99 protein-coding genes, 1 other RNA gene and 4 pseudogenes (1 of these 104 only partly in view) are annotated in these 113,354 nt (G+C 74.2%); 51 read left to right on the forward strand and 53 right to left on the reverse strand.

Translation table 11 applies throughout. The features are described from left to right. Positions 1–2,495 carry the final stretch of a WG repeat-containing protein gene (locus GA0070614_RS31050; protein ID WP_231933579.1) on the forward strand. The gene continues 3,025 nt to the left of window position 1, outside the view, so only the last 2,495 of its 5,520 coding nucleotides appear in the window; the start codon falls outside the window, past its left edge; its stop codon occupies positions 2,493–2,495. A gap of 58 nt (positions 2,496–2,553) precedes the next feature. Beyond that, complete coding sequence (locus GA0070614_RS08015) at positions 2,554–3,552, forward strand: aldo/keto reductase family protein (RefSeq protein ID WP_088975354.1); 999 nt, start codon at positions 2,554–2,556, stop codon at positions 3,550–3,552. Positions 3,553–3,679: 127 nt separating this feature from the next. Here the strand turns inward: GA0070614_RS08015 and GA0070614_RS08020 are convergent, their stop codons facing one another. After that, positions 3,680–4,477: a site-2 protease family protein gene (locus GA0070614_RS08020; protein ID WP_088979313.1), complete on the reverse strand. Its 798-nt coding sequence runs from the start codon at positions 4,475–4,477 to the stop codon at positions 3,680–3,682. Beyond that, complete coding sequence (locus GA0070614_RS08025; RefSeq protein WP_088975355.1) at positions 4,477–4,677, reverse strand: hypothetical protein; 201 nt, start codon at positions 4,675–4,677, stop codon at positions 4,477–4,479. Before GA0070614_RS08025 ends, GA0070614_RS08020 begins: the two co-directional genes overlap by 1 nt. A gap of 144 nt (positions 4,678–4,821) precedes the next feature. Between GA0070614_RS08025 and GA0070614_RS31055 the strand changes: the two genes are divergently transcribed. The 4 genes from GA0070614_RS31055 (at position 4,822) to GA0070614_RS08045 (ending at position 11,396) form a co-directional block, all read left to right on the forward strand. Beyond that, positions 4,822–7,254 carry a serine/threonine-protein kinase gene (locus GA0070614_RS31055; RefSeq protein ID WP_231933580.1) on the forward strand — a complete coding sequence of 811 codons (2,433 nt, stop codon included), beginning with the start codon at positions 4,822–4,824 and terminating at the stop codon, positions 7,252–7,254. A gap of 48 nt (positions 7,255–7,302) precedes the next feature. After that, a complete protein-coding gene (locus GA0070614_RS08035; protein WP_088975356.1) occupies positions 7,303–9,273 on the forward strand; it encodes a bifunctional adenosylcobinamide kinase/adenosylcobinamide-phosphate guanylyltransferase in 1,971 nt (656 codons plus the stop codon). After that, positions 9,263–10,036, forward strand: a complete 774-nt coding sequence (cobS, locus tag GA0070614_RS08040; RefSeq protein WP_088975357.1) for an adenosylcobinamide-GDP ribazoletransferase — start codon at positions 9,263–9,265, stop codon at positions 10,034–10,036. The genes GA0070614_RS08035 and cobS overlap by 11 nt, the downstream gene beginning before the upstream one ends. A gap of 64 nt (positions 10,037–10,100) precedes the next feature. Next, positions 10,101–11,396 carry a DUF2314 domain-containing protein gene (locus GA0070614_RS08045; protein ID WP_088975358.1) on the forward strand — a complete coding sequence of 432 codons (1,296 nt, stop codon included), beginning with the start codon at positions 10,101–10,103 and terminating at the stop codon, positions 11,394–11,396. A gap of 154 nt (positions 11,397–11,550) precedes the next feature. Here the strand turns inward: GA0070614_RS08045 and gcvT are convergent, their stop codons facing one another. Further along, positions 11,551–12,675, reverse strand: coding sequence for a glycine cleavage system aminomethyltransferase GcvT (gene gcvT / locus GA0070614_RS08050; protein ID WP_088975359.1), 1,125 nt, complete (start codon positions 12,673–12,675; stop codon positions 11,551–11,553). 163 nt (positions 12,676–12,838) lie between these two features. On the opposite strand from gcvT, the gene GA0070614_RS08055 reads away from it, so the two are divergent. Beyond that, the gene (locus GA0070614_RS08055) at positions 12,839–14,410 is read left to right on the forward strand and encodes a leucyl aminopeptidase (RefSeq protein WP_088975360.1); all 1,572 of its coding nucleotides are present in this window, start codon (positions 12,839–12,841) and stop codon (positions 14,408–14,410) included. A 302-nt stretch (positions 14,411–14,712) separates the two neighbouring features. Here the strand turns inward: GA0070614_RS08055 and GA0070614_RS08060 are convergent, their stop codons facing one another. Further along, positions 14,713–15,045 carry a hypothetical protein gene (locus GA0070614_RS08060; RefSeq protein WP_088975361.1) on the reverse strand — a complete coding sequence of 111 codons (333 nt, stop codon included), beginning with the start codon at positions 15,043–15,045 and terminating at the stop codon, positions 14,713–14,715. A 178-nt stretch (positions 15,046–15,223) separates the two neighbouring features. Here GA0070614_RS08060 and lpdA point away from each other — a divergent pair, with 178 nt between their 5' ends. The 3 genes from lpdA to GA0070614_RS08075 all read left to right on the forward strand — a co-directional run bounded on the left by lpdA (position 15,224) and on the right by GA0070614_RS08075 (position 20,039). Beyond that, positions 15,224–16,615 (forward strand): dihydrolipoyl dehydrogenase, encoded by a 1,392-nt coding sequence (lpdA, locus tag GA0070614_RS08065; protein WP_088975362.1) that lies wholly within the window; start codon positions 15,224–15,226, stop codon positions 16,613–16,615. 73 nt (positions 16,616–16,688) lie between these two features. Beyond that, positions 16,689–18,533, forward strand: coding sequence for a 2-oxoglutarate dehydrogenase, E2 component, dihydrolipoamide succinyltransferase (gene sucB, locus GA0070614_RS08070; protein WP_088975363.1), 1,845 nt, complete (start codon positions 16,689–16,691; stop codon positions 18,531–18,533). A gap of 174 nt (positions 18,534–18,707) precedes the next feature. Further along, a complete protein-coding gene (locus GA0070614_RS08075) occupies positions 18,708–20,039 on the forward strand; it encodes a low temperature requirement protein A (protein WP_088975364.1) in 1,332 nt (443 codons plus the stop codon). Positions 20,040–20,090: 51 nt separating this feature from the next. Here GA0070614_RS08075 and GA0070614_RS08080 read toward each other — a convergent pair whose 3' ends face one another. Next, positions 20,091–21,485 (reverse strand): tetratricopeptide repeat protein, encoded by a 1,395-nt coding sequence (locus tag GA0070614_RS08080; RefSeq protein ID WP_088975365.1) that lies wholly within the window; start codon positions 21,483–21,485, stop codon positions 20,091–20,093. Between GA0070614_RS08080 and GA0070614_RS30515 the strand changes: the two genes are divergently transcribed. Further along, positions 21,486–21,779: a hypothetical protein gene (locus tag GA0070614_RS30515; RefSeq protein ID WP_088975366.1), complete on the forward strand. Its 294-nt coding sequence runs from the start codon at positions 21,486–21,488 to the stop codon at positions 21,777–21,779. A 221-nt stretch (positions 21,780–22,000) separates the two neighbouring features. Here the strand turns inward: GA0070614_RS30515 and GA0070614_RS08090 are convergent, their stop codons facing one another. Further along, positions 22,001–22,825, reverse strand: coding sequence for an SDR family NAD(P)-dependent oxidoreductase (locus tag GA0070614_RS08090; protein ID WP_088975367.1), 825 nt, complete (start codon positions 22,823–22,825; stop codon positions 22,001–22,003). Positions 22,826–22,906: 81 nt separating this feature from the next. Between GA0070614_RS08090 and GA0070614_RS08095 the strand changes: the two genes are divergently transcribed. Beyond that, the gene (locus GA0070614_RS08095; protein ID WP_088979314.1) at positions 22,907–23,335 is read left to right on the forward strand and encodes a MarR family winged helix-turn-helix transcriptional regulator; all 429 of its coding nucleotides are present in this window, start codon (positions 22,907–22,909) and stop codon (positions 23,333–23,335) included. Between the two features lie 201 nt (positions 23,336–23,536). Then, on the forward strand, positions 23,537–24,451 hold the full coding sequence (locus GA0070614_RS08100; protein WP_088975368.1) for a TIGR03621 family F420-dependent LLM class oxidoreductase: 915 nt from the start codon (positions 23,537–23,539) through the stop codon (positions 24,449–24,451). Positions 24,452–24,467: 16 nt separating this feature from the next. On the opposite strand, the gene GA0070614_RS08105 is transcribed toward GA0070614_RS08100, so the two are convergent. Beyond that, positions 24,468–24,845: a MerR family transcriptional regulator gene (locus GA0070614_RS08105; protein ID WP_088975369.1), complete on the reverse strand. Its 378-nt coding sequence runs from the start codon at positions 24,843–24,845 to the stop codon at positions 24,468–24,470. Positions 24,846–24,899: 54 nt separating this feature from the next. On the opposite strand from GA0070614_RS08105, the gene GA0070614_RS08110 reads away from it, so the two are divergent. Next, complete coding sequence (locus tag GA0070614_RS08110; RefSeq protein WP_088975370.1) at positions 24,900–25,907, forward strand: aldo/keto reductase; 1,008 nt, start codon at positions 24,900–24,902, stop codon at positions 25,905–25,907. A gap of 53 nt (positions 25,908–25,960) precedes the next feature. Continuing rightward, entirely contained in the window at positions 25,961–26,860 is a 900-nt protein-coding gene (locus GA0070614_RS08115; RefSeq protein WP_088979315.1) for a TIGR01777 family oxidoreductase, read from the forward strand. Between the two features lie 100 nt (positions 26,861–26,960). Here the strand turns inward: GA0070614_RS08115 and GA0070614_RS08120 are convergent, their stop codons facing one another. Then, positions 26,961–28,187 (reverse strand): extracellular catalytic domain type 1 short-chain-length polyhydroxyalkanoate depolymerase, encoded by a 1,227-nt coding sequence (locus tag GA0070614_RS08120; RefSeq protein ID WP_088975371.1) that lies wholly within the window; start codon positions 28,185–28,187, stop codon positions 26,961–26,963. A gap of 190 nt (positions 28,188–28,377) precedes the next feature. On the opposite strand from GA0070614_RS08120, the gene GA0070614_RS08125 reads away from it, so the two are divergent. From GA0070614_RS08125 to GA0070614_RS08150, 6 genes are all read left to right on the forward strand, one after another. Beyond that, on the forward strand, positions 28,378–30,201 hold the full coding sequence (locus GA0070614_RS08125) for a glycosyltransferase family protein (protein WP_172892391.1): 1,824 nt from the start codon (positions 28,378–28,380) through the stop codon (positions 30,199–30,201). A gap of 52 nt (positions 30,202–30,253) precedes the next feature. Beyond that, entirely contained in the window at positions 30,254–30,895 is a 642-nt protein-coding gene (gene lipB / locus GA0070614_RS08130) for a lipoyl(octanoyl) transferase LipB (protein ID WP_088975372.1), read from the forward strand. 12 nt (positions 30,896–30,907) lie between these two features. Next, positions 30,908–31,300, forward strand: coding sequence for a VOC family protein (locus GA0070614_RS08135; protein ID WP_088975373.1), 393 nt, complete (start codon positions 30,908–30,910; stop codon positions 31,298–31,300). Positions 31,301–31,459: 159 nt separating this feature from the next. Next, on the forward strand, positions 31,460–32,164 hold the full coding sequence (locus GA0070614_RS08140; RefSeq protein WP_088975374.1) for an SRPBCC family protein: 705 nt from the start codon (positions 31,460–31,462) through the stop codon (positions 32,162–32,164). Next, positions 32,161–32,835, forward strand: a complete 675-nt coding sequence (locus GA0070614_RS08145; protein WP_088975375.1) for a DUF4166 domain-containing protein — start codon at positions 32,161–32,163, stop codon at positions 32,833–32,835. Before GA0070614_RS08140 ends, GA0070614_RS08145 begins: the two co-directional genes overlap by 4 nt. 14 nt (positions 32,836–32,849) lie before the next feature. Further along, entirely contained in the window at positions 32,850–33,473 is a 624-nt protein-coding gene (locus tag GA0070614_RS08150) for a TetR/AcrR family transcriptional regulator (RefSeq protein WP_088975376.1), read from the forward strand. A 114-nt stretch (positions 33,474–33,587) separates the two neighbouring features. Here GA0070614_RS08150 and aspS read toward each other — a convergent pair whose 3' ends face one another. After that, positions 33,588–34,874, reverse strand: a complete 1,287-nt coding sequence (gene aspS / locus GA0070614_RS08155; RefSeq protein WP_088975377.1) for an aspartate--tRNA(Asn) ligase — start codon at positions 34,872–34,874, stop codon at positions 33,588–33,590. A 360-nt stretch (positions 34,875–35,234) separates the two neighbouring features. On the opposite strand from aspS, the gene lipA reads away from it, so the two are divergent. Beyond that, positions 35,235–36,281 carry a lipoyl synthase gene (gene lipA / locus GA0070614_RS08160; protein ID WP_172892392.1) on the forward strand — a complete coding sequence of 349 codons (1,047 nt, stop codon included), beginning with the start codon at positions 35,235–35,237 and terminating at the stop codon, positions 36,279–36,281. 62 nt (positions 36,282–36,343) lie between these two features. Then, entirely contained in the window at positions 36,344–37,987 is a 1,644-nt protein-coding gene (locus GA0070614_RS08165) for a hypothetical protein (protein ID WP_088975379.1), read from the forward strand. A gap of 102 nt (positions 37,988–38,089) precedes the next feature. On the opposite strand, the gene GA0070614_RS08170 is transcribed toward GA0070614_RS08165, so the two are convergent. After that, positions 38,090–40,984 carry a helix-turn-helix transcriptional regulator gene (locus GA0070614_RS08170; RefSeq protein ID WP_088979317.1) on the reverse strand — a complete coding sequence of 965 codons (2,895 nt, stop codon included), beginning with the start codon at positions 40,982–40,984 and terminating at the stop codon, positions 38,090–38,092. Between the two features lie 206 nt (positions 40,985–41,190). Continuing rightward, positions 41,191–41,361, reverse strand: coding sequence for a hypothetical protein (locus GA0070614_RS30520; RefSeq protein WP_172892394.1), 171 nt, complete (start codon positions 41,359–41,361; stop codon positions 41,191–41,193). 196 nt (positions 41,362–41,557) lie between these two features. Here GA0070614_RS30520 and GA0070614_RS08175 point away from each other — a divergent pair, with 196 nt between their 5' ends. Beyond that, positions 41,558–42,247 (forward strand): DUF4191 domain-containing protein, encoded by a 690-nt coding sequence (locus tag GA0070614_RS08175; RefSeq protein WP_088975380.1) that lies wholly within the window; start codon positions 41,558–41,560, stop codon positions 42,245–42,247. Positions 42,248–42,306: 59 nt separating this feature from the next. Here GA0070614_RS08175 and GA0070614_RS08180 read toward each other — a convergent pair whose 3' ends face one another. Next, a complete protein-coding gene (locus tag GA0070614_RS08180; protein ID WP_408630741.1) occupies positions 42,307–42,708 on the reverse strand; it encodes an RDD family protein in 402 nt (133 codons plus the stop codon). A gap of 297 nt (positions 42,709–43,005) precedes the next feature. Between GA0070614_RS08180 and glnA (GA0070614_RS08185) the strand changes: the two genes are divergently transcribed. Further along, the gene (gene glnA, locus GA0070614_RS08185; RefSeq protein WP_088975382.1) at positions 43,006–44,430 is read left to right on the forward strand and encodes a type I glutamate--ammonia ligase; all 1,425 of its coding nucleotides are present in this window, start codon (positions 43,006–43,008) and stop codon (positions 44,428–44,430) included. 241 nt (positions 44,431–44,671) lie between these two features. Here the strand turns inward: glnA (GA0070614_RS08185) and mptB (GA0070614_RS08190) are convergent, their stop codons facing one another. After that, on the reverse strand, positions 44,672–46,318 hold the full coding sequence (gene mptB / locus GA0070614_RS08190; RefSeq protein WP_088975383.1) for a polyprenol phosphomannose-dependent alpha 1,6 mannosyltransferase MptB: 1,647 nt from the start codon (positions 46,316–46,318) through the stop codon (positions 44,672–44,674). 14 nt (positions 46,319–46,332) lie between these two features. After that, positions 46,333–47,733 carry a polyprenol phosphomannose-dependent alpha 1,6 mannosyltransferase MptB gene (gene mptB / locus GA0070614_RS08195; RefSeq protein ID WP_172892573.1) on the reverse strand — a complete coding sequence of 467 codons (1,401 nt, stop codon included), beginning with the start codon at positions 47,731–47,733 and terminating at the stop codon, positions 46,333–46,335. Between the two features lie 44 nt (positions 47,734–47,777). On the opposite strand from mptB (GA0070614_RS08195), the pseudogene GA0070614_RS31640 reads away from it, so the two are divergent. Continuing rightward, positions 47,778–48,200: pseudogene (locus tag GA0070614_RS31640) on the forward strand (hypothetical protein); the annotation flags it as partial. Between the two features lie 183 nt (positions 48,201–48,383). After that, positions 48,384–49,607, forward strand: a pseudogene (locus tag GA0070614_RS08200) (hypothetical protein); the annotation flags it as partial. 85 nt (positions 49,608–49,692) lie between these two features. On the opposite strand, the gene GA0070614_RS08205 reads toward GA0070614_RS08200, so the two are convergent. After that, complete coding sequence (locus tag GA0070614_RS08205) at positions 49,693–50,304, reverse strand: helix-turn-helix domain-containing protein (protein WP_088975385.1); 612 nt, start codon at positions 50,302–50,304, stop codon at positions 49,693–49,695. 89 nt (positions 50,305–50,393) lie between these two features. Between GA0070614_RS08205 and GA0070614_RS31060 the strand changes: the two are divergent. Continuing rightward, positions 50,394–51,362, forward strand: a pseudogene (locus tag GA0070614_RS31060) (NAD(P)/FAD-dependent oxidoreductase); the annotation flags it as partial. A 75-nt stretch (positions 51,363–51,437) separates the two neighbouring features. Then, positions 51,438–52,079, forward strand: coding sequence for a class I SAM-dependent methyltransferase (locus tag GA0070614_RS31065; RefSeq protein ID WP_231933669.1), 642 nt, complete (start codon positions 51,438–51,440; stop codon positions 52,077–52,079). A 12-nt stretch (positions 52,080–52,091) separates the two neighbouring features. Here GA0070614_RS31065 and GA0070614_RS08215 read toward each other — a convergent pair whose 3' ends face one another. The 3 genes from GA0070614_RS08215 to GA0070614_RS08225 are packed head-to-tail and all read right to left on the reverse strand — an operon-like array spanning position 52,092 to position 56,553. Beyond that, positions 52,092–55,139 carry a bifunctional [glutamine synthetase] adenylyltransferase/[glutamine synthetase]-adenylyl-L-tyrosine phosphorylase gene (locus GA0070614_RS08215; RefSeq protein WP_088975387.1) on the reverse strand — a complete coding sequence of 1,016 codons (3,048 nt, stop codon included), beginning with the start codon at positions 55,137–55,139 and terminating at the stop codon, positions 52,092–52,094. A gap of 1 nt (position 55,140) precedes the next feature. After that, entirely contained in the window at positions 55,141–55,908 is a 768-nt protein-coding gene (locus GA0070614_RS08220) for a type 1 glutamine amidotransferase (protein ID WP_088975388.1), read from the reverse strand. Positions 55,909–55,917: 9 nt separating this feature from the next. Continuing rightward, positions 55,918–56,553 (reverse strand): TetR/AcrR family transcriptional regulator, encoded by a 636-nt coding sequence (locus tag GA0070614_RS08225; RefSeq protein ID WP_088975389.1) that lies wholly within the window; start codon positions 56,551–56,553, stop codon positions 55,918–55,920. Positions 56,554–56,631: 78 nt separating this feature from the next. Here GA0070614_RS08225 and GA0070614_RS08230 point away from each other — a divergent pair, with 78 nt between their 5' ends. The 3 genes from GA0070614_RS08230 (at position 56,632) to GA0070614_RS08240 (ending at position 58,553) form a co-directional block, all read left to right on the forward strand. Next, positions 56,632–57,048, forward strand: a complete 417-nt coding sequence (locus GA0070614_RS08230) for a VOC family protein (RefSeq protein WP_088975390.1) — start codon at positions 56,632–56,634, stop codon at positions 57,046–57,048. 28 nt (positions 57,049–57,076) lie between these two features. Continuing rightward, positions 57,077–58,030: a S66 peptidase family protein gene (locus tag GA0070614_RS08235; protein WP_088975391.1), complete on the forward strand. Its 954-nt coding sequence runs from the start codon at positions 57,077–57,079 to the stop codon at positions 58,028–58,030. A 76-nt stretch (positions 58,031–58,106) separates the two neighbouring features. Beyond that, positions 58,107–58,553 carry a hypothetical protein gene (locus GA0070614_RS08240; protein ID WP_088975392.1) on the forward strand — a complete coding sequence of 149 codons (447 nt, stop codon included), beginning with the start codon at positions 58,107–58,109 and terminating at the stop codon, positions 58,551–58,553. 122 nt (positions 58,554–58,675) lie between these two features. Here GA0070614_RS08240 and GA0070614_RS08245 read toward each other — a convergent pair whose 3' ends face one another. Continuing rightward, positions 58,676–61,696, reverse strand: coding sequence for a carbohydrate binding domain-containing protein (locus GA0070614_RS08245; RefSeq protein WP_088975393.1), 3,021 nt, complete (start codon positions 61,694–61,696; stop codon positions 58,676–58,678). Positions 61,697–61,969: 273 nt separating this feature from the next. Here GA0070614_RS08245 and GA0070614_RS08250 point away from each other — a divergent pair, with 273 nt between their 5' ends. Further along, positions 61,970–62,290: an antibiotic biosynthesis monooxygenase gene (locus tag GA0070614_RS08250; RefSeq protein WP_088975394.1), complete on the forward strand. Its 321-nt coding sequence runs from the start codon at positions 61,970–61,972 to the stop codon at positions 62,288–62,290. A 76-nt stretch (positions 62,291–62,366) separates the two neighbouring features. On the opposite strand, the gene GA0070614_RS08255 is transcribed toward GA0070614_RS08250, so the two are convergent. Next, complete coding sequence (locus GA0070614_RS08255; protein WP_088975395.1) at positions 62,367–62,738, reverse strand: VOC family protein; 372 nt, start codon at positions 62,736–62,738, stop codon at positions 62,367–62,369. 211 nt (positions 62,739–62,949) lie between these two features. Beyond that, complete coding sequence (locus tag GA0070614_RS08260; RefSeq protein WP_231933581.1) at positions 62,950–63,987, reverse strand: NADP-dependent oxidoreductase; 1,038 nt, start codon at positions 63,985–63,987, stop codon at positions 62,950–62,952. A 58-nt stretch (positions 63,988–64,045) separates the two neighbouring features. Here GA0070614_RS08260 and GA0070614_RS08265 point away from each other — a divergent pair, with 58 nt between their 5' ends. Next, a complete protein-coding gene (locus GA0070614_RS08265) occupies positions 64,046–64,468 on the forward strand; it encodes a MarR family winged helix-turn-helix transcriptional regulator (protein ID WP_088975397.1) in 423 nt (140 codons plus the stop codon). Positions 64,469–64,503: 35 nt separating this feature from the next. Here GA0070614_RS08265 and GA0070614_RS08270 read toward each other — a convergent pair whose 3' ends face one another. The 3 genes from GA0070614_RS08270 to glnA (GA0070614_RS08280) form a co-directional block, all read right to left on the reverse strand. Next, positions 64,504–65,199, reverse strand: a complete 696-nt coding sequence (locus tag GA0070614_RS08270; protein WP_088975398.1) for a helix-turn-helix transcriptional regulator — start codon at positions 65,197–65,199, stop codon at positions 64,504–64,506. Between the two features lie 35 nt (positions 65,200–65,234). Next, entirely contained in the window at positions 65,235–65,660 is a 426-nt protein-coding gene (locus GA0070614_RS08275) for a DUF350 domain-containing protein (protein ID WP_088975399.1), read from the reverse strand. Positions 65,661–65,768: 108 nt separating this feature from the next. Beyond that, complete coding sequence (gene glnA / locus GA0070614_RS08280) at positions 65,769–67,118, reverse strand: type I glutamate--ammonia ligase (protein ID WP_088975400.1); 1,350 nt, start codon at positions 67,116–67,118, stop codon at positions 65,769–65,771. A gap of 214 nt (positions 67,119–67,332) precedes the next feature. Between glnA (GA0070614_RS08280) and GA0070614_RS08285 the strand changes: the two genes are divergently transcribed. The 3 genes from GA0070614_RS08285 (at position 67,333) to GA0070614_RS08295 (ending at position 70,704) form a co-directional block, all read left to right on the forward strand. Continuing rightward, positions 67,333–69,093 (forward strand): NAD+ synthase, encoded by a 1,761-nt coding sequence (locus GA0070614_RS08285; RefSeq protein WP_088975401.1) that lies wholly within the window; start codon positions 67,333–67,335, stop codon positions 69,091–69,093. Between the two features lie 179 nt (positions 69,094–69,272). Beyond that, positions 69,273–70,118: a 3-methyl-2-oxobutanoate hydroxymethyltransferase gene (gene panB, locus GA0070614_RS08290; RefSeq protein WP_088975402.1), complete on the forward strand. Its 846-nt coding sequence runs from the start codon at positions 69,273–69,275 to the stop codon at positions 70,116–70,118. An 88-nt stretch (positions 70,119–70,206) separates the two neighbouring features. Continuing rightward, entirely contained in the window at positions 70,207–70,704 is a 498-nt protein-coding gene (locus GA0070614_RS08295; protein WP_157744957.1) for a hypothetical protein, read from the forward strand. Between the two features lie 56 nt (positions 70,705–70,760). On the opposite strand, the gene npdG is transcribed toward GA0070614_RS08295, so the two are convergent. The 4 genes from npdG to GA0070614_RS08315 all read right to left on the reverse strand — a co-directional run bounded on the left by npdG (position 70,761) and on the right by GA0070614_RS08315 (position 74,351). Further along, positions 70,761–71,459, reverse strand: a complete 699-nt coding sequence (gene npdG / locus GA0070614_RS08300) for an NADPH-dependent F420 reductase (protein WP_088975404.1) — start codon at positions 71,457–71,459, stop codon at positions 70,761–70,763. A 208-nt stretch (positions 71,460–71,667) separates the two neighbouring features. Continuing rightward, positions 71,668–73,101 (reverse strand): RNB domain-containing ribonuclease, encoded by a 1,434-nt coding sequence (locus tag GA0070614_RS08305; protein ID WP_088975405.1) that lies wholly within the window; start codon positions 73,099–73,101, stop codon positions 71,668–71,670. Between the two features lie 66 nt (positions 73,102–73,167). Further along, on the reverse strand, positions 73,168–74,064 hold the full coding sequence (locus GA0070614_RS08310; RefSeq protein WP_088975406.1) for a histone: 897 nt from the start codon (positions 74,062–74,064) through the stop codon (positions 73,168–73,170). An 83-nt stretch (positions 74,065–74,147) separates the two neighbouring features. Then, on the reverse strand, positions 74,148–74,351 hold the full coding sequence (locus GA0070614_RS08315; RefSeq protein WP_088979319.1) for a hypothetical protein: 204 nt from the start codon (positions 74,349–74,351) through the stop codon (positions 74,148–74,150). 166 nt (positions 74,352–74,517) lie between these two features. On the opposite strand from GA0070614_RS08315, the gene GA0070614_RS08320 reads away from it, so the two are divergent. From GA0070614_RS08320 to GA0070614_RS08330, 3 genes are all read left to right on the forward strand, one after another. After that, positions 74,518–74,949 (forward strand): hypothetical protein, encoded by a 432-nt coding sequence (locus tag GA0070614_RS08320; RefSeq protein WP_157744958.1) that lies wholly within the window; start codon positions 74,518–74,520, stop codon positions 74,947–74,949. Positions 74,950–75,018: 69 nt separating this feature from the next. After that, the gene (locus tag GA0070614_RS08325; RefSeq protein WP_088975408.1) at positions 75,019–75,534 is read left to right on the forward strand and encodes an NUDIX hydrolase; all 516 of its coding nucleotides are present in this window, start codon (positions 75,019–75,021) and stop codon (positions 75,532–75,534) included. A 135-nt stretch (positions 75,535–75,669) separates the two neighbouring features. Continuing rightward, positions 75,670–76,596 carry an SMP-30/gluconolactonase/LRE family protein gene (locus GA0070614_RS08330; RefSeq protein WP_157744959.1) on the forward strand — a complete coding sequence of 309 codons (927 nt, stop codon included), beginning with the start codon at positions 75,670–75,672 and terminating at the stop codon, positions 76,594–76,596. Between the two features lie 182 nt (positions 76,597–76,778). Here the strand turns inward: GA0070614_RS08330 and GA0070614_RS08335 are convergent, their stop codons facing one another. After that, on the reverse strand, positions 76,779–77,531 hold the full coding sequence (locus tag GA0070614_RS08335; protein ID WP_157744960.1) for a PH domain-containing protein: 753 nt from the start codon (positions 77,529–77,531) through the stop codon (positions 76,779–76,781). A 204-nt stretch (positions 77,532–77,735) separates the two neighbouring features. On the opposite strand from GA0070614_RS08335, the gene GA0070614_RS08340 reads away from it, so the two are divergent. Continuing rightward, positions 77,736–78,068 (forward strand): hypothetical protein, encoded by a 333-nt coding sequence (locus GA0070614_RS08340; RefSeq protein ID WP_157744961.1) that lies wholly within the window; start codon positions 77,736–77,738, stop codon positions 78,066–78,068. A 145-nt stretch (positions 78,069–78,213) separates the two neighbouring features. Here GA0070614_RS08340 and GA0070614_RS08345 read toward each other — a convergent pair whose 3' ends face one another. Further along, positions 78,214–79,092, reverse strand: coding sequence for an alpha/beta fold hydrolase (locus GA0070614_RS08345; RefSeq protein ID WP_088975412.1), 879 nt, complete (start codon positions 79,090–79,092; stop codon positions 78,214–78,216). Between the two features lie 105 nt (positions 79,093–79,197). Here GA0070614_RS08345 and GA0070614_RS08350 point away from each other — a divergent pair, with 105 nt between their 5' ends. Both GA0070614_RS08350 and GA0070614_RS08355 read left to right on the forward strand, forming a co-directional pair. Next, positions 79,198–81,168 carry an AfsR/SARP family transcriptional regulator gene (locus GA0070614_RS08350; protein WP_088975413.1) on the forward strand — a complete coding sequence of 657 codons (1,971 nt, stop codon included), beginning with the start codon at positions 79,198–79,200 and terminating at the stop codon, positions 81,166–81,168. Positions 81,169–81,300: 132 nt separating this feature from the next. Then, a complete protein-coding gene (locus GA0070614_RS08355) occupies positions 81,301–81,864 on the forward strand; it encodes a dihydrofolate reductase family protein (RefSeq protein WP_088975414.1) in 564 nt (187 codons plus the stop codon). Positions 81,865–82,128: 264 nt separating this feature from the next. Here the strand turns inward: GA0070614_RS08355 and GA0070614_RS08360 are convergent, their stop codons facing one another. Continuing rightward, positions 82,129–82,914, reverse strand: a complete 786-nt coding sequence (locus tag GA0070614_RS08360) for a maleylpyruvate isomerase family mycothiol-dependent enzyme (protein WP_088975415.1) — start codon at positions 82,912–82,914, stop codon at positions 82,129–82,131. 88 nt (positions 82,915–83,002) lie between these two features. Between GA0070614_RS08360 and GA0070614_RS31070 the strand changes: the two genes are divergently transcribed. After that, entirely contained in the window at positions 83,003–83,341 is a 339-nt protein-coding gene (locus tag GA0070614_RS31070; RefSeq protein ID WP_231933582.1) for a hypothetical protein, read from the forward strand. 20 nt (positions 83,342–83,361) lie between these two features. Next, complete coding sequence (locus tag GA0070614_RS31075; RefSeq protein WP_231933670.1) at positions 83,362–83,625, forward strand: HAD-IA family hydrolase; 264 nt, start codon at positions 83,362–83,364, stop codon at positions 83,623–83,625. Between the two features lie 112 nt (positions 83,626–83,737). On the opposite strand, the gene GA0070614_RS08370 is transcribed toward GA0070614_RS31075, so the two are convergent. The 6 genes from GA0070614_RS08370 to GA0070614_RS08395 form a co-directional block, all read right to left on the reverse strand. Beyond that, entirely contained in the window at positions 83,738–83,932 is a 195-nt protein-coding gene (locus tag GA0070614_RS08370; protein WP_408630742.1) for a helix-turn-helix transcriptional regulator, read from the reverse strand. Positions 83,933–84,654: 722 nt separating this feature from the next. Next, positions 84,655–86,085, reverse strand: a complete 1,431-nt coding sequence (locus GA0070614_RS30155; RefSeq protein WP_157744962.1) for a hypothetical protein — start codon at positions 86,083–86,085, stop codon at positions 84,655–84,657. 219 nt (positions 86,086–86,304) lie between these two features. Further along, positions 86,305–86,679 (reverse strand): hypothetical protein, encoded by a 375-nt coding sequence (locus GA0070614_RS31080; RefSeq protein WP_231933583.1) that lies wholly within the window; start codon positions 86,677–86,679, stop codon positions 86,305–86,307. A gap of 386 nt (positions 86,680–87,065) precedes the next feature. After that, positions 87,066–87,483, reverse strand: an RNA gene (gene rnpB / locus GA0070614_RS08385) — RNase P RNA component class A. A gap of 86 nt (positions 87,484–87,569) precedes the next feature. Next, positions 87,570–88,982 (reverse strand): hypothetical protein, encoded by a 1,413-nt coding sequence (locus GA0070614_RS08390; protein WP_157744963.1) that lies wholly within the window; start codon positions 88,980–88,982, stop codon positions 87,570–87,572. Further along, a complete protein-coding gene (locus GA0070614_RS08395) occupies positions 88,979–89,497 on the reverse strand; it encodes a SigE family RNA polymerase sigma factor (RefSeq protein WP_088975419.1) in 519 nt (172 codons plus the stop codon). The genes GA0070614_RS08390 and GA0070614_RS08395 overlap by 4 nt, the downstream gene beginning before the upstream one ends. A 142-nt stretch (positions 89,498–89,639) precedes the next feature. Between GA0070614_RS08395 and GA0070614_RS08400 the strand changes: the two genes are divergently transcribed. Beyond that, entirely contained in the window at positions 89,640–90,401 is a 762-nt protein-coding gene (locus tag GA0070614_RS08400) for a sulfite exporter TauE/SafE family protein (protein ID WP_088975420.1), read from the forward strand. A 102-nt stretch (positions 90,402–90,503) separates the two neighbouring features. On the opposite strand, the gene mctP is transcribed toward GA0070614_RS08400, so the two are convergent. The 7 genes and pseudogenes from mctP to GA0070614_RS08435 all read right to left on the reverse strand — a co-directional run bounded on the left by mctP (position 90,504) and on the right by GA0070614_RS08435 (position 97,441). Continuing rightward, a complete protein-coding gene (gene mctP, locus GA0070614_RS08405; protein WP_088975421.1) occupies positions 90,504–92,159 on the reverse strand; it encodes a monocarboxylate uptake permease MctP in 1,656 nt (551 codons plus the stop codon). A 65-nt stretch (positions 92,160–92,224) separates the two neighbouring features. Then, positions 92,225–92,458 (reverse strand): annotated as a pseudogene (locus GA0070614_RS08410) (DUF3311 domain-containing protein); the annotation flags it as partial. A 150-nt stretch (positions 92,459–92,608) separates the two neighbouring features. After that, entirely contained in the window at positions 92,609–93,808 is a 1,200-nt protein-coding gene (locus GA0070614_RS08415) for a bifunctional RNase H/acid phosphatase (protein WP_088975422.1), read from the reverse strand. Positions 93,809–93,811: 3 nt separating this feature from the next. Then, the gene (locus tag GA0070614_RS08420; protein WP_088975423.1) at positions 93,812–94,549 is read right to left on the reverse strand and encodes a zinc ribbon domain-containing protein; all 738 of its coding nucleotides are present in this window, start codon (positions 94,547–94,549) and stop codon (positions 93,812–93,814) included. Further along, positions 94,539–95,411 carry a Nif3-like dinuclear metal center hexameric protein gene (locus tag GA0070614_RS08425; protein WP_088975424.1) on the reverse strand — a complete coding sequence of 291 codons (873 nt, stop codon included), beginning with the start codon at positions 95,409–95,411 and terminating at the stop codon, positions 94,539–94,541. The genes GA0070614_RS08420 and GA0070614_RS08425 overlap by 11 nt, the downstream gene beginning before the upstream one ends. Positions 95,412–95,619: 208 nt before the next feature. After that, complete coding sequence (locus GA0070614_RS08430; RefSeq protein ID WP_088975425.1) at positions 95,620–96,198, reverse strand: flavoprotein; 579 nt, start codon at positions 96,196–96,198, stop codon at positions 95,620–95,622. Positions 96,199–96,214: 16 nt separating this feature from the next. Continuing rightward, complete coding sequence (locus GA0070614_RS08435) at positions 96,215–97,441, reverse strand: helix-turn-helix domain-containing protein (protein ID WP_088975426.1); 1,227 nt, start codon at positions 97,439–97,441, stop codon at positions 96,215–96,217. A 249-nt stretch (positions 97,442–97,690) separates the two neighbouring features. On the opposite strand from GA0070614_RS08435, the gene GA0070614_RS08440 reads away from it, so the two are divergent. Together GA0070614_RS08440 and GA0070614_RS30525 are read left to right on the forward strand one after the other, a co-directional pair. Continuing rightward, the gene (locus tag GA0070614_RS08440; RefSeq protein WP_088975427.1) at positions 97,691–98,362 is read left to right on the forward strand and encodes a bifunctional DNA primase/polymerase; all 672 of its coding nucleotides are present in this window, start codon (positions 97,691–97,693) and stop codon (positions 98,360–98,362) included. A 90-nt stretch (positions 98,363–98,452) separates the two neighbouring features. Next, positions 98,453–98,614, forward strand: a complete 162-nt coding sequence (locus tag GA0070614_RS30525; RefSeq protein ID WP_172892395.1) for a hypothetical protein — start codon at positions 98,453–98,455, stop codon at positions 98,612–98,614. A gap of 141 nt (positions 98,615–98,755) precedes the next feature. Here GA0070614_RS30525 and GA0070614_RS08450 read toward each other — a convergent pair whose 3' ends face one another. From GA0070614_RS08450 to GA0070614_RS08470, 5 genes are read right to left on the reverse strand one after another with little or no spacing between them, the layout of a single operon-like run. Then, positions 98,756–99,478: an FAD:protein FMN transferase gene (locus tag GA0070614_RS08450; RefSeq protein ID WP_088979321.1), complete on the reverse strand. Its 723-nt coding sequence runs from the start codon at positions 99,476–99,478 to the stop codon at positions 98,756–98,758. Between the two features lie 49 nt (positions 99,479–99,527). Continuing rightward, positions 99,528–100,100 carry an FMN-binding protein gene (locus GA0070614_RS08455; protein WP_088975429.1) on the reverse strand — a complete coding sequence of 191 codons (573 nt, stop codon included), beginning with the start codon at positions 100,098–100,100 and terminating at the stop codon, positions 99,528–99,530. Positions 100,101–100,113: 13 nt separating this feature from the next. Beyond that, entirely contained in the window at positions 100,114–101,535 is a 1,422-nt protein-coding gene (locus GA0070614_RS08460; RefSeq protein WP_088975430.1) for a ferredoxin reductase family protein, read from the reverse strand. Further along, positions 101,532–102,911, reverse strand: coding sequence for a DUF1501 domain-containing protein (locus GA0070614_RS08465; RefSeq protein ID WP_088975431.1), 1,380 nt, complete (start codon positions 102,909–102,911; stop codon positions 101,532–101,534). The genes GA0070614_RS08460 and GA0070614_RS08465 overlap by 4 nt, the downstream gene beginning before the upstream one ends. 8 nt (positions 102,912–102,919) lie before the next feature. Next, on the reverse strand, positions 102,920–104,920 hold the full coding sequence (locus tag GA0070614_RS08470) for a DUF1800 domain-containing protein (RefSeq protein ID WP_088975432.1): 2,001 nt from the start codon (positions 104,918–104,920) through the stop codon (positions 102,920–102,922). Positions 104,921–105,365: 445 nt separating this feature from the next. On the opposite strand from GA0070614_RS08470, the gene GA0070614_RS08475 reads away from it, so the two are divergent. Further along, positions 105,366–105,623, forward strand: coding sequence for a DUF3040 domain-containing protein (locus GA0070614_RS08475; protein ID WP_088975433.1), 258 nt, complete (start codon positions 105,366–105,368; stop codon positions 105,621–105,623). A gap of 236 nt (positions 105,624–105,859) precedes the next feature. Here the strand turns inward: GA0070614_RS08475 and GA0070614_RS08480 are convergent, their stop codons facing one another. Then, positions 105,860–106,930: an SWIM zinc finger family protein gene (locus GA0070614_RS08480; protein WP_088975434.1), complete on the reverse strand. Its 1,071-nt coding sequence runs from the start codon at positions 106,928–106,930 to the stop codon at positions 105,860–105,862. Beyond that, the gene (locus GA0070614_RS08485; protein ID WP_088975435.1) at positions 106,927–110,253 is read right to left on the reverse strand and encodes a DEAD/DEAH box helicase; all 3,327 of its coding nucleotides are present in this window, start codon (positions 110,251–110,253) and stop codon (positions 106,927–106,929) included. Before GA0070614_RS08485 ends, GA0070614_RS08480 begins: the two co-directional genes overlap by 4 nt. A 62-nt stretch (positions 110,254–110,315) precedes the next feature. On the opposite strand from GA0070614_RS08485, the gene GA0070614_RS08490 reads away from it, so the two are divergent. Next, entirely contained in the window at positions 110,316–111,191 is an 876-nt protein-coding gene (locus tag GA0070614_RS08490) for a carbohydrate kinase family protein (protein ID WP_088975436.1), read from the forward strand. A 41-nt stretch (positions 111,192–111,232) separates the two neighbouring features. Here GA0070614_RS08490 and GA0070614_RS08495 read toward each other — a convergent pair whose 3' ends face one another. After that, the gene (locus tag GA0070614_RS08495) at positions 111,233–111,754 is read right to left on the reverse strand and encodes a DinB family protein (protein WP_088975437.1); all 522 of its coding nucleotides are present in this window, start codon (positions 111,752–111,754) and stop codon (positions 111,233–111,235) included. Between the two features lie 83 nt (positions 111,755–111,837). Here GA0070614_RS08495 and GA0070614_RS08500 point away from each other — a divergent pair, with 83 nt between their 5' ends. Further along, on the forward strand, positions 111,838–112,035 hold the full coding sequence (locus GA0070614_RS08500) for a hypothetical protein (protein ID WP_088975438.1): 198 nt from the start codon (positions 111,838–111,840) through the stop codon (positions 112,033–112,035). Between the two features lie 132 nt (positions 112,036–112,167). Here the strand turns inward: GA0070614_RS08500 and GA0070614_RS08505 are convergent, their stop codons facing one another. Beyond that, on the reverse strand, positions 112,168–113,316 hold the full coding sequence (locus tag GA0070614_RS08505) for a polysaccharide pyruvyl transferase family protein (protein WP_088975439.1): 1,149 nt from the start codon (positions 113,314–113,316) through the stop codon (positions 112,168–112,170). Positions 113,317–113,354 lie beyond the last annotated feature (38 nt).

Genomic DNA, 113,354 nt, shown 5'->3' on the forward strand with positions numbered 1-113,354 from the left:
CACCGCCGGGCGCCGACCTGCCGGTCCGGCCGGTCGCCACGCCACCGGTGTCCGCACCGCCCGTGCAGGTGTCGGCGCCTCCCGCTCAGGTGTCCACGCCTCCCCTCCCGGTGTCCGGACCGCCGGCTCCGGTGTCCGCACCGCCCGCGCAGGTACCCGCGCCCCCCGCGCAGGTGTCCGCGCCGCCGGCCGCGCCCCCCGCGCAGGTGTCCGCGCCGCCGGCCTCGCCGTCCGCGCTCCCGGGGCAGGGAAGCGGGCCGGTGCCGACGCCACCTCTGCCGGCAGACGCGGCGTCCACACCGCCGGCGCCGGTGTCCGGACCGCCCGCCCCGGTGTCCACGCCGGCCACCCCGGTGTCCGCGCCTCCCCTTCCGGTGTCCGGACCGCCGGCTCCGGTGTCCGCACCTCCTGCCCAGGAATTCGCGTGGCCGGTCCCGGTGTCCGCGCCACCCGTCCCGGTCTCCGGACCAGCAGCGCAGGTGTCCGCGCCCCCGGCCCAGGCGGCCCCGGTGTCCGGGCCGCCGGCAGCGGCGTCGCCTCCGTCCGCGCAGGTGTCCGCGCCACCGGCCCAGGTCTCCGCGCCACCGGCCGTCGGCACGCCGTCGGATCCGGCGGTTCGGGTGCCCGGGGCAGCCGTCGACGAGGTCGCCCCGACGGCGGACGAGGCGTCCCACCCCGGCTCCGCGCCGGCCTCTCCTGAGTGGTCGGAGGCGTCGGCCGCGACCCTCGACGTCACCGAGCCGGCCGACCGGCACCACCCGGGGCGGACCACGACCGCCGCCCCGGCCACCGACGCCCCGACCGACCGGCACGACCCGGAGCCCACCGCCACCACTGCGTCGACCCCCGCCGACGCGGAGCCGACCGGCCAGCACCAGGGGTCGATGACCGCCGGAGATCCTCGCCCGGAGCCGGCCGAGGACACCACCGCACAGCCGATCCCGTCGGGGCCCGACGACAGGACGCACCCGGCGGACTCGCCGGCCGCCCCGGCGTCCGTCCCGCCCGGACAGCCGGCGGGCGAGCCGACGGTGCGCGACACCCGGCCGGCGGACGAGCCCGCCCCGGCCAACGAGCCGACGGACCAGCCCCCGGCCGCCACGGCACCGGCAGCGAGCGCGCCGGACCGCGCGCCGTCGACACCGGAGCCCGTCCCGCCGGCCGGCACCACGGGCGCCGCCGCCGTCGCGCAGGGCGACCCGGAGCAGGTGCTGGCCGCGTACCGGTGGCGGCTCGACCAGGACACCCTGTGCGAGGTCGTCGACGACCCGGACGAACTGCGGGCGCTCCGGCGGCGGCTGACCGAGAAGCTCGGGGTGTCCCTGGACAACCGGGCCCGCGCCCGGCTGCTGAGCCTGCGTGCCGTGGTCTCCCGCGTCGTGGACGACCTGGACGACGCCCTCGCCGACGGTCGGCTCGCCCTCACGTACGCCGAGGCGACCGGGGAGCTGCGGCGCACCGCGCTGGCCCGGGCCCGGCTGGCGGAGGTGCTGCGCCGCAAGGGCGAGCACGCCGAGGCCGACCGGCTCTTCGCGGAGGCCAACTCGGCGGAGCTGCCGGACCGGCTGCGGGCTGCCCTGCACGAGCACGCGGGCCGGTCCTGCTACGACCAGGGCCGGCTGATGGAGGCGTGCGAGCACTTCGAGCGGGCGCTGGACCTGCGCCGCGCCGACGACCCGGAGCTGACCGAGCGGATCAGGATCTCGCTGGACGCCGTGCACGCGCGGGCGGCGGCCAGGGGCGGCTTCGGGCCGTACCCCCGGACCCGGGAGGAGGTGCTGCGCGGACGCCGCTCCCCGGCGCCGACGTTCGACGGCGGCCTGGGTCTGTGGGGGTACGCGGACGCCGACGGCGAGCTGGTGATCGGCTACACCTTCGCCGAGGCGCAGCCCTTCGCCGAGGGCATGGCCTGGGTGCGCCGCCCGGACGCCCCGGGCTGGGAGCTGCTCGACGAGACCGGCGCGACCCTGCTCGCCCCGGCGTACCCGATCGTTCGCGCCTTCTCCGACGGCCTGGCCTGGGTGTCGCGTGGCGGTGACGCGGACTGGACGGCGATCGAGCCGGACGGCACCGAGGTGACGCACGGCGGCTTCGAGGAGGTGCGGCCGTTCCGGGGCGGCGTGGCCGCGGTCCGCCGGGGCGGCTGGGGCGCGGTGAACCGCGACGGCCGGATGGTCGTCCCGCCCCGCTACCACGGTTTCCGCACCATGCTGGCCGACGGCCGGCAGGTGGACGGGTTCACCGACGAGGGGCTGGCGGTGGTGGAGGTGGGCGGCCTGCGCGGGGTGGTGGACCGCGCCGGGAAGGTGCTGGTGGCGCCGGCGCATCCGGCGCTGGTGATCCACCCGGTGGCGTTCCTGGCCACCGACGGCACCGGCCGGTGGGGCGCGCTGGACCGGCAGGGCAGGTCGCTGATCGACCCGGTGCACCCGGGCCGGGACGCCGTGCTGGCCGAGATCGACCTGCTGCTGGCCGACGCCCACCCGGTGCTCTGAGCCACCTCGCCCCCGCGCCGACGGGTGGTCATGATCCGACCGGACTAGGGTCGTGAGCATGGAATTCCGTCATCTGGGCCGTTCCGGCCTGCTGGTCAGCGAGATCTCGTACGGCAACTGGATCACCCACGGCTCCCAGGTCGAGGAGGACGCGGCGCTGGCCTGTGTCCGGGCCGCGCTGGACACCGGCATCACCACGTTCGACACCGCCGACGTGTACGCCGGCACCCGGGCCGAGGAGGTGCTCGGCAAGGCGCTGGCGGGCGAGCGTCGCGAAGGGCTGGAGATCTTCACGAAGGTCTACTGGCCGACCGGCCCGGGGCGCAACGACCGGGGCCTGTCCCGCAAGCACATCATGGAGTCGATCAACGGCTCGCTGCGCCGGCTGCGCACCGACTACGTGGACCTCTACCAGGCCCACCGGTACGACTACAGCACGCCGCTGGAGGAGACGATGGAGGCGTTCGCCGACATCGTGCACTCCGGCAAGGCGCACTACATCGGCGTCTCGGAGTGGAAGGCGTCGCAGATCCGCGAGGCCCACGCCCTGGCCCGGGAGCTGCGCATCCCGCTGGTCTCCAACCAGCCGCAGTACTCGATGCTGTGGCGGGTCATCGAGACCGAGGTCGTGCCCACCAGCGAGGAGCTGGGCGTGTCGCAGATCGTCTGGTCGCCGATGGCGCAGGGCGTGCTCTCCGGCAAGTACCTGCCCGGCCAGCCGCCGCCGGCCGGCTCCCGGGCCACCGACGAGAAGTCGGGCGCCGGGTTCATCGCCCAGTGGCTGAGCGACGAGGTGCTGACCCGGGTGCAGCGGCTCAAGCCCCTCGCCGAGCAGGCCGGGCTGACCATGCCGCAGCTCGCCGTCGCGTGGGTGCTGCAGAACCCGAACGTCGCCTCGGCGATCATCGGGGCGTCCCGGCCGGAGCAGGTGCACGACAACGTCAAGGCGTCCGGTGTGAAGCTCGACGCCGACCTGCTCAAGGCGATCGACGAGATCGTCGAACCGGTCACCGAGCGGGACGCGGCGAAGACCGAGAGCCCGGCCGAGCGGCCGTGACACCCGGCCGGGCCGGCGCGGCCTCCGCGCCGGTCCGGCTCCCTCCCGGGTACGCCCGGCCCGGTGTCCCCCGCCGCTGCGCGGCGGCTCCCGGCGGCGTCGGCGGCCGGCACCCGGCTGCCGGGGGTCAGCCCTGCCAGAAGCGGATCAGCTCCAGCCCGAGCGCGTACAGCCAGGGCGGCAGGCCGAGCAGGTCGCCGATGGCGAAGACCGCGTCGAAGAACCAGCCGCCGATGCGCGGGTTCCACAGCAACGCGAAGAGCAGGATGAAGCCGTACGGGGCGAACAGGTCGTACATCCGGCGGTACTGCGGGCTCAGCCACGGCTGGATCATGTTGCCGCCGTCCAGGCCGGGCACCGGCAGCAGGTTCAGCAGGCTCGCGGTGAGCTGGAGGAACGCCAGCAGCGCCAGCCCGGCCCAGAACTCGACCGGCCCGCCGAACAGCTCGCTACCGACGCGCAGCGCGGCCACCAGCACCAGGGTGAACAGCACGTTGGTGGCCGGGCCGGCCAGGCTGACCAGGGTGTGCCGCAGCCGACCCGGGATGGCGTGCCGGTCCACCCAGACCGCGCCGCCGGGCAGGCCGATGCCGCCGAGCAGCACCACCACCACGGGCAGCACGATCGACAGCAGCGGGTGGGTGTACTTGAGCGGGTTCAACGTCAGGTAGCCCCGGTGGGCGATGTCCCGGTCGCCGGCCCGGTACGCGACCACCGCGTGGGCGTACTCGTGCAGGCAGAGCGAGACCAGCCAGCCCGACACCACGAAGAGGAACACGTCGAACCGGACGTTGCCGAACCCGTTCCAGGCCATCACGCCGCTGACCATGAAGAGCGCGACCAGGGCGAGGAAGATCGGGCTGGGACGGAACGCCGCCCGGGGCACGCCGAGCACCAGCGGCTCCCCCGGGCGGTCGTACGCCATCACTCCGCCGTCGGCAGCAGGCTCATCCGGTACTCGACGCGGTCGTCCTCGACGAGCGCGACCGAGGTGACGCCGGACGCCGCGAGCTCCCGCCAGGTCTGGCCGATCCACGATTCGGCGTCCGCCTGACTGCCGAACGACTCCGTCGGCCCCTCGACCGTCGCGCCGTCCGCGCCCTCGTACCGCCAGCTCCACGCCATGCCGCGTCTCCCCTCGCCGCTCCACCGTCCCCGGGACGGACCCCGCAAGCGTAGTCGGCTCGCTGCCCGGCGGCGCGACGCTCACCCCAGGGGCGGGCCCGCCGGGTGATCACCGGCCGCGCCGTCTGCCGGTACGGTGGCGCGGTGCTGACTCAAGGAGTGGTGCTCAGCAACCGGTACCGGCTGAGCGAACGTGTGGCGACCGGTGGCATGGGGGCGGTCTGGCGGTGCGTCGACACCCTGCTCGACCGGGAGGTGGCGGTGAAGGTGCTGCTGCCGTCGCTGGTCGAGGATCCCGAGTTCACCACCCGATTCCACGCCGAGGCCCGGATGATGGCCGCGCTGCGGCACCCGGGCATCGTCGCGGTGCACGACTTCGGCTCGGCGACGCTCGCCGACGGCAGCCGGGTCAGCTACCTGGTGATGGAGTACGTCGACGGGGAGCCGCTGGTCACCTGGGTGCGGCGGGCCGGCCGGCTCGACCCGGCGTCCACCATGTCCGTGGTGGCGCAGGCCGCCGCCGCGCTGCACGCCGCGCACACCGCCGGCATCGTGCACCGCGACGTCAAGCCGGGCAACCTGCTGGTGAAGCGGGACGGGACGGTGGTGCTCGTCGACTTCGGCATCGCCCGGTCCAGCACCATGGCCTCGCTCACCGCGGCGCACATGGTGCTGGGCACCGCGTCGTACATGTCGCCGGAGCAGGCGACCGGTCAGCCGGTCTCGGCGGCCACGGACGTGTACGCGCTCGGCGCGGTGGCGTACTACTGCCTGGCCGGGCAGCCCCCGTTCGCCGGGGAGAACCCGCTTCAGGTGGCCCTGCGGCACGCCCAGGACGAGCCGGCGCCCCTGCCGGCGGGCACCCCGCCGGCGGTGGCGGCGGTGATCGCACGGGCGCTGGCCAAGAGCCCGGGCGACCGGTGGCCCAGCGCCGCGGCCCTGGCCGACGGGGCCCTGGACGCCCGGGACGCCACGCTCGCCGTGCTGGCGGCGCCGCCGCGCCCGCCGTGGGCGCTGGAGGGCCCCGCACTGCCGGTGCCGTCGGTCCCGGCCGGGCCACCGGTCCCGTCGGGCGCGAGCCCGTCCGGCACGCCGGCCGAGGGCGACCGGTCGGGCGGATCCGTCGCCGCCGGCCCGCTCGCCACAGGACCCGCCGGCGCCCTGCCCGGCCCGGGGGCCGCCGGCGCCCTGCCCGGGGCGGAAGCCGCAGGCGCACTGCCCGGCCCGGGAGCCGCCGGCGCCCTGCCCGGGGCGGGGGTCGGCGCGGGAGCCGCGTCCGGTCCGTCCGGGGCGGGAGCGCCCGCCCTGCCCGGTGCGGGGGCCGCGTCCGGGACGGCATCGACGGGGACGGGGAGCGGGCCGGTGGCCGTCCCGGGCGGCTCCGTCCCGTCCGCAGGCCACCCCGCGCCCGCGCCGCACTCCGGCGTCGGGCACCCCGGCCCTGCCGTGCCCCTCTCGCCCGCCGGTCCGCTCGGCGACCGGGCCGGGGCAGGTGGGGCGGTACCGGCTGCGGGTGCCGCAGCACCGTGGGGCGGCCCGTCCCTGGCCTCCGGTGGGCCGGACCGGACCGGCCAGCCCGGCGGACCGGGACACCCGGGCACCGGCGCGCAGGCCGGCACCACGCCCGCACAGGCCGGCGTCACGCCCGGTGTCGTGGCACCCCCGTGGCAGCAGAGCGGCGCGCTCGCCGCGCCCCCGCCGGGCGCGTCCGCTCCGGCCGGGCACCCGTCCGCCCCGCCGTTCACGGCCGGCGGACAGCCGTACCCCGGTGGGCCGTACCCGGCCGTGACGGGTGGACAGCAGGCGACGCCCCCGGCGGGCTACCCGAGCCGGTACGTGCCACCGGAGAGCAACCCGACCCGGGAGGACCCGGCCGCCGGTGCGGCCCGCCGGCGTCGCCTGGCGCTGGCCGGGGCGGCCGGTGCGGTGGTGGCCGTGCTGGCCGGGATCGGCGCGGTCGTGGCGCTGCAACCGGACGAGCCGGCCCGGGGCGGCGGCACCGCGCTGCCGGAAGGGTCGGCGACCGTGCAGGCCCCGCAGCCGGCGCCGGAGGCGAGCGGCACCCGCAGCGCGCGGCCCGCTCCCACGGCCAGTGTCACCGGCACCCGCTCGGCCTCGGCGGGCCCCACCGCCGGCACGACCGGGACGGCCGGTCCGCGCCCGGGCGGCGAGCCCTCGGCCGGCGCGTCCACCGGCACCGCCCCGCAGCCGGGCCCGACCACCACCGGGCCGCAGCGGAAGAACCCGTACACCCCGGCGCAGGTCTGCGGCAGCGGCTACCAGGTCGTCGACTCGGCGACGCTGACCTCCGGCGGCGTCCGCAAGGGGCGGGTGTACCTGCTCTGGAACGGCTCCACCAAGGCGAACTGCGTGGTCACCATGAAGGAGACGGCGGTCGGCGAGCGGACCACGGTGTCGGCGTACCTGGAGGTGCAGGGCAAGCCCCGCAGCACCGACAGCGGCGCGTTCGAGTACTACGCCGGACCGGTCCGGGCCGCAGCCGCCGGCATCTGCGTGAAGTGGGGCGGCGCGACCGGCGGCGCCAGTTACGGCAGCGGTTTCGAGCACTGCGGCTGAGTCCGGGCCGCCCGGCGGCGACGCGCCGGGCGGCTTTAAGGTACGGGCATGTCCGTTGACGGGTGGAACACGGTCCTGGTGCTCGGCGGCATCCGCTCGGGCAAGTCGGAGTTCGCCGAGTCCCTGGTGGCCGACGCGCCCACGGTGCGGTACGTGGCGACCTCGGCCACCGGCGACCCGGAGGACACCGAGTGGGCCGCCCGGCTGGCGGCGCACCGGGAACGCCGTCCGGGCAGCTGGACGACCGAGGAGACCGCGGCGGATCCGCGGCGGCTGGCCGACGTGATCGCCGCCGCCGGGCCGAACGAGACGCTGCTCGTGGACGACCTGGGCGGCTGGGTGACGGTGCTGCTCGACCCGGCGCACCAGCCCGCCGACGACGTGGCGACGGTGGCCGAACTGGCGGCGGCGGTGCGCGACACCGAGGCGCGGGTGGTGCTGGTCAGCCCCGAGGTGGGGCTGTCGCTGGTGCCGACCACCCCGCTGGGCCGGGCGTTCACCGACGCCCTCGGCGCGGCGAACCGGGCCGTCGCCGACGCCTGTGACGCGGTGGCGCTGGTGGTCGCCGGCCAGCCGGTCTGGCTCAAGCCGGCCGCCGCACGGGCGGTCGACGTGCCCGCGCAGGCCCGGCCCACCGCGCCGGACGCGACCGGGGGGGCGCCGACCACCGTCCCCGAGGCGCACCCGCCGCTGCCCGACGTGCTGACCCCCACCGCGCCGGCCGCCGCCGCGCAGCCCGACGGCACCGCCTGGGCCGCGCCCACCATGGCGCTGCCGATGGTCGCCACCGGCCTGGTCATCCAGCCCGGCATGGAACTGCCCATGCCCGACGAGTACGCCGGGCCGCAGGCGGTCGACCGGCTCGGCACGCTGGACGTCCCGGGCGCCGGGTTCGGGACGCTGGAGCGGGTGGTCGGCTTCGCCGCCGCCACCCAGGGCACCGCCACCCCCGTCCCGTGGTCGAGGGTGCGGGTGCTGCTGCTGCACGGCGACCACGCCGGTGGGGCCGCCGCCGGGGCGCCACCCGGTGAGTCGTCGCGGCTGGCCCGGCAGGCCCGCGAGGGCCGGGGCACGCTGGCCCGGCTGGCCGCCGAGATCGGCGCCGGCCTCCAGGTGGTGGACACCCCGTCGTCCGCGCCGATGGAGCAGGAGCCCGCGCTGGGCGCCGCCGCCGTCGAGTCGTCCCTGCGGCACGGCTGGCGGCTGGCCGAGGAGGCCGCGGACGCGGGCGTCCAGTTGCTGGTGCTGGGGGCGTGCGGCGCCGGCACCGAGGCGGCGGCCGCCGCGGTGCTCGCCGCGACCGCCGGCGCGGAGGCCCCGGCGGTGCTCGGCCGGGTGGTCACCGCCGACGGCGAGATCGACGACGCCGCCTGGATGGTGCGCTGCGCCGCGGTGCGCGACGCGCTGCACCGCACCCGCCGCTCCCCCCGGGACGCGAAGGACGTGCTGGCCGAGCTGGGCGGCGGGGACGTGGCGGTGGCCACCGGCGTGCTGCTCGGCGCGACCGCCCGCCGGTTGCCGGTGATGCTGGACGGCCCGGTCGGCCTCGCCGCCGGCATGATCAGCCGCGACCTGGCCGGGCAGGCCCGGCACTGGTGCCTGCTGGCCGACCACGGCGGTCACCCGGCGGTGCGGCTCGCCGCCGACGTGCTCGGCCTGACCCCCCTGCTCGACCTGCGGCTGGACCTCGGCGAGGGGGCGAACGCGCTGGCGGCGCTGCCGCTGCTGCGCTCGGTGCTGTCGCTGGCCGCCGGGCTGCCCACCCACCCCCGGCTGGGCGGGCCGGACGCCGACGAGCCGGACTTCACCGAGCCGGAGCCGGCCGGGCCGGGGCCGACGACCACGGCGGAGCCCGACTTCGCCGAGCCGGAGCCCGCCGGGCCGGGCCCGACCACCACCGCACCGGACTTCGGCGACACGGAGCCCGGCCGGACCACCACCGAGCCGGACTTCGGCGCGCCCGAGCCGGCCGGCCCCGGCGCCCCGGAGCGGGACCCGTCCGGCCGGCGTGCCGGCTGAGCCGGGCCGCGCCGACGCCCTGCGGCTGGCGCTGACCACCTTCACCACGCTGCCGGTGCGCGCCGGCCGGATCGACCGGGCGGTGGCCGGCCGGGCGATGGCGCTCGCCCCGCTGGTCGGGGCGGTGCTCGGCGCGGCGCTGGGCGGGGTGCTGCTGCTGTCGGCCGGGTTCGCCCCGCCGCTGGTGGCCGCCGGGGTGACGGTGGGCTGCGCCGCCCTGGTCACCCGGGGCCTGCACCTGGACGGGCTCGCCGACGTCGTGGACGCGCTGGGGTCGTACCGGCGGGGAGCGGCCGCGCTGGAGATCATGAAGAAGCCGGACGTGGGGCCGTTCGGGGTGGTCGCGCTGGTGGTCGTCCTGCTGCTGCAGGCGGCGGCGCTCGCGGAGCTGGCCGGGCGGTCGTGGCTCGCGGCGCTCGCGGGCGTGGTCGCCGCGACGGCGGCGGGCCGGCTCGCGGTGGCCTTCGCCTGCCGGCGCGGGGTGCCGGCGGCCCGGCCGGAAGGGCTGGGCGCGCTGGTCGCCGGCACGGTGGGCCCGGTGGCGCTGGTGGCCGGCACGGTCGCCGTCGCGCTCGCGGCGGTCCCGGCGGTGCCGGGCCGCCCGTGGCAGGGGCCACTCGCCGTGCTGGCCGCGCTCGCCGTCGCGGTCGGGCTGCTGCGCCACGTGGTACGCCGGCTCGGCGGCGTCACCGGCGACGTGCTCGGGGCCGGTGTGGAGCTGGTCACCACGCTGGTCTACCTCGGGGTCGTGCTGTCCGGCTGAACGCGGCGGGCGGCGACGGGTAGCGTTTGCCCCGACGGCACCGGCGCGGCGCACTGGGGGACGCATGCTCATCACGGACGACTTCCTGCCGGTCCCGGTGCCGGAGTCGCTGAGCGCGACCTACCTGGTGCCGATGGCGGGGTTGCCCCGGGTGAGCCCGAAGACGGCGGTGCGGGCCCTGGAGGGGCGGCTGGCCCCGCCGGTGCACGGGCTGGCCACGCAGATGCTGGACAGCCCGCTGATGAGCGTGGACACCCGCTCGATCGACGAGTTCCCGCAGCTGCCGCCGGACCTGCTCACCGCGTTCGGGGCCACCGAGGCGCAGCTGGGCCGGCTGGCCGCGGCGAGCCACCTGGTGGTGGTGCAGGCCGAGTACCGGCCGGGCTGGCCGCCGGCGCACGAGTGGGCGGCCCGGGCGGTCGCCGCCGCGGTCGCCGAGTCCGTCGACGGCGACGTGGTGGACGTCTTCGGCCTGCAGTTCCTCGACCCGGCGACGGCGCTGCGCTCGCTGCCGGACGAGCACGGCCGGGTACGCCTCGTCGACTGGGTGCTGGTGCCGTACTCGTCCGACGCGGAGGGGCTCTGGTTCACCACCAAGGGGCTGCGCCGCTTCGGGCTGCTGGAGCTGCAGACCCAGGGCGTGCCGGACCATCTCACCCGGGCCTGGGGCGCGGTGATGACCGGGGCGGCCCGCCGGCTGCTGCGGGACTGGACCGACGGGCTGGCCGGCGAGGAGGTGCCGGCGTTCGTGCAGCTGCCGGTGCTGGCCACGGTGACCGGGCACGACATCGCGGTGGCGTACGGCAACCCGGAGCAGCACGGCGCGACGGCCCCGGTGCTGCTGCGGCTGGAGCTGGACCCGGCGACCGACCCGGAGGCCGACTCGTTCCTCAGCCTGCGCCCGCCGCCCGGGCACCCGGGGCCGGACGGGAAGTACTTCGCGGCGGCCTGCGCCACGCTCTTCTCCGGCATCCAGCCCGACGTCCGCTACGCCCGCTCGGGTGACGCGATGAGCCGGGCGGTCGCCACCGCGCGGGCCGGCCTGGACGGCATCCGGGCCCGGTTCCTGGCCGGTCAGCTCCCCGCGGAGTCCCAGCTCGTGGTGAAGTACGGCCTCCCCGGCGACGAGGGCCCCGAGTACGTCTGGGCGGGGGTGACCTCGTGGGAGACGCCGGAGCGGATCGTCGGGGCGAGCGCCAGCGACGCCAACACCGACCCGTCGGTGCGGATCGGCTCCCCGGTCGTGGTGGAGTCCACGGACATCGTCGACTGGGCCCTGCTCGACGGCACCGGCGTCATCGAGGGCGGCTGGACCCAGGCCGTCCTGGACGCCGGCGAACGCCCCCACCCCTCCCACTGACCCACCCGCACCCGGGCGCGGGCCCGCGCCCCGCCCGACGGCGTTGATCAAGAAGTTCTGGTCCGGATCCGGGCGGCAGGAGGCCCGAACCTCTTGATCAACCCACCGAGCGGGGGCACCGTCGCCGGGCGTCCTCAGGGGCGGCGGGGTCGGCTCACTTGACCGAGGGCTGGACGAACGGGGGCCGGGTGACGCGCATCTGGGCGCGACGGCCCCGGATGTCGACCTCCACCACGTCGCCGTCGGCGAGCTTCGGATCGGTGTCGAGCAGGGCCAGGGCGATGCCCTGCTTCTTCGTCGGGCTGAACGTGCCGCTGGTGATCGTGCCGACCTGCGCGTCGCCCGCGTACACGGCCATGCCGGCGCGTGGGATGGCCCGGTCGACCGCCTCCAGGCCGCGCAGCGTACGCCGAAGGCCGGCGGCCTTCTCCGCGAGCAGCACGTCGCGGCCCCAGAAGGCCGGCTTCTCCCAGCCGACCGCCCAGCCGGAGCGCGCCTGCACCGGGGTGATCTCCAGCGACAGGTCCTGCCCGTGCAGCGGGTAGCCCATCTCGGTCCGCAGGGTGTCCCGGGCGCCCAGCCCGCACGCCCGCAGCTCGACACCGGCGGCGAAGAGCGCGTCCCAGACCGCGACGGCGTGCTCGGCCGGCACCACCAGCTCGTAGCCCAGCTCACCGGTGTAGCCGGTGCGGCAGACGGTCAGGTCGGCGCCGGCCAGGGTGGCCGGGGAGAAGCTCATGTAGCCGTGCTCCGTCGGCAGGCCCAGCGCGCCGAGCAGCTCCGCCGAGCGGGGGCCCTGCACGGCCAGCACCGCGTACGCCTCGTGCTCGTCGGTGACGGTGATCCCGGCCGGCGCGGCGGCGCGCAGCCGGCGCACCACCTCGGCGGTGTTCGCCGCGTTCGGGATGAGGAAGACGTGGTCGTCGGCGTGCAGGTAGGCGATGATGTCGTCCACCACACCGCCGGTCGCGTCGTCGCAGCAGAGCGTGTACTGCGCCCGGCCCGGCCCGATCCGGCCCAGGTCGTTGCTGAGGCAGGAGTTGACGAAGTCGGCCGCGCCCGGCCCGGTGATCCGCGCCTTGCCCAGGTGCGACACGTCGAAGACGCCCACGGCGGTACGCACCGCCGTGTGCTCCTTGAGCACGCCGCCGCCGGCGTACTCCAGCGGCATCTCCCAGCCTCCGAAGGGGGCGAACTTGGCGCCGAGAGCGGTGTGCCGCTCGTGCAGCGGGGAACGGCGCAGCCGGGTCGCGGCGGCGTCGGGGGTCACGTCCGTCATGGGTGGGAACTTACCGGGAACAGCAGCGCTGGTTAGCATCGGCGGGACCCGTCGGGACAGCGTTCGGCGGGACAGCCATGCTTCCGGCGGGTAGGTTCCGCCGGAGACCTTCATCGCCGGTACGCGACGACGCGACCGGCCCGGCCCGCCCGGAGTAGCTTCAGTGACATCGCCCAGCACCACCCTGAGCCTGGTCGACACCGACCCCGCCGAGCTTGCCGTCGACGCGATCGTGATCGGCGTGCACAGCCAGACCGGAGAGCAGGCCGCCACGAGTGGCCTCGCCGGCACCCTGCTGCTGGCCAGCGGCGCGGAGAGCATCGCCGCCGCCTTCGACGGAAAGCTGACCGAGACGCTGGCGCTGCTCGGCGCGACCGGCGCTCCCGGCGAGGTGATCAAGCTGGCCACGCTGGGCACCGTCACCGCCCCGGTGGTCGCCGCCGTCGGCCTCGGCCCCGAGCCGACCGGCGCCGCCCCGGCCCCGGAGACGCTGCGTCGGGCCGCCGGCGCGGTCGTCCGGGCGCTCGCCGGCGCCGCCCGGGTGGCGCTGACCCTGCCGCTGCCCGACGACGCCGACGCCCCGGCCGCGCTGCGCGCCGTCGCCGAGGGCGCGCTGCTGGGCGGGTACCGGTTCGCCGGGTACAAGACCAAGCCGCAGCCGACCCGCCGCGAGCCGGTCGCCGAGGTGCTGATCGCCGTGCCGGACGCCGCCGACGCCACCGCCCGCGGCGAGGTCGAGCGGGCGACCGCGGTCGCCGCCGCGGTGCGGACCAGCCGCGACTGGGTGAACACCGCCCCGAACGAGCTGCGCCCGCCGGCCTTCGCCGACGCGGTCGCCGAGGCCGCCCGCGCGGCCGGGCTCGGCGTCGAGGTGCTCGACGAGGCGGCGCTGCGGGCCGGCGGCTACGGCGGCATCATCGCCGTCGGCCAGGGCTCGGAGGCTCCGCCGCGCCTGGTCAAGCTCACCTACACGCCGTCCGGCGGCGGCAACGGCAAGCGGGTGGCGCTGGTCGGCAAGGGCATCACCTTCGACACCGGTGGCATCTCGATCAAGCCGGCGCAGGGCATGTGGGAGATGAAGTCCGACATGGCCGGCGCGGCGGCGGTGGGCGCCGCGATGCTGGCGATCGCCGCCGTGCGGCCGTCGGTGGCGGTGACCGCGTACCTGCCGATGGCGGAGAACATGCCGTCGGGCACCAGCTACCGGCCGGGCGACGTGATCACCATGTACAACGGCAAGAAGGTCGAGGTGCTCAACACCGACGCCGAGGGCCGGATGATCCTCGGCGACGCGATGGCCCGGGCCTGCGAGGACGGCACCGACTACCTCTTCGAGACCTCCACCCTGACCGGTGGACAGGTCGTCGCGCTCGGCAAGCGGATCGCCGGCGTGATGGGCACCCCGGAGCTGTGCGAGCGGGTCCGGGTCGTCGGCGACTCGGTCGGCGAGCCGGCCTGGCCGATGCCGCTGCCGGACGACGTCCGCAAGGGCATGGACTCCGACGTCGCGGACATCTCCCAGGTCAACGCGGGCATGGACCGGGCCGGGCACATGCTGCAGGGCGGCGTGTTCCTGCGCGAGTTCGTCACCGAGGAGGTGGCGTGGGCGCACATCGACATCGCCGGCCCGGGCTACCACTCCGGTGAGGCGACCGGCTACTGGACCAAGGGCGGCACCGGCGTCCCGGTCCGCACCCTGGTGCAGCTCGTCGAGGACGTCGCCGCCAACGGCTGACGCCTCCCGACACCACGGCGGGGCGCCTCCCTCCCGGGAGGCGCCCCGCCCCCGTTCCCCCCACGCGCCCAGCCCGCACCCCACCCCCGCCCCGCCGCTTCCCGCCGCCCCCACGCCACCCCATGCCACACCCGCCGCCGCCTGACCCGACGCGGCGCCGCCCAAGATCCGCGCACTTTCACGGAAAGAGTGCTTGTTCGACGCGGAATAGCCACTCTTTCCGTGAAAGTGCAGCCGCCCATCGGCGGGCGCGAGTCGACGGCAGATGCGGCGCGACGGTGGCGGGTGGCGGGCGGCAGGGGTCAGAAGAGTTCGGGGCGGCGCTTGCGGCGTTCGTTGTAGTCGCGCATCCGCTGCGGGTAGCCCATCAGCCGGACGTCATAGATCGGGATGGCGAGCCGGTGGGCGAAGCGCCGGGCGCCCTCGGGCCCCTCGACGCGTCGGCGGGTCCACTCCCCGTCGTCGGCGATCAGGATGACGGTGGTCTCGGTGACCGTGGTCCGCGGCTCGATGTACGCCTCGACCCCGCGCCGGGTGCGGACGAAATTCTCGAGGTGATCGAGGTCGGCGCGGTCGGCGGGACGGTCGCGGCTGACCGCGCCGACCGCCTTCTTACGTCGTCGGAAGAGCCCCACCCGACTTTTCTCCTCCCCCGTGCGTCATCGAAGTCGGTGCCAAGCGTACGTGTCGGCGACGTGTCGTTGGGCACCTCACTACGCGCGGGCTGTGCGGTGGTGACAAGATGACCGAGGTGGGGTGTGCCTGTTACTCCGCCGTAACCCCCGATGCAGCGACGCGACCTGGGAGTTGGACGTGAGCGAGCCGAACGACGCAACCTTCGACATCGTCATTCTCGGAGGTGGCAGCGGCGGCTACGCGGCGGCGCTGCGTGCCGCCCAGCTGAACCTCTCCGTCGCGCTGATCGAGAAGGGCAAGCTCGGGGGCACCTGCCTGCACAACGGCTGCATCCCGACCAAGGCCCTGCTGCACGCCGCCGAGATCGCCGACCAGACCCGCGAGTCGGAGCAGTTCGGCGTCAAGGCCGAGCTGGTCGGCATCGACATGGCCGCCGTCAACTCGTACAAGGACGGCGTGGTCTCCCGGCTGTACAAGGGCCTGCAGGGCCTGGTGGGCAGCGCCAAGAACATCACCTTCGTGGCGGGCGCCGGCAAGCTGGTCGGCAAGAACGTCGTCGAGGTGGACGGCAAGCGCTACACCGGCCGTAACGTCGTCCTGGCCTCCGGCTCGTACGCCAAGACCCTGCCCGGCCTGGAGGTCGACGGCGAGCGGATCATCACCAGCGACCACGCCCTGACCCTGGACCGCGTCCCCTCGTCGGTGATCGTGCTCGGCGGCGGCGTGATCGGCGTCGAGTTCGCCAGCGTGTGGAAGTCCTTCGGCGTGGACGTCACCATCGTCGAGGCGCTGCCCCGGCTGGTCGCCGCCGAGGACGAGGAGTCGTCGAAGGCGCTGGAGCGGGCCTTCCGCAAGCGGAAGATCAACTTCAAGGTCGGCAAGCCGTTCGAGAAGGTCGAGAAGACCGAGAACGGCGTCAAGCTGACCATTCAGGGCGGTGAGACCGTCGAGGCCGAGCTGCTGCTGGTCGCCGTGGGTCGCGGCCCGAACACGGCCAACCTCGGGTACGAGGAGCAGGGCGTCAAGATGGACCGCGGCTACGTGCTGACCGACGAGCGGCTGCGCACCAGCGTGCCGAACGTCTACGCGGTCGGCGACATCGTGCCCGGCCTCCAGCTCGCCCACCGTGGCTTCCAGCAGGGCATCTTCGTCGCCGAGGAGATCGCCGGCCAGAACCCGGCCGTGATCGACGAGGCCGGCATCCCGCGGGTCACCTACTCCGACCCGGAGCTGGCGTCGGTGGGCCTGACCGAGGCGAAGGCCAAGGAGCAGTACGGGGCCGACAAGGTCAAGAGCTACAACTACAACCTGGGCGGCAACGGCAAGAGCCAGATCCTCAAGACCACCGGCTTCGTGAAGCTGGTGCGGGTCGAGGACGGTCCGGTGGTCGGCGTGCACATGGTCGGCGCCCGGGTCGGCGAGCTGATCGGCGAGGCCCAGCTCATCTACAACTGGGAGGCCTACCCGGCCGAGGTGGCGCAGCTCGTGCACGCCCACCCGACGCAGAACGAGGCCCTGGGCGAGGCGCACCTGGCCCTGGCCGGCAAGCCGCTGCACGCGCACGCCTGATCGAGAAGTGATTCCGCGGCGTCCGGCGGCAGACGGGCGTGATCGCACCAGGGGAATGAAGGAGTCTTAGAAGATGCCGGTATCGGTCACCATGCCTCGGCTCGGCGAGAGCGTCACCGAGGGCACCGTCACCCGCTGGCTCAAGCAGGAGGGCGACACCGTCGAGGTCGACGAGCCGCTGCTCGAGGTGTCGACCGACAAGGTCGACACCGAGATCCCGTCCCCGGCGGCGGGCGTGCTGAGCCGGATCGTGGTCGGCGAGGACGAGACCGCCGAGGTGGGCAGCGAGCTGGCCGTCATCGCCGGCGAGGGCGAGTCCGCCGGTGGCGGCGAGGCCGCCCCGGCCCAGGAGGCCGCGCCGGCCGCCGAGCCGACGGCCGCCGCCGAGGGCACCGGCCCGGAGCCGGAGCAGGAGCAGCCGGCCCCGGCCGAGCCGCAGGCGCAGGCCGCCCCGGCGCCGTCGGGCGAGGGCACCCCGGTGAAGATGCCGGCCCTGGGTGAGAGCGTCACCGAGGGTACGGTCACCCGCTGGCTCAAGCAGGTCGGCGAGACCGTCGAGGTCGACGAGGCGCTGCTGGAGGTCTCCACCGACAAGGTCGACACCGAGATCCCGTCCCCGGTCGCCGGCACCGTGCTGGAGATCAAGGTGGCCGAGGACGAGACCGCCGAGGTCGGCGCCGACCTGGCGATCATCGGTGCGGCCGGCGCCGCCCCGGCCGAGGCGAAGCCCGAGCCCAAGCCGGAGCCGAAGGCCGAACCCAAGCCCGAGCCGAAGCCGAAGCCGGAGCCGAAGGCCGAGGCGAAGCCCGAGCCGAAGGTCGAGGAGCCGACCCCGGGCATGTCGTACAACGAGCCCGCCGCGGAGGCCGAGGTCGCGCAGCAGCCGGCCAAGGCCGAGCAGGCGGCGCAGCCGGCCGCCCCGACGACGGCGCCGCAGCGTCCGACCGCCCCCGCCCAGGGTGGTGGCGAGGAGGCCGCCGGCTACGTGACCCCGCTGGTGCGCAAGCTCGCCGCCGAGCACGGCGTCGACCTGTCCTCGGTCAACGGCACCGGCGTCGGTGGCCGGATCCGCAAGCAGGACGTGCTGGAGGCGGCCGAGAAGGCCAAGGCCGCCAAGGCCGCCCCCGCCCCGGCGCAGCAGCCGGCCGCCGCCGCGGCCCCCGCCAAGCCGGCCGCCAAGCCGCAGCCGAGCGCGAAGCGTGGCACCACCGAGAAGCTGCCGCGCATCCGGGCGGCCATCGCCAAGCGGATGCAGCAGTCGCTGCACGAGATGGCGCAGCTGACCACGGTGGTCGAGGTGGACGTCACCCGGATCGCCAAGCTGCGGGCCCGGGCGAAGGACTCCTTCCAGCAGCGGCACGGCGTCAAGCTGTCGTTCCTGCCGTTCTTCGCCCTCGCGGCGATCGAGGCCCTGCAGGCGCACCCGATCGTCAACGCCAGCATGGACCTCGACGCCGGGACGATCACCTACCCGGACGCGGAGCACCTCGGCATCGCCGTGGACACCGAGCGCGGTCTGCTGGTGCCGGTCATCCACAACGCGGGTGACCTCAACCTCGGCGGCATCGCCAAGCGGGTGGCCGACCTGGCCGAGCGGACCCGGACCAACAAGATCAGCCCGGACGAGATCGCCGGGGCGACCTTCACGCTGACCAACACCGGCAGCCGGGGCGCCCTCTTCGACACCCCGATCGTGCCGTCGCCGCAGTCGGCGATGCTCGGCACGGGTGCCGTGGTCAAGCGTCCGGTCGTGGTCAACGACCCGGAGCTGGGCGAGGTCGTCGCGATCCGGTCGATGGTCTACCTGGCCATGTCCTACGACCACCGGCTCATCGACGGCGCCGACGCGGCCCGCTTCCTGGTCACGGTCAAGGAGCGGCTGGAGGCCGGCAACTTCGAGGCCGAGCTGGGTCTCTGACCCGGTAGGCAACTCCCCGGAAGGGGCGCGCGGCACCCGCCGCGCGCCCCTTCCGCGTTTCCCGCCTCTCCCCCGGGCACAGCGCGGCGCGGGACGACGAGTGCGGCCCGGCGCGGGGCGGGCGAAGACCTCGATTCCGGCCCAGCGCCGGGTGGGCGCTGACAGACTCGATCGGTGGGCGGCGGTCGGGGGCGGGGACGGCTGGGACCGGCCGTGGCCGTCGCGCCCGGGGCCCGGGTGGACCGGTTCGAGATCTTCTTCGACCTGGTCTTCGTCTTCTCGTTCTTCATCATCACCCGGGCCACCGCCATGGAGGTCACCGGTCAGGCGCTGCTGCACGGCGTGCTGGTGCTGGCGGTGCTCTGGTGGACCTGGGTGGTGCACAGCGTGGTGGCCACCCGGATCCGGCTCGGCGAGGGTTTCGTGCCGGTGCTGATGGTGGTGGGCATGGCCGCGCTGTTCTGCTTCGCGCTGGCCCTGCCGCAGGCGTTCGGCGACCCGCGCCGGAACAGCGCGGGGCCGGTGGTGGTGGCGGTCAGTTACCTGGTCATCCGCGCCGTGCACATGATCCTGTACATCCACGTCGTCCGGGACACCCCGCACCAGCGTCGCCAGGTGTTCCGGTTCCTGCCGGAGATCGTGTTCAGCACGCTGCTGCTGCTCGGCGCGGCGCTGATCCCGGCCCAGATCGACGACCTGGGTCGGGCGGGGCTGGTCCGGGACGGGCTGTGGATCACCGTGGTGGTGCTCCAGTACGGCACCGGGATCATCGGCGGCACCTGGGGTTGGGGCGTCGCCTCGGCCGAACACTGGACGGAGCGCTACGACCTGATCCTGATCATCGCGCTGGGCGAGTCGGTGATCTCGGTCGGGGTGGGCAGCAACCTGCTCGGCCAGCCACCGAGCTGGCCGGCGGTCGTCGCCGCCGTGCTGGGCATCTTCTTCACGGCCGCCCTGTGGTGGGCCCACTACGACGTGATCGGGCCGGCCGCCCGGATCGCCCTGCACGCCACCCTGGGCCGGGCCCGGGTGGCGATGGCCCGGGACGCGTACGCGTACTGCTATCTGCCGATGATCGCCGGAATCATCCTGTTCGCGCTCGGGGCCGAGGGGATCGTGCACGCCGTCGCCGACCCCTCCGTGCCGATCACCGAGCCGGCGCACGGCCTACAGGTGCCGCTGCTGTTCATCGGGACGATCTGCTACCTCGTCGGCAACATGCTCTTCCAGCTGCGGACCCTGCACACCGTGTCGTGGAGCCGGGTCGGGGCCGTGCTCCTGCTGGCCGCCGCCATCCCGGTCGGTGAGAACCTGCCGGGGCTGGCGACCCTGTCCCTGCTCACCGCGATCTGCGTGGGCCTGGTGGCGGTCGAGGTGATCACCATGGGCGACGCCCGGCAGGCGCTGCGCGACGCGGTCTTCCAGGAACGCGCCACCCACGAGGCGCACGAGGCGGAGTTCCGCGCCCGCTGGCACGAGGACGGCCCGGAGGAGCAGCGGGGGTGACCGTACCCTGCCCACGCGCACCCTGCCCCGCGCCGAGCGGGGGCGGCCGGCTCAGGCGGGGGTGGCCGGCTCGCGCAGCAGCGCGCGGATCTCGTCGGCCTCGGGGTCGCCGAGTTCGTCGAAGACCGCCAGCGCCTCCCGCCAGCAGGACCGGGCCGCGTCGGTGTCGCCCCGCCCGGTCAGGGACCGGCCCAGCGCCAGCAGGGTCCGCGCCCGGCCGTGCGCGTTGCCGGTCGACACGTGCAGCTGCGCCGCCTCCCGGAAGCGCCGGATCGCCCGCTCGTGGTCCCCGAGTTCGGCGTGGGCCTCGCCCAGGTTGGCGATGCAGATGGCCTCCGCGTACCGGTCGCCGCAGTCGCGCACGGCGGTGAGTGCCTCCTCGTGGCGGGCGACGGCCTTCTCCGGCTCGCCCAGCAGCGCGTGGCACTGCGCCATGTTCTGCAACGCCACCCCCTCGCCCCACCGGTTGCCCTGGAGCCGGTGCTCGTCGCGGGCCAGGGCGAACGTGGCGAGCGCGTGGTCGGGCCGGCCCGCCTCGGCGTGCGCGACGGCGAGGCTGTTGAGGGTCGTCGGCCGCCAGTCGCGGTACCCGCTCGCCTCCTGCACCCGCAGCGAATCCTGGTACAACTCGATGGCCTCCGGGTAGCGCCGGCTCTCACAGAGCGCGGTGGCCGTCCTCATCAGCAGCGCCCCCTCGGCGCGCCGGTCGCCGAGGGACCGGGTGGCGGCCAGCCCGATCTCGCCGGCCGCCAGCCAGTCCTCGCGCCGCTTGGCGATGTACCAGTACGCCGACGCGGCGAGCGCGACCTGCCACGCGTGCCCGGGCAGCCCGTTGGCCGCCGCGGCCCGCACCACCGGCACGAGGCTGGACCGCTCGGCCTCGCACCAGCTCAGGGCGTCGGCGTAGCTGTCGAAGCGCAGCGGCTCGACCAGGGGCGGCGGCGTCGGGTCGAAGCGGGGCCGGTGCGGCTGGAGCAGCCGCTCGGCAGCGTCGACCGTGTGCAGGTACCAGTCGAGGACCCGGCGCAGCGCGAGCCGGCGCTCCTCGACGTGCTCCGGCGCGCCGGCCAGCTCCGTGGCGTACGCGCCGACCAGGTCGTGGAACTGGTAGCGGTCCGGCCCGGTGCGGTGCAGGAGGCTGGCCCGGGTCAGCTCGCCGGCCAGCTCCCGGGCACGCGACAGGTCGACGCCGGCGAGCGCCGCCACGGCGGGAGTCCCGACGCTCTGGCCGGGATGCAGCGCCAGCCGCCAGAACAGCCCGGCCGCCGGCGCCGACAGGGACCGGTACGACCAGGAGAAGACGGTGCGCAGGTTGGTGTCGGGGCCGTCGGACCCGGCGAAGGCGTCGAGGCGGCGGCCCTGGCTCAGCTCGTCCACCAGCTCGCCGAGGGAGCGGTCGGGCAGTTCGAGGGCCCGGGCGGCGACGATGCGGATGGCCAGCGGCACGTGGCCGCAGACGCCGCCGGCAAGGCCTTCTTCGACGCCGACGTGGCCGGCTGGGAAGGCGCGGAGGAGATCAAGGCCTGCGACATCAAGACCGACAGCGCTGCGGTGTTCGCCTACCTGACCGACCAGAACGACCGGATGGTGGCCTCGGTCCGGGACACCAAGAACGACGGGAGCTGCACGAGCACGGCGACCAACATGATCACCGACGAGAAGCCGGTGAAGCTGGTCGTCTGCATCGACGACGGCACCTCCGTCCTCAAGAGCTGCAGCTCCGCCTGGGGACGCTCCTGACCCGGTCGCCCGACACGGGGCTGGCGGCCGGACACGGGCCTGGCTAGCCGGGCGCCGTTCGGCCCTGGGCCGGTCGCGCCGGCAGGCCGGGGGCGACCGGGCCGCGCCGGGTGCGGGTTCATCGGCCATCGCGCCGATGGACGCGATCCGCACCCGGCGCGACACCGGCCGGCCCCGGGGCGACGGCCTCCTTCCGACGGCCGGGACGCCTACGCCTGCCGCTACCTGCTGGTGGCGGGGCGATCTGCGACCAGGCCGCGGGTGGCGGCCATCAGTCGGGCGACGGCCTCGGCGTCGTACGCCTGCGCGTGCGCCCGGGCATCGTCGAACCGGTCGAAGTAGCGGCCGGTCACGCCGTCGAGGGCCGAGTCGACGACCAACCGCAGGGTGGGCAGCGCGCCCTGGTCCACGTCGAGGGCCGGGGTGAGCCCACTGCTCCGCACCATCGGGGTGTCCATCAGGTGGGCCGGGTGCACGGCGTTGACCGTGACGCCACGGTCGCGCAACTCCGGGGCCAGCGCGAAGGTCGACATGATCAGCGCCAGCTTGCTGCGGCAGTAGGCCAACTCCCAGTCGTAGTCCCGTTCGAACATGAGGTCGTCGAAGTCCAGCGGAACCTGGCCCATGGAGGCCACGTTCACCACCCGGGCCGGTGCGGAGGCGGCCAGCAGCGGGGCCAACTCGCGGACGAGCAGGTACGGCGCGAGGTGGTTGACGGCGAGGGAGAGTTCGTGTCCCTGCCGGCTGACCTGGCGGGGCAGCTCGGGTGCGGCGGCGACGGCGGCGTTGTTGACCAGCACGTCCAATCGCGGCTCGGCGCGCCGCACGTCGGCGGCCAGGGCGCGTACCTGATCGAGGTCGGCCAGGTCGGCGCGGTAGGCACGGACGGCGGGCGCCCAGCGGGACAGCTCGTCGACGACGACCGCGAGCCGGCCCTCGTCCCGCCCGTGCAGGAGCAGCCGGGCGCCCCGGACGGCGAGGTCGCGGGCCAGCTGCCGGCCCAGGCCGGTGGTCGCACCGGTGATCAGAACGGTCCTGCCACGCATCAGCGCCTCCCCTTCATCAAAGCCTTGATGGTAGGACGGCCCTTGATGGATGGTCCAGCCGATATGCTCGGCGGCGTGGAGATGCCGCCCGAGGAGCGCCTCGGTCTGGACATCAAGCGCGCGGAGCAGACGCTGATGTCGGCCAAGAGCGCGGCGCTGCGGGACTCCGGCCTGACCGTCGCGCAGTACGCCGCGCTCTCCGTGCTCGCCGGCAACCCCGGCATCTCCGGGGCGGCGCTGGCCCGCGCCTGCCTGGTCACTCCGCAGGCCATGGCCGCGGTGCTGAAGACGCTGGAGGAGCGGGCGCTGGTGGCCCGTTCCCGCCACCCGTGGCACCAGCACGTCCTCGAGACGCGCCTGACCGACGCCGGCCGCGACCTGCTCGCGCACGCGGACCGGGCCGCGGTCCGGATCGAACGGCGGCTCGCCGACGAGTTCACCGCCGAGGAGCGGCAGGCGTTGCGGGACCTGCTCGCCCGCTGCGTGACGGCGATCCGCCGAGCCGACTGACCGGCCGACGCCCCCACACGGGCACCGCCCCGCCCCCGGGTCGACCCGGCGCGGACGGCCGGTGACGGTACGTCATCGACGATCCGTTCGGGGTCGCCCCGCCACCGCGCCGGGCCGGGCGTCCGGTCGCGGATTCGCCCTTCGGCAGAATCGGCGGGTCCGGGGTCGCCGCGACCGGCCCGCCGGCGCGAGGCTGGGCCGGTGACGACCTTCTCGCTCCAGGCCACCCCCACCGACGCCGCGAGCTGGCTCGACCTGGCCCGCCGGGCCGAGTCCGCCGGCTTCGACGCGCTGCTCGCCGCCGACCACCCCGGCGACGTCACCTCGCCCTTCGTCGCGCTGGCCGCCGCCGCGGCGGTCACCTCGACGATCGGCCTCGGGTCGTACGTGTCGAACGCCGGTGTGCGGGAGCCGATCCTGCTCGCCGCCGACGTGGCCACCCTGGACCTCGTCTCGGGCGGGCGGGCCCGGCTCGGCATCGGCGCCGGTCACACCCCCGCCGAGTGGCGGGCCGTCGGACGCGAGCGGCCCGACGTCGCCGGCCGGGTACGCCGCTGCGTGGCCGTCGCCGAGGCCGTGCGCGCCCTGCTCGACGGAGACGAGGTGAGCGTGGACTCCGCCGAGCTGGCGATGCGCGAGGCGCGGCTGCGCTCACCCCGGCCGGTGCAGCGGCGCGTCCCGCTGACCATGGGCACCGCCAACTCTGCGCTGCTGCGCTGGGCCGGCGCGTACGCCGACGTGGTCGGGCTGACCGGCTTCGGGCGTACCCTCGCCGACGGCCACGCCCACGACGTGCGGTGGCGGACCGACCAGATCGAGGCGCAGCTCGCCTGTGTGGCCACCGGCGCGGCGGGTCGGGACGACCCGCCGGCGCTGGAGGCGCTGGTGCAGAAGGTGGTGGTCACCGACGACGCGGAGGCCGCCGCCACGGAGACGGCGGACCGGCTCGGCCTGACCGTGCCGGAGCTGCTGGCCACCCCGTTCGTGCTGATCGGCACCGTCGACGAGATCGTCGCGGCGCTCGCCGCGCACGAGCGCCGCTGGGGCGTCACCCGCTTCGTGGTACGTGCCGACGCGCGGGAACCGCTCGCCCCGGTGCTCGCCCGACTGGCCTGAGCCGGGCCGTCGCAGGTCAGCCGGTCGGGAGCGCCCCGGTCACGCCCTCGTAGTAGCGGATCTTGGCGCGCAGGTGGTCGTACTGGCGGCGGAGCAGGGCCATCTGGTCCTCGACCCGCTCGGCGTGCCGTTCCAGCAGCTCCTGCCGCTGCCCGGCGGTGTGCTCCCCCTCGCGGGCCAGCTCGGCGTAGCGGCACATCTGGGCGATCGGCATGCCCGTGTCGCGCAGGCAGCGGAACAACTCCAGCCAGCCCAGGTCGTCGTCGGTGAAGACCCGCCGCCCGCCGGACGTCCGGCCGACCCCGCTGAGCAGGCCGATCTTCTCGTAGTACCGCAGGGTGTCGAGGCTGAAGCCGCTGCGCCGGGCGGCCTCCGAGGGTGGGTATCCGCTCATGCCCGCAGGGTAGCGCTTGACCTGGAGCGCGCTCCAGGTTGAAAGGTGGGACCCATGACGACGACACGACGAGTGGGTCGCAGCGGCATCGAGGTCAGCGCCATCGGCATGGGCTGCTGGGCGATCGGTGGACCGTTCTGGGCCGGGGACCAACCGCTCGGCTGGGGTGAGGTCGACGACGACGAGTCGGTGCGCACCGTCCACCGGGCGCTGGACCTCGGGGCGACCCTCTTCGACACCTCCAGCAACTACGGCGCGGGGCACAGCGAGCGGGTGCTCGGCCGGGCCCTGGCCGGCCGCCGCGACCGGGCGGTGATCGCCACCAAGTTCGGCTACCCCACCGACGAGGCCACCCGGCAGGCCACCGGCGAGGACGCCAGCCCGGCGTACGCGCGGCGCAGCCTGGAGGGCTCGCTGCGCCGGCTCGGCACCGACCACGTCGACCTGTACCAGCTGCACCTCAACGCGCTGCCGGCGCCGCAGGCGCTCGACCTGGTCGAGACGCTGGAGGACCTGGTGGCCGAGGGCAAGATCCGGGCGTACGGCTGGAGCACCGACGACCCGGCGTCGGCGCGGGCCTTCGCGGCGGCCGGGCCGCACTGCGCGGCGATCCAGCACGACCAGTCGGTGCTGCGGGACAACGCCGAGATGTTCGCGGTCTGCGACGAGTTCGACCTGGCCAGCCTGAACCGGGGCCCGCTGGCGATGGGCCTGCTCACCGCGAAGTACCAGGGCACGCCGGCCGCCCGGGGCGGCGACGACGTGCGCGGGGTGGCCCCCGAGTGGCTGCCCTGGTTCACCGACGGGGTGCCCACCACCGAGTGGGCCGACCGGGTGGCGCGGGTCCGGGAGGCGCTGACCGCCGACGGCCGTACCCTCGCCCAGGGCGCGCTGGGCTGGCTGCTGGCGCGCAGCCCGCGCACCCTGCCCATCCCCGGCTGCCGGACGGTGGCCCAGGCGGAGGAGAACCTCGGCACGCTGGCCCGTGGCCCGCTGCCCGCCGACGCCTTCGCCGAGGTGGAGCGGCTCCTCGCCGAGCTGCGCGCGGTGCCGGCCCGCTGAGGTCGGTTCGACTGAACGCATCCGGATCGGGCCGCGTACCCGAAGATATGAGCATGCGGATCCTCATGGCCGGCGCGTCCGGCTTCCTCGGCACCCGGCTGGTCGACCGCCTCACCGCCGACGGGCACCAGGTCGTCCGGCTGGTGCGGCGGGCCCCGCGCACCCCCGACGAACGACGGTGGGACCCGTCCGGCGCGCAGCTCGACCCGGCCGTGGTGGCCGAGGCGGACGCGGTGGTCAACCTGGCCGGCGCCGGGGTCGGCGACAAGCGCTGGAACGACGAGTACCGGGCGCTGATCCGGTCGAGCCGGGTGGACAGCACCACCACCCTGTCCATCACCATCGCCGGGCTGCCCGCCGCCGACCGGCCGACCGTGCTGCTCAACTCCAGCGCGGTCGGCTGGTACGGCAACACCGGCGACCGGGCGGTCGAGGAGGACTCCCCGGCCGGCGAGGGCTTCCTGGCCGACGTCTGCCGGGTCTGGGAGGCGGCGACCCGCCCGGCCGAGGACGCCGGGGTACGGGTGGTGCGGCTACGCACCGGGCTGCCGCTGCACCGCGACGGTGGGCTGCTCAAGCCGCAGCTGCTGCCGTTCAAGCTCGGCATCGCCGGGAAGCTGGGCAGCGGCCGGCAGTGGCTGCCGTGGATCTCGATGCGCGACTGGCTGGACTCGGTGGTGTTCCTGCTGGAGCGTGGGGACATCGCCGGCCCGGTCAACGTGGTCGGCCCGAACCCGGTCACCAACGCCGAGTTCACCCGGGAGCTGGCCCGCCAGCTCCGCCGCCCGGCGATCATGCCGATCCCGGCGCTCGCCCTCAAGGTCGCCCTCGGCGGGTTCGCCCACGAGGCCCTCACCAGCACCCGGGTCCTCCCCGGCGTCCTGACCAAGGCCCACTTCCCCTGGACCCACCCCCACCTCCCCGCCGCCCTCCACGCCGCCCTGAACGACTGACCCCGGAGGGGGCCCAGCGCGTCGATCATGAAGTTGTCGCCACGACACGCCGAGGTGGCGGACAACAACCTCATGATCGACGCGGGAAGCCTCCGGGGGGTCAGCAGCCGATGACCCAGTGGGCGGGGGCGGTCTGCTTGAGGGTGGTCGTGTAGAAGGTGTTGTAGAGGCCCATGCGCTGGTTGCTGCCGAGGGCGTAGGCGTAGCCGGCGGAGTGGTAGGCGCGGCCGGCGCTCACGTGGGCGTAGTTGCTGGCGGTGACGCAGACCGGGGACGCGGTGGGGCTCGGCGTCGGGGTCGGGGACGCGGTGGGGGTCGGGGTGGCGGTCGCGGTCGGGGTCGGGGTCGCGCCGCCGTCGAGGCCGAAGAAGAGCGCGTCCCGGTACGTCGAGCAGATGGTGTCCAGGAAGTACGAGGTGGCGGTGCCGCACTGGTCGGTGGCCGACCCGGGGTCGACGGGGGTGCCGTGCCCCATGCCGGAGACCCGGTAGAGGCGGACCGCGTCGTCGCCGTACACCTCCAGGCTGGTGCCGGCGGGCAACGAGGCGGTACGGGTCGGGGTCTGCGACACCCCGAGCACGTTGGTCCACTGGTCGCGCGACTCGGTGGCGTTGGCGACCGCGACCGTGTAGTCGGCCGTCCCGTGCCAGATCGCCACCCGGGGCCGCTTGCCCGCGTAGCCGGAGTAGGCGTTGCGGACCAGGTCGCCCCAGGCCGCCGGGGTCTTGTCCACGCCGGGGCTCATGCAGGAGAACGCGCTGGTGGTGCTGGTGGCGCAGCGGTACGGCACCCCGGCGATCACCGAGCCGGCGGCGAAGACGTCGGGGTAGGTGGCGAGCATGACCGCGCTCATCGCCCCGCCCGCGGAGAGGCCGCTGACGTAGACCCGGGCCGGGTCCACCCCGTAGTTGGTCTTCGCGTGGTCGACCATCTGCTTGATCGACAGCGCCTCGCCCTGGCCCCGGGCGGTGTCACCGGTCTCGAACCAGTTGAAGCAGGAGTTGGCGTTGTTCGCCGACGGCTGCTGGGGCACGATCAGGGCGAACCGCCACAGGTCGGCGTACTTGCGCCAGCCGGAGTTGGTGAAGTAGCCGGCGGCGTTCTGGGTGCAGCCGTGCAGCAGCACCACGGCCGGCGCGCCGGCGGGCAGCCCGTCCGGGCGGTACGCGTACATGGCGAGGTTGCCGGGGTTGGAGCCGAAACCGGTGACCTGGGTGAGGGTGGCGGCCTGGGCGGGAGCGGCGACGGCGACCACGGCGGTCGCCGCGAGGACGGCCCCGGCGACCGCCCCGGCGAGTCGGGTGAGGATGGATGGGCTGCGGCGCACGGCGACCTCCTGACGTCGGATGTGAACTGGGTCACCCCCGAATTGCCGCGACGTTACGTCGCTGCGACAGGGTGATGACATGGCCGGCGACCCCACATTCATCGACGGCCGGATATGGGTCGCGGGGACCTGGCCGTCCGGCTTCCGTGTCTGCCCGGTGCGTGCCGGTCCGATTGGTAACGTCCGCTCCGTGCCGACCTCCCCGACCCTGGCCGCCGACCAGCCCCCCGCCGCCACACCCGTCGCCCGCCGGGGTCGCCGCGCCGACCTGACCGTCGCGCTGGTCGCGGTCGTCCTGGCCGGCTGGGTGACCAGCGGCCTGTGGCGTGACCCGAACAGCCGGGTGATCCTGGTCAACGCCAGCGACCAGGCCCTGTTCGAGTGGCTGCTCGCCTTCGGCGGGCACGCGCTCACCCACGGGCAGAACCCGCTCTTCACCCAACTGGTCAACGTCCCCGACGGGGTGAACCTCGCGGTCAACACCTCGATCACGGTGTACGCGGCGGTGTTCGCGCCGCTGACGTACCTGATCGGGCCGCCGGCCACCTTCCTGGTGATCCTCACCCTCAACCTGGCCGCCACCGCGCTGGCCTGGTACTGGCTGCTCTCCCGGCACCTGGTGCGCAGCCGGCTCGCCGCCGGGGTCGGCGCGCTCTTCGTCGCCTACTCCCCCGGCATGGTGTCGCACGCCAACGCCCACCTGAACTGGACCGCCGGCTGGCTGGTGCCGCTGCTGGTGTGGGCGGTGTTCGCGCTGCGCCGGCCCGGCCGGTGGCTGCGCGGCGGGATCGTGCTCGGGGTGCTGGTCGCGGTCGCCTTCTCCATCGCCGCCGAGGGGCTCTTCTTCACCGCGCTGGCGCTCGGCGTCTTCCTCACCGCCTGGGCGCTGCACCCGGCCCGCCGGGCCGAGGCCCGCGCCGCCCTGCCGGACCTGCTGCGCGGGCTGGGCGTGACCGCGCTGGTGGCCGGGGTGCTGCTGGCGTACCCGCTCTGGCTGCACTTCGCCGGTCCGCAGCGCTTCCACGGCACCGGCTTCGACCCGGTGATCCACTCCGAGGACGTCGCCGCGTTCGGGGCGTACCCGGACCGGTCGCTGGCCGGGGCGGTGGGGCTGGACACCACGCTGGCGCCCAACCCGACCGAGGAGAACTCGTTCTTCGGGCTGCCGCTGCTGCTGCTCGCCGTCGTCTGCTTCGGGGCGCTGTGGCGGGCCGCCGCGCCGCGCCGCCGGGCCACCCTCGTCGCGCTGGGCGTCACCGCCGCCGTCTTCGCGGTGCTCTCCTGGGGGCCGCAGGCCACCTGGGCCGGGCGGCGTACCGGGCAGACGCTCCCCTTCGCCCTGCTCGACGGGCTGCCGGTGGTCAACGCCGCGCTGCCGGCCCGGCTGGCGCTGGTGGTCACCCCGGTGGTCGGCGTGCTGCTGGCGTACACGATCGACCGGCTCCGGGCCGCGCCGCCGGGCCGCCGGGCCCGCGCTGCGTGGGCGGCCGGGTTCGCGGCGGCGCTGCTGCCGCTGCTGCCGACACCGCTGCTGACCAGCGCCCGTCCGCCGGTCCCGGAGTTCATCGCGGCGGGCACCTGGCGGCAGTACGTCTCCCCGGGCGGGGTGCTCACCCCGGTCCCGCTGACCCTGGACGTCACCCCGGACGGGCAGCGCTGGCAGGCGCACGCGCTGGCCCACCGGCAGGGCGAGTTCCGCATCCCGGCCGGGTTCTTCCTCGGCCCCGGCGGGCCGGACGGCCGGGGCCGGATCGGCCCGCCGCCGCGCACCTTCGACACCCTGCTGGACCAGGCCGGCCGGACCGGCCTGGTGCCGATCGTCACCGAGGGCAGCGTCCGCCTCGTCCGCGACGACCTGCGGTACTGGGGTGTCGAGGTGGTCGTGCTGCCCGACGAGGTGCACGGCGCCAAGTACGACCTGGACGAGGAGGCCCTGCGCCGCACGGTGACCGCCCTGCTCGGCGAGCCGCAGCGGGTCGACGACGTCTGGCTGTGGAAGGTCCCCGCCACCTGACGCGACGAGTGTCACCTCCGACGGCGCAGGGTGACGGGTCTAGGCTGGTGGGGTGACTGCGACGACTTCCGGGTTGACGGCCGTCAAGGCCGGGGTGCTCGACTACCAGGCCGCCTGGGACGAGCAGCGGCGGCTGCACGAGTCGGTGGTGGCCGGCGAGCAGGGCGACACGGTGCTGCTGCTGGAGCACCCGAGCGTCTACACCGCCGGCAAGCGCACCGAGCCGTGGGACCGGCCGATGGACGGCACCCCGGTGATCGACGTCGACCGCGGCGGCAAGATCACCTGGCACGGCCCGGGGCAGCTCGTCGGCTACCCGATCGTCAAGCTCCCCGACCCGGTGGACGTGGTCGCGTACGTGCGCCGCACCGAGCAGGTGCTGATCGACGTCTGCGCCGAGTTCGGGCTGACCGCCGGCCGGGTCGAGGGGCGCAGCGGCGTCTGGGTGCCCGAGGACGACCGGGGCCCGGCCCGCAAGGTGGCCGCCATCGGCATCCGGGTCGCCCGTGGGGTCACCCTGCACGGCTTCTCGATCAACTGCGACTGCGACCTGACGTACTTCGACCGGATCGTGCCCTGCGGCATCCGGGACGCCGGGGTCACCTCGCTCACCGCCGAACTGGGCCGCCCGGTCACCGTCGCCGACGTGCTGCCGGTGGTCGAGCGCCGCCTGCCCACCATCGTCGCCGCCTGAGCCCGTCGTCGGATGCGGCTGGATCTCGTCACCCTGGTCGTCGCCGAGTACGACCCGGCGATCGCCTTCTTCACCGACGTGCTCGGCTTCGAACTGGTCGAGGACTCGCCGTCGCTGACCGACGACGGCCGCCCCAAGCGCTGGGTGGTGGTGCGCCCGCCGGGCGGCGGGACCGGGCTGCTGCTGGCCCGCGCCGACGGCGAGCGGCAGCAGGCCGCCGTCGGTGACCAGGTCGCCGGCCGGGTCGGCTTCTTCCTCCAGGTCGACGACGTCGACGCCACGCACCGGCGGATGGTCGAGGCGGGCGTGGAGTTCGTGAAGCCGCCGCGCACCGAGCCGTACGGCCGGGTGGCGGTCTTCGTCGACGTCGCCGGCAACCGCTGGGACCTGCTCGGCCCGGCCTGACCGACGCCGGCCCGTTCCGCGGGTGCGCCCCTCGACGCCCCGACCGGGGCGACAGTCGGCTCGACCTTCGCGCGCGACTCCCCCACGAGAGGGATTGAGCGAGTGCTCAAACACCGATACCCTTCGTTTTGAGCGACCGCTCAAGAACGGGGGCCGGCGATGTCGGGCATCTACGTGGAGACACTGATCGACGCGCCGGTGGAGCGGATCTGGCGGGCGACCCAGGACCCTGGGGCACATCGCCGGTGGGACGTGCGGTTCGGTCGTATCGACCCGGTCCCGGGCAGCTCACCGGCCCGGTTCCGGTACGCCACGACGGTGCTGCCCGGTGTCGAGATCGGCGGGTACGGCGTGCACGCCGGCGAGCGCAGCCGCCCGGACGGCAGCCGCACGTCGGCGCTGCGGTTCGGCTCCGACGACCCTCGCTCGCTGATCGCCGCCGGCTCGGGCTACTGGCGCTACGTGCCGGGCCCGGCCGGCGTGCGGTTCCTCACCGGCTACGCGTACACGCCACGCTGGGGACGGCCCGGCCGCCTGGTGGACCTGGCGTTCCGTCCGCTCTTCGGCTGGGCCACCGCATGGTCGTTCGACCGGCTGCGGCTCTGGCTGGAACGGGGCGTACCCCCGGAGCGGGCCCGGGCCAACGCGGTACGGGAGGTGACGCTGCGCGCCCTCGCGGTGGTCGGCGTCGCCGCGCTCGGCGCCGTCGCCGGCCCGGTCACCGCCGTCGTCGCGTCGCTCGCCGCGACGACGGGCGCGCTGGCGCTGCCACCCCGCCCCGACACCCCGGCCGCCCGCCGTTGCCGCCGCCACCCCCCGGACCGGCTCGCCGCCCGTCCGCCGTCTGTTCTGGAGCGACTGTGACCTCCGTCTTCCAGCGCGCCCTCGGCGCGGACTTCGACCGGCTCCACCCGGAGCTGCGACGCCGCTTCGGCGTCGACGGCGCCGCCGACGCCGGCTGCGTGGGCACCGGGGTGATGGACCGGATCTGGCGGGGCGCCGCCTTCACCGTGCCGTTCCTGCGGCTGGGCACCCTGCGGCACGTGCTGTTCCCCGAGACCGGCGTCGACGTGCCCTTCACCATCGAGAACTGGGCCTACACCGACTCGTACGGCCGCCCCACCCTGACGTTCGTGCGCACCTTCCGGACGGCGGCGCACCGACGGCGGCGCTTCGACGCGACCATGGTGTTCAGCGAACGCCGGGGCGTGCTGGTCGACTACCTCGGTACCCACCAGCACCTCGCGGTCGACCTGCACCTCGCCGTCGACGCGGCCGGCGCGCTGACCGTCCGCAGCGGCGCGCAGCGGATCCGGGGCGGCGTGCCCTGCCCGCCGGCGCTGACCGGCGAGGCGCGGCTGCGCGAGTGGTACGACGAGCGCGCCGACCGGTTCCGGATCGAGGTGTCGGTGACCAACCACCGCTTCGGACCGCTCTTCGGCTACTCGGGCAGCTTCACCGTGCAGTACGTCCCGTCCGGCGGGGCACCGGTGCCGGCCGCCGTACGACCGCTGCGGGAGAATCCCCGGGAATGACCGAGAGGACCCCGATGGCCGGCACCCGCCAGAAACTGATCGACGGCGCGCTCGCGGCGATCCGCGCCCACGGCATCGCGGGTGTCTCCGCCCGTACCGTGGCGGCAGCCGCCGGGGTCAACCAGGCCCTGGTCTTCTACCACTTCGGCACCGTCGACGACCTGCTCGCCGAGGCCTGCCGCAGCGCCACCGAGGCCCGGGTGGCCGCCTACCGGGAACGCTTCGCCGAGGTGCGGTCGCTGCGCGAACTGCTCGACGTGGGGCGGGTGCTGCACGAGCAGGAACGCACCCAGGGCAACGTGGCGGTGCTGGCCCAACTGCTCGCCGGGGCGCAGACCGACCCGAGGCTCACCGGACCGACCGCCACCGCCCTCGGGCTCTGGACGGCGGAGATCGAGTCGGTGCTGCGCCGCCTGCTGCGCGACTCCCCGGCCGCACCGGTCGCCGACCCGGCCGGCCTGGCCCGGGCCGTCTCCGCCGCCTTCGTCGGCCTGGAACTCTTCGAGGGCGTCGACCCGGCCGGCGCCCACGACGCGCTCGCCGCCCTGGAGCGGCTGGCGGTGCTGGTCGAGGTCCTCGACGACCTCGGCCCGCTGGCCCGCCGCGCCCTGCGCGCCAAGCTCCGCCCGCACACCTGACCCGCCCCGAGCACGCCGGTCGATCAAGAAGTCCGCATCGTTCCCGGTCTCCGATCCGGACGCACCCTTCTTGATCGACAGCGCGAGGGGCGGGTCGGCGCGAGGGTCAGCGGGTCACGGGGTGAGGCGGTGCAGGTCACGCGGGAAGGCCGTCACCTCCCGCACGTTCGCCGCGCCGACCACCCGGGCGACGAAGCGTTCCAGGCCGATCGCGAAGCCGCCGTGCGGGGGCATGCCGTGCCGGAACGCGTCGACGTAGCCGGCGTACGGCTCGACCGGCTCGCCGCGCGCCGCGAGGGCCGCGAGGTAGTCGTCGTACCGGTGCAGTCGTTGCCCGCCGGTGACCAGCTCCACGCCCCGGAAGAGCAGGTCGAAGCCGTTGGAGTACGCCGGCCGGGCCGGGTCCGGGTGGGTGTAGAAGGGCCGCTTCGCCATCGGGTACCCGGTGACGAAGAGGAACTCCGAGCCGTGCTCGGCCCGGGCCCACTCCCCCAGCGCCCGCTCGTGCGCGGGGGCGAGGTCCGGTTCGTCGGCCGGGGCGCCGGCGATCGTCAGCGCCTCGGTGAAGTGCACGGCGGGGATCTCCGCCGGCACCTCCGGCAGGTCGAGGCCGAGCGCCGAGACGGCGCCCCCGGCCCGGTCGGCGACCGTCCCCAGCATCACGGCCAGCGTGTCGCGCAGCACGGCCATCACGTCCCGGTGGTCGGCGACGAAGCCCAGCTCGGCGTCGAGGGAGGTGTACTGGGCCAGGTGCCGGACGGTGTCGTGCGGCTCGGCCCGGAACACCGGACCCACCTCGTACACCCGCTCGAAGACACCCACCATGAGCTGCTTGTAGAACTGCGGCGACTGCGCCAGGTACGCGGGCCGGCCGAACCAGTCCAGCGCGAAGACGTTCGCCCCGCTCTCGGTGGACGACGCGACCACCTTCGGGGTGTGGATCTCGGTGAAGTCGCGGGCGTCGAGCGCGGCGCGGAACCCGGCCACCGCCGCCGCCGAGACGCGCAGCGCCGCCGAACGGGTCGGGTGGCGCAGAGCCACGGGCGCGTGGTCGAGCTGGGTGGGCAGGGTCGCGGCGAGCGCCGGCCGGTACAGGTCGAACGGCGGCGGCACGGCGGGCGGGCCGAGCGGCCGTACCGTCGGGCCGGTCAGCTCGACCCCGGCGGGCGCCGTGGCGTTCGCGACGACCGTGCCGACGACCTCGACGACGGTCTCCTCGGTGAGCGCCTCGACCTGCCCGCGCACGGCGGCGTCGGTGACCACCACCTGGGTCAGGCCGGCGGCGTCCCGCACGATCAGGAAGGCCACCGACTTGAGCAGCCGGCGGCGGTGGATCCAGCCGGCGATCGTCACGGTCTCGCCGACGTGGGCGGGGAGCTGGGAGGACAGGATGCGTTGCACGGCGGTTACCTCCTCGATCAATCGCAACGCGATCCCCGGGAGGTGTGGGCGAGCGGGAACCTCGCGGTGCCACCACACCTTCGCCCCCGCCTGGGCGGGGGCCTCGTTCGTCGCCTGGTCACCGGGGCCAGCCGGGCGGGCTCTACTGGGCGCGCGGGGCGCGCCGTTCTTCCCGCGGCTCGGGAGGGTCTTCACGCTCCGGCGCCAGACCGCCTTCCAGCAACCGGCGGCTCTCTGCGCTGGCGGATCGGCGCGCTACTCGGCTCCGTCACAGCTTTGCGGGGGAGGTTAGCACCGGATCCCGCGCACTGTGACGACAATTTTCCCGGCCTCGGTGTCCGGTGTCACAGAATCTGCGGCGTGACGCCGGTCGCCCGCCGTTCATCGACCGCCACCGACCGGCGTAGGCTCGTTTTCGTGACGATCGAGCACTCCGCGCCGACGACTCAGCAGCCAGCGCCCTCCGCGACGGTCGCCCCCGAGGGGCGGCGGATGCTGCGGATCGAGGCCCGCAACGCCGAGACGCCGATCGAGCGCAAGCCGCCGTGGATCAAGGTCAAGGCCAAGATGGGCCCGGAGTACACCCAGTTGCGCGGGCTCGTCTCGCGCGAAGGGCTGCACACGGTCTGTCAGGAGGCCGGCTGCCCCAACATCTACGAGTGCTGGGAGGACCGCGAGGCGACCTTCCTCATCGGCGGTGACCAGTGCACCCGGCGCTGCGACTTCTGCCAGATCGACACCGGCAAGCCGGCCGAGTTCGACGCCGACGAGCCGCGCCGGGTCGCCGAGTCCGTCGCCGCGATGGGGCTGCGCTACGCCACCATCACCGGTGTCGCCCGTGACGACCTGCCCGACGGCGGCGCGTGGCTGTACGCCGAGACCGTCCGGCAGATCCACGCCCTGCGCTCCGGCTGCGGCGTCGAGCTGCTGATCCCCGACTTCAACGCGGTCCCCGAGCAGCTCGCCGAGGTCTTCGGGTCGCGTCCCGAGGTGCTGGCGCACAACGTCGAGACGGTGCCGCGCATCTTCAAGCGGATCCGGCCAGCCTTCCGCTACGACCGCTCGCTGGACGTGATCCGCCAGGCCCGCGCCGACGGCCTGGTCACCAAGAGCAACCTGATCCTCGGCATGGGCGAGGAGCGCGCCGAGGTCTCCCAGGCGCTGCGCGACCTGCACGACGCCGGCTGCGAGCTGATCACCATCACCCAGTACCTGCGCCCCTCCCCCCGGCACCACCCGGTCACCCGCTGGGTCAAGCCGGAGGAGTTCGTCGAGCTGCGCGAGGAGGCCGAGGAGATCGGCTTCGCCGGCGTGATGAGCGGGCCGCTGGTGCGCTCGTCGTACCGCGCCGGGCGGCTCTACCAGCAGGCCCTGGCGGCCCGCGAGGGCGTTCCCGCCGCCGGCTGAGACCGCGCCGGCGTCCGCGTCACCGGCCCTGCGCCGGGGCCGCGGATGCCATGATCACAGGCATGACCACCGGGGTACGCCCGCAGCCGCGCGACGCGGCCCGTCGGCGTACGCCCCGGTGGCCGGCGCCGAGCCTGCTCGCCCTCGTGGTGGGGCTGGCCGCGGTGGCGTACCGGTGCGCGCTGCTGCTGGCCGACACGCCGCGCACCAACAGCGACGAGGCGACCATGGGGCTCGCCGCGCTGCATATCGCCCGGGGCGAGGACTTCCCCGTCTTCTTCTACGGCCAGGCGTACATGGGGACGCTGGAGGCGTACCTGGCCGCGCCGCTGGTCGCCGTGGCCGGCCCGTCCTGGCTCGCGCTGCGGCTGCCGCTGCTCGCCCTGTACGCCCTCTTCCTGTACCTGAGCTGGCGGTTGACCCGTCGCCTCGGCGGGGACCGCTGGTTCGCCCTGCTGGTGGTCGCGGTGCTGGCGCTCGGCTCGGACCGGATCGTCAAGAACCAGCTCATCGCCGGCGGCGGGTACCCCGAACTGCACCCCGTCGGGGTCGGGCTGGCCCTGCTCACGCTCGACCTCGCCGCCGGGCGGCCGGACGGCCGGCGGTGGCGCTTCGCCGCGTTCGGGTTCCTCGCCGGGCTCACCGTCTGGGTCGACCCGCTGCTGCTGCCGTACCTGCTCCCGCTCGCGGCGGTGCTGGTCGGCGCCGCCCGGCGGGAGCTGCGCGGACGCTGCGGCGCGCTGCTGGCCGGCGCGGCGGTGCTCGGCGCCGCGCCGCTGCTCGGGCACAGCCTCGCCCACGGCCGGAACCCCGTCGCGGCGGTGCTCGCCGCCAGCGGCGGGGACGCCACGGCGGGCTGGGTCGACCGGCTGCACGGCGGGCTGGTGCTCGGTCCGGCCCTGGGCATGGGATTCTGCGCGCCGAGCCACTGCGCGGGCTGGCAGTTGTGGTGGTCGGTGGCCCTGCCGGTGCTCCTGGCACTGGCCGGGCTGGCGGCCTGGCGCGGGCTGCGCGCGGCCTCGCGTGATCCACTCCGTTTGCGGCGTGTGGCGGTGTCGGAGCCCCTCGGACACCGCGACACCCCGCAGACGGTGTCGATCGAGGCGCAGGCCGGGGCGGCGGTGCGGCTGGCGCTGGTGGCGGGCGCGGTCGGGACGCTTGCCGCGTACACGGTCAGCAGCGCCGCCGGCCGGACGCCGGTGGAGAGTTCCCGGTACCTGTCCTGCCTGCTGATCTCGACCCCGGCCCTGCTCTGGCCGCTCTGGCAGGCCGCCCGCCGGCCCACCGGCGCGCCGGTGCGGGTCGCGGCGGTCGGTGTCCTCGCCGCCCTGCTCGGCACCGCCGCCGTGGCCACCGCCGGCACGCTGGGCACGGTGCCGGAGAACCGGGCGGAGGCGCGGCGGCACCGGGCCATGCTCGACACGCTGCGCGAGCAGGGCGTCCGGCACGTCTACGGCGAGTACTGGACCTGCAACCGGCTCACCTTCGCCGCCGGGGAGGAGATCGTCTGCGCGGTCGTCGACGAGCGGCTGCGCCCCGGCTTCGACCGGCTGCCCGGCTACCGGCGGGCGGTCACCACGGCGGACGCCGCCGCGTACGTGGCCCCGGTCGGCTCGCCGCTGGCGGCCACCCTGCACCGGCGGCCCCCGGCCGGCGCGCGGGTACTGACGGTCGACGGCTGGCAGATCTGGCTGCCCCCGCGCTGACCGCACCGACTCGGGCGGGCCGGCACCGGGCACGCGGGTCAGTCGCGGTCGGAGTCGTCACCGCCGGTGGTCAATCACGGTCGGAGTCGTCACCGCCGGTGGTCAGTCGCGGTCGGGGTCGAGCAGGCCGAGGCGGTGAGCCAGGGCGGCCGCCTCGATCCGGTTGCCGACGTCGAGCTTGGCGATGATCCGGCTGACGTGCACGCTCGCCGTCTTCGGCGAGATGAACAGCCGCTCGGCGATCCGGCTGTTGCTGTGCCCCTCGGCGACCAGCCGCAGCACCTCCCGCTCCCGGGCGGTGAGCAGGTCCGTGCCGGCCCGGGCCCCGCGCAGGCCGACCCGGCGGGCCAGCGCGGCGGCCTGCTCGGCGAGCGGGGTCGCGCCGAGGCGCCGGGCGATCGCGGTGGCCTCCTCGACCGCCGCCCCGGCCCGCTCCCGCTCCCCCGCCGCCGCGGCGGCCTCGGCGAGCGCCAGCAGCGCCCGGCCCAGGGCGTACGGCTGGCCGTCGGCCCGCCACGCCTCGACCGCGGCCTGCCAGGCGGGCAGCGCCCGGCCGGCGGGGGCCAGCAGCGCGGTCACCTGGGCGGCGTGCGCCCGCTCCGCCGGGTGGCGGGCCGGCAGGTCGGCGGCGAGCGCGGCGACCGACGCGGCGAGGTCCCGGTCGTCGGTGCGGGCGGCGGTACGGGCGGCGGCGGCGAGCACCGGCCACCCCTCCCGGGGCAGGTGCGGCAGCCGGTCGTCGGCGAGCGCGGCGCGGGCCGCCCGGCCCGCCTCGACCTTGTCGTCGGCGGCGAGGGCCGCCTCGATGCGCAGCTCGTGCAGGGGCAGCCGGTGGTTCGGCCACAGGTACGGGCGGGCCAGGAAGCCGAGCGCCCGGCCGACCAGCTCGTCGGCGCGCGGGTGGGCGCGGGCCAGCCGCAGCCCGGCGCGCAGTTGGAGCCAGTGCAGCCCGGACACCCCGGGCGGGTCGATCCGGGACGCCTCGACGCAGGCCGCGTCGGCCTCGTCCCACCGGCCCAGGGCGATCAGCGCCTCGGCCCGGTTCGACAGCAGGTACGCCCCGGTCGAGCGGCTGATGCCGACCCGGCGCGCCTCGGCCACCCCGGCTGCGGCGGCCTCGGCCGACTCGGCGTACCGGCCCAGCTCGAAGAGCACGTCGGAGAGGTGGACCAGGGCGCTGACCAGCGCCGGGGCGTTCCCGGCGGCACGGGCCCGGGCCTCGGCCCGGCGCAGCTCGGCCAGCCCGAGGTCCGGCGCCTGGTCGGTGCGGCAGAGCATGGCGATCCGGGTGGGCAGCAGGGCCAGGTCCTCGCCGAGCGACTCGGCGGCGGTGTGCGCCTCGGCGGCCACCGCCGCGGCCTGCTCCGGGTCGATCCGGACCAGGTGGGCGGCGATGTCGGCGAGCAGCCGGACCCGCTGCGGGCCGTCCGGCACCCCGGCCGCCAGCCGGTACGCCTCGCGCAGCTCGGCGCTGCCGTCGCTCTTGCCGAGCAGGGCCAGCAGCCGGCCACGCCGGTCGAACAGCCGGGCGGCCCGCAGCGGCTCGGCGTCGGCGTCGACCTCGGCCAGCGCCGCCCGGGCGAGGGTGATCGCCCGGCCGTAGTCGCCGGCCGTGGTGGCCGCGTCCAGCGTCTCCTCCAGCACGGCCAGGTGGTCCATGCCGAGCCGGTCGGCGGCGTCGGGCACCAGCTCCCACAGCTCCAGCACCCGTTCCAGCAGCCGGCTCTGCTCCGCGTACGCGTACCGGTCGGCGGCGGCGCGGGCCGCCACCCGGGCGGCGAGCAGGGCCCGGGGGTGGTCGTGGGCGGCGTACCAGTGGTGGGCGATCTCGGCCGGGGCGCGACCGGCGGCGACGAGCTGCGGCTGCGCCTCGATGGCGGCGGCGTACCGGGCGTGCAGCCGGGCGTGCTCGCCGGGCAGCAGCTCGTCGTGGACCGCCTCGCGGACCAGGGCGTGCCGGAACTCGTAGTCGCCCTCCGGATCGGCGACGACGAGCTGGGCGGCGACGGCGGCGCGCAGCGCGTCCTCCAGCTCGGGCTCGGGCAGGCCGGCGACCTCGGCGAGGAGCTGGTGGGCGAAGCGGGTGCCTCCGGCGGCGGCGATGCGCAGCACCCGCTGGGCGGCGTCGGGGAGCCGGTCGACCCGGGCGAGCAGCAGGTCGCGCAGGGTCTCCGGCAGGGTGGCGCAGCCGACCGGGTCGCCGGCCGCGGCCAGCTCCTCGATGAAGAACGGGTTGCCCTGGGTGCGCTCGTGCACGTCGTCGACGGCGCGGGTCGCCGGCTCGGCCCCGAGCAGGTCGGCGAGGATGGCGGCGGTGCCGTCCCGGTCGAGGCGGCCCAGCTCGATGCGCTCGACGCCGCGGGCCCGGTCCAGCTCGGCGAGGAACGGGCGCAGCGGGTGCCCCCGGTGCAGCTCGTCGGTTCGGTAGGTGCAGACCAGCAGCATCCGGGCGGTGCGGGCGGCCCGGACCAGGAAGCCGATCAGGTCCCGGGTGGAGCGGTCGGCCCAGTGCAGGTCCTCGATCACCAGCACCAGCGGCCGGGCCGTGGCGAGCCGGTGGAACAGCTCTCCCACCAGGTCGAACAGGTAGCCCCGGGGGGTGTCCGACAGAGCCGGGCCGGGTGGCGCGGCGGCCACCGCCGGCACCCGGGCCAGTTCCGGCAGCAGGCGGGCGAACTCCGGCTCGTACCCGGAGAAGACGGCGGGGCCGTCGCGGCGCAGCACCTCGCGCAGCGCGGCGGCGAACGGCGCGAAGGGCAGGCCGGCCTCGCCCAGTTCCAGGCACTGCCCGACGAGGAGCCGGTCGCCGCCTGCGGTGACCAGGGCGCCGAACTCCTCCAGCAGGCGGGTCTTGCCGACCCCGGCCTCCCCGCCGACCAGCACGGTGCCGGCCTGCCCGGCCCGGGCGCGGGCCAGGGCGGCGCGCAGCGACCCGAGCTCGTCCTGCCGGCCGACGAGGACGGTGCTGGCGGCGCGTACGGTCACGGCGTCGAGCATGCCACGTGCGCTCCCGGCGCCGCCCCCGCCGGCCGGTCGGTGCGGGTCGGCCCGGTCGGCGGTCGGTGCGGTGACAGCCGCCGGGCCGGCGGCGGGGGGCACGACGACCGTGGCCCCGGCCGGTGGGGCCGGGGCCACGGTCGGGCCGGAGGCGGCGGTCGGCCCACCGGTACGGGTGGGGGCCGCCGCCGGGGGCGGGGCCGGGGTCACCGGCGGGCGGCGTCGGTGCGGCCGGGACGCTGCCGTCGGCTCAGCCAGCCGCGGGCGTGCCGACGCGGCAGGGACCGGGCGAGCCGGTCCGCCTCGGCGTCGGCCCGCAGCTCGGCCGCGTGGCTGCGGTGCAGGGAGAGGAGGAAGTCTGCGTCGTTGCCGAACATGTCGGGCTCCTTCGGATCGTCGTCGTTCGCTGACACCGACTCTGCGCGCGAAGGTGGCCCCGGGGCATGGGTGCGCCGCCTGATCTTCGGCTGTCGACCCTCCTTACCCGGGCGGCCACCGGCCACCGGAGCGACGTAAGGTACTCAGCCGGCCTGCGGATCAACCGGGCGTGCGGCGACCACTAGACTCTGCGGCATGGCAAAGCCCCAGGAGAAGGTCTCGTTCGGCCAGCGGCTGAAGCAGATCGGGATGGTGTTCAAGTTCACCGCCAAGCAGGACAGGTGGTTCGCGCCGCTGGTCGCCGGCGCGGTGCTGATCCCGCTCGCGCTCACCGTGGTCGCGGTGATCCTGTGGGGCTGGCTCTGGCTGCCGCTGGGCATCCTGTTCACCCTGCTCGCCGTGCTGATCGTGCTCAACCTGCGGTCCAACGCCGCGATGATGAACGCGGCGGAGGGGCAGCCCGGCGCGGCCGCCCAGATCATGGAGAGCATGCGCGGCGACTGGCGGGTCACTCCGGCGGTCAACTCGACCACCCAGATGGACATGGTCCACCTGGTGATCGGGCGGCCCGGCGTGATCCTGCTCGCCGAGGGCAACCCGCAGCGGGTGCGGGGCCTGCTCGGCCAGGAGAAGCGCCGGCTGGCGAAGGTGATCGGCAACGCCCCGCTGCACGACTACGTGATCGGCCAGGGCGAGGGTGAGCTGCCGGTCCGCAAGCTGCGGATGACCCTGATGCGGCTGCCGCGCGCCCTCAGCGGCAAGGACGTCAACTCGCTGGACAAGCGACTCAAGGCGCTGACCGCCCGGCCGCAGATGCCCAAGGGCGCGATCCCGAAGAACATGCGGCCGCCGCGCGGCGCGTTCCGCCAGTCGCGGGGCCGCTGACCCGAGACGTACGCGAGGAGCCGGGCCCGGTCGGGCCCGGCTCCTTCCGTACGTGCGCCTCAGGGGCGGGGGGCGGCGACGACGACCGCGCCGGTGAGGCGGTCGTGCAGGCCCCGACGGTGCGCGTCCATCAGCAGGGCGGGCACGACCAGGGCGAGCAGCAGGCCGCGCAGCAGGGCCCGGGCCAGCCCGATCCGGCCGCCGTCGACCCAGGCCACGCAGCGGATCCGGGTGATCCACATGCCGGGGGTCTGGGCGAACAGGCCGAGGAAGAAGCCGTACTCGACGATCAGCACCAGCACCGGGGCCCAGCCGTCGCGCACCGGGTCGGCGAAGAAGTTGGACACCAGCAGGCAGAGCACCCAGTCGATCACCAGCGCGCCGAAGCGACGACCGAGGCTCGGCGGGGTGAAGGAGGGGTCCGCGGCGGGCGGCACCGGTACGGCGGCGGGGTTGCTCACAGCGGTCAGGGTAGCGAGGACGGGGTCCGGGGCCCGGCCGGAGGCGGTCGCCCGGGGTGTCCGTCACGGTCCGACCGGGTCGTCGGCGCGGGTCGAGGAATCGGGCCAACCACATCAATCTGCGATACACCGCCCCAGCCGGTATCGTCCGAACGGAGATCCGGGGACGACTGAGCGGCCCAGATGACGCTCCGCGAGCGACGTAACACGGCGGAAACAGAGGAGACACGGCCGGGCAACCCTGCGGCCATACCGTCGCCAGTGCCAAGCCCCGGAGTGGACGTGCCAGGAGGACGTGTGTTTGCCAATCCCGAGGAACTCCTGCGATACCTCAAGAACGAGGACGTGAAGTTCGTCGACGTACGTTTCTGTGACCTGCCCGGCGTGATGCAGCACTTCAACCTGCCGGTGGAGTCCTTCGACGACAGCGTCTTCACCGACGGCCTCGCGTTCGACGGCTCGTCGATCCGTGGCTTCCAGGCGATCCACGAGTCGGACATGCTCCTGCTCCCGGACGTCGCGAGTGCCTTCATCGACCCGTTCCGCGCGCAGAAGACCCTCGCGCTGAACTTCTTCATCCACGACCCGTTCACCCGTGAGGCGTACTCCCGGGACCCGCGCAACGTGGCGAAGAAGGCCGAGGCGTACCTGGCGGCCAGCGGCATCGCCGACACCGCCTACTTCGGCGCCGAGGCGGAGTTCTACATCTTCGACTCGATCCGCCACGAGACGTCGGCGCACCAGTCGTTCTACTACATCGACTCGATCGAGGGCGCCTGGAACACCGGCCGGGTCGAGGAGGGCGGCAACCGCGGCTACAAGACCGCCTACAAGGGCGGCTACTTCCCGGTGCCGCCGGTGGACCACTACGCCGACCTGCGCGACGGCATGGTCCGCCGCCTGGTCGACGCCGGCTTCACCGTCGAGCGCTCGCACCACGAGGTCGGCACCGCCGGGCAGTCGGAGATCAACTACAAGTTCTCCACCCTGCTGCACTCCGCCGACCAGCTCCAGCTCTTCAAGTACCTGATCAAGAACGAGGCCTGGGCGCAGGGCAAGACCGCCACGTTCATGCCCAAGCCGCTCTTCGGCGACAACGGCTCCGGCATGCACACCCACCAGAGCCTCTGGCTCAACGGCGAGCCGCTGTTCTACGACGAGACCGGCTACGCCGGCCTGTCCGACATGGCCCGCTGGTACATCGGTGGTCTGCTGCACCACGCCCCGTCGCTGCTGGCCTTCACCAACCCGACGGTCAACTCGTACCGCCGCCTGGTGCCGGGCTTCGAGGCGCCGGTCAACCTGGTCTACTCGCAGCGCAACCGCTCCGCGTGCACCCGGATCCCGGTCACCGGCAGCAACCCGAAGGCCAAGCGGGTCGAGTTCCGGGTGCCGGACCCGTCCAGCAACCCGTACCTCGCCTTCTCGGCGATGATGATGGCCGGCCTGGACGGCATCAAGAACAAGATCGAGCCCCCGGCGCCGATCGACAAGGACCTGTACGACCTGCCGCCGGAGGAGTGGGGCGACGTCAAGCAGGTGCCGGGCTCGCTGCCGGAGGTGCTCGACGCGCTCGAGGCCGACCACGACTACCTGCTCGACGGCGGCGTCTTCACGCCCGACCTGATCTCCACCTGGGTCAGCTGGAAGCGGGCCAACGAGGTCGACCCGGTGCGCCTGCGCCCGACCCCGCACGAGTTCGCGATGTACTTCGACTGCTGAGCAGTCGTCGGACGCACGTTCCACCAGCACCGGCCGGGCCGGCTCCGCTCCGCGGGGCCGGCCCGGCCGCGTCGTGCCCGGCCCGGTGCGCGCCCCGTTCGCCGGCGGGGACCGCTCGCCGGCCCGTGTGTGAGGGTGCCCGCCCCGGCTGCCTCGTGCCCGGCCCCGCGCGCCGGCCCGACCCCGCGCGCCGGCCCGGTCCCGTGTGCCCGCTCCCTGTGCGCGGCCGGTCCCGGTCGGATCAGGCCGGGCCGGGCGCGTGCGGGCGGCGCAGCGTCCGGACCGCCACTACCGCCAGTGCCAGCAGCAGCGCCGTCATCGCGATCGCCCCCGGCGCCTTGGAGTAACGGGCCAGCGAGGCGCCGTCCGGCAGGGTGAGGAAGGCGGCGACCGCGCAGGGCAGCGTGAACCAGGTGGTCCGGGTCGCCGAGACCGCCAGCACCAGCAGCGGCCAGGTGGCGTACCAGGGGTACAGCACGGGGGCCAGGGCCACCGTGGCGGCCAGCGCGACGCCCGCCGCGACGAGGGCGGTACGCGGGCGTACGGCGGGGTCCGGCCGGGCGTCGTCGCGCCCGCGCAGCGCCACCCGGGCCCGCCACCAGAGCGCCACCAGCAGCACCGCCAGGAGCACCAGTCCGACCGCCCGGGTCACCGGCACCGCGCCCGGCTCGCGGCCGGCCAGCTCGCCGAGGTAGTCCACGACGAAGCCGACGGCGGTCGGGGGCGAGGTCCACTGCTGCGAGTCACCACTGCGGGCCAACCCGCCGATCCAGCCCAACCCCAGCCCGGAGAGGACGGGGACCCCCACCAGCGCGGCCACCGCCCCGCCGGCCAGCAGGCCACCGTCGCGCCAGAGCGCCCGGACGGTGTGCCGGCCGCGCACCGCGGCCAGCGCCGCGAAGGGCAGCACCACCACCGCCGTCGCCTTCACCGCCACCGCCAGGCCGAGCAGCACCCCGGCGACCAGCAGCGCACCCGGCCGCCCCGGGGCGAGCAGCCCGCGCAGCCTCCCGACGGCCGGCGGCACACCCGGCCCCCCGACCGCAGCCGCCGCGCCCGGTCTCCCAGGGGCCGGCGACGCACCCAATCTCCCGGCGGCCGGCGACGCACCCGATCTCCCGGCCGGTGACCCGGGCGGATCCCCGGCGGCCGGCGGTGCGGGCGACCCGGCGGGCAGCCGGACCAGCACCAGCAGGCCGAGCAGGAGCAGCCCCAGCATCACCGCGTCGTTGTGCGCGCCGGCGACCAGGTGCACCCCGACCAGCGGGCTGGCCAGCCCGAGCCAGGCCGCGCGACGGGTCGGCACGCCGCAGGCCCGGGCCAGCCCCGGCAGGCAGCACGCGGCCAGCAGCACCCCGGCCAGGGCCAGCGACCGCAGCAGCGCCAGCGTGCCGAGCAGTCCGCCGCCGAGGGTGGCGGCCAGCGCCGCCAGCAGCAGGAAGAGCGGCCCGTACGGGGCGGGGGTGTCCCGCCAGAGCGGCGCGACCGAGTCGACCCACGGGCAGCCGGCCGCCGCCACCCCGACCGTGTACGGGTCGCGCCCGGCGGCGTAGGCCCAGCCCTGGCAGGCGTACGAGTAGACGTCCCGGCTGGCCAGTGGGGGCGCGACGAGCAGCGGCAGCAGCCACAGCCCGGCGGTGCGGTACGCCCACCGGGTCGACGGCGCGCCGTGCCGCAGGGACCACCAGGCGCCGACCATCAGCGCGGTGCCGAGCAACCAGCAGCCCAGCGTCGCCGGGCCGTACGGCGCCGCGCCGGGGCCGGCCGAGGGCAGGTTCGGCAGCGCGCCGCCGAGCCACGCCGCCACGGTGAGCAGCACCGCTCCGGCCAGGCCGGTGTACCGGGCGGACCGGGCGCGGGCGTCGGACGGTGAGCCGGGCTCGGTCACCGGCGGACCTCTCCTCAGTCGGCGGGGGCCGGCCGACGAGCCGCCCGAGCCGACCGTACCAACCGCACGGCCACCACGATCACCAACAGCGTCATCAGCGGCGCGCCCGGCATCTTGGTGTACCGGGCCAGGCCGGTGCCGTCGGCCAGCACCAGGAACGACGACACCAGCGCGACGAGGCCGAACCACCCGATGCGGTGCGCCGTCGCGGCGAGCACGGTCAGCGGCCACACCCAGTACCAGGGGTGGAAGAGCGGGGCCAGGGCGACCGTCGCGGCGAGCGCCAGCCCGGCGTGCCACAGCGGATCCCGGGTGCGGGCCCGCCACCACAGCCAGACCAGCAGCACGGCGAGGACCAGCACGCCGATCGCCCGGGTCACCGGCAGGGCGTCGACGTCCGCGCCGAACAGCGCCGCGACGTACCCGACGGTCTGCCCGACCGCGGTGGGCGGCGAGGTCCAGGCGATCACCAGGCCGCCCTGCTCCAGCCCGGCGATCCAGCCGAAGTCCAGGCCCGCGGCGAGGGTCGCGCCGACCACCGCGGCCAGCGCGCCGCCGGCCACCGGGCCGCCGTCGCGCAGCAGCCGTTTGATCGAGTACGGCCCGGACATCGCGGCCAGGGCGGCGAAGGGCACCACGACCAGGGCGGTGACCTTCACCCCGCCGGCCAGGCCGAGCAGCACTCCCCCGGCCAGCAGCGGCCAGAAGCGCCCGGGGCGGGTCGCCACCACGGCCAGCCCGGCGATCAGCAGGCCCACCATCAGCGCGTCGTTGTGCGCGCCGGAGACCAGGTGCACGCCGACCAGCGGGGAGGCCAGCGCCAGCCAGAGCGCCCGTCCGACCGGCACCCCGCAGCGGCGGGCCAGCACCGGCAGGCAGGCGGCGGTGAGCGCGACGCCCGCCACCGCGACCAGCCGGAACAGCGCCATGCTGGCGTACAGGGAGCCGGTGGCGCCGACGATCGCGCCGGAGATCATCACGAACAGCGGCCCGTACGGCGCGGGGGTGTCCCGCCAGATGTACGAGATGGTGTCCAGCCAGGGGCAGGGCAGCGCGGAGACGCCCTGCTCGTACGGGTTGATCCCGGCCGCGTAGCTCGCGCCCTGGCAGCTGTACGCGTACACGTCCCGGCTGCCCAGCGGCGGCGCGACCAGCAGCGGGAGCAGCCAGAGCCCGGCGGTGACCAGCGCCCACCGGGCCGACGGCACCCGCTCGCGCAGCGACCACCACGCCCCTGCCATCAACCCGGTCCCGACCAGCCAGCTCGCGATGATCAGCGGACCGTGCGGGCCCTGCCAGATGCTGACGGGGGTGGGGCGCAGCTCGCCGTCGGGCAACGCGCCGCCGAGGTACGCGGCGACGGCGAGCAGGACGGAACCGGCCAGTCCGGTCCAGCGCGAGAGGTGGTGAGGCACGTCGGACATGCTGCCAGTACGGTGGTCGCGGACCGGAGGTGGGCATGCGCGGCAGCAGGGTGGTGGGGCTCTCCGCCGGCTGCGCCGCCGTGCTGGCCGGGGTGTGGCTGGCCCTGCCCCGGATGGGCTCCGACCTGTCCGCGCAGGTGGCCCGGGCGGACTTCTTCGCCGCCCACGGCGACGCCCTGGTGGACCTGCGCTGGTACGGCGGGATCCACCCGCTCGGCTACAGCCTGGTGTCGCCGCCGCTGATGGCCACGCTCGGCGTCCGGGTGACCGGCGCGCTCGCCCTGCTCGGGGCGGCCGTCGCGTTCGCCGCGCTGCTGGTGCGCACCGGGGTGCCCCGGCCCCTGCTCGGCAGCCTGGTCGGGGTGCTCACCATCGCCGGCAACCTGGTCTCCGGCCGGGTGACGTACGCCCTCGGGGTGGCCTTCGGCCTGGCCGCGCTGCTCGCGCTGACCCTGCCCACGTCCGCCCCGCCGACCCGCCGGGGTGATCCGGACGACCCTGCCGGTCCGGGCGATCCCGCCGGTCCGGACGGCGCGGACCGCCCTCGCGGCCTGAGCGACCCCGCCGGTCCGGGGAGCCAGGACGGCCGGTCCTCCGCGTCGCCGGTCGCCCAGCGCGGGCCCCGGTGGGCGCTGCGGTCGGTCCTGGTGGTGGCGGGGGCGCTGGCGGCCTCGGCGGCCAGCCCGGTGGCCGGCCTCTTCGTCGGCCTGGCCGGCGCGGCGCTGCTGCTCACCCGCCGGTACGCCGACGGTCTGCTGCTCGGCGTCGCCGCCGCGCTGCCGCTCGGGGTGACCGGGCTGCTCTTCGGCGAGGGTGGCTGGATGAACATCAGCCGCACCGACACCGTCCGGGCGGTGCTGACCAGTCTGCTGGTCGCGGCGCTGGTGGCGTACCGGCCGGTGCGGGTGGGCGCGGTGCTGTCGGCGGCCGGGGTGCTGGTGGCGGCGCTGGTGCACACCCCGGTCGGGCTGAACGCGACCCGGCTGGTGGTGATGTTCGCGCTGCCGCTGCTGGCCGCCGCCGCCCGCCCGCCCCGCCGGCTGGCCGACCGGCTGCCGGCGAACCTCGGCGGTGGCACGGTCGGAGCGAGGGCCGGCAACACGCCGGACCGAACGGAATCCGACGGCGGCGTTGCGCGGGGAGCGGTGGCCGGGCGGGGGCGCCGAAGCCGGGTGGTCGGGGCGGTGACGCTGACCGGCCTGCTGGTGGCGGTCGCCTGGTGGCAGCCGCCGGTGGTCGCGGCCGACCTGCGGGGCATCGGCGACCCGACCACCGAGCGGGCCTTCTTCGACCCGCTCCGCGACGAGCTGGACCGGCGCGGGCTCACCGGCCGGGTGGAGGTGCCGCCGACCCGGGACTACTGGGAGGCGGCCCACCTCGGCGGGACGCCGCTGGCCCGGGGCTGGCTGCGGCAGGCCGACATCGCCCGCAACCCGCTCTTCTTCACCACCGTGCCCGGGGCGGCCGGCACCGGGGTGCCGCTGACCGCCGACAGCTACCGGGCCTGGCTGGACGAGAACGCCGTGCAGTACGTCGCCGTCCCGGACGCGCCGCTGTCCTGGGTGGGCCGGGCCGAGGCGGAACTGGTCGCCGGCGGGCTGCCGTACCTCACCGAGGTCTGGGCGGACGACCGGTGGCGGCTGTACGCGGTGGCCGACCCGCCGCCCCTGGTCGCCGCCCCCGGGGAGCTGCTGCGCCAGGACGGCGCCTCGGTGACGTTCCGGACCGCCGGTCCCGGCACCGTGCCGGTACGGGTACGGCACAGCCGCTGGCTGACCGCCTCCGGCGGCGCGACGGTCACCGCCGACGGGGACTGGACGACGGTCAGCGTCCCGCGCGCCGGCACGTACACCCTCGGGAGCTGACGGGCTGTCCGCCCCCGACCGGCCGGCGAGCCGACCCGACCGGGCGCGTGCCGACCGGTGCGACGGCGTGCCGACCGGCGGCGGCTCAGGCGGGGTCGGGGCGGGTCGGGGACGGCCGGGCCCGGACGTGCAGCCGCTCCCCCTGCGGCCCGAAGAGGCTCAGGATCTCCAGCGGGGTGTCGAACGGGTTGCCGAACCAGTGCGGCGTGCGGGTGTCGAACTCGGCGACCTCCCCCGCCTCCAGGGTCAGGTCGTGCCGGCCGAGCAGCAGCCGGCACCGGCCGGAGAGCACGTACAGCCACTCGTGGCCCTCGTGCACCTGCTGCTCGGGATTGCCGGCCCGGGCCCCCGGCGGATAGATCATCTTGTACGCCTGGACGCCGCCGGGGCGGCGGGTCAGCGGCAGGATGGTCACCTCGCCCCGCCGGACCGGCCGGGGATGCACCCTCGGGTCGCCGGTCTCCGGCGCGCCCACCAGGTCGTCCAGCGGCACCCGGTGGAACCGGGCCAACGCGAGCAGCAGCTCCAGGGTCGGCCGGCGGCCACCGGACTCCAGCCGGGACAGCGTGCTGACCGAGATCCCGGTGGCCGCCGAGAGCTGGGCCAGGGTCACCCCGCGCTGCTGGCGCAGCGCCCGCAGGCGCGGCCCGACCGAGGTCAGGGTCTCCTCGTCGCCGGGAGCCGAATCGTTTGCCATTCCCGCAACGATAGTTGTCATCTCGGCCGGTCCGCGCGGACCATCCGGAACGTCGGCGGGACGGGCCCGCCGGTGAGGAGACGGGGACGATGACGCACGACTCGACGTACGACGTGGTGGTGGTCGGTGGCGGCGCGGCCGGGCTCAGCGGGGCCCTGGCGTTGGGGCGCTTCCGCCGCTCGGTGCTGGTGGTGGACGGCGGCGCGCCGCGCAACGCCCCGGCCGGCCAGGTGCACAACTTCCTCACCAACGAGGGTGTGCCCCCGGCCGAGCTGTACGCGACGGCCCGCGCGGAGGTCGCCCGGTACGGCGTCGAGGTGGTCGACGGCACGGTGCTGGCGGCACGTCGGCGGGACGACCCGGACGGGCTTCGGTTCGACGTGGAGCTGGCCGACGGGCGGCGGGTCCGGGCCCGGCGGCTGCTGGTCACCACCGGGCTGGTCGACGAGCTGCCCGACGTGGCGGGGCTCGCCGAGCGGTGGGGTCGCGACGTCCTGCACTGCCCGTACTGCCACGGGTGGGAGGTCCGGGACCAGGCCGTCGGCGTGCTCGCCACCGGACCGACCGCCGTCCACCAGGCGCTGCTGTTCCGTCAGCTCACCGACGACGTGGTGCTGTTCGCGCACACCGCGCCACCGCTGTCGGCGGAGCAGGCGGAGCAGCTCGCCGCCCGGGGCGTACGGGTCGTCGAGGGCGTGGTGGCGGCGGTGGAGGTCACCGGTGACCGGCTCAGCGGCGTCCGACTGGCCTCCGGCGAGGTGGTCGCCCGGCAGGCGGTGGCGGTGGCGCCCCGGTTCCGGGCCCGGGCCGACCTGCTCGCCGGCCTCGGGCTGGGCACCGACGACTTCGTGCTGGCCGGCCAGGTGGTCGGCGCGCACGTGCCGGCCGACCCGACCGGGGCCACGTCGGTTCCCGGGGTGTGGGTGGCCGGCAACGTGACCGACCTGGGGGCCACCGTGGTGGTGGCCGCGGCCGGCGGCATGAAGGCCGGCGCGGCGGTCAACGCCGACCTGGTCGCCGAGGACACCGACCGGGCGGTCGCCGCCCGGCGCGCGGCGCGGGAGGTGAGGACGCCGGGGGCGGCCGGCACCGCCCAGTCGGACGCGGTCGCGGCGCACCCGGCGGTGACCGTGGTGGCGTCGGACGCTGACGCGGTCGACGAGGAGACCGCCCGGCACTGGGACGAGCTGTACGCCGCCCGGGAGCGGTACTGGAGCGGGCGGGCCAATCCGCACCTGGTCACGGTGGCCGGCGCGCTGCCGCCGGGCACCGTGCTGGACCTCGGCTGCGGCGAGGGCGGCGACGCGATCTGGCTGGCCCGGCAGGGCTGGCGGGTGACCGCGGTCGACGTCTCCCGTACCGCGCTGGAGCGGGCGGCGGCCGAGGCGTCCGCCGCCGGGGTGGCCGAGCGGATCGACTTCCGCCGGCACGACCTGACCCGCAGCTTCCCGGACGGGCGGTTCGACCTGGTCTCGGCGCAGTTCCTCCAGTCACCGATCGAGTTCCCCCGCGACGAGGTGCTGCGGGCGGCGGCCCGGGCGGTCGCCCCCGGCGGCCGGCTGCTGATCGTCGAGCACGGCGAGATGCCGCCGTGGGCCCGCGCGCACCACCCGGAGGCGCGCTTCCCCACCCCGCAGGAGACCCTGGCCGCGCTGGCGCTGGATCCGGACGCCTGGCACACCGAGCGGGTGGAGACGCTGCACCGGGAGGGCACCGGTCCGCACGGCGAGACCGGGCACCTGGTCGACAACCTCGTGCTGGTGCGCCGCCGCTGACGACGACGCGGGTCAGCTCTCCATGACCCGCTGCATGGCCGCCCGGGACCGCCGGCCGGTGCGCAGGTACTCGTCGAGGAACTCGCCCGGGTCGTCGTGGCCGAGCAGCCGGACCACGCCGGCCAGCTCCACCCCGTGCCGGGGCAGCTGGTCGCCGGCCCGGCCGCGTACCAGCATCAGCGCGTTGCGGACCTGCGCGGCCAGGGTCCAGCCGGCGGCCATCTCCGCGGCGTCGGTCGGGTCGACCAGGCCGGCGTCGCGGGCCGCCGCGAGCGCGTCGAGGGTACGCGTGCCGCGCAGCGCCGGGTGCGCCCCGGCATGGCGGAGCTGGAGCAGCTGCACCGCCCACTCGACGTCGGCCAGGCCACCACGCCCCAGCTTGGTGTGGGTGGCCGGGTCGGCGCCCCGGGGCAGCCGCTCGTTCTCCACCCGGGCCTTGATCCGGCGGATCTCCACCACCTGCTCGCGGGTCAGCCCGTCGGCCGGGTACCGGACCGGGTCCACCATCGCGGTGAACCGCGCGCCCAGGTCGGCGTCGCCGCAGACGAAGCGGGCCCGCAGCAGCGCCTGCGCCTCCCACACCTTCGACCAGCGGGCGTAGTACTGGGCGTACGCGGCGAGGCTGCGGACCAGCGGGCCCTGCCGTCCCTCGGGGCGCAGGTCGGCGTCGACGCCGAGCGGCGGGTCGGGGGCGGGCATCCCGAGCAGCCGGCGCAGCTCCTCGGCGATGTGGTGCGCGGCGGCGCTGGCCGCGCTCTCGTCCGCCCCGGCGGGCGGCTCGTAGACGAAGAGCACGTCGGCGTCGGAGAGGTAGTTCGACTCGTACCCGCCGAGGCGGCCCATGCCGATCACCGCGAGGCGCAGCCCGGGCAGCGCCGGGTGGGCCGCCCGCGCGGTGCGCAGCGCGGCGGCCAGGGTGGCGTCGGTGACGTCGGAGAGCGCGGTGCCCACGGCGGTGACGTCGGCCAGCGGGGCGGCCGACGAGCCCCGCTCGGGGCGGGGGGCGAGCCCGCCGGCCCGGCTGAGCACGTCGGCGCAGGCGATCCGGACCAGCTCCCGGCGGCGTAGGGCGCGGACCGCGCGGGTGGCCTCGACCGGGTCGTCGTGCCGGGCGGCGGCGGCCGTGAAGCCCTCGCCGAGCACCTCCCGTGGGCGGGGGGCCAGTTCGCTCTCCTCGGCCAGCAGGCGCAGCGCCTCCGGTTCCCGGGCCAGCAGGTCGGCCGCGTACCGGGAGGAGGAGAGCACCCGGGCCAGCCGGCGGGCCACCGGCCCGGAGTCGCGCAGCAGCCGCAGGTACCAGGGGGTGCTGCCGAGCTTGTCCGAGACCTGCCGGTAGTTGAGCAGGCCACGGTCCGGCTCGGGGGCGTCGGCGAACTCGCTGAGCAGCACCGGCAGCAGGGTGCGCTGGATGGCGGCGGTCCGGCTGACCCCGCCGGTGAGGGCCTGGAGGTGGCGCAGCGCCCCGGCCGGGTCGGCGAAGCCGAGGATCTCCAGCCGGTGCCGGGCCGCCTCCGGGGTGAGGCGCAGCCCGTCGGCGGGCACCCGGGCCACCGACTCCAGCAGCGGCCGGTAGAGCAGCTTGGCGTGCAGCCGGCGTACCTCGGTGGCGTGGGCGACCCAGTCGGCGCGGAACGCCTCGACGGCGCTGCGGCCTCCGGTGGCGGTGTAGCCGAGCGCGGCGGCGAGCCAGCGCAGGGCGGCCGGCTCGGTCGGCACGGTGTGGGTACGGCGCAGGGCCTGGAGCTGCAGCCGGTGCTCGACGCCGCGCAGGAAGCGGTACCCGCGCAGCAGCGCCTCGCCGTCGGCCCGGCCGACGTAGCCGCCGGTGACCAGGGCGCGCAGCGCGGGGATGGTGCCGGGGGCCCGCAGCGACTCGTCGCCGCGGCCGTGCACCAGTTGCAGCAGCTGGACGGCGAACTCGATGTCCCGCAGCCCGCCCGGACCGCGCTTGATCTCGCGTTCCAGCTCCTTCGGCGGGATGTTCTCGATGATCTTGCGACGCATCGCCCGGACGTCGGAGACCGCCTCGGGGCGTTCGGCGGCCCGCCACACCAGCGGGGCGAGCGCGTCGGTCCACTGCCGGGCCAGGTCGAGGTCGCCGGCCGCCGGCCGGGCCTTGAGCAGCGCCTGGAACTCCCAGGTGCGGGCCCAGCGCTGGTAGTAGGCGAGGTGGCTGGCGAGGGTGCGCACCAGCGGCCCCCGGTTGCCCTCGGGACGCAGCGCGGCGTCGACCGGCCAGGCGACCAGCCCGCAGACGCCGATCAGCCGGGCGGCGACGGTGGTGCCGGCGGCCAGGTCCGCGTCGTCGGCGGCCACGAAGATCACGTCGACGTCGGAGACGTAGTTCAGCTCGTCGCCGCCGCACTTGCCCATCGCGACCACCGCGAGCCGGGGCCGGGGCGTCCCCTCGGGCAGCTCGTCGACCGCGATCTCGTACGCGGCGGCCAGGGTGGCGTCGGCCAGCGCGGAGAGCGCCGCCATGGTCTGCTCCAGGCCGCGCCCGCCGGTCAGGTCGGCCGCGGCGATCCGCAGCAGCGCCAGCCGGTACGCCTGCCGCAGCACCGCCACCGGCTGGGTGGCGGCGGTGAGCTGCCCGGCGAGGGCCAGGTCGAGCGTGCCGTCGGCGGTGGGGGCGAGCCCGTCCGGGGCGGTGCGCAGCACGGTCCACTGCTCCGGATTGGCGACCAGGTGGTCGCCGAGCGCCGAGGACGCGCCGAGCACGGCGACCAGCCGGCGGCGCAGCCCCGGGTCGTCGCAGAGCGCCGCGATCAGCGCGGACCCGCCGGCCGGGGGCGTGCCGTCCGCGCCGGCCGCAGGACCGGTGGGCGTGGCGCGCCGCTCCGCCTCGACCATCCGGTGCAGCTGGCGCAGGGCCAGGTCCGGGTCGGCGGCCCGGGAGAGCGCCGCCAGCAGCTCGGCGGCCGACTCGTCGGCGGGCTCCTGCTCCTCGGTCCGCCAGAGCCCGAGCCCGTCCGGGCCGAGCAGGTCCGCCGCCCGCGCCCCGCCGTCGCCCTCGGCGAACCCGTACCGGGCGAGGCGTCCCCTGGCCGGTCGGGTCATGTCAGTGCCCGAGCAGGGGCAGGCCGGTGCGGACGGTGTCGTCGTCCAGCTCGCCGAGGGCGAGGGCGGCGAAGCGGATCGCGAACGGCTGCCAGACCTCCTCCACGTCGGCCATCACCCGGGCGCAGGCGGCCACCACCAGTTCCGGGTCGTACCCCAGCTCGGCCAGGAGCGCCGAGTCGCGGGCCCAGTCGGCGATCATCGCGGTGTCGCACTCGATGTGGAACTGCAGGCCCCAGGCCCGGTCGCCGAGGCGGAACGCCTGGTGCGGGTACCGGGTGGAGGCGGCCAGCAGGGTCGCGCCCCGGGGCAGCTCGGTGATCTCGTCGACGTGCCACTGCAGGACGTCCGGGATGAGCGGCACGTACCGGAAGAGCGGGTCGGTCTCGGCGGCGTCCCGCTTGCCCACCACGCCGGGCCCGACCTCCGGGCCGGACGGGCTGCGCTCGACGACACCGGCGTGCGCGGTCGCCAGCAGTTGCCCGCCGAGGCAGACGCCGAGGGTGGGCACCCGGTGCCGGACGGCCTTGCGCAGCAGCCCCTCCACCTCGGGGAACCAGGGTGCCCCCGGGGTGCCGTCGGCCAGCGGGTACGCCTGCTGCTCGCCGCCGAGCACCACCAGCGCCGCGTACCCCTCCAGGTCGGCGGGGAGCGCGTCGCCCGCGTGCGGGCGCACCACCCGCAGGTCGAGGCCCCCTTCGGTGAGCCACTCCCCCAGTCGGCGGAGGTCGTCGGTCGGGTCGTTCTCGATCACCAGCGCGGTCGCCACGTGTCGAGGCTAGCGGGTGTCGCGGACGGCGTCGGCGCGGCACGTCCCGCCCGTGGCGGGAGCGCGCAGGGCGTCGAGCATCCGGCCCAGCGCCGCCCGGGTGGCGGAGAGATCCGCCGGGTCGGTCGAGCGGGCGAGCCAGAGCGCCGCCTCGTTCATCGCGCCGGAGAGCAGGTGGGTGAGCGGGGCGACCGGCTGTGCGGGAATCAGTCCGGCCGCCAGCAGATCGGTGAGCGCCTCGGCCAGGTGGCGGCCGGAGGCCGCCTCGTCCAGCGCCCGCCACTCGTGCCAGCCGAGCACGGACGGACCGTCGACCAGCATGATCCGTTGCAGGTCGGGGTCGGTGCTGGCGGTGAGGAACTCCTGGCAGCCGGCGGTGAACCGGGTCCAGGGGTCGTCGTGCGCCTCGGCGGCGGTGGCGACGCGCCGGCCGACCTCGTCCTGGACCTCGGCGAGCACGGCCCGGAACAACTCCTCCTTGCTGGCGAAGTGGTGGTAGAGCGCGCCCTTGGTCACCCCGGCCACGCGCACGATCTCGGCCAGTCCGACGGCCGCGTAGCCACGGTCGGCGAAGAGCCGCCGGCTCTGCCGCAGCAGTTCCCGGCGGGTCTGCTCGCGTTGCTGCGCCCGGACACCCTGCGCCATCACCCCTCCATTGACATACCGACGGTATGCGAACTACCGTCCTCTCGCATACCGATGGTATGCGAAAGGAATCGCGACATGAACCTGACCAGCTTCTATCCGGTGATCTGCACCCGCACGCTCGCCGAGTCCCACGACTTCTACCGCCGCCACTTCGGCTTCGAGACCACCTTCGAGGCCGACTGGTACGTGAGCCTGCGCCGCCCCGGTCCGCCGGCGTACGAACTGGCGCTGCTCGACCACACCCACCCGACGCTCCCCGAGGCCTACCGTGCGCCGGTGCGGGGCCTGCTGCTCAACGTCGAGGTCGACGACGTCGACGCCGAGTGGGAGCGGCTCGTCCTCCGCAGCGGCCTCACGGTCGAGTTGGCGCTGCGCACCGAGGACTTCGGCCAGCGGCACTTCATCGTCGCCGCCCCCGACGGCGTGCTCGTGGACGTCATCACGCCCGTCCCGCCCACCGGCGAGTACGCCGCCCGGTACGTCGACGGGTGAGCCCGCCCGCGCACTAGGCTCTGCCGCTGTGATCACCGACGACTGCCTGCGCCCGCCGGTCCTGCGTCCCGGCGACACGGTCATGCTGGTGTCGCCGGCCGGGCCGACCCGGCCCGAGCGGGTGGCCCGGGGCGTCGAGCTGCTGACCGGCTGGGGGCTGCGCCCGGTGCTCGCCCCGAACGTGTACGCCCGGCGCGGCTACCTGGCCGGTGACGACGCGCTGCGCGCCGCCGACCTGAACACCGCCTTCGCCGACCCCGAGGTGCGCGGGGTGATCTGCACCCGGGGCGGCTACGGCGCGCAACGGGTGGTCGACCTGATCGACATGGCCGCGGTACGCCGGGACCCGAAGGTGGTGGCCGGCTTCTCCGACATCACCGCGGTGCAGTTCGCGCTCTGGCGGGGCGCCCGGCTGGCGAGCGTGCACGGGCCGGGCGCGGCCTGGCTGGACGAGCGCACCCCGCTCCGCTCGGCGGAGTCGCTGCACGCCGCGCTGATGAGCACCGCGCCGGTGACCGTCGCGGCGGTCGCCGAGGAGGAGACCTTCGGCGTACGGGTGCCGGGGCGGGCGGAGGGACCGCTGCTCGGGGGGAACCTCTGCCTGATCACCGCCTCGATCGGCACCCCGGACATGCCGGACCTCACCGGCGCGGTGCTGCTGGTCGAGGAGGTGCAGGAGCCGCCGTACAAGGTCGACCGGATGCTCACCCACCTGCGCCGGGCCGGGGCGCTGGACGGGATCGCCGGGGTGGCGGTGGGTCAGTTCACCGAGTGCGCCGACGGCTGGGACACCACGGTCGCCGACGTGCTCACCGAACGCCTCGGCGACCTGGGCGTCCCCGTCCTCGGCGGTCTGCCGATCGGGCACGGCGTCGGTCAGCTCACCGTGCCGGTCGGCCCACGCGCGGCCCTCGACGCCACCGCCGGCACCCTGACCGTCGCCCCCGCCGTCCGTGCGACGGGATTGTCAGCGCATTCATAGGGTCGGCACGGGTTCGTCCCAGGTATCGGGGTCACCGTCGGTCACGGCAACGCACACCGACGAGAGGAAGACACCGATGTCCCGCACGATGTCGAAGAAACACCTGCTGGCCGGACTGGCCGCTGCCGGGGTGCTCGGCGTGGGGATCGCCGCCCCGACGGTCGCCTTCGCCGAGGACGCGACCCCGTCGCCGAGCGCCGGCGCCACCCAGGAGACCGACCGGCAGGACCGCCGGGCGGAGCGGCAGGCCGAGTTCGCCGAGGCGCTGGCGAAGGAGCTGGGCGTCCCGACCGACAAGGTGACGGCGGCCCTGGAGAAGCTGCACGAGCAGCGCAAGGCCGACCGGCCGGAGCGTCCGTCGGCCGAGGACCGGCAGGCGAAGCTCAAGGAGCGGCTGGCCCAGGCGGTCGAGGACGGCAAGCTCACCCAGGACCAGGCCGACGCGATCACCGAGGCCGCCGAGTCCGGCGTCTTCCCGGGCCCGGGCGGCCGGCCCCACCACGGCGGCACGCCCGGCAGCTGACCGGGCGGCCCTCGCCCGGACGCGTCCCCGTTTGCGGCGTGTCGCGGTGTCCGAACGAGTGGACACCGCGACACGCCGCGAACCGGGAGCGGAGCTGTCCGTCCGGGCGGACGGGGGCGCTGTCAGCGCAGGTACGGCCCGTCGGTGCCGATCTTGCCCGGCGCGGGGTTGCCGGGCAGGTCGAGCACGTAGACGCGCAGGTTGCCCTTGCCGCTGACCGAGGCGGTGAGGGTGCCGTTGGTGACGGTCTTCACGTCTCCGGTGACGGCGTCGCGGTACGTGCCGTTCGGCACGCCGCTGAACGTCGCGCCCCCGGAGACGGTGACCAGCGCGAAGCTGTCCACCCCGCCGGCGGTGTACCGGCGCTTGTACGCCATGCCGCCGCTGACCCCCTCGGTCGAGTACTGCCCCTTCTGCAGGGCGGGGATGGCCCGGCGGATCCGGTTGAGCCGCTGCACGTGCTTGACCAGCGGCTTGTCCAGGGTGGCCGCGACCGCCCCGCTGGCGCTGCCGACCACCCCGAAGTCGCTGGCGGTGACGCTGCCCGCGAGGTGGTCGCCGTAGTAGGCCCGGCCGGTGGTGGCGAGCGGGCAGGTCGGCCCGCAGTCGATCTTCGCGCCCTTCTGGAACTCGATCTCCGAGCCGTAGTAGAGGGTGGGCACGCCCCGGAACGTCCACATCAGGCTCATGTTCTCCGCCCAGGCGTCGGTGCCCTCGGCGTAGCGGGTGCTCGACTTGTTCGGCCCGTAGTCGTGGCTGTCGACGTAGACGACGTTGTAGGTGGCGTCGTTGTAGCTGTCGTCGGAGTCCTTGCCGTTGCCGAACGCGTTGTGCGCGTCGCCGAAGTTCATGTGCATCCGCATGTCGATGACGTTCATGCCGGAGAACTTCGAGTGGTCCGGCGCGTGGTAGGTGTTGCCGCGCAGGAAGGCGTTGTCGCTGGTGGGCTGGCCGTTCGGGCCGAGCAGTTGCTCGTAGTCGTACTGCTCGATCGCGGCGCGCACGTCGTCCGGGCTGTACTCCTTGCGCTCCTTCCAGGTGAAGAACTGCGCGGAGTGGTTGACCGAGCCCCGGTTCCACTTGTCGTTGACGAAGGCGGCGACCTCACCGAAGACGTAGAAGTCCCTGCCCTTCTCGCCGTGCCGGGCGACCGCGTGCTGCTGGATGGCGGGCAGGAAGCGCCGGTTCCAGGTGACCCGGGGGATGTGCACGGCGGTGTCGACCCGGAAGCCGTCCACCCCCATGTCGATGTACCTGTTGTAGACGTCGATCAGGTACTGCTGGACGGTGGCGTTCTCGGTGTTGAAGTCGGCCAGGTCCTCGTGCAGCCAGCAGCTGCGCGAGTCCTCGCCCTCCCAGTTGCCGATCCAGCACTGGTGGTAGAGGTCGGCCGGGAAGAGCTTGCTGGTCGGGCTGGGCCACTGGCAGTGGTGGACGGTGTAGCCCTCCTGGCTGTAGGAGCCGTTCGGGGTGCCCCAGCGCAGGCACTGGTTGCCGGCCGGCGGGGTGGACGACCACAGGTCACCGGTGTACGGCCGGCCCTTGGCCTTGGCGTTCTGCGCGGCGGTCAGCGTCGGGTCGTTCCCGTCGTGCTCGACCATCGGGTCGTACTCCCGGCCGGCCTGCGGCTGGTCGTAGTACCACTTCCACTGCTCGTCGCGGGTGCCGTACACGGTCGGGGTGAACAGGCCCTTGGCGCCCCAGCGGGAGCTGTGGTTGTAGACCACGTCCTGGAAGATCTTGATGCCCTTGGCGTGCGCCGCGTTGATCAGCTGCTGGTAGCTCGCGCCCGGGCTCTCCAGGCGCGGATCGACCCGGTGGAAGTCCCAGCCGTGGTAGCCGTGGAAGTCGTAGTCGGAGCGGTTGAGCACCACCGGCGTGATCCAGATCGCGGAGAAGCCGAGCGCCTTGACGTAGTCCAGCTTGTCGATCAGGCCCTTGAAGTCGCCCCGGAACATCGGGTCGTCGTTGGCCGCGTTGCCGGACTTCACGTGCTGGCTGCCGCCCCGGTTGTTGCCGCTGTCGCCGTCGGCGAACCGGGCGGTCATCACGAAGTAGATGCTGTCCTCGCGCGGGTCGCCGCCGAGCGGGGAGCCACCGACCGGCGGCGCGGATCCGGTGGTCGCCGTCGCGGGCGCGCTCGCCGCCGACCGGTTGCCGGCCGCGTCGAGGGCCCGCACCGTCCAGGAGTACGCGGTGCGCGGCGCGAGGTCGTACGCGACGTGGCGGGTGGCGGTGGTGGTGACGGTGGCCGGGCCGGTCGTACCGCCGGTGCGGGTCACCTCGTACCCGGTCACCGCCCGGTCGTCGGTCGACGCGGTCCAGGCCAGCGTCACCGACAGCCCGTCGACGGCGGCGGTGAGCCCGCCCGGCACGGACGGCGCGGTGGTGTCCGGGGCGACGGGCACGCAGGGGTCGGCGGCGTTCGCGGTGACCACGCCGCCCTTGACCGTGCTACGCCCGACGCCGATGGTGTAGTCGGCCCCGTTGTTGTTGTCCCAGGTGCCGGCGGTGTCGTTGAACGCGGCGGTGAGTCCGGTCGCGGCGCCGAGGCCGACCGTCCGCTTCGCCCAGCCGGCGCAGGCCGCCTCCATGGCGACGCCCGGCGCCGTGGTCCAGGTGCCGCCGTTCGGCCGGTAGTGGATGTTCGCCGCGTTCCAGCCGCGCGTCGCGAGGTGGTAGTACACCTCGGCGGTGGCCCCGCCCGGGGACGGGCCGGCGCTGCTCGACGGGCTCGGTGACGGGCTCGCGGTGGCGCACGGGTCACCGGAGCCGATCTTCCCGGCGGCCACGGTGACCGTGCCGGTGCCGAGCCGGTAGTTGGCGCCGTTGTTGTTGTCCCAGACGCCGGCGCCGTTGGTGAAGACGACCTGGAGTCCGCCGGCCGCGCCCAGGTCGACGGTCTTGCGCCGCCAGCCGGTGCAGGCGGCGTCCATGGCGACGCCCGGCACGGGGGTCCAGGCCGCGCCGTCGACGCCGTAGTGGATGTTGACCGAGGACCCCCAGGCCGCCGGGGGTTGGTAGTAGACGGTGACGGTGTTGGCCGCCGCCGCTGCGGTCAGCGGCAGCAGGCCGGCGGCCAGGCCGGCGACGAGCGCGAGCGCGCCCCACCGGCGACGGGTGGTGGTGATGGTCCGCCTCATGGTGGCTCTCCTGACACTCACGTCCGTGCGGGGGACGCAAGTAACTGAAGGCGTTGCAAGAACTTGCGAACGCGGTGCCAGGAAGTTACCAGCTTGAATGGGACGAAACTAGAGGTTCACAATCGACATACGCGAGGAATTTTGCGACCGATCACTGAAAGAGCTTGCACCTGCGGGAATGCCTTGCGAGGCATGGACTCCTGCGGTGGTTGACCTGAAGTCCACTTGAGGTCCTACCGTGAGCGGCGTCGATACCGCACCGAGGAGGCGCTGATGCCGGTGGTCTACCGCGTGGACAAGTTCCAGGTCCCCGAAGCCGTCCGGGACGAGTTCTGGGGACACGTACGCCGCACCCACGAGATCCTCCGCCACCAGCACGGCTTCCTCGACGACGCGTTGCTGGAGCAGCACTCCGGGCCCGGACGCTTCAACGCGGTGACGATCGTGCGCTGGTCGTCGGAGGACGACCTGCCGGCCGCCCGCGCGGCCGCCGAGGCGGGGCACCGGAAAGCCGGCTTCACCCCGGCCGCCTTCTTCGCGCGGACCGGCATCGAGGCCGACGTCGCCAACTACGTCGAGACGACGTCCGGCTGACCCGGCACACCGGCCACCCGGACGGCTCCGGGTGCGGTGGCCGCCGCTCACGCCACCACCGCACCCGGCCGCCGGCTCAGCCGCCGGCGGGCGGCGTGAAGACGCCGAAGTGGTTGCCGGTCGGGTCGAGCAGGTGGGCGAAGGTCAGTCCCTTGTCGTTCGACCGGGGCGGCACCAGGACCTTGCCCCCGGCGGCCTCGGCCTGCCGGCACGTTTGCGCCACGTCGGCGACCTGGGCGTAGAAGACCGCGTAGTTCGGCGCGGCCCCGTTCGTCGCCCAGATCCCCCCGGCGATCCCCTGGTCGCCGCCGGCCCCGGTCACCCGGTACGACCGCTCCGGCGTGCCCTGCTCCTCGAAGGTCCAGCCGAACAACTCGCCGTAGAAGCGCTGCGCCTCGTCCGGGCGGTCGGTGCCGATCTCGAACCAGGTCACGGGCGTGGTGGACATGCTGCCTCCTGTTCCGCGCGCCGGCCCGGACGGCCGGCGTCGTCAGGAGTCAGCCTCGACCTCGTCCGCGACACCGTCCTGTCGGTGTTTCCCGGGCGTCTCGTCTCACCTGCGCACCCGCCTCCGGCCGGCACAGCGAGGCCGACGCCCGGTCCCGACGGCCACCTCGGCCCCGGCGAACCTCCCCGGCCGGAGAACCTCCCGGTGCGCCCTATGCGACCTTGACGGCCAACTTCCCGACGTAGTGATCACTGAGGGCACGATGTGCGTCCCCGACCCGCTCCAGCGGAAAGGTCCGGGCGACGTGGACCACGAGGGAGTTCGCCTCGATGATCGCGTTCAGCCGATCGGTGGCGGCGCGGCTCCGATCTCCGTCGTAGTAGGAAACCGTCGCGTCCGGCGCCGTCACCGGCACGGGTAGGACACCATTCGGCCAGGCGATCCGCCCCGACTTCCTGATCGCGCGAAGGGACCGTTCGGCGATCCCGCCTCCTGCGGTGACCAGCGCCGCGTCGAGGCCGCCCGGTGCGAACTCGTACGCCGCGGCCAACACGTCCTCCCTACGGCCGTCGATGGCCCTCTCGGCCCCCAGCCGCCGGGCCAGGGCGACACCGTCGTCACCGGAGGCCACGGCCAGCACCCGGATGCCCCTGTGCCTCGCCAGTTGCACGGCCAGGTGGCCGATACCGCCGCTGGCCCCGAAGACCATGAGCGTCTCGTGCGACCGCAGGTCGAGCAGTTCGAGGCCGCTCAGTGCGGTCAGCGCGTCCCATGCCATCGCGCCGGCCTGTTCGGTGGGCACCCGGTCGGGTACGCGCGCCACGAACTCCGCCTCGACGACGCCGTACTCGGCGTAGAAGCCCCCACGCGCCACCGGCATCGTGGCCGCATAGACACGCTCGCCCACGTCGAACCCGGCGACGTTGCGCCCGACCGCGGCCACCGTGCCCGCGGCATCCCAGCCGAGGACGTAGGGGAAGGTCGTCGGGATGCCGAAGGCGCCGTCGAAGTCCCCCTTCCGCTCGGCCGCGTCCCAGGACCCGACCCCTGCGTACTCCACCCGGATGAGGACATCGTCATCCCCGACCTCGGGGAGCGGTATCCGGCGCGACGAGAGTTCGTCGACGCCGCCGAATCGATCAAGGACGACCGCGTTCATCAGCGGCGGCTCCACGATCACGCCACCAGCTGTGCGCTCGACTCTGCCGTTCATCGACCCTCCCATTTGATTGATCGAATCAAGGATCATTGGACCACAGTTACTTGAGCCCATCAAGCATTAGGGGGATCCCGATAGACTCGGAGCCATGGCACTACCGAGCGGACCCGTGGCCACCTCGTCCGAGGCCGAGGCGGTCCTGTTCGATCTGGTCGACCTGTACGACCGCGCCTACCAGGCGGCCGCGGCCGAGTTGTCGCTCAGCTCGGCGCAGGCATGCCTGCTGGGGCGACTCGACGAGCGACGCGGCATGGGCGCCCTGGCCGACGAACTCGGCTGCGACGCCTCGAACATCACCCAGATCGTCGTACGTCTCGAAGCGCTCGGCCTCGTGACCCGCGAACGAGATCCCCGGGACCGCCGTGCGCGGCTCGTCGCGCGGACCCCCCGAGGAGACGAGATCAACCGGCGCTTCGCAGCCGCCTTCACCTTCGCCCGCACGACGGTCGGACGACTGTCACCCCACGAACAGGATCAGTTGACGGCGCTGCTGCGCAAAGCGCTGGGCTGACCCGCACCCGCGCCCCGCCCAACCAGCGACAAGGCTCAGACCAGGCTGAGCGGGCGGACGTCGCGCGCCCGCGGGATGTCGAGGTCCTCCATGCGCAGCTCCCGCCGCACCTCCTCGGCCAGCGACACCACGCCGAGGATCCGGTCGGTGCGGAAGCAGCGCAGCCCGTCGCGCAGCCGGCACCAGGCCACCAGGTACCAGTGCGTCGGGTTGCCGAGGTAGGCCAACGGCTCGACCTCCCGCACCGAATCCGCGCCCGTGCGGTCGGCGTACCGCAGGCGGAGCACCCGGCCCGCGGCGACCGCGTCGGCGACGCGGGCCGGGACGGGCGTGGCCGGCCCGTCGCCGATCAGGTGCACCCGGCCGGCGAGCCGGTGCGCCTCCGCCGCGTCGGCGGCCGGCAGCACCGCGAGCAGCTTGCGCAGCGCGGTGTGCCCGGCCCCGGCGAACGGCGTGCCGCCGAGGCGGTGCAGTGCGACGGCCATCGCCACCGCCTCGGCGGCGGTCAGGTTGACCGGCGGCAGGGTGTGCGCGCGGTCGACCACGTACCCGCCGGTGCGGCCCGGCTCGGCCCAGATCGGCACGCCGCCGGCCTGCAACGCGGTGATGTCCCGCTCGATGGTGCGGGTGCTCACCTCGAACCGCCCGGCCAGCCAGCGGGCGCTGCGCGGGCGCGGCGACACCGCCCGCAGCTCCTCGACCAGGGCGTAGAGACGGTCCGTGCGGTTCACCCCGGCAGGCTAGGCCGGGGGTACGACAGCCGCGCTCAGGCGATGCAGGCGCAGACGATCAGCGCCGCGCCGAAGTGGGTGGCGGCGCTGACCCGGGCCGCCGGGTGCGGCTCGTCCGAGCAGATGATCTCGCCGAGCCGGCCCGGGGTCAGCAGGTCCAGCACGAAGAACGCCAGGGCCATGATCAGCAGGCCGATCAGCCCGAAGATCACCGTGGAGGCGAGCCCCTTGGTGAAGTCGCTGTAGCTGGTCAGGATCGCGGTGAAGACGATCCCGGCGATGCCGAGCTGGTTGGCGGCCAGCAGCAGCGCCGCGTTGCCGTTGCGGCGCACCCAGATCAGCTCCCGCAGCCTCCCGGGCGTGAGCAGGTCGACCAACAGGAAACCGGCGGCCATCAGGGCGACACCGACCACCCCGAACACCACGCTCTGCCACGCCCCGCTGAGCAGATCCTCCAGCACCGACTGCCTCCCGACCACCCTCGTCCGGCAGGGGCGCCGGCACGGTGATCGAGACGATAGCGCCCACGCGCCACCACCGGCAGACCCGCACGGCCGAGACCGACCGGCCTACAGGGACAGGTAGCGCTGCCGCTCGTACGGGGTGACCTCGCGGCGGTACTGCTCCCACTCGGCGCGCTTGTTGCGCAGGAAGAAGTCGAAGACGTGCTCACCGAGCACCTCGGCGACCAGTTCGGAGCCGGCCATCACGTCGATCGCCTCGGCCAGGTTCTCCGGCAGGGCCTCGTACCCCATCGCCCGGCGCTCGGCGCTGGACAGCGACCAGACGTCGTCCTCGGCACCCGGGGGCAGCTCGTAGCCCTCCTCGATGCCCTTGAGCCCGGCGCCGAGCATCACCGCGAAGGCCAGGTACGGGTTGGTCGCCGAGTCCGGCGAGCGGACCTCCACCCGGGCCGAGTTCGGCTTGCCGTACGCGGGCACCCGGACCAGCGCCGAACGGTTCAGGTGCCCCCAGCAGACGTACGCCGGGCTCTCGGTGATCCGGTCCGGCAGCGCCTGCGGGAAGAGCCGCTTGTACGAGTTGACCCACTGGTTGGTGACCGCCGTGTACTCCCGGGCGTGGGTGAGCAGGCCGGCGATGAACGACTTGGCCACCTTCGACAGCTTCATCGGGTCGCCGGAGTCGTGGAAGGCGTTGCGCTCCCCCTCGAACAGCGACAGGTGGGTGTGCATGCCGCTGCCCGGCTGGTCGGTGAAGGGCTTCGGCATGAAGGTGGCCTGCACGCCGGTGGAGAGCGCCACCTCCTTCACCACGTGCCGGAACGTCATGATGTTGTCGGCGGTGGTCAGCGCGTCGGCGTAGCGCAGGTCGATCTCCTGCTGGCCGGGGGCGACCTCGTGGTGGCTGAACTCCACCGAGATGCCGATCCGCTCCAGGGCGAGCACCGCCTGGCGGCGGAAGTCACGGGCGACGGCGTGCGTGGTGTGCTCGAAGTAGCCGCCGGTGTCCACCGGGGTCGGCACCGAGCCGTCCATCGGGCCGTTCTCCAGCAGGAAGAACTCGATCTCCGGGTGGGTGTAGAAGGTGAAGCCCTTCTCGGCCGCCTTGGACAGCATCCGGCGCAGCACGTGGCGCGGGTCGGCCCAGGACGGGCTGCCGTCGGGCAGCAGGATGTCGCAGAACATCCGGGCGCTCTCGCCGCTGACCCCGCCCTCGAAGGGGAAGACCTGGAAGGTGGTCGGGTCGGGCATGGCCACCATGTCGGACTCGAAGACCCGGGCGAAGCCCTCGATCGCCGAGCCGTCGAAGCCGATGCCCTCCTCGAAGGCGGCCTCCAGCTCGGCGGGCGCCACCGACACGCTCTTGAGGGTGCCGAGCACGTCGGTGAACCACAGCCGGACGAACCGGATGTCGCGCTCTTCCAGCGTACGGAGGACGAACTCCTGCTGACGGTCCACTTCCCCAACCTTCCGCGACACTCTTGTCCGCCTTCGACCGGGCTTCACCCGACCTGACCGCCCAGTGTCCCCGGGCCTCGTTACGCCGACGTTACGCGACCGGCCGCCGCCCGTCCTGCCGTGTCCCGCCGGACGGTGTCCGACCGCGCCGGGGTGGCGGCCGTCTCCCCGGAGGGGCCGGATCGGCGTGCGCGGGCTGGGGCAAGATGAGGACATGCCCACCCTGCGTCTCGCCCTGTCCCAGGTCAACCCGACCGTCGGCGACCTCGCCGGCAACGCCGAGCTGGTCCGCTCCTGGACCCGCCGGGCCGCCGACGCCGGCGCGCAGCTCGTCGCCTTCCCGGAGATGATGCTGACCGGCTACCCGGTCGAGGACCTGGTCTTCCGCCGCTCCTTCGTGGCGGCGTCGCAGGCCGCGCTGCGGCAGCTCGCCGCCGACCTCGCCGCCGACGGTCTCGGTGACCTGCCGGTGGTGGTCGGCTACCTGGACGCGGACGGTCCCCCGCAGGTCGCCGGGGACGCCGAGCCGGGGCGGGGAGCGCGCAACGCCGCCGCGCTGCTGCACCGGGGCGGGATCGCCGCCACCTACTTCAAGCACCACCTGCCCAACTACGGCGTCTTCGACGAGGACCGCTACTTCGTGCCCGGCGACGCGCTGACGGTGGTGCGCGTCGGCGGGGTGGACGTCGCGCTGACCATCTGCGAGGACCTCTGGCAGGCCGGCGGCCCGTTCGCGGTGGCCCGGCAGGCCGGCGTGGGGCTGGTCGTCAACATCAACGGCTCGCCGTACGAGCTGAACAAGGACGACGTCCGGCTGCCGCTGGTGCGCCGCCGGGCCGCCGAGGCCGGGGCCACCATCGCGTACGTCAACATGGTCGGCGGCCAGGACGAGCTGGTCTTCGAGGGCGACTCGATGATCGTGACGGCCGACGGCACGCTGCTCACCCGCGCCCCGCAGTTCGTCGAGCACCTGCTGGTGCACGACGTCGAGCTGCCCGGGGCGGGCCCGGTCGGGGCGGAGACCGAGCAGCTGGCCGACGGGATGCAGGTGCTGCGGCGTACCGTCGAGGCGATCCCGGCGGCCCCGGCGGGCCCGGCGGCCGACGGCGGGACGATGGCGCCGGTCGCCGACGAGGCCGAGGTCTGGCAGGCGCTGGTGCTGGGCCTGCGCGACTACGTCAACAAGAACCGCTTCCCCTCGGTGGTGCTCGGGCTCTCCGGCGGCATCGACTCGGCGGTGGTGGCGGCGATCGCGGTGGACGCGCTCGGGCCGGACCGGGTGGTCGGCGTCTCCCTGCCCAGCCAGCACTCCTCCGAGCACTCCCGCGCCGACGCCGAGGACCTGGCCAAGCGGACCGGCCTGGACTACCGGATCGAGCCGATCCAGCCGATGGTGGACACCTTCCTGGCCAACATGTCGCTGTCCGGGGTGGCGGTGGAGAACCTCCAGGCCCGGGTCCGCGGCGTGATCCTGATGGCGCTGTCGAACCAGGAGGGCCACCTCGTCCTCACCACCGGCAACAAGAGCGAGCTGGCGGTCGGCTACTCCACCCTGTACGGCGACTCGGTGGGCGGCTTCAACCCGGTCAAGGACGTCTGGAAGACGCTGATCTGGCGGCTGGCGAAGTGGCGCAACGCCGACGCCGCCGCCCGGGGCGAGACCCCGCCGATCCCGGAGAGCTCGATCGGCAAGCCGCCGTCGGCGGAGCTGAGCCCCGGCCAGCTCGACAGCGACAGCCTGCCCGAGTACGACGTGCTCGACCCGATCCTGATCGGCTACGTCGACGGCGACCTGGGCCGCGACGGGCTGATCTCCTCCGGGCACGACCCGGCGGTGGTGGACAAGGTGCTCCGGCTGGTGGACATCGCCGAGTACAAGCGGCGGCAGTCCGCTCCGGGCACGAAGATCTCCATGAAGGCGTTCGGCCGGGACCGCCGGCTGCCGATCACCAACCGCTGGCGCGAGCACGGCTGATCCGCTCCCGCCGCGTCCGGGCGCTCACCGCACCGGCGAGGGGGCGCGCCACGTGGGCCGTGAGGCGGCGGGGTGGAGTGAAATCCTGCACTCCGCCCTGCCGCCGACGGCCGGCGCGGTGCGACGATCGCGGCGGAACCCGGGGACCGCGAAGGCGGCCTCGAGGAAAGGAGACAGTCATGGTGGAGTCCACCCCGCCCGAGGTGACCGCCCTCTACGGCGGTCCGGCCACCCGACGGGTGCGTACCCGCGACCTGATCGCTGCCAAGGAGCGCGGCGAGCGCTGGTCGATGCTCACCTCGTACGACCAGTACACGGCCGGCATCTTCGACGCCGCCGGCATCCCGGTGTTGCTGGTCGGCGACTCGGCGGCGAACAACGTCTTCGGCTACGAGACCACCCTGCCGGTCACCGCCGAGGAACTGCTGCCGCTGGTCCGGGCCGTGGTCCGGGCGACGAAGCAGTCGCTGGTCGTCGGCGACCTGCCCTTCGGCTCGTACGAGGAGGGGCCGACGCAGGCGCTGCGCACGGCGGTGCGGTTCATGAAGGAGGGTGGCTGCCACGCGGTGAAGCTGGAGGGCGGCCGGCGCTGCGCCGCGCAGATCGCCGCGATCGTCGGCGCGGGCATCCCGGTGATGGCCCACATCGGCTTCACCCCGCAGAGCGAGCACACCCTGGGCGGCTACCGGGTGCAGGGGCGCGGCGACGCGGCCGACGAGGTGCTGGCCGACGCGCACGCGGTGGCCGAGGCGGGCGCGTTCGCGGTGGTGCTGGAGATGGTGCCGGGCGAGGTGGCCAAGCGGATCACCGCGGAGCTGCCCATCCCCACCGTCGGCATCGGCGCCGGGCCGGACACCGACGCGCAGGTGCTGGTCTGGCAGGACATGGCCGGTCTGCGCACCGGCCGGGCGCCCCGGTTCGTCAAGCGCTACGCCGACCTGGCCGGCGTGCTGACCGAGGCGACCCGCCGCTTCGCCGACGAGGTCCGGGGCGGCGAGTTCCCCGCCGCCGAGCACACCTTCTGAGCCCGGAGCCGGTGGACGGCGGCCCGCCCGTCGTCCACCGGCCGGGCCGATCCGTCCCCGGTGGAGGCAGCGGCTAGGGTACCCACCCGTGAATCGTGCTCGTTTCCTCACCATTGTCCTGGCCTGCGCCTCCGTGGTGGCGCTCTCCGCGTGTGGCGGGGAGGAACCGTCGCCGGTGACGTTGCCCTCGCCGTCGGCCACCGCGTCCGCCACCACCGGGGCCCCGTCCGAGTCCCCCTCCGCCGCCGCCGCGGATCCCGCCGCGGACAAGAAGCTCTGCGCGTCGGCGAAGAAGATCGCCGACGACTCGCGCAGCGCCGTCGTGAAGGCCGCGACGTCGGGCGCCGACCCGACGCCGGCGCTGAAGCAGGCGTACACCGACATGGCGAAGGGGATGGCGGCGACCGCCGCGACCGGCGCCGCCGGCAGCGAGGTGACCGCCGCGCTGACCGCGTTCGGCACCGAGGCCGGCAAGGTGGCGACCGCCGCGGACATGACCACGGCGGCGGACAGCCCCGCCTTCCAGCAGGCCGGCACGAAGGCCAACGCCGCCTGCAGGAAGGTCGGCGTCGACCTCAACTTCTGAGCCGTATCCGCCGGGGGTCGTGGCAGGTCGTCCTTCCACGCCTCCCGGCGCGGCGGTCAGAGGTCGGTGACGCGGATGCCGGCGTGCGCCTTGTAGCGCTTGTTGATGGCGATCAGGTTGGCGGTGAACGCCTCGATCTGGTGGGCGTTGCGCAGCCGGCCGGCGTAGATGCCGCGCATGCCGGGGATCCGGGCGGCCAGCGCGCCGACGATGTCGACCAGTTCCCGGTCCTCGGTGCAGATCAGCACGTCCAGGTCGATCCGGTCGATCTCCGGGTCGGCCAGCAGCGGGGCGCTGACGTGGTTGAAGGCCGCGCAGACCCGGGAGTCCGGCAGCAGGGCGGCGGCCTGCTGCACGGCGCTGCCCTCGGCGACGGTCAGGGCGTACGGGCCCTGCTTGTCGAAGCCGAGCGGGTTGACGCAGTCCACCACGATCTTGCCGGCGAGCGGCTCGGCCAGCTCGGCGACGGTGGCCGCGTGCCCGTCCCAGGGCACCGCGACGACGACCACGTCGCTGCGGCGGGCGACCTCGGCGTTGCCGGCCCCGCTCACCTCGGCCCCGGCCGGCATCCCCGGCAGCGCCGCGATCTCGGCGGCGGCCTGCGCGGCGCGCTCGGCGGTACGGGAGCCGATCAGCACCGTCTGTCCGGCCCGGGCGAACCGGTAGGCGAGACCCCGCCCCTGGTCGCCGGTGCCACCGATGATGCCGACGGTCAGCCCGGAGACGTCGGGCAGCGTGGTCGCGTCGTAAGCCATGCGGTCATCCTCGCAAACCGTCCCGCCCGCCAGCAGCGTCCGGCGCTGTGACAATGCCCGCTGCCCCACCCTGCCGCTGCCCACCCTGCCGCCCTGCCGCTGTCCGGCCCGGCCTGCCCCGGCCCGACCCGCCGCTACCTTCGCTGCCGCTCTCCGGCCTGTCCTGCCCGCCTGCCGGTTCGCGGCGCTGGACGGCGTGCGAGCGGGGTCAGGCGCGTTCGAAGGTCACCGCGCGCCGCACCGGGTCGGCGGTGACCAGGCGGACCCGGATCCGCTCGCCCAGCGGCAGCTCGCCGACGCAGCGCGCGCGGACCGGTGGGTCGTCCAGCGCCACCGTGCCGCCGGGCTGCCGGCCCGGCTTCGGCTGCCCGTTCGGCGGGGCGTCGACGTCGAGCACGGCGGCGGAGAAGGTCTCCCCCACCCGGTGCTCCAGCAGCACCGCCTCGGCCAGTTCGATCGCGCCCCGGGTGGCCGCCCCCGCCGTACGGTCCGTCGTGGCCATCACCTCGGGCAGCTTCGGCAACGCCGCCCGGGCCCAGTCCGGCACCGCCCGCCCCTCGTGCAGGGCCAGGCAGACCTCCGTGGCGTACCGGTCGGCCAGCCGGCGCAGCGGGGCCGTGACGTGGGCGTACGACGCCGCCACCCCGCCGTGCCCGGGCTGCTCGGGCGGCGGGCCGTCGAAGGCCGTGTACGCCGCGCCCCGCATCAGCTCGGCCGCCTGGTCGATGAAGGCCGCCGCCCGGGGCTGCGAGGCGTCCAGCCCGACCAGCAGCTCACCGACGCCGGTCCCGTCCGGCCACTGCACGCCCAGCGGGGCGGCCGCGGCGCGCAGCCGGGCCACCGCCTCCGGCTTCGGCGGCGGCATCGTCCGCAACAGCCCGATCCCGCCGGCCAGCATGATGTCGGCGGCGGCCATCCCGGTGAGCAGCGAGATCTGCGCGTTGTGGTCCTCCATCGGCACCGGGCCGCGCAGCACCAGCCGCCAGCCGTCGCCGTCGGGCTCGACGTCCTGCTCGGGCAGGGGCAGGTTCACCGCGCCCCGGCGCAGCCCACGCTCGGTCAGCAGGGCACCGATCTCGGGCAGCAGGGCGATCGGCTCGGGCAGCGTCCCGGCGTCGGCGGCGGCCTGCACCCCGACGTAGTCGAGCTTGGCGCGGCTGCGTACCCGGGCGCGCTCCAGCGCGACGGCGACCGTCGCGCCGTCGCCGTCGAGGTCGATGGTCCAGACCACCGCCGCCCGGTCGACGTCGGGCAGCAGGCTGGCCGCGCCCTCGCTGAGCGTGTGCGGGTGCAGCGGCACGTTGCCGTCGGGCAGGTAGACGGTCTGCCCGCGCCGCCAGGTCTCCTCCTCCAGCGCGCCGCCGGGGCGGACGTGCGCGGCGACGTCGGCGATGGCGTACCGCACCCGGTAGCCCCCGCCGGGGCGGCGGCTGAGGTGCATCGCCTGGTCGAGGTCACGCGAGGTCGCCGGGTCGACCGTGACGAACGCGACGTCGGTGCGGTCGGCCCCGGCGGGTGGCCCGGCGGCCGCCGCCTCGTCCGCCTCGCGCTGCGCCGCGGCCGGGAAGCCCTCGGGCAGTCCCAGCTCACGGCGCAGCGCGCCGAAGTCGATGCGGGGCGCCACTACACGTCGGATGACCACGGGCTCAATCCTGGCAGCCCGGCCGAAGATCCGCTCTCCGGCGTGTCGGCGGCGTTCGTCGTACGGTCAGCCGGTGGCCTTGCGGGCGCGGGACCGGGCGCCGGCGGGCGCGGCGGCTCGGGCGGTGGCCGTACGCGAAGGGGCCTTGCGGGCGGTGACCTTCTTGGCGGTGACCTTCTTCGCGGGCGCCTTCTTCGCCGCCGCCTTGCGCGCGGTCGTCGAGGAGGTCGCGGTGGCCTTCTTCGCGGGGGCCTTCTTGGCAGTCGTCTTCGAGGCCGGCGCCGTCCTGGCGGTGGTCTTCTTCGCCGGGGCCTTCTTCGCCGCCGTGGTCGTCTTCTTCGCGGCGGTGGTCTTCTTCGCCGCGCCGGTGGTCTTCTTGACCGCGGCGGTGGCCTTGCGGCCGGTGGAGGTGACCTTGCGGGCGGCGGCCGTCGACTTCGCGGCCGTGGTCCTCTTCGCCGTCGCGGGGGCCTTCTTCGCCGCGGCCGTGGTCCTCTTCGCCGTCGCGGGGGCCTTCTTCGCCGCGGCCGTGGTCTTCTTCGCGGCGGCGGTCGTCTTCTTCGCCCCGGCCGTGGTCCTGGCCGCGGTGGTCTTCTTCGCCGCGGCCGTGGTCCGGGTGGCGGCCTTCTTCGCGGGGGCCTTCTTCGCCGTGGTCCTGGTCGCCGGGGCCGTCCTGGTCGTCGTCCTGGTGGTGGTCTTCTTCGCCGGAGCCTTCTTCGCCGCCGTGGTCGTCTTCTTCGCGGCGGTGGTCCGCCTGGTCGCGGTCGCCGTGGTGGCCGGGGACCGCCCCGACCCGGCGCCCGCCGCGCTGGGCGACGCCTTGCCGGCCGGCGCCTTCCGGGCCGCCGCCGTGGCCGTGGTGGTCCGGCGTGCCGCGGTGCTCCGGGTCGCGCCGGCGGTCCGCGCCGCCGCGGCGGACTTCTTGGCGGCCGGGCGGGTGGTGGCCTGTTGTGCTTCGGCCATCTCGGTTCCCTCCTTGGGGACATGCGCTCGCGTGCCCCGCCACGGAGGCACGGAGTTCCTCGACGCGGGCCGTCCCGCGCCGTTTATCTGCCCTCCCCGGCCCAGCGGGCGTCCTCGGCCTCCCACGCCTCGTTGCGCTCCCGCACCTTCTGCAGGGCGCCCTCCGCGTCGGCAGCCGAGTCGTACGGTCCGAGAACGTGCTTCGCAGGGCACACGTCGGCATCGGTCTCGACCCGGTGGTGTCGCGTGCACCAGTAGTAGTGCCCACCACTTCCGCTGTCGTTCATGAGATCACTGTGCACCGGGAGCAGCCCGGCCGCCACCGGATCGCGCAAATACCCGTGCCCTCTCCACAGTAGACGTGCTGTCGGGCGGGCGGGCCCGGAACGGCGGAACCCGTGCCCCGGTGCGACGGGGCAGCCGGAGCGGGGGTCCGTGGCGGAGAATCCGGGCGTGCGTTTCGGGGGAGGAAGATCGGCACGGGCGCGGCGTGGCCTGGTCGCCGTGGGCGTGGTGGCGGTGCTGGCCGTGACGGTGGTGACGGTGGTGGCGCCGGTGCTGCGGGACCGCTCGCAGCACCGGCTGGAGCAGCGGGCGGACCGGGCGGTGACCGCGACCGCGCAGCGGACCCGGTCACAACTGCTGGCCGATCCGACGGCGGGGCAGGCGGCGCTGCGCCGGGTCGCCGACGGGATCGACGGGGTCGAGGTGCTCGCCGTGGAGTCCGGCGCCGCCGGGGTCCGGCTGGTCTTCCAGGTACGCGTGGCGAAGACCGCCACGAGCCTGTTCGGCTGGCAGCGGGCCACCGCGGCGGGGTGCTTCGCGCAGGTGGTGGGTCCGGGCCCCGGGCCGGCGGCGATGGAGCGGGTGTCCTGCCCGACCTGACGGCACGGCGGGACGGGCGGTCGGCGGCACGGCGGGACGGGCGGCGCGGGCGGCGGTTAGGGTCGCCGGATGGGCGTACCGGACTACATCCTGCGGATGCGCGAGCACGTCGGCCACGACCTGCTCTGGCTGCCGAGCGTCAGCGCGGTGGTCCGCGACGACGCGGGCGCGCTGCTGCTCGGCAGGCGCGCCGACGACGGTCGCTGGTCGGTGGTGAGCGGCTTCGTCGAGCCGGGTGAGCAGCCGGCCACCGCCGTGGTGCGCGAGGTCGAGGAGGAGACCGGGCTGGTCGTCGAGCCGATCCGGCTGAGCAGCGTCGTCTCGCACCCGCACACGTACCCCAACGGGGATCGCTGCGAGTACCTCAACCTCGGCTTCCACTGCCGTCTGGTCTCCGGCACCGCCCGGGTCAACGACGACGAGTCGGTGGCGGTCGAGTGGTTCCCACCGGACCGGTTGCCCGAGCTGGACGCGCACGCCCACCTGGTGATCGCCCGTGCCCTCGGCGGCGAGGCCGGCGCGTGGTACCTGCCCGCCGGCACCACCTGGGACGAGTTCGCCGAGGCGGGCCGATCCGTCCGGTGACGCTCGGGCGACCCCGTCGTGTCCGGCTGCTGCCGAGCACCGACATCGAAGAGTCGCCCGCCCGTGACAACCGGTCCGCACATCCAGGTGCTCCCTTCTGTGACAGACCCACCACGAGTGAGGGAGTGGTTCCACTTGCGCAGATTTCTCGCGTCACTGCTCGTGCCGCTGATCACGGTCGTGGTGACCGGCAGCACCGGTGGGCCGGCGGCCGCCACCGGTGCGTTCCCGACCACCATCTCGTTGCCGGACGGCTTCGCACCGGAAGGTTTGACCATCGGCCGAGGCACCACCGTTTACGTGGGATCGATCCTCGATGGCGCCGTCTGGCGAGGTGACCTCCGTACCGGCCGGGGCGCGGTCTTCATCCCCGGCACGCCCGGCACCGACAAGGCCGGTCTGAAGGTCGACCGACACAACCGGCTCTGGACCGCCGACTTCTCGGGAGGCGGTGCCACCGTCTACGACGCCCGTACCGGCGCCCGGCTCCAGCAGTACCGGTTCACCGACCAGCCGGGGAGTCTGATCAACGATGTGGTGATCACACGGACGGCGGCGTACTTCACGGACTCGACCCGCCCGGTCCTCTACGTGGTCCCGGTGGGACCCGGCGATCGGCTGCCCGAGGCCGACGCCTTCGAGGTGTTGACGTTGTCCGGTCCCGCCGCCGACGCGGGCGCCTTCAACAACGGCATCGTCGCGCTGCCCGACGGGGACCTGCTGGTCGTGCAGATGCTCCTCGGACGGTTGGTCCGCGTGGACGCCACCACCGGCGGCAGTCGCGTCGTCGATCTCGGCGGGTACTCGCTGTCCCGGGGTGACGGGCTGGTGCTGCGGGGCCACACGTTGCACGTCATCCGCAACCTCACCAACCTGGCGGCCGAGATCCGGCTGGACGCGACGTTCACGTCGGGCACCCTGGTCCGGGAACTCGACTCCCCGGCGTTCCAGGTGCCGGCTACCGGGGATCGCCTCGGTTCGTCGTTGTACGTGGTCAACGGCCGGTTCGACACCGCGCCGGCGCCGGACGTCGAGTACCACATCGTTCGGCTGCCGCTGTAGTTCCGCCGGGGGCGGAGGGCCGGCGGAACCAGGAGAGACGGCGGCGTCACCCATCACCGGGTGGCCGCCGCTCTCGGTTCCGGACCAGTCGGCCGGCGCCCGCACGACCAGCACAGCCGCCGGGCTCCGGCGGGCGTCCCGCGACGGGTCGAGCCGACCGGTCGGGGTGACGGACGCGCGGCTCAGGAGGCCAGGGCGGCGCGCAGCCGGTCCAGTTCGGCCGGGGTGCCGATGGTCGGTCGGTGCTCCGCGGCCGTGACGTAGTGGTGGACGGCGCCGGCCAGGAAGACCGGGTCGACGTGCGCCCGGCCCACCGGCAGCGTACGCGGCACCGCGCGCGGCCCCGGCGGGTCGGGAAGCTCGGCCAGGACGAGCACCCTGGCGTCCGTGCCGGGCGGGCCGCCGGGCACCAGCCGGTCCCACCGCACGGTTGTGCGGCGGAACAGGCCCCGCACCGTGATGCCCTGCGGATCGAGCGTCAGGCGGGGCCGGTCGGACCACAGGACGACCCCGATGAGCACCAGGACCAGCGCGACGACCACCAGGCTCACGAGCAGGACGGCGCCGGTGTCGGCGAGGCGTACCCGGTCCTCGCCGGGCACCCGCTCGAGGGTGACGAGACCGCCGGTCAGCCAGCCCACCACGATCGACCACGGTCCGACCCACGCCGGGGCGGTCGGGGCGGTGAACCGACGCGCCCTCCGGTCGACCTCGAAGGTGGCCGGACGGCGACGGGCGTCGCGGGTGAGCAGCAGGTAGACGCCGAGCGGGACGAGGATGCCGGCCGCGCCCACGGCGAGCCAGGCGACCAGACCGGTGGGGGCGGAGGTGAGCCGCCAGGTGAGCGGTTCCAGCCACCACTCGGAGGCGAAGCGCAGCGCGGCGGCGGCGAGGGCGAAGGGCCAGGCGAGGAACCGGGCGGCGCGGGGGTCCACCGCCGGCAGTGTAGGGCGGCCCGACCACCGGAGACCGGTCCCGACACCGACCCGGCGGGCCAGCGCCTGTCCGGGATGCGCGTCTCTCCACCACGGCCTCGTCGGCGTCCTTCCGCCGCACGTGGCTCCTGCGTCAGGATCTGCGTGACGTTGCCCCGCCCCGTCCCGAACGTCACTCGCGCCGAGTTGGAGGAGCACGAGCCCGTGAAGAGATCGGAGATCGTGCGGACCGCCATGGGTGTGTGCCTGAGCAGTGTCGCCCATGTCGGCGGCGGGCTCGTCGCCGCCAACTCGCTCTGGGACGGCAGGGACTCACCCGCTGAATGGACCTTCTACTACGCCGGTGCCGGATGCTGCCTGCTCCCTCTCACCGGAACGATCGCATGGCTCCTGACCACGACGGAGAGCACGAGGCGCACCGGCCAAGGCGTAATCATCGGGGCGGTCGTGGCCACCATCGTTGCCGGCCTGGCGCTGCTCACCGGATACGCGCCGCCCTGGATCTCGGCGGGCTGGACCGGGGATGGATGGAGCTGATCGGCGGAACCGCCGAAGGCATGGAGCCGCGAACCGCCGGCCCTCCCGGGTGACATCCCGAAGCGCTGGCGTCACCACTTGCCGCCCCACCAGACGGCCAGCAGCCCCACGAGCACTACGGCGCCGTCGGCGGGCGGACGATTCGCTACCGCGCAAGCAGGGAGCGCAGGGCCTTGACGATCTCGTCTGGCGCTTCCTCGGCCATGAAGTGCCCGACGGACGTGGTTCGGTGGTCCAGATCAGCCGCCCAGGTGTGCCACAGCGCGGCGGCGTCGTAGCCGAGTGCGGCTCCCCAGTCCTGCTGGACGACGGTGACCGGCATGGGCAGCCGATTCCCGGTGGCTCGGTCGGCCCGGTCGTGTTCGATGTCGATGCCGGCCGAGGCCCGGTAGTCGGCGACGATCGAGGGGACGGCCTCGCGCGAGGCTCTCAGGTACTCCGCCCGCAGGTCTGCGGGAATGGCACGGGGGTTCTTGGCCCACAGGTCGAGGAAGTAGCCGAAGAAGGCGTCCGGGCTGGCGCTGATCATCTGCTCGGGCAGGCCGGGCGGCTGGGCCATCAGGTACAGGTGGAAGGCGACAGCGGCGGAGGATCCGTGCAGGATGTCCCACATGTCCAGCGTCGGCAGGACGTCGAGGACGGCGAGGTGGGTGATCGTGGCGGGATGGTCGAGGCCGGCGCGGATGGCGACCAGGGCGCCGCGGTCGTGCCCGGCCAGGGCGAAGCGCTCGTGGCCGAGCTTGCCGGCGAGGGTGACGATGTCGGCGGCCATGGTCCGCTTGGAGTAGGTGTCGGCCTCGCGCGCTTCGGGCTTGTCACTGGCACCGTAGCCGCGCAGGTCGGGACAGATCACGGTGTGGTCGGTGGCGAGGTCGCCGGCGACGTGCCGCCACATGAGGTGGGTCTGCGGAAAACCGTGCAACAGCACGATCGGGCTGCCCGTACCTCCCACCGCCACGTTCACGGTCACGTCATCGTCGACCGCGACGCGCTGGTAGTCGAACCCGGGAATGGCAATTGTCATGATCGTCCTTTTCTCGTCGGCCGGACGATCCCCAGCCTGCCGGTCACGGATGAGCAGACGATGAGCGCGATACGTTGAGCGCACATGCGGAGGGCGGTTCGGTCAGTGCAGGTCAGCATCGGTGTTCTCGGGCCGGTCGTCGCCTGGGACGGCGTCGGCGCGCCGCTGGACCTGAGAGGGCCGAAACACCGCGCGGTGCTGGCGCGACTCGTCGTCGCGCGTGGTCGGGTCGTACCGGTCGACCGCCTCGTCGACGATCTGTGGCAGGAGCCCGCACCGGGCGCGGTGGGCAGCGTCCGCACGTTCGTGGCGGCGTTGCGGCGCGCGCTGGAGCCGCAGCGTGCACCGCGCGAGTCGGCTCGGCTGCTGGTCACGGAGGGCCCGGGGTACGCGCTCAGGTTGGCACCGGACGCGGTCGACGCCTGGCGGTTCGAGGACGAGGTCGCCGCCGCGTCCACGGCGTCCCCGCACGAGGCCCTCGAGAGGCTCGATCGTGCCCTGAGTTGGTGGCGGGGGCCCGCGTTGGCCGGCGTCGACGACGAGCCGTGGTCGCGCGTCGAACGCTCCCGCCTCGAACAGCTACGGCTGAACGCGATCGAGCAGCGGGCCGAGGCGCGACTGGACGTCGGGCGCGCCTCGGACGTCGTACCCGATCTCGACGCGCACGTGGCCGAGCATCCGTGGCGGGAGGAGGCGTGGCGGCTGCTGGCGCTCGCCCTGTACCGCACCGGACGCCAGGGTGATGCGCTCGCGGTGCTGCGCCGAGCCCGCAGCCTGCTCCTGGAACAGCTGGGCGTCGATCCGAGCCCGCGACTGCGCCGCCTGGAGACCGACATCCTCCGCCAGGCCGATCGGGTCGGCGACGGTCCGGGTTCATCGGGACCGCACCGGGTCTGGGCGGAGACCGCAGCGGCATACGACCGTACGGTGGCGTCCGGCTCCGGCTCTCGGCTGGAGTCGACGGTCGGCCTGCTGCGAAGTCTCGCCGTGACGGGGGCGAGCGGACTCGCGGCGGCCCGGGAGCAGCGGATCGCGGCCATCGCCGCCGCCGAGCAGCTGGGCGATCCTGATCTGACCGCCCGGGTGATCGGCGGCTACGACGTGCCCGCGATCTGGACGCGGTCGGACGATCCGGCGCAGGCGGCGCAGATCGTGGCGGCGGCCGAGCGGGCCCTGACCGCCCTTGGTTCCGACTCGTCCGAGGCCACCCGAGCCCGACTGCTGGCCACGATCGCGGTGGAGTCCCGCGGCACCCGCACGGCGCGCGGGCCCGAGGCCGCCGAGGAGGCGGAGCGGATCGCGCGCCGCCTGGGCGACCCGGCCCTGCTGGCCTTCGCGCTGAACGGCGTGTTCATGCAGACCTTTCACCGCGCGGGCCTGGCTCCCCAGCGGGACCGGATCGGTGCCGAGCTCGTCGCGCTCTCCGCTCGGCACGGACTGGGGACGTTCGAGATCCTCGGTCATCTCGTCCGGCTGCAGGCCCGCAGCGCGCTCGCGGACTTCGCCACCGGCGACCGGCACGCAGCCGCAGCGGACCGGCTCGCCGCGCGGTACGACCGACCCCTGGTCGGCGTGTTCACCCAGTGGTACCGCGCCCTGCGACTGGCCGCGACCGAGCCGTCGCCACAGGCCGCGGAGGCGGCCTACCGCGACGGGGCGGCACGGCTCGCCGACGCCGGAATGCCGGGCGTCGAGCGGGGCCTCCTACCGCTGGCCCTGCTGTGCCTGCGGGTGTCGCACGGGGAGCCGGCCCACTTCGACGACGGGACCGACTGGGGCCCGCACACGCCCTGGGCGCGTCCCCTCGTCCTGCTCGGACGCAACCGCCCGGCCGACGCCGCCGCGGCGCTGCGGCAGGTCCCGGATCCACCGCGCGACCTGCTGTTCGAGGCCCTGTGGTGCCTCACCTTCCGAGCCGCGATCGCCCTGGACGACCGGACGGTGATGAGACGCGCCCGGATCGCACTCACGCCGGCCGCCGACGAGCTGGCCGGGGCCGGCAGCGGCATGCTCACCGCCGGCCCCGTCTCACGTCACCTCGACGACCTCGACGCGGCCCTCCGCCGCACCCGATGAGCAGGAGAGCCCGGCCAGCAGATCCAGGCCGGCGCGGATCGCCCGGCCCACTGCGGGACGGTGCTCTGAGATGGTGGGCGACGGACGAGTCAACCGGTACGCCGAGTACCGACTCACGGGAGGCTGAGCACCATGCGAAAACTGACCTTCGGCATGAACCTGAGCCTGGACGGCTACATCGCCGCGCCCGGCGACGACCTCGGCTGGAGTGTGCCGAGCGACGAGCTGTTCCAGTGGTGGTCCGACCGGGTGGCGGCGACAGGCACGGCGCTGTACGGGCGCAGACTGTGGGAGACGATGAGTTCCCACTGGCCGACCGCCGACCAGCAGCCGGGTGCCACACCGGCGCAGATCGAGTTCGCCCGCCGCTGGCGGGACATGCCGAAGGTGGTGTTCTCCTCGACGACCAGCACGGTCGGCGAAAACACCCGCCTGGTCACCGGCGACGCGGTCACCGAGATCACCCGGCTCAAGGCCGAGGACGGCGGCCCGATGGACATCGGCGGCGCCACGCTCGCCGCAGCGGCCATGCGGGGCGGGCTGATCGACGAGTACGCGATCGTCACCCATCCGGTCCTGGTAGGTGGCGGCACGCCGTTCTTCGCGACCCTGGACAACCGGGTGGACCTGACCCTGGTGGAGACCCGGACGTTCCCGGGCGGCGTGGTCCTGACCAGGTACGAGACCAGGCGCTGAGTACTCGGATCGGCCCGGGCTTCGGGCCGATCCCAGGATCTCGCGGCACTGCGTTTCGAGGCGATCGTGATACCCGTGCCGCAGACCGCCCGGGTGGGGGCAGACACGCGGGAGCCATCCATGCCAGAACTTGCAGCCAACGACGTGCCATGCAGGACGTCACCCGGTCGAGATCCCGTCTCCCACGAAGCGTGGCGACAGCCGCTACAGGCCGTCGCCAGGCCGTCAGGCGTCGCAGGTGCGAAGATCGCATGTCGTCGGTTGTCACACGGACGGGTCCCAGGCGGCGAGCTGATCGAAGATGCGACGGTCGCCTTCGAACGTCAGCGAATCCAGCGGTATGCGGCCGTAGAAGAACAGGACCAGGTCACTGCCCGTGCCACGGGCGGAGGCGTCGGCCGTGTCGGGGTCCTCGCCGGCAGCGGGCGTGAGGTGGGCGACCTGCGCGCCGTCGGGGGAAAGCCGAAGGCGCCAGGAGTGGCCCTCGGTGGCGTGGTAATCGACGATGGCGGGGGCGTGCGGCCAGGCGACCGTCGTCGCGCAGAGGGTGAACTGGCAGTCGTCGAAACCGTCGAGGGCGACCTCCTCCGGTAGCGGCTGCGGGGCACCCACCGTGAGCTGGGCGTCGTAGGTGTACACCGCGATCTCGGGAACCTGGCGCCGCGCCCATGCACCAGAGGTTTGCGGTGACGGCGAGTCGTCCCACCACGTCCAACAACCGCGATCCGGGCCGGCCTCACGCAGCGCGCTCGTCAACTGCTCGACGGACTCGGTCCACCAGGCCAGCAGAGCCTCGCGTTCCCGAGGCGCACCCATGCCGTCCTCCCAAGCCGACTTCTCCGGAGGCGCGTCTGCGGGTCCTGCGGCGACGATTGCGGCTGATTTGCGGCGGCCCATGCCCACGTGTTGCACGAGATCGAACAGCGTCCGCTCAGGATGGGTCGGCACCTGCAGGTCGAGGCTGGGTGCTGCGGCGACCGCAGCGCGGAAGGCGGTCGACCGTTCGTTGATCAGCCGCAGATGATCAGAGAACGTGAGGATCGCATGCATCCGGTTTTGTACCACTGTGCTCCGACGACCGGACAGCGAATTTCGCAGCCGGCGCGGCGGTCGCCCCGGCACTGATACGTGCCCTTGATTGACGCACGGACAACGACATCCGCAACGCGCAGAGTCACTCGTACGGCTGCCACTCGACCAAGGTGTACATCAGCCTGCGGCGCTGCCGCCCGAGATCCTGGCCGAACGCGACCCGCTCGCCGTGCTGCGCTTCACCGCAGCGCTTGGACGCCCCGCGGTCGTTCATCTGATTGACGAGGCGATGACCCGCGAGGAGGTCACCGCGGCCCGCACCGCCCAGCCCACGCCGTACGGCCGAGAGGTCATCGTCGCCGCCCACCAGACTGGCCGCCGAGTCGCCGTCGTCTCCAAAAATCGGCTGGGTCCGTCCATGCTTACCTGGCCGCCCGCCGACTGACCGGCTACGTACACCCGGTCATCGGTCGGCCCGAGGCAGCTCCCGAAAAGATGAAGCCGGACCCGTTCCCGGTGCTGGCAGCCATCCGCGAGTTGGGCGCCGAGCAAGCGGAATGCGTGCTGGTCGGTGACTCCGCTACCGACATCGAAGCCGCCCACGCCGCCGGAATCGCCGCCATCGGGTACGCCAACAAGCCCGGCAAGCGCGAACGGTTCACCGCCGCAGAGGCAGTCATCGACAGCATGGCCGAGATGGTGGCGGCGTTCGCCGTCGACGAGCTGTAGCACCGCAACCACCGGACACGAGCGCCCCGGGAGATCATGACCGGGGCGTTCTCCTTGCCTCAGTCCTGAGTTCGACGCACACCGCGCAAGACAGCCAGGCGCCGGCGGCAAGCTAGTCCAAGTCTCCGCGCCTGGTGGCGATCCACGCCTCAACGTCCTCGGCGAGCCACACGTTGCCCATCTGGAGCGTTGCCACAGGCTCAGGGAAATCGCGTCGGTTGGTGATCTGGTAGACGCGCTGCCGGGAGACGCCGCCCAGCATGATCCGGATCTCGCCCGAACCCACCAACCGCAGCTTCTTGCCCATGACGCTGACGCTAGGCATGCGTCGACTAGGCATGTATCAAGTTGACGGACACCTAGTTCTCTAGCACTCTAGTCGTTTACTCTTAACGCATGACTAGGTTCAAGTGGTTCCAGCGCCCTGGTCAGCCGGTGGACTATGTGGCCGGTGAGCCAGTCCCATCCAAGCATCATCTGAAGGCGCAGAGGTGGATCGGCCGAGCCGCCGTCCCGGTTCCAGAACAGCCCTTGATGACCATGGCCGCCGCCTGGCGTTCGTCAAAGGCCCTCAAGCGCCTCAACCAGAGGTGATCCATGCCTATCCCTCAGTGGCGACCAGAACCCCCGTTCCCCGTCTTGATGGCCGGCTACGTCATCGACTTCCACCACTGTTCGGTCTGCTCGAAGTGCTCTGACGACGGATGCCCGCGCCTCGCGGCCGCCCGCGAGACCCTACGCGCCTGGCGAGACAGGAAGGGCCGACGTGAAGGCCGGTGACGTGTTACATCTGACCCGCACAGCCAGCCCTCAATTCGTACGACCGATCTTCTTCCGCCTTATCAAGATCCGCTCCGACCTCCACACCTACGATGGATGGACATGGCTGGACGGATATCAACTGGACAAGAAGGGCGACGCTTCAGTTCGCAGAGAACTGTACGTTCTTAAGGGAGGCGTAAAGTTGCTACATTCGCAGACAGATCCGCATACACATGCTGTAAGGAATAATGCAACAAAGAGGGCGGATCACATGTGATTCCGAGTGACCTTGCTTTCATCTCTACTGGTGATCTGCGCGAGAAGATCAGAATCTTTCGGATCAGGCGATGCCCCTGAAGCACCTTGCGGCGAATTGGGTCTAATTCTTGACGCAACCCGATCCAACCCATGCAGAGTTGCTTGCCGCAGAATTTCCTTGACTCGTCTCCTAATTTCTGGAGTTCGCTCGATACGGGGCCGTTCGAGTGGAATAAACAGCTCGTCGCCGTAGAGCTTCTCTCGCGTCACGCCTACCAGATTCTGCAATAGGCAAGCGTACAGCAACTGGTTCGCACGTCGAGTGCGACCCGTTCCAGCGGCATAGATCATCACGCCCGCCGCACATGCTGCGAAAACCAGCAATACCACCCCGTTAGAGGTTACCCTAAAGCCGAGGAAGTCGTATATTGTTAGAACTGCCGAAATCGAAAAGGCTGCCAACGGCCAGGAGACACCTTTGCGGAACTCTCCTTCCGACCGGATGCGGTCAATCTCATTGTAGAGATCCTTGTAATTTACTCGTAGCGCCACCTCAGCCTGTTCCATCCGCGCGCGGAGTCGGTCCCGCTGAGCCGCCAGATTGAATACGGCAATAGCAAACTCCACTCGAGCCGTTGATTCTTCTCTCAATTTCTGGGCCATTGCCTCGCGTGCCAACTGGGCAATGCGCTCGTCGCGACGTATGTAGAAATTTAATAGTGAAGCATCAGACGCTCGCACAATCTTTGGCTTTTCAGCCTCGCTAGCGAATGCGTAGAGGTCATGGTTGCTAACGCGAGTCGCTTCGGTCGCCTTACTTAGAGTCGCTGGAGTCATAGCCTCTAGCGCATTGTTAAGAATGTCTGGGTTTTCTCCGAACGCTAACTCAAGATCAGTCTTGAGCAGCTCTTGAAAGCTCCCGTAATCCGGTTCCGCAATTTCCCGAACTTGTCGAAAAAATGTAGCTATACGCGCCCCAAGCGACTCTAGCACCTGAAAAGTGGTGTCTTCCAGCACCTTTAGGTACGGCTCATCTTGAAGCTTCCGCCGCAGTCTCGATGCAGCTAGAGCGACATAGGATACGAATGCGAAAAGAAGGAGCAGGCTAAGCGAGACTGCCGCCCTGGTGCTACGGAAAGTAAGAAGTATCACTCCAGCAACGAAAAGCACGAAGGCGAGCGTGCATAGCCCCCAGAAGATCCTACTTAGCATCTCCAGCAAGATGCCCAGCAAGTAGACTAAGAAAAGGCCAAAAACAAGCAGGATTTGGTCGGGAAGATCCTGAAGTGGCTCTACTACGGGCTTGATCTGCGAGCTTCGCCAATCCTGCTTCGGGATTAGAAAAAAAATTAGCCACAACGTACCTGACCAAAGTAGGCCCACCGAGAATGGTGTACGCGTGTCACGTAGACCAGGAACCACTTGCGACAGGATGTTCATGGTTTCCGATTCCTCAATCCACGATCACTCCGATGCGATCTGGCAGCTTGAGACCTTATACTCGGACCCAGGTAGAGCCGATTATCAGTCAGATAACCGACATGAATCGGTAGCCTCCGCGTCGACCAGAGAACTACCCTTGGCCTGCAACATCGACGGATAGGTCGCGCTACCGGCACCTACACCCTGGCGCACGACGTGGACGTCAGGCGAATAGTTCTATCGAAGCACTGCCGAATAGCTCTTTTCTAGATCAAGGCACCGCGCTCCGCGCGGTGCGGGGCGGCAAGCCCGGCCGGCGGCAAGCCGCCCCGGCCGCCTACGGCGCCGGGGCGGTGAGCCACCGACAGCCGCCGGGACACCGCCCATCGTCGGATCTGAGCTCAGCGCGAGTTCGTCCGGGAAGAGCTGGTGAAGCGCGGCGACCGCATGCCGCAGGCAGTAATCGAGGCTGTGGCCGTCGACCCTGATCGCCGCACCATCGAGCCGCTGACCCGAAATCACCACGGTCCAGGGCTTGCGCTCCCGCTCCCCGTCGATCTTGACCAGCCCGACCAGACCCATCTCCCCCAGGTGCGCCAGCAGCTCCGGCACGCACTCATCCCACCTCATCCACGAATGGGACCACCGAGGCCGCTACGGAAGCCAGCGGGTGCGTTGGGGCTTCCGTCTGCCGCGCCAGTCCAACCCCGGGACTGGCTTGCCACCGGGTCACCCGGTCGCGGCGCCGGCCCCACCGCCGGGATGTGCCCGACCTCTACGACGGCCGGCGGCACACCGGCAGAGCCCACGCACCGCTGAAGGCCCTCAGGACGAAGCCGGGGAGCAGATCGAATTCAAGGTCTGCTGAGCCCTCGCGCAGGCCGTCCCAGGCCGTGGCCAGGCCGTCAAACGCCACCCAACGATGACCAAGGCCAACCAATTGCACCAGACAAAGCACCAGCTCAGAGCCTTGATCACGGCTCTGAGCCGGTGGGCGACGGACGAGTCGACCTGTACGCCGGATTCTGTGCGCGGCGCGTACCCCTCGCGGGATCCGCGCCGGCGGCGGCCATCCATCTCGGCCTGCCGTCGCCGACAGGCTCCTGCGGCCTACCCGCAGACATCGGGCGGGCAGCCCTCGAGCGTCTGCGCCGAGCCGTCATCTTGCGGTGACGGCCCTTTCTTGGCCTTGCTCCGGGTGGGGTTTACCGAGCCACCCCGGTCACCCGGGGTGCTGGTGGGCTCTTACCCCACCGTTTCACCCTTACCGTCCCTTATCGGGCCGGCGGTCTGTTTTCTGTGGCACTGTCCCGCGGGTCACCCCGGGTTGCCGTTAGCAACCACCCTGCCCTGTGGAGTCCGGACGTTCCTCGGCGGCGGGCCGGAGCCCGCCGACGCGACCGCCCGGTCGACTCGTCCGTCGCGCTCTCATCCTAACGACGCGGTGGCCGTGCCCATTTCCACCCCGCCACCGGGTCACCGACGGCGGCGGGGGCATCGCGCTACCAGTCCCGGACCAGTGGCTCGTCGAACAGCCGCTCGCCATGGGCCGGTTCCCGCAGCAGCCCCGAGCCGACCACCGCGCCGGTGCCGTCCACCGCGCGCAGGGTCACCCGCGCGCCGAGCGGCAGGGTGAGCACGGCGGCGCCGTCGCGTACCGGGGCGGTGGCGCGGACCCGGCCGTCCGCGACCGCCTCCACCCGTACGGCGGTCGGTCGCGGCACCACCAGCAGGCGGTCGGTGAGCACCGGGTACCCGTCGACGACGGCCGGCACCCGGACGGCGGCCACGTCGTACGCGACGGTCACCCCGGTGGCGACCAGCGGACGCCTGCCCTGCCCCGGCTCGTCCGCGCGCGGGGTGTCCGGTCCGGCCTGCCCGGCGGGGGCGAGCGCGACCAGTCCCCCACCGCCGGTGCCCACCTGGAGCACCAGCGGGCTGTCCCGCCCGGCCGTCCCGGCGAGGACCGCCTCGTCCCCGTCGAGCCGGCCCGCCCAGCGCACCTCCGGCAACGATGCGCCGACCAGCCCGCTGAGGTCCACCAGGTTGCGGTACGCGATGTCCGCGCCGCGCACCGTCGGCCATGCGGCGGTCACCGCCGGGTCGGGCCGGACGCCCGGCGCCCGCCGCCAAGCGGTGTCGATGCCCCAACCGTGCGGTTGGATCGGGCCGGCCTGCCGCAGGCGGCCGTCGCACTCGACCCGCCACCAGCCCCGGGCGAGGGTGTGCTCGACCATCAGGTGGTCACCGTCGGGTGCCGGCTGCCACCGCCGGTGCATTGCGCCGCTGAGCCGCCCCGAGCGGTCGTACGACAGGATGCAGCCGGTCGGCGCCAGCCCGAGCAGCCGGCGGTGCTCGTCGTGGCTGACGTCCAGGGCGACGAAGGGCTCCGCCGGCAGGTTCGCCTCCATGGTGCCGCCGCGCACCAGCTCCCCCGGCGGCGTGCCGGCAGCGGCCCGGAGGCTGACCAGCGCGGCGGCGGTGTCGGAGTGGTAGGCGAGGACGACGCTGCGCAGGCCGGTCGAGTCGTCCGCCCAGAGCACCTTCACGGTCGACAGTTCCGGGGCGACGGACAGCCGGTCGGTGGACCGCAGCCGCCCGGTCAGCTCGGCGAGGAAGCGGGTGTCCCCGGCCAGGTTGCCCCGGGTCGGGGAGTCGACCAGTCGCCAGGTCCACGCGGAGTCGACCGGGTGGCCGTGGATGTCGTCCGCCGTCGGGTCCGGGCCGGCGGCGCCGAGGAGACCGGGGCCGGCGAGGGTGGCCGTCAGGAGGGCGGCCAGCGCCGCGCCGAGGCTCGCGAGCCGACGCCGCCGGCGCCGCCGCGCCTGTCGCAGGAGGCGACCGTACGGGTCCTCGTCCGGCACCACCGTCGCCGCGATCCGGGCCAGTCCCACCCGGAGTTCGTCCACGCTCACGCCCGCTCCCCCATCAGCCTGCCGGTCAGCTCCGGCCGTCCGGCGACCCCGCTTCCCAGCACGTCCCTGAGCCGGGCCAGGCCACGCGCGGCCTGGCTCTTCACCGTCCCGACCGAACAGCCCATCGCCTGTGCCACCTCGGCCTCGGGCAGGTCCTCCCAGTAGCGCAGCACCAGCACGGTGCGCATCCGGGCGGGCAGCCGGTCCAACGCGGCCAGCAGTTCGTCGCGGGCGACGACGGCGTCGGCGGAGTCCGGGCCGGCCCGGTCGGGCACGGCGGAGGTGAGCAGCTCGCGCAGCCCGATCCGCCGCCACCGGCTGGTGCGCTCGTTGACCATGGCCCGGCGCACGTACGCGATCGGCTCGTCGACCCGGCGCCAGTGCCGCATCACCTTGAGCAGGGCGTCGTGCACGAGGTCCTGCGCGGCGTCGCGGCTGCCGGTCAGCAGGTACGCCGTGCGCAACAGCTCGGCGTACCTCGCCTCGACGAACTCCCGGAACTCGGCGTCATCCACGCCCCGGCCCCCCGTGTCGATCCCGCACCTCGGCTCCCTCCGTCGCGCGCCGTCGAAGGGAACGACGCGGCAGGGGCCGGGAAGGTTGAGAGAGCGGTGAGACCGAGCGTCCTCGACCGGAGCGTACTAGCCTCGGGGCACCATGGATCTCTCCGACGCCGTGCTCCTGCTCGCCGCCGGTCTCGCCGCGGGCACGGTGAACGCGGTGGCCGGCGGTGGTTCCCTGATCACCTTTCCCGCGCTGATCGCGGTGGGGCTGCCGCCCGTGCCGGCGAACGTCAGCAACTCGGTCTCGGTCTGCCCCGGCTACCTGTCCAGTGTGGCGGGCAGCCGGGTCGACCTGCCGCCGGGCCGGAAGCTGGCCGCGCTGGTGCCGACCGCCGTCGTGGGCACGCTGGTGGGCTGTCTGCTGCTGCTGGCCACCCCGGCCCGGGCGTTCGAGCTGGTCGTGCCGTTCCTGGTGCTCGGCGCGACCGCGGTGCTGGCCTTCCAGGTGCCGCTGCGCCGGCTGGTCGGGCATCCGCGCGACCTGTCGCCGCGTCGGCGTACCGTCGGCGTGCAGGCCATGGTGGCCGTCGGCGCGGTGTACGGCGGCTACTTCGGCGCGGCGCTGGGGGTGATGCTGGTCGCCGGCCTGGGCCTGGTGCTGGACGCGACGCTGGCCCGGGTGACCGCGGTGAAGAACCTGCTCTCGGCCGTGGTCGGGGTGACCACGGTGGCGGTGTTCGCGCTGTTCGGGCCGGTGAACTGGGCGGCGGTCGCGGTGGTAGCGCCGGCCACCCTGGTCGGCGGGTACGCCGGCGCCCGGCTGGTCCGCCGGCTGCCGTCGGTGGTGCTCCGGACGGTGATCGTGGCCTTCGGCACGGTGATCGGCCTCTACCTGCTCTGGCGCGCGTTCCGCTGACCGCCCGGCCCCCGGTCGGTCGACCTGGATGTACCCCGGCAGCCGCAGCCGGCCGGGCCCCTGCGCCACCGGGTGCGGTGGGCAGGGGCCCGGCCTGCCCGGTCAGGCGACCGGTTCCGGGGCGGCGTCGGCGTCCCGGTTCGGGCCGGGGGTGACCCGCGGGTCACCCTCGTCGGCGAAGTAGTCGTCGGACGCGGTGCCGTCGACCCCGTCGGCGACCTTCGCCGCCCGCAGCGCCAGCGTCACCAACGCCGCGACCACCAGGTTCACCAGGACGGCCACGATGCCCACGTAGATCGTCTTCTTGGTGTCGAAGCCGAACTCCGACAGCGGGAAGGCGGAGCCGGCGAAGTGCTTGCGGCCGGTCACCGGGTTGCCGATCTGGTAGAGCATCCACATGCCCACGCTCATGCCGGCCGCCCAGCCGGCGACCAGCGCGCCCCGGTGGAACCAACGGGTGTAGAGGCCCAACGCCACCGCCGGCAGCGTCTGCAGGATGATCACGCCGCCGATGAGCTGGAGGTCGATGGAGAACTGCGGGTCGAGGAAGACGATGCAGGCCACCGCCCCGACCTTCACCACCAGCGAGGTGATCTTGGAGACGTTGGCCTCCTGGGCCGCGGTGGCGTCCCGCTTCAGGTACTCCTTGTAGATGTTGCGGGTGAACAGGTTCGCCGCCGCGATCGACATGATCGCCGCCGGCACCAGCGCGCCGATGCCGATGGCCGCGTACGCCACCCCGGCGAACCAGTCGGGGAACTGCTGGTCGAACAGGACCGGCACGATGGTGTTGCCGTCCGTGCTGCCGGCCGTCGCCCCCGGCAGCGGCTTCACGTCGGCCGCGATGGCCATGTAGCCGAGCAGCGCGATCAGCCCGAGCAGCAGGCTGTACGCGGGCAGCGCCGACATGTTCCGCTTGATCACGTCCCGGTTCCGACTGGCCAGCACGCCGGTGATGCTGTGCGGGTAGAGGAAGAGCGCCAGCGCCGAGCCGAACGCCAGGGTGACGTACTGGAGCTGGTTGTTGGCGTTGAGCAGGACGCCGTCGTTCGGGTTCGGTGACGCGGCGAACTTCGCCTCGGCGGAGTCGAAGATCGCGCCCCAGCCGCCCAGCTTGTACGGCAGCCAGAGCACCGCCACCAGGATCACGATGTAGATCAGGGTGTCCTTGACGAACGCGATAAGCGCCGGCGCCCGCAGCCCCGACTGGTACGTGTACGCGGCGAGGATCGCGAAGGCGATGATGATCGGCAGGTGCCGGGCCAGCGCGCTCTCCCCGGTCACGCCCATCGTCTTGAGCACCGCCTCGATGCCGACCAGTTGCAGCGCGATGTACGGCATGGTCGCGACGATGCCGGTGATCGCCACCAGCAGCGCCAGCACCGGCGAGTCGAACCGGCGACGGACGAAGTCGGCCGGGGTGACGAACCCGTGCCGGTGCGAGACCGACCAGAGCCGGCAGAGCACCAGGAAGACCAGCGGGTAGATGACGATCGTGTACGGCACCGCGAAGAAGCCCATCGCGCCCGCGCCGAACACCAGCGCCGGCACCGCCACGAAGGTGTACGCCGTGTAGAGGTCACCGCCGACCAGGAACCAGGTGATCCAGCCGCCGAAGTTGCGCCCGCCCAGCCCCCACTCGTCGAGGTGGGCCATGTCGCGCGGCGCCCGCCACCGGGCCGCCACGAACCCCATCGCGCTGACCAGCAGGAAGAGCGCCGTGAAGATGATGATCTCGGTGAGATGGTCGCGCCACATCAGCGGTCCTCCTCTGATCGCGGCTGCGGGGCTCGCAGGCCCGGCTCACTCCTCGCGCTCACGGCGCCCCGCTTCTTCGTCATCTGGTACACCAGCGTCGTGGTGGCCACGCCGAGCAGGATGTAGGCCAGTTGCAGCCAGTAGAAGCGCGGGAAGCCGAGGATCCTGGGCGAGTCCGCGTTGAAGAGGGCCGGGATCAGCGGCACCACGATCGGGATGAAGAGCAACCAGTTCCAGGGGCTGTGGTCCTTCGCCCTGGACGACGCCGCCTGCGGCGTCTCCGGGTCCGGTGCAGCCATACACACCTCCGGTAAGTCGTAACTCGCCATGTGACGGCCGGAGGCTACGGCCGTGTGAGCGCGGTCACGTTCGATCGGAGGAGTCCGCTGCGCCGAACGGCCGCCAACCTGCGCCGAACGGCACAGGTCGACGGCCGGGCGGCCAGGAGATCAGCGGGCGGCGAGGTGGGCGGTGTCGTTGACCGAGCGGACCGCGACCCCGCCGTCGGGCCACATGTCGAACACCGAGATGCCGGCCGCGTCCAGGTAGAGCCGGTGCAGGAAGTCGTCGCCGGCCGCGAGGGCGTCGCGCAGCGCCAGCTTGATCGGCGAGACGTGCGAGACCACGACCACCGTCTCCCCCGGGTACGCCTCCCGCAGCCCCGCCACGGCCCGGGCGGTCCGTTCGGCGACGGTGGCGAAGGACTCCCCGCCGGGCGGGGCGACCCGGGTCGAGGCGAGCCAGGCGTCCAGCTCACCCGGCCAGCCCTCGCGCACCTCGGCGAAGGTGCGACCGTCCCAGTCGCCGAAGTCGCACTCGATCCAGTCGTCCTGCCGGCGTACCGGGAGGTCGCCCAGCGCCGCGGCGATCGCCTCGGCGGTGGCCGTACACCGGGACAGCGGTGAGCTGAGCACGGCCGCGACGGACGGGGCGAGCTGGGCCACCCGGGCGGCCGTGGCCCGGGCCTGGGCCCGGCCGGTGTCGGACAGCGGCACGTCGGCGCGGCCGGCGTAGCGCTGCTGGACGGTCCACTCGGTCTCGCCGTGCCGGACCAGGATCAGCCGGGTGGCGGTGAAGCTCGGCCGAGGCTCCCAGGAGGGCTTGACCGTCGCCGGGTCGCTGCCGCCGGTACGGGTCGCGGCGCGGGCGGCCGCCTCGCGGGCGGCGACGCGGGCCGGCGAGTCGGGAGCCGCCACCGCACGCGGCGCCTCGGCCTCGACCCGCTGGACCACTGTGCCGGCGGCGGCGTCCATCGCCGCGTTGGCCAGCGCGTCGGCGTGCTTGTTGCGCTCCCGGGGAATCCAGCTGAACCGGACCGAGTCGAAGCGGTCGACCAGCGCGGCGGCCTGCGCGGCGAGCGGGCGCAGCCCCGGATGCTTGATCTGCCAGCGGCCGGACATCTGCTCGACCACCAGCTTCGAGTCCATCCGCGCCTCGACCTCGGACGCGCCCAGCTCGGCGGCGGCCTCCAGACCGGCGATCAGCCCCCGGTACTCGGCCACGTTGTTGGTGTTCGTCCCGATCGCCTCCGAGCGTTCCGCCAGCACCTCACCGGAGTCCCGGTCCCGGACCACCGCGCCGTAGCCGGCCGGCCCGGGATTGCCCCGGGACCCGCCGTCGGCCTCGACGACGACCGCGCGCACCGCCACCGGCTACAGACCCGACTCGTTGGTGCGGACCATGATCCGGCGGCACTCCTCGCAACGGACCACGTCGTCCGGGGCCGACTTGCGGATCCGGGCCAGGTCCGCGCCGGAGAGCTCCAGCCGGCAGCCGCCGCAGCGCCCGGCGGTGAGCAGCGCCGCGCCCAGGCCGGTGTCCTCGCGGATCTTGTCGTACAGGGTCACCAGGTCGGCGGGGAGGTCGGCGGCGAGCGGCTTGCGCGCCGCCTTCTTGAACTCCTCTTCCTTGGCGATCTCGGCCAGGCTGTCGTCGCGGCGCTGCTCCGCCGCCGCGCGCCGCTCCCGCGCGTCGGCCAGCTTGGCCTCGATCCCGTCGAGGACGCCCTGCGCGGTCTCCCGCTGCTCCATCAGCTCCAGCTCGGCGTCCTCCAGGTCGCCCTGCCGGCGGTTGAGCGAGACCAGCTCGTGCTGGAGCGCCTCCAGCTCCCGGGCCGGGCCGGTGCCGGCGGCGAGCCGGTCCTCGTCCTTGCTCTTGCGGGCGCGGACCTGGTCGATGTCCTTCTCCAGCCGGGCGATGTCGCGGTCCAGGTCGTCGACGGCGACCTGGGCCCGGACCCGCTCGTCCTCCAGCGCGGACAGCTCACGCGCGAGGGCCTCCAGCTCGGCCCGCTCGGGCAGCGCCCGGCGACGGTGGGCGAGCTGGGCCAGCGAGGTGTCGATCGCCTGGAGGTCGAGCAGGCGGCGCTGGACCTGGGGTTCAGCCTTCACGGTGGGGCTCCTTGTCGTCCAGTGTGGGCGCGGCGGCGTGCACGGTCCAGGGGTCGGTGTCCAGATCGGACACCACGGTCTGCACGCCGAGGTCGGCCCGGAGGTGGGCGGCCAGGTCGTCCAGCCAGGGTCGTTCGGTCGCCCAGTGGGCGGCGTCCAGCAGGGCGGGGCCACCGGCGGCGAGGTGCTCACCGGCCGGGTGGTGCCGCAGGTCGGCGGTGAGGAAGGCGTCCACCCCGGCGGCGCTCGCCTCGGCGAGGAAGGAGTCGCCGGAGCCGCCGCTGACCGCGAGGGTACGCACCACCCGCTCCGGGTCGCCGGCGGCGCGGACGCCCCAGGCGGTGGCGGGCAGCACGTCGGCGGCGTGCCGGGTCAGCTCGGCCAGGGTCATCGGGGCGGGCAGCTCGCCGATCCGGCCGATCCCCCGGCCCGGCCCGTCGGCCGCCGAGCCCGGGGCGGGGCGGTGCAGCGGGCGCAGCCCGGTCAGCCCGAACCGGGCGGCGAGGGCGTCGGAGACACCCGGGTCCGCCACGTCGGCGTTGGTGTGCGCCACGTACAGGGCCACGTCGGCGCGGATCAGGTCGTGCACGATCCGCCCCTTGTACGTCGTCGGGGCGACCGAGGAGACGCCGCGCAGCAGCAGCGGGTGGTGCGCCACGATCATGTCCGCCCCGGCGGCGAGCGCCTCGGCGACCGTCTCCGGCACCACGTCGACCACGCAGGCGACCCGGCGTACGGCGGTGGTGGGCTCGCCGAGCACCAGGCCGACCCGGTCCCACTCCTCGGCCCAGGCCCGTGGGTACCGGCGCTCCAGCGCCGCCACCACGTCGGCCACGGTCGGTGGGGCTGCGGTTGTGCTCACGGCCGGTCAGCTTACCGGCGCGGACCGGGAAGCACGGCCACGCCCGCCGCCCGTGTTCCCCGGCACAGCCGCCACCCGTCGAGGTGGCCGGACGGACATGATCGACTCCGTTTGCGGTGTGTCGCGGTGTCCTTGCTCGCGAACACCGTGACACACCGCGAACGGTGGCTCGCCGCGGCCCGGCCCGGGTCGGCTCGCCGCGGCCCGGTCAGGCGGCCGGGGTGAGGCGGCACCGGTCGGGCAGGGCGGCCACCGCCGCCTCCCACGGGAAGGCGTGCAGGTGACGCTCCCCGGTGCCCGGCGGGTGCAGCGGGACGACGTGCTCGCCGTAGAGCACCGTGGTGCCCCACTCCCGCAGCCGGGCCAGGCCGGCCTGGAACGACGGGTGCGCGGCCATCGCGGCGTTGGTGAACGGGACCGCCACCACCGGCAGCCCCTTGCCCTGTCCCTCGATCAACAGGCCCAGCGCGAGCGTGTCGGTGATCCCCGCCGCCCACTTGTTGACGGTGTTGACCGTCGCCGGGCAGACGATCATCGCGTCGGCCGGGGGCAGCAGGTCCGGGTCACCCGCGTTCTTGTAGTGGGTGCGCACCGGGTGGCCGGTCTGCCGGGCCAGCGCGGCCCGGTCGACGAACTTCGCCCCGTCCGGCGTGGTGACCACGCAGACGTCCCAGCCGTCGCGCTGGGCCAGCTCGACGAGGCGACCGATGTGACGTGCCAGCGGCGAACCGCAGGCGATGACGTAGAGCACCTCACGGCGCTCGCTGGTGGGGTGCGGACCGCTCATCCGGCCGGCACCGCGTTCATACTCCGACTCCCATGTGCTCAGCCAACTCCGCAATCGGCGGAGGCGGCGCACCCCGTGTGCGACGCAGCACGTCCGACATCACCTCGTGCGCGATCGGCCGGCAGCGGATCTCCGAGGGGGCGAGCCGGTCGCCGCGCAGCAGCATCTCCCCGGCGTTGGCGACGTCGCCGATCTGGGCGTACCCCCGGGCGATGTCGAGCAGGTGGTGCGCGCGGCGCTCGGGCAGCAGCGCGTTGAACGCCGGCTCCGGGATGCGCTGGTGGATGTCCACGGCCCGCCCGCCGTCACCCAGCTCGACCGCGGCGGCGGCGCGGTGCAGCTCCAGGTTGGTCGGGCCGAACGAGGTCCAGTAGTGGTCCTGGTCGCTGCCGAGCATGGTGGCCGCCTCGTGCGCGCCGTTGAACAGGTCGTCCACGGTCGCCGAGTCGCCGATCCGGGCGGCGGCCATCGCGCCCTGCAGCAGCAGCATCCCGTAGACGGAGAGCCGGTCCGGCTCGGCGTCGTTCATGCCGCCGGGGGCGAGCCGGTTGGCGATGGTGACGTTCAGCTCCAGCGCGGGGCGGGCCCGGCCCATGGCGACCAGGGCGTTGCAGACCCGGGTGGTGGCCACGCCGGCCAGCAGCTGGTCGTCGGCGCGCTGGGCGACCGCCATCGACCGGTCGGCGGCGAGCCACGCCAGGTCGCACTCACCGAGCTTGCGCAGCACCGAGGAGGCGATCTGGTAGACCTGCCCGAGCAGGTGGGCGGCCTCCTTCGCCTGGTCGCCGCCGAAGCCGGCGTCGGCGGCCTGGGCGTCGCGCAGCAGCTTCGGCAGGGCCCGGGTGAGCATGCCGTAGCGGCCGTACTGGTAGGTGAGCCAGGCGTGGTTGACCGCCTTGCGCATGTCGGCCAGCGGCGGCGGGTACGGCGCGGCGTCGAAGTACGCGCTCATCGAGTCGTACCGCTCCAGGGCGGCCCGGATCTCCTGCACCTCGATCTGGTCGATGCAGTTGAGCGCGTCGGTGCGCCGCTCCGGGTCCTTGCCGAGCAGCAGTTGCACGTCGACCTGGAGGATGTCGGCGATCTCGTAGAGGACGGAGAACTTGTCGAGCCGGCGCACGCCCCGCTCGACCTTGTCGACCCAGCTCTTGGACTTGCCCAGCCGGTCGGCGAAGACCTGCTGGGACATCTTGCGCCGCCCGCGCCAGTAGGCGACCCGCCGCCCTATGGGTAGCTCGTCCATCCCCTGCTCCTCCCCCTCGTCAGCCGTCCGGTGGATCACCCGGCCGACCCCCCGCGGGCGCGGCGGTCCGTCCGAATCAGGTTTTCGCTGGTCGCACAGGTTGTGCGTCAGCCGTACGGCCAGTCCTCGTACTTTTCGTGCAAGTTGCACGAGCCGTTCGACAGCTCAACGATCGCGGGTTACGGCAGTGACGGCGCTCGACATGTTGCCTGACGGGACGTTCGTTCGGGGCGAGGGGAGATCAGGAGAATGTGGGGGAACGTCGGACCGCGGGTCGCTCAACTGTCGTCGATCGAACGGGTCCGGCTGCGCCGGATCGCCGTGCGGTACGCCGTGCACGGCTGGGAGGTGACCCCCGGCGCCTGCCTGGCCCGCAGCCGCTTCGTCTGCGGCCGGGCCGGCTGCCCGACCGTCGGCTGCCACCCCGCCCTGGAGGACTGGGAGCACGCCGCCAGCGCCGACCCGGCCCGGGTGGCGACCTGGTGGCGCAGCCGCCCGCACGGGGTGCTGCTGCCCACCGGACGCGCCTTCGACGTGCTGGAGGTGGCGGCACACCTCGGCCGGCACGTCCTCGACGCGATCCCGTCGCACCCGGCCGGCCCGGGCGTGCGCGGCCCGGTGCTGGTGACCCCGACCGGCCGGTGGATGTTCCTGGTCCGCCCCGGCGACCCGCTCCGCCCCGAACTGGAGCACTGCTTCCACGTCGTACGCCACGGGCCCGGCTCGTGGGTCGCCGCCCCGCCGACCCGGCTGCCCGAGGGCCCGGTCCGGTGGGCGGTCGCCCCGGAGCAGGCGCGCTGGCGGCTGCCCGACTCGTACCTGGTGCAGAACACCATCGTCGAGGCGCTGCGGGCCACCGGGGTGACGCTCACCCCGGACCTGCTCCCCGGCCAGCTACCGCTGCCCCGCCGGGGTCACTGATCCGACTCCACGAGGTCCGACAGCGACCCGCCCGGCGGCCGGGTCGTTGAACCGGTGACGGCGCGCTCGCGCCAGGAGCGGGGGTACGAGATGTCCAGGGACGACGCGGCACGGCACCCCGGCGGCGCCGAACCGCCACCGCACCACCGCCGGCCGTACCGCTGGTCGGGCACCCGCCCGGGCGGATCCCGCCCGGAACGCGCCCGCCCCTCGGCCACCCACCCCGCCGGCACCCGCCGCCCCGCCCGCTGACCCTCCCCCACCACCGCCGCCTGGCCGCGCACTTTCAGAGAAAGTGGCGCTATTCCGCCGTCGTTAGCCACTCTTTCTCTGAAAGTGCAGCGGGAAGGGCGCGGGGTGGAGGCAGCGGGAAGAGGGCGGGGTGGAGGCGGGTCAGGGGGCGAGGGGGAGGGCCGTGGAGTGGAGGAGGCGGGCGTCGTCGGTGACGACGGCGTGCAGGTGGCCGTCGAGGCGGTCGAGCCAACCGACGCCGGACTCCCCCATCGCCATCGCGGCGGTCGCGTACGCGTCGGCCAGGCCCAGGTCCGCCCCGACCACGGTGACCGAGCGCAGTCCACGGGCCGGCACACCCCGGCGCGGGTCGTGGACGTGGTGGCCCCGATGCTGCACGCCGGACGTGGCGACCGCCAGGTCGGTGCCGGCGAGCACCAGGCAGGTAGCCGTCGGGTCCCACGGGTGCGCGACGCCGATCCGCCACGGCAGTCCGGTCGGGGACAGCCCGCGCACCACCACGTCGCCGCCGGCGTTGAGGCAGTGGTTGCCCGCCCCGGCGGCGACCAGCCGGTCCGAGGCGACCTGCGCCGACCAGCCCTTCACGTAGCCGGACGGGTCGAGCCGGCCGGTGGCGTACGCGTCGAAGAACCCGTCGGTGGCCCGCCACAGGTCGGCGCAGCGGTCCAGCACCGCCCGCAGGTTGGCCGACGCCTCGGCCGGCGCCAGCTCGCCCCGGTCGAGGCGGCACACCTCGCTGTCGTCGCGCCAGGTGCTGAACCGGGCGTCGACCTCGCGCAGCCAGTCGAAGGTCTGCTCGGCCAGCTCGTGCAGGGTCGCGGCGGGCAGGTCGTCGGCCAGGTCCAGGCTGATCGCCGTACCCATGATCTGCGCGACCCGGCGCAGGCCGGGCCGGACCGGCGCCACCGGCACCTCAGCGGGCCCGGTCGATCGCGGCCTGCAACGACCGCTGGTACGCCTCGCTGGTAGCGGTGGCGTCGGAGACGGTGTCCAGGTCAGCGCTCTGCCGGCGCACCACCTCGCCGGACGTCCCGCTGTAGGTGGCCTGCACGTTGTCGCTGCGCTGCCCCGACTGCCCGCTCTGCGGCAACCCGATGCCGGTGGCGTTGACGATGCGGGTGCCGGAGAGGGTGATCTGGACCGACAGGGTGCCGTACTCGTAGCTGACCTGCGGGCCGCTGACGGTGCGCAGGGTGGGCCTCGGCGCGCTGGTGGTGGGGGCGGGCGCCGCCGGTCGGGGGGCGGCGGTGTCGGCCCGGGCGGTCGGGCTCCGCTTCGCCCCGTCGGTGGGGCGGGCGGACGGGGCCCGACCGGAGGCGGCCGGGGTGGGGGTGGCCTCGGGCCGCGCGGACGGGTCGGCGGGGGCGGGGGCGACGGGTGGCTGCGCGACGGCGGCGACCTGGCCGGCCCCCGGGGGGCCCTTGAGCACCACCAGGGCGGTGGTGCCGGCGGCCAGGCCGGTGATCGCGAGGAGCGCGCGACGCATCTGGGGTGCCTCTCTACAGCTCGAACGTGGCGAGGTGGATCTGCCGGCGGGGCACGCCCGCGGCGCGCAGCGCCCGGACCGACTCCTGGACCAGGCCGGCCGGGCCGCAGAGGTAGACGTCGCGGCGGGCCACGTCCGGCACCAGGCGGCGCAGCCCGTCCGGGCTCATCACCTGCCGGGGGCCGGGGTCGTCGCGGGAGCCGATCACGTACCAGACGGAGGTGTGCCGGGCCTGGGCCAGCCAGTCCAGCTCCTGGTGCATCAGCACGTCGGCGGGGGTACGGGCGCGGTAGATGAGCGCGGCGCCGGGCGGCAGCTCCTCCAGCATCGCCCGCAGCGGCGCGATGCCGCTGCCGCCGGCGATCAGCAGCGCCCGCTCCCTCGTCCGGTGGGCGGCGGTGAAGGTGCCGGACGGGCCCTCCGCCCAGACGCGGGTGCCGGGGTCGAGGTCGCGCAGGTCGGCGGTGTGCGTGCCGACGACCTTGACGGTCAGCCGCAGCCAGCGGCCGTTGGCCGCGGCGGAGAGCGAGAACGGGTGCGACTGCCACCAGCAGCCCCGGGCCAGGAAGCGCCAACGGAAGTACTGCCCGCCGAGCATGTCGATCTGGTTGAGCCGCCGGCCGGTCAGGTAGATCGAGATGGTGTCCGGGCTCTCCGCCACCACGTCGGCCACGCTCAGCCGGTGCCGCAGGTTGAAGCGCAGCGGGGCGACCACCCGCCCCCAGAGCAGGGCGGCGAGCACCAGCAGGTAGGCGGCGATCCAGCCGGTGCGCACCGGTCCGGGCGGGTGCAGCTGCGCGCCGTTGCTGAACTGGTGGCCGAAGCCGAGCAGCAGCGCGGCGTAGCTGGCCAGGTGCAGGTGGTACCAGAGTTCGTAGGGCAGGACGGTGCGGATCGCCCGGACGCCGGTGACCCCGACCAGCACCATGACGCCGGCGGCGACGAACGCGGAGAGCATGTCCTCGTAGTCGCGCAGCAGCACGCCCACCTCGCCGAGCACGGACTGCCCGTCGGCCTCGGCGTAGGCGACCAGCAGCAGCGACAGGTGGGCCAGCACCGCGACGAGCAGGGTGGCGCCGAGGTCGCGGTGCAGGCGGGAGATCCGTTCGCCGCCGACCCAGCGTTCCAGCACGCCGAGGCGGCTCATCATCAGCACCTGCACCAGCAGCAGGTAGCCGGCGACCAGCCCGGTGATCCGCCCGGCGGCGGTGAGCAGGTCGCCGGTGTCCTTCATCGACCCGGCCGGGGTGTCCAGCCACCACGGCAGCACGGCGGCCACCAGGCCCGTCCAGAAGAGCAGGGCCAGGGCCCGCCGGCCGCCGGGCCCGCGTCGCGGCGGCGCCGGCGTCGGGGGTACGGGGGCAGCCGAACGGCCGCCGTACGGGGAACTCGTCCCGGTACGACGGCCGGCGGCCCAGGTGTCCTGGTACGTCACGCGTACAGCTTCATGGGGGTGTACTTCTGCCTCGGGAAGATCTTGTCCACCTCGGCGTTGGTCAGGCCGAACCGTCCCTGCGCCACGCTTCCGTAGACGTTGAACATGTTGTTGTACTCGGGTACGTCGCCGGAGTCCAGATCGTTCAATCCGTTCCAGGCGCCGAGCAGCGAGCCGGCGAGCTTGCGGCCGGACAGGATGGTCACCACTCCGCCGTGGCCGTGGTCGGTGCCGCCGCCGTTGGAGGCGACCCGCCGGCCGAACTCGCTGGAGACCATGACCGTGACGTCGGCGGCCTGCTCACCGAGGTCGGTGAAGAACGCGGCCAGCGCTTTGGCCAGTTCGTTGAGCCGCCGGTGCAGCTGCCCGCCGGGACGGGTGCCCTGGTTCTCGTGGGTGTCGTAGCCGCCCATGCCGACCGTGGCCACCCGGACGTTCGCCCCGCCCTTGATGAGCTGGGCGAGCTGCTGGAACGCGGAGCCGACGCCCTGGTACTCCACGCCCGCGGCCGGCTGGTACGGCCGGGCCGACAGCTTCTGCGCGGTGCTCAGCGCCGACATGCCGTCGAGCACCGCCTCCTGGACCGGGTGGTTGATCCCGGTGAACAGGCCACGGATCGCCTTCTCGGTGGCCGCCCGGTACTTCTCGTCGCCGTTGAGCCGCAGCGAGCCGACGTTGTTGATCGAGAGCGCGCCGTTGGTGCCGACCAGCGACCGGGGCAGCGTGCTGCCGATGCCGACGCTGCGGAACGCGGTGCCCTTGCCGAGCGCGTCGACCAGGCTGTCCAGCCAGCCCCGGCCACCGGTCTCGCCGGGCAGGCCGCCGAGGTTGCAGGCGTCGGCGGCCTGGAAGTGGCTGCGGGACAGCCGCTCGTCGGAGACCGCCGGGACGAACCCGAGCTGCCCGGCCCGCAGCCACTTCTCCAGCGGCGCGAACGCGCTGGTCAGCTTGAAGCCGCGGCCCAGCGCCAGCGAGTCGTCGCCGAGCAGCAGGTCGGGGCGGGCCTTGGCCAGCACCGGGTCCTCGGCGGGGGCGACCAGGCTCAGCCCGTCCAGCCCGCCGTAGAGGAAGACGTGGATCAGGGTGCCGGTCTTCGTCGCGGCGAACGACGCGGAGGTGGTGACGAACTGGGCGGTGGCCAGCGCGGTGGCGGTGGCGGCGGCGCCGGCGACGAAGGTCCGCCGGGTCACCCCCCGCCCGTCCTGCTGGGCCTCCTCCAGGTCCTCCAGCCGGCGGTAGCGGTCCCGTTCGGCGGCGTTCTCGGCGGCGACGACGTCGGCCTCCGCGCGCAGCAGCGCCTCGGCCGGGTCGTCGGCCAGCCGCCGCACGTCGGGGCATTCGGGGTGCAGGGGGAACGAGTGCACAGTCTTCTCCATCGGGTGCCTCACCGGAGGTGGTGCTGGGGGGAAGCGAGGATCGCCCGCGCGACGGCGGTGACGGCCCCGTTGAACGTCGCGTCGACCTTCGCACCGGCCGGGACGCCGGCCACGCTCAGGATCAGCGCCTTCTCCTTGGCGCTCAGCTTCTGGTGCACCAGCCGCTGGGCGAGCGCGTCCACGTACGCCCCGGCGGTCGCCGGCGGCCGGGCCACCAGGTTTTCGGCCGGCGTGAACGTGAACTCGGTGCGGTAGCCGGCGAGCAGGTCCCCGGCCTCGTTCCAGCCGCTGACCATCGTTCCGGCGGAGGTCCAGGCGACGTAGACGTCGGGGTAGCCGTCCGGGGTGGGCTGGCCCATCGGGTACTGGCCGAGCTGGCGCAGCTTGTCGTGGATCTGCCGCAGGCCGCGGGCGAAGGCGGGCCGTCCGCCGTCCTGCTTGAAGGCCGGCGACGCCTCGGGCCGGACGTTGAGGGTGCGGTAGGTGGCGATCAGGTACTCCATCGGCCGGCGCACCTTCTGCCCGACCGCGGCCCAGAACTCCGAGGAGCTGAACAGCGTCATCAGCAGGGGCTTCACCATGCCCTTGTTGACCGTGTACGTCTTGGCCAGCCGGTCCACCAGGGACTTCGGCGGGGTGTCCGAGACGAACCGGGTGGCCAGGCTGCGTGCCACGTACTGGGCGGTCGACGGGTGCAGGGCGATGTAGCGCAGGTAGGCGTCGATGGCCGCGTCGGCCTGCTTCGGGTCGTCGGAGGCGTTGGCGTGGGTGAAGCCGAGGATCTTCACCTTGCCCCGGTAGTGCTGGTTGGCGCGGAAGACGTACCTGCCGTCCTGGACGCCCCGCCCGGTCTGCAACAGGGCCGCCTGCCGCACGTCCTTCTCGGTGTATCCACCGTCGACGCCGACCGAGTACAGCTCCAGGTTCTCCCGGGCCAGGTTCTCGTTGACCGCGTCGGCGCGCGAGTCGTTCTGGTTCAGGTAGAGCAGCAGCGCCGGGTGCCGGTTCGCGGCGACCAGCATGTCCGGGTAGCTGCCCAGGGCGTGGGCCCGTACGACGTCCCGGTCGAAGGAGTTGCGGTAGGCCTCACCGCCGTCGAAGTCGGCGGCGACGTGCAGGAAGTCGTTCCAGAAGTCGACCATCACCTCGAAGAGCTGGCGCTCGGACCAGATCTGGCGGGCCAGCGTGGCGTCCACCATCTCCTTCTCCGGCTGCACGCCCCGCTCGTTGAGCTGGTCGCGCTGCTCGCGCAGCTGCTGCGGGCTCAGCTTGAGGCTGGGCAGCTCGGCGAGCTTCAGCTCGGCCGGGCTCGGCGCGATCTTCTCCGGGTCGAGCTGCCAGCGGATCCAGCCGTCGATGCCCATCCGCCGGATGTCGGCGAGCACCTTGGGCGTGGCGCCGAAGGTGGCCCGGCTGGCCAGGTGCCGGATCGGGTCCTTGGCCAGGACGGTCTTCACCGTCACCGGGGTCTCGGCGGCGGCGGAGGCCGGGCCGGAGAAGAGCCGGCCGCCGGTGGGGCTGTTCTTCTTCAGCACCGCCCCGGCCCGGGAGCCCATGTAGCTCTCGTTCTGCTCGGTGTAGGTGCGCACCCGGCTCGGCTGCTGGCCGCTGGGGCGGGCGGCGGTGCCGTCGGTGACGGTGGTGCCGGTGGCGTCGCCGGCGACCGTGCCGTCGTCGAAGAACCCGCGCACCGTCGGGGCGAGGGCCGCGCCGCCGGCCACCACGGCGGCGACGCCGCCGATGGTCGCCAGGGCACGCCGCCGGCCGGTGCGGCGGCCCGGCTCGTCGTCATCGTCCAGGGTGGGCAGTCCGGTGCCGGCCGGCTGGTGGAAGCTCTGCCGGCCGAGCCCTTCCGGGCCGACCCACTGCGGACCCCGGGCCGGCGGTGCGGCCGGGTACCCGGGGGTCAGGTCCCCCGGTCCCTGGTACTGCGGGGCGTACGGGTGTCGTCCGGGGTTCCCACCGCGGTCGTCCCACGGTCCACGCGGTGGCACGTTCTGGTCGGCCATGCACCAATCCCGATTTCTTGAAGGCGCCGACACGCTGCGACCGGAGCGGGGCGGAGAGTGCGGCGACTGTTGCCTGAGGGGGTTGCTACGGGAAAGTAACCAAGCGGTTGACCGGCCTCAAGACGGTCGGGAGCGGCCCACGACGGCACTTAAGACACCCCTCAACAGCAGGGAAGGTGAGGCCTTTTCACCCCGGCTGGGCAGGACCGCCCCGAGCAGGGCCGACACGCCCACGGACGACCTCGGCGTAACGTTTCCCGCGCACGTGGCGCTTGACGCGACGTTCACCGGCACAGTGAAACTTAAGGAAGGGATAAGCCTGTGCTGAACCGCCTCTGAGCAGGCCCCGAGCCGGTCGCGAAAGTAGCAGCGGCAGGAGTGCGTGAGCCGCCGCCGCAGCGGGTAAGCCGCCGAACCGCTGAAGCCGTGAGGGGAAGGCACCGCCATGCTCAGCAAAGAGGATCAGCGCAGATTCGAACAGATCACCCGGCACCTCCGGGAGAGCGACCCGAAGTTCTTCGCGAGACTCGACCATCGGGCGCGAGCCCGGCGCGGGCGCTGGCTGATGCTGCTCACGATCGTGCTCTGGGCGTCGCTGCCGGCGATGACCGTACTGGCCGGACGGCTGGCGGGGGCGATCTGTGCCGTGGTGTTGGCGGTCAACGCCGCGCTCATGTGGCGCTTCCGCCGCCGCTGGCTGTAACCGTGGCAGCCGGTACCCGCTCCATCCGGACACCGAGATCTTGGACAGTTGGCGTCCGCTCGGGACGGTAACTGTCCAAGATCCGGTGCTCCGGGCAGCTGCGTGGTCGAGTCCGTGGCCCGGTCGGCCGAACAGGGGCACCGCCGTGGCGTGCCGCCCGGACGGGGGCACCGCCCTGGCGTGCGGCCCGGAAAGGGACACCGCCCTGGCGCGTGCGGACCGGCCGGGGCACCGCGTCACGCGCCGCCGAAGCTCCGGTACCCGCGTCGCAGCCGCTCCAGCAGCCCGGGACCGCCGATCGCAGGGGCGGGCGCGCCGAGTTGCCGCAGCAGCAGTTCCGGGCCGGTCGCCAGGGTGGGCGGGCGGTCCGGCAGCGGCACCGGCGGCAGCCAGAACCGGTCCACCGCCTCGTCGAGCGGGGTCGCGGGCAGACCCGCGAGCACCCGCGCCGCACCGGCGGCCGGAGCGGCCTCGTCCGTCGGACCGCCCCGGGTGCCCGTCCGCGCGGCGGCCACTGCCGCGTCCGCTCCGGACGGCGCGGCGGCCACTGCCACGTCCGCTCCGGACGGCGCGGCGGTCGCGTCCAGCCCGGCGGCTGCGGCGCGCAGCGTACGCAGCCGGTCGAGCAGTTCGTCCCGGCTGCGGCCCCGCCAGTGCAGCAACTGGAACGGGTCCGCGTCGAACGCCTCGGCGAGCAGGTAGAACGTCGCGGCGAGGTGCTTGCAGGGCACCGCGAAGTCGGGGCAGCTGCACCGCTGGGTCAACTCGTGGACCCCGGCCGGGAAGAGCGGCGCGCCCGCGTCGGCGAACACCTGCTCCAGTTCGGCCGGGAGGTCACCGGCGAGCAGCCGGGCGCTGAAGAACGCCTGCCCGGCGAGGTCCCGCTCGACCGTGTCCCAGAGCGCCGCCGGGAACGGCGCCACCGCGATGGTGACCCGGTACGGCTCGGCCCGGGAGCCCTGCACGCTCGCCGTCACCCGGCCGGGCGTCACGTCGAGCCGGAGCACCTGGCCCCGCCGCGCGTACGAGCGGCCACGGGTGAGCCGGGTGCCGAGCGCGAACGACTCCAGCACCTCCAGGAAGCGCCGCGACCACCAGGACACGCCGATCGCGCCCCGGGTGCTGCGCGCCCTGAGCCCGCCGTCGACCCGGCGCGGACGGCCGAAGTCGGCGAACCGCCCCGCGCCCTCCGGGCCGCCACCGCCACCGGCCCCGGCACCGTCCGCGCGGGATCCGGTATCCGGGCCGGACGTGGAGTCCGGGCCGGACGTGGAGTCCGGGCCGGGCGTGGAGTCCGGGTGGTTCACTCGACCACCGCCCCGGCCTCCAGGGTGAACAGTTCACGCAGTCGGTCGGTGGACAGCTCGGTGACCCACTGCTCGCCGCTGCCCACCACCGAGGCGGCCAGGCTGCGCTTGTCGGCGATCATCGCGGCCACCTTCTCCTCCACGGTGCCGGCGCAGACGAACTTGCGGACCTGCACCCGCCGGCGCTGGCCGATCCGGAACGCCCGGTCGGTGGCCTGGTCCTCCACCGCCGGGTTCCACCAGCGGTCCACGTGCACCACGTGGTTGGCGGCGGTGAGAGTGAGCCCGGTGCCACCGGCCTTGAGCGACAGCACGAAGACCGACGGGCCGTCCGGGGACTGGAAGCGGGTCACCATCGCGTCCCGGTCGGCCTTGCCGACCCCGCCGTGCAGGAAGAGCACCTCCCGGCCGAAGCGGGCCGACAGATGACCGCGCAGCATCCCGCCGAACTCGGCGTACTGGGTGAAGAGCAGGGCCTTCTCCCCGGCCGCGAGGACCTCGTCGAGGATCTCGTCCAGCCGTTCCAGCTTGCCCGAGCGCCCGGGCAGGGCGGAGCCGTCCCGCAGCAACTGGGCCGGGTGGTTGCAGACCTGCTTGAGCCGGGTCATGGTGGCCAGCACCAGACCCCGCCGCTCCATCCCGTCGCTGGACTCGATCTTCGCCAGCATGTCGTCGACGATCGCCCGGTAGAGCGACGCCTGCTCGGTGGTCAGGTTGCAGACCACCTCCATCTCCAGCTTCTCGGGCAGGTCGGAGATGATCGAGGAGTCGGTCTTGAGCCGGCGCAGCACGAAGGGACCGGTCATCCGGCGCAGCCGGGCGGCCGTCTCCGCGTCGCCGTGCCGTTCGATCGGCACCGCGTACGACTGCTTGAAGCTGGACGCGGGACCGAGCAGCCCCGGGTTGGCGAACTGCATGATCGACCAGAGGTCGGCGAGGCGGTTCTCCACCGGCGTGCCGGTGACCGCGACCCGGTGCCGGGCCGGCAGCGACCGCACCGCCTCGGCCTGCCGGGTCGAGGCGTTCTTGATCGCCTGCGCCTCGTCCACGACGACCCGGTGCCAGGCCAGCGAGGCGAGCGCGACCGCGTCCCGGGCGGCCACCGAGTACGTGGTGAGCACGAGGTCGGCGGCGTGCACCGCCTCCTCGAACTGTGCGCCCCGGGCCCGGTCCGCGCCGTGGTGCACGTGCACCCGCAGCCCGGGAGTGAACTTCGCCGCCTCCCGCTGCCAGTTGCCGACCAGCGACATCGGACAGACCAGCAGGGTCGGCCCGGCGTCGGGCGGGTCCCCGGCGAGCAGGGCGAGCAGCTGCACCGTCTTGCCCAGCCCCATGTCGTCGGCGAGGATCCCGCCGAGACCGAGCGACTGCAGGAAGGTCAGCCAGGCCAGCCCGCGCCGCTGGTACGGCCGCAGGGTGCCCTTGAACGCGGGCGGCGGGTCGAGCGGGGTGAGCCGGCGCTCGGCCTCGCCGGCGAGCAGGTCGCCCAACGGGCCGTCGGCGCTCACCTCCAGCACCGGCAGCTCCTCGGGCCGGTCGCCCTCGGCGAGGCCGAGCCGGAGCAGGTCCGCGACGGTCAGCTCGCCGGCGGAGCGCAGCAGGCGCAGTCCGGCGGCGAGCCGCTTCGGGTCCAGCTCCACCCACCGGCCGCGCAGCCGGACCAGCGGCGTCTTCAGCGCGGCGAGCGCGGCCAACTCGTCGGCGTCGACCGTCTCGTCGCCGAGCGCCACCTCCCACCGGTAGTCGACCAGGGCGTCCAGGCCGAGCCCACCGGCGGCGTCGGCCACCGTGCCGGGGGCGGTCCGCCCGCGCGCCCGCAGCCGCGCGCCGAGCCGCGCCGACGGGCGCTGCCACCAGGAGGGCAGCAGCACCCCGAACCCGGCGGCGTGCAGCACCGGCGCGCCGTCGCGCAGGAACCGGTGGGCCCCCTCGGCGTCCAGCGCCAACTCCTCCGGCGTCGCGGTGCGCAGCGCCGCGTCCAGCTCCGGCCAGAGCCGGCCGGCCCGGCCCAGCTCGGCCAGGAGCGTCTCCTGCGGGCTGCCCAGCGGCCCGACCAGCGCGGGTACCGTCTCCGGCGCCCGCCACACCTGGCCGGCCCCGACGTGCAGGCCGGGCTCGTCGGCGGCCTGGAGACCGAACTCGACCCGCCACCGGCCGTCGCGGCGGACCACCGTGCCCGGGTCCGCCGGGACCACCACGAGCGGGTCGACGATCTCCTCGGCCTCCGGCTCGACCAGGCGGAAACTGGCCCGTACCGCGCCACCGGCCGCGTCGCGCTGCCAGGCGTCCAGTTCGGTACGCAGGGTGCGCAGCGCGTCGGGCTCGGCGGTGAACCCCCGGTCCGGGCCGGTCAGCGCCGTCAGCCAGCCGCCGACCACACCGTCGCGCCGGCCGCCCCGGGCCAGGTCGACGTCGGTGAGGGCGCGCCGGGCGGCGGCGTCGGTCAGGGCGTCCAGCGCGTCGGCGACCAGCGCCCCGGCGCCGTCGTCCCGGCCGGGGCGGGCACCGGTGCCCGCCGAGACGCCGGCGCCCGCCGAGACGCCGGTACCGGGCGGGAGCCCGACGGCGGCGGCGCGGGCGGCCGGGGGCAGGGCCAGCGCCAGCGACCGGGCCCAGCTCGCGTCGGCGCCGGTGAGCAGGGGTCGCCACACCGCCCACGCCGGCCGGTGACCGTCGGCCACGCCGGGGAGCCGCCACCGCCCGGCCGCCGCGTCCGGGTCGCCGGAGGTGGGTACGGCGACGCCGGTGGCGTCCGCGTCACCGGCCGCACCCGGCGCGGCGGCGGTGTGCACGTCCGCGCCGCCGACTGCGGCGGGTGTGGGGGTGGTCGCGCCGACCAGGGTGGCCGGCGACATCGGCGGCCGGTCGGCGAGGCCGGGCAGCACCCGCCCCCGGGCGACCAGGTCGACCGCGAAGTCGGCCAGCTCGGCGAGGTGACGCAGGGTGGCGCCCGGCACGGCCGGGCAGCCGTCGAGGGTACGCAGCAGGGCCAGCGCGTCGTCCGGGTCGTACGCGAGCACGGGAGCGCGCCACCCGGCGAGGGCGACCGGACCGCGCACCGGCTCGACGACGGTGGTCCGGACCAACTCGGGCGAGTCCAGCGGCGAGCCGGCGCGGGTGGGGAGGGTGAGCGGCAGGGACCCGGCCACCGCCGGGAGGTCGCCGAGCGCGGCGGCCAGCGTGGCGTGGTCGGCGGCGAACGGGTGCGGACGTTCGCGGGGCGCGCGGCCGGGCCGGCGCGGCGCGCGCGCCGGCAGTGCGCTGTCCTCGGCCCAGACGGCGAGACCGGCACCGACCAGCCACACCCCGTGGATGACCAGCACACTTCCCCCTCGTCGACGCCCGGGCCCAGGATAGGCGGCGCGGCCAGGCTACCGTCGGCGCCATGTTCGACCTCCTTGTGATCGGTGGCCTGGGTGTGGACCTGCGGGTGCACGTGCCGGCCATCCCGCCGCCGGCCGCCGATTCGATGACCGTCCCGCCGATCCGGGCCCGGATCGGCAACACCGGCGCCGGGGTGGCGCTGGCCGCGCACGCCCTCGGGCTGCGGGTGGCCCTGGTCGACGTGCTCGGCGCCGACCCGGCCGGCGCGGTGGTCCGGGCGGCGCTGGCCCGGACCTCGGTGCACACCGTGCTCGGGGACAGCCCCGGCGGCACCCGGCAGTCGGTGAACCTGGTGGACCCGGCGGGACGGCGGATGTCGCTGTACGACCCGGCCCCGTGGACGGGAGCGGACGCCCCGTTCGGCGACGACCGGCTCGCCGCGCTGGTCCGCGACGCCGCCCACGTGCACGTCTCGATCATGGACTGGGCGCGGGACCGGCTGCCGGTGCTGCGCGCGGCACTGCCCGACGGGGTGGCGCTCTCCACCGACCTGCACGACTGGGACGGGCAGAACCCCTACCACCGCCCGTTCGCCGAGGCGGCGGACCTGGTCTTCGTCAGTGGCGTACGGCTGGGCGACGACGCGCCCGCGCTCGCCGCCGCGCTGGCGCCCCGTACGGTGCTGGTGACCCGGGGCGCGGACGGCGCCGACCTGTACCCGGGCGACGGCACCCGTCACCACGTGCCGGCCACCGTGCCGCCCGCCCCGGTGGTCGACAGCAACGGCGCCGGGGACGCCTTCGCCGCCGCGCTGATCGCCGGTCGGCTGGCCGGCGGCACGGTGCCCGACGCGGCCGCGCACGCCGCCCGGGTCGCCGCCGCGGCCTGCACCCACGACGGCATGGAGTACCCGCCCGGCCTGCTGCCGACCCGCTGACCCGCCGCTGCGTGCACCCGTCCGGCGCGGCCGGTACGGGCTCAGACCGCGCCGGTCTCGCCGTCGGTCAGTTCGCGCAGGATGTCGGCGTGCCCGGCGTGCCGGGCGGTCTCCTCGATCATGTGGACCAGGATCCAGCGCACCGACACCTCGCCGAGCTGCGGCTGCCCGACGACGTGGTCCAGCGGGAACCGGGCGACCACCTCCCGGGAGCGGGCGCAGGCCGCCTCGTACGCCTCGACGAGGGACTCCAGGGTCTCCCCCTCGGCCAGGGCGAAACTCTCGGCCGCGTCCTCCTCGGTGGTCGGGAACCGCTCGCCGGGGGCGGGGGCGAGCAGGATCGGGAACCAGTTGCGTTCGATGATCGCGAGGTGCTTGACCAGGCCGGCGAGGGTGGTCGCGGAGGGCACCAGCCGGCGGGTGGCGGCGGCGTCGGTCAGCCCGCGCACCTTGCGCAGCACGACGGAGCGGTGGAAGTCGAGGAACGCCTCGAGGACGGCGCGCTCGTCGCCGGTGCGGGCCAGCACGGGCGCGAGAGTGGGGTCGATCGGGATCTCCGCCATCCCCGGACCCTAGTCGGCGGGCGGTCGGGCCCGCTGCCCCGGCAAACCCTGCGGACCGGCGCTGCGCCGGGCAGGATGGGCCCATGGCTTCAACGGTGAGGATTCCCCTGGTGGACGGCCCGGCCGACGGCGAGACGGTCGACGCCGAGTTGGACAGCAACGACCGTCCGCCGCTGACCCATCACCACCTGGGCGCGGAGGGGTTGGTCGACGCCCAGATCTACGAGCTGGAGTCGGTCGGCGAGCAGTGGTGCTACCGCTGGCGCGGCCCGGCCGTCTGACCCCGGCCGGCAGGGCGACGCGGGGCGGCCGGACCGGACGACGCGGGGCGATCGGGCCGGGAGGCGCGGGGCGGGCAACGCGAGCGGGCGGCGCGGGGCGGGCCGGTCACCCGGCCCGTCGGACGCGGGCGGTCAGGCGGCCATCCGGGCCAGGGTCCGGTTGCGCAGGCTCTCCAGCACCGCGCGGGTGACCTGGGAGGTGCCGCGGGCCTGCTCGCAGACGTCGGCGACGCGCCGGGCGGTCTCGTCCGCGCGGGACTCCCGTTCGTCCCAGAGCCGGTCGACCTCCGCGAGCAGCGGACCCTCCACCTCGCGTTCCACGCCGCGCAGCGCCGGCACCCCGAGCCGCTGGGCCAGGTCGAAGACCTTCCCGGCGTACGGCAGGGGCAGGAACGGGGTGCCCACCATGGCGGCGAAGATCAGGAAGTGCAGCCGCATCCCCACGGCCAGGTCGAAGTGCTTCATCAGGCCGAGCACCTGCCGGGGTGAGTAGTCACCGTGCAGGATCCGGCCCCGCTCGGCGGCGACCATGTGCGACAGCACGCCGTGCGAGTGCCGGATGTCGTCGCGTTCCATCGGCACGAAGAGCACGTACGCGTCGATCCGCTGCACCAGGAAGTCCCCGATCTGGGCGATCAGCCGGTGGTACCCGTCGACGTCGAGCCGTTCGGCGGCCCGGCCGGGCTCCCGGACGCTCAGCCCGACCAGGCGCCGGCCGGCCGGGACGCCCTCCTCGCGCAGCAGCCGGGCGGGGAACTCCTCCGGCTCCAGCAGGAACGCCGGGTCGGCGGTGACGGTGATCGGGTTGAGCAGGCCGGCCTCCTCCAGCACCATCCGGGACTCCTGGTCCCGTACGGTCACCTCGGTCGCCCCGGCCAGCGTCTCCCGGACCATGCCGCTGTCCACCCCGTCGTTGAGCGGCCCGACGCCGACCGCGTACGTCAGCAGGGGCAGTCCGCGTTCCTGGGCGACCCGGACGACCCGCAGGTAACGGCGGGCCTCCCTGTCGTAGAGGATGCCGCCGCCGCCCAGGATCAGCAGGTCGAGCTGGGCCAGCACCTCGGCGGAGTCGACCCGGCTGACGCCCTCCCAGGGCACCGCCTCCACGTCCGGGTGGGCGAGGGCGGTGTGGGCCGGGTTGCGGGAGAAGACGATGATCCGGGCGTTCGGCTCCTGCTGGCGCAGGTCGGCCAGGAGGCCGGTGAGGATCGCCTCGTCACCGAGGTTCCGGCCGCCGTACGAACCGAGCACACCGATGGTCAGTCCGGTGTCGTCCCTCATCCGTCACTCCTCCCCGGGTACGTCCGGGGCGGTTTCCC

This window comes from Micromonospora coxensis, from assembly GCF_900090295.1.
Taxonomy (GTDB): domain Bacteria; phylum Actinomycetota; class Actinomycetes; order Mycobacteriales; family Micromonosporaceae; genus Micromonospora; species Micromonospora coxensis.

Coding starts and splice junctions, on each gene's coding strand:
- GA0070614_RS08465 (WP_088975431.1), bottom strand. CDS start 102,911: ATGGAGAAGACTGTGCACTCGTTCCCCCTGCACCCCGAATGCCCCGAC.
- GA0070614_RS08400 (WP_088975420.1), top strand. CDS start 89,640: ATGGATCTCTCCGACGCCGTGCTCCTGCTCGCCGCCGGTCTCGCCGCG.
- GA0070614_RS08105 (WP_088975369.1), bottom strand. CDS start 24,845: ATGAGCGGATACCCACCCTCGGAGGCCGCCCGGCGCAGCGGCTTCAGC.
- GA0070614_RS08345 (WP_088975412.1), bottom strand. CDS start 79,092: ATGACAATTGCCATTCCCGGGTTCGACTACCAGCGCGTCGCGGTCGAC.
- GA0070614_RS08455 (WP_088975429.1), bottom strand. CDS start 100,100: ATGCGTCGCGCGCTCCTCGCGATCACCGGCCTGGCCGCCGGCACCACC.
- GA0070614_RS08505 (WP_088975439.1), bottom strand. CDS start 113,316: ATGAGGGACGACACCGGACTGACCATCGGTGTGCTCGGTTCGTACGGC.
- GA0070614_RS08215 (WP_088975387.1), bottom strand. CDS start 55,139: ATGACCCGACCGGCCAGGGGACGCCTCGCCCGGTACGGGTTCGCCGAG.
- GA0070614_RS08255 (WP_088975395.1), bottom strand. CDS start 62,738: ATGTCCACCACGCCCGTGACCTGGTTCGAGATCGGCACCGACCGCCCG.
- GA0070614_RS08140 (WP_088975374.1), top strand. CDS start 31,460: ATGTCGGGCATCTACGTGGAGACACTGATCGACGCGCCGGTGGAGCGG.
- GA0070614_RS08095 (WP_088979314.1), top strand. CDS start 22,907: ATGCCGCCCGAGGAGCGCCTCGGTCTGGACATCAAGCGCGCGGAGCAG.
- GA0070614_RS08115 (WP_088979315.1), top strand. CDS start 25,961: ATGCGGATCCTCATGGCCGGCGCGTCCGGCTTCCTCGGCACCCGGCTG.
- GA0070614_RS08020 (WP_088979313.1), bottom strand. CDS start 4,477: ATGGCGTACGACCGCCCGGGGGAGCCGCTGGTGCTCGGCGTGCCCCGG.
- GA0070614_RS08225 (WP_088975389.1), bottom strand. CDS start 56,553: ATGGCGCAGGGTGTCCGGGCGCAGCAACGCGAGCAGACCCGCCGGGAA.
- GA0070614_RS08150 (WP_088975376.1), top strand. CDS start 32,850: ATGGCCGGCACCCGCCAGAAACTGATCGACGGCGCGCTCGCGGCGATC.
- sucB (WP_088975363.1), top strand. CDS start 16,689: ATGCCGGTATCGGTCACCATGCCTCGGCTCGGCGAGAGCGTCACCGAG.
- GA0070614_RS08470 (WP_088975432.1), bottom strand. CDS start 104,920: ATGGCCGACCAGAACGTGCCACCGCGTGGACCGTGGGACGACCGCGGT.
- GA0070614_RS08500 (WP_088975438.1), top strand. CDS start 111,838: ATGGCTTCAACGGTGAGGATTCCCCTGGTGGACGGCCCGGCCGACGGC.
- GA0070614_RS08325 (WP_088975408.1), top strand. CDS start 75,019: ATGGGCGTACCGGACTACATCCTGCGGATGCGCGAGCACGTCGGCCAC.
- panB (WP_088975402.1), top strand. CDS start 69,273: ATGGTGGAGTCCACCCCGCCCGAGGTGACCGCCCTCTACGGCGGTCCG.
- GA0070614_RS08205 (WP_088975385.1), bottom strand. CDS start 50,304: ATGGCAAACGATTCGGCTCCCGGCGACGAGGAGACCCTGACCTCGGTC.
- gcvT (WP_088975359.1), bottom strand. CDS start 12,675: ATGACGGACGTGACCCCCGACGCCGCCGCGACCCGGCTGCGCCGTTCC.
- GA0070614_RS08240 (WP_088975392.1), top strand. CDS start 58,107: ATGTCCCGCACGATGTCGAAGAAACACCTGCTGGCCGGACTGGCCGCT.
- GA0070614_RS08090 (WP_088975367.1), bottom strand. CDS start 22,825: ATGCGTGGCAGGACCGTTCTGATCACCGGTGCGACCACCGGCCTGGGC.
- GA0070614_RS08315 (WP_088979319.1), bottom strand. CDS start 74,351: ATGAACGACAGCGGAAGTGGTGGGCACTACTACTGGTGCACGCGACAC.
- GA0070614_RS08260 (WP_231933581.1), bottom strand. CDS start 63,987: ATGATCCTTGATTCGATCAATCAAATGGGAGGGTCGATGAACGGCAGA.
- GA0070614_RS08245 (WP_088975393.1), bottom strand. CDS start 61,696: ATGAGGCGGACCATCACCACCACCCGTCGCCGGTGGGGCGCGCTCGCG.
- GA0070614_RS08015 (WP_088975354.1), top strand. CDS start 2,554: ATGGAATTCCGTCATCTGGGCCGTTCCGGCCTGCTGGTCAGCGAGATC.
- GA0070614_RS08110 (WP_088975370.1), top strand. CDS start 24,900: ATGACGACGACACGACGAGTGGGTCGCAGCGGCATCGAGGTCAGCGCC.
- GA0070614_RS08250 (WP_088975394.1), top strand. CDS start 61,970: ATGCCGGTGGTCTACCGCGTGGACAAGTTCCAGGTCCCCGAAGCCGTC.
- GA0070614_RS08430 (WP_088975425.1), bottom strand. CDS start 96,198: ATGAGCGGTCCGCACCCCACCAGCGAGCGCCGTGAGGTGCTCTACGTC.
- GA0070614_RS08285 (WP_088975401.1), top strand. CDS start 67,333: ATGCCCACCCTGCGTCTCGCCCTGTCCCAGGTCAACCCGACCGTCGGC.
- mctP (WP_088975421.1), bottom strand. CDS start 92,159: ATGTGGCGCGACCATCTCACCGAGATCATCATCTTCACGGCGCTCTTC.
- GA0070614_RS08175 (WP_088975380.1), top strand. CDS start 41,558: ATGGCAAAGCCCCAGGAGAAGGTCTCGTTCGGCCAGCGGCTGAAGCAG.
- GA0070614_RS08045 (WP_088975358.1), top strand. CDS start 10,101: ATGCTCATCACGGACGACTTCCTGCCGGTCCCGGTGCCGGAGTCGCTG.
- GA0070614_RS30520 (WP_172892394.1), bottom strand. CDS start 41,361: ATGTTCGGCAACGACGCAGACTTCCTCCTCTCCCTGCACCGCAGCCAC.
- GA0070614_RS08490 (WP_088975436.1), top strand. CDS start 110,316: ATGTTCGACCTCCTTGTGATCGGTGGCCTGGGTGTGGACCTGCGGGTG.
- GA0070614_RS08035 (WP_088975356.1), top strand. CDS start 7,303: ATGTCCGTTGACGGGTGGAACACGGTCCTGGTGCTCGGCGGCATCCGC.
- GA0070614_RS08025 (WP_088975355.1), bottom strand. CDS start 4,677: ATGGCGTGGAGCTGGCGGTACGAGGGCGCGGACGGCGCGACGGTCGAG.
- GA0070614_RS08265 (WP_088975397.1), top strand. CDS start 64,046: ATGGCACTACCGAGCGGACCCGTGGCCACCTCGTCCGAGGCCGAGGCG.
- GA0070614_RS08165 (WP_088975379.1), top strand. CDS start 36,344: ATGACCACCGGGGTACGCCCGCAGCCGCGCGACGCGGCCCGTCGGCGT.
- GA0070614_RS08475 (WP_088975433.1), top strand. CDS start 105,366: ATGCTCAGCAAAGAGGATCAGCGCAGATTCGAACAGATCACCCGGCAC.
- GA0070614_RS08370 (WP_408630742.1), bottom strand. CDS start 83,932: ATGGGCAAGAAGCTGCGGTTGGTGGGTTCGGGCGAGATCCGGATCATG.
- GA0070614_RS30525 (WP_172892395.1), top strand. CDS start 98,453: ATGTCCAGGGACGACGCGGCACGGCACCCCGGCGGCGCCGAACCGCCA.
- GA0070614_RS08135 (WP_088975373.1), top strand. CDS start 30,908: ATGCGGCTGGATCTCGTCACCCTGGTCGTCGCCGAGTACGACCCGGCG.
- GA0070614_RS08495 (WP_088975437.1), bottom strand. CDS start 111,754: ATGGCGGAGATCCCGATCGACCCCACTCTCGCGCCCGTGCTGGCCCGC.
- npdG (WP_088975404.1), bottom strand. CDS start 71,459: ATGGCTTACGACGCGACCACGCTGCCCGACGTCTCCGGGCTGACCGTC.
- GA0070614_RS08440 (WP_088975427.1), top strand. CDS start 97,691: ATGTGGGGGAACGTCGGACCGCGGGTCGCTCAACTGTCGTCGATCGAA.
- GA0070614_RS30155 (WP_157744962.1), bottom strand. CDS start 86,085: ATGAACATCCTGTCGCAAGTGGTTCCTGGTCTACGTGACACGCGTACA.
- GA0070614_RS08360 (WP_088975415.1), bottom strand. CDS start 82,914: ATGCATGCGATCCTCACGTTCTCTGATCATCTGCGGCTGATCAACGAA.
- GA0070614_RS08170 (WP_088979317.1), bottom strand. CDS start 40,984: ATGCTCGACGCCGTGACCGTACGCGCCGCCAGCACCGTCCTCGTCGGC.
- GA0070614_RS08355 (WP_088975414.1), top strand. CDS start 81,301: ATGCGAAAACTGACCTTCGGCATGAACCTGAGCCTGGACGGCTACATC.
- GA0070614_RS08435 (WP_088975426.1), bottom strand. CDS start 97,441: ATGGACGAGCTACCCATAGGGCGGCGGGTCGCCTACTGGCGCGGGCGG.
- GA0070614_RS08450 (WP_088979321.1), bottom strand. CDS start 99,478: ATGGGTACGGCGATCAGCCTGGACCTGGCCGACGACCTGCCCGCCGCG.
- GA0070614_RS08310 (WP_088975406.1), bottom strand. CDS start 74,064: ATGGCCGAAGCACAACAGGCCACCACCCGCCCGGCCGCCAAGAAGTCC.
- GA0070614_RS08230 (WP_088975390.1), top strand. CDS start 56,632: ATGAACCTGACCAGCTTCTATCCGGTGATCTGCACCCGCACGCTCGCC.